This is a genomic window from Winogradskyella sp. ECml5-4, from assembly GCF_036903175.1.
Classification (GTDB): domain Bacteria; phylum Bacteroidota; class Bacteroidia; order Flavobacteriales; family Flavobacteriaceae; genus Winogradskyella; species Winogradskyella damuponensis.
On the sequence record NZ_JAYJLF010000005.1, the window covers coordinates 1 to 115,343 of the forward strand.

A 115,343-nucleotide genomic window follows, 5' to 3' on the forward strand; every position below is an offset into this window, starting at 1 on the left:
TATATAAAAAATTGCTGGTTTTGGGCTAAATCAAAGGTCGTTGCAAGTTTGCTACGTCTGAATTTCCTTCGGAAATTCCTCGCACGCAAACCCGCAACTTTCCATATACTAAACCGTTGTACACAATTTAATCGAAATATAAACTTAAAAACAAATTAAACGACATGAAGAAAATCTTATTATTAGTATTTGTAATTTCAAGCCTTACTTTCAACTCTTGTTCATCTGATGATAACAGTTCAAATGGCAGTGAATATCCAAAAACAGTGAATATTAAATTTGAAGTAATTGCATCAAGAAATTCTGAAGCAATAATTAATAGAACAATAAATAATGATACTCAAATTGATAATGCGGATAATTTACCATACACTTTTTCATATACTCAAACTGAAGTGAATAATGGAACTTATTTAAAAATGACTTATCTTGAAAATGGTAATTACACGGCTACAACTGGAGGAGGAACAAGTTGGACAGATTATACAGCCGAACTGAATATTTATGTTGACAATCTAATAGTTAAAACTCAAACTTTTAATATTACAGCAAGTGATTTCGGAGTAAAAGAAATCGACTACACATTTGAATAATAAAAACCGTGTACAACACCGTGTATAATAATCACAAAATGATCAAACAGTATTGAGAATCTTTTTAACTAAGAATCCTATACAAAACCTGAATTCATAGATTCCATATTAATTTAATCAATCCTATAAAAAAGGTAATGGATTTATTGAAATTTGGTTAATCAATCCTCATAATACTCTAAAATATTTTATTTAGCGTAAAACAAACGTTTGTTTTACGCTAAATAAAATAATAAAGAACTAAAATTGTTTTTATTCTTAAACAAATAGGGACTAAAACGTCGCCTCCACAATAATAATACAGCAGAGGTGTTATTTAGTAATAGCTATCTATTTCTTCAACCACACTAAAAAACATATTAAAAAAATTAAACCTTATGGCTTTATTTAGACTATTGAAAAGAAGCAACAGAGGTTCGTTCTAATAAACAATTTTAAACAGTAATACAATTTCCAATTGTTCTTCTAAAAAACAACATTAACAAAAGACCTAAAAAGGAATAAAAAAACTTAATATTCTAATTTTCTTACTGACTTTATCTACAATACACTATTTCAATTTTTTCAATATTATTTTTTATAATATAAAGTAAGGATATCATTTTTTTATATAACCTTTCCTAATCTGAAAGACCGTTTCTAAAAGAAAGTCTTCAGCATCTTCTTCGGTTATTAAAGGCAATTTATTTTTGTTTTTTATTGACGTTTTAGTTGCCACATTCTCTACAGAGTCATTCGGTTTTACTGAATTTAAATTTAGAACGTTCTTTATATCCGTTAAATCGTTTTCTATAAATTTTAGAACATTGACCTTTTGCTTTTCTAATGATTTATTTGGTAGTATTATATGTGATTTTAAATCTTCTACATGTTTTAAAAAAACTTGGGTCTGTGATTTAAATGATTTTTTGGTTTCTTCCCTTAAATCAGATATATCAATTTCTATATTATTTTCCATCCAATTCGATACATATAATACAAAATTGACATGTTCTAAATACTTCTCTAAAAAAAAATCAAACTTATGCTTTGGTAAGCGTTCACTTTGATCGATAAGCTTAAAGATGTTATCATTTAAAATCATCGCTTTACCCAATATCTGATAATGAGAGGGCTCATCATTTAATAATTCGCTATCAAACCCTTTGCTATCAATTAAAACAACTGTATTTAAGGCCTTGTTATGCTCTAAATCTGGCAACAATCGTGATGGTATATAAAACACAAAAGATTTATATAGATTCTTCCATAGCTCGGTAAATAATTTGTCCAGCTCCATAGCTCTATTTTATGTGTTCTGAATAATCTTCGGGTAACTCCGCGTCAATATCTCTAAGATATTTTTGAAGGGCTGACATCGATGAATGACCTGTGATTAACATAAGTTTACTTTTAGCTTCAAACGGTGAAGAACCTTTTACCAAAGCGCGGTACAGTTTTGTAATATAGGTATGTCTGAAACTATATAAACCATAATCTTTACCAAGTCCAAAAGGATCTTTAACCACTTTTTTAAAACGCTTAGAAAAGTAATCTCGTTTATTATCTACATCGGTTTCCCACTTGCCTCCTATCTGCTCTGGGGTAAATAAACATAACGACTTGTCCATTTTAGATAGATCAGGCAAATCATTAATTAGTAAATCTGGAATAATTTTTGTTTTTAAAGGACTGTTTTTAGCTTTAAACTTTATTAACTTATTTTTTAGGTCAATATCACCTACTTTTAATCGACAAACTTCGATAGGTCTCAAAAAATTATAAGAGATAAATTTAATGTACAACAGTAACAAGGCATCTTGTTTTTCAAGAAATGTATAGATTTCTTCTTGCTTTTCATTACTATACGTTTTATTTCGTTGTGGTATGCTTTTTAATACTGGAATCCGTTTCATGAAATTCGTAGCCACGATATCATTATCTTCCAAAACTTGTATTAAGCTACTTAAATCAACTCTAAAATTGTTGCGGTTTCGCGCACTTGTATTTACAAGTACATGGTTTAAAAACTGTGTAACAAGTTTTCTATCAACTTTATCTATCGTGCTTATTTCTGGATGCACATCTTCAACCCATTTTAAAAAATTCTTGATTCTATTCTCATAGGCTCGCTTAGTGGTTTTGCTTAATAACTTTTCTTTGAGCTTTAATCCAAAGTCAAAGGCTTCCTTTATAGACATAATAGGCACACTCGCTTCCTTTTCTTTAGTAGTATCAACTCCTGAATATTGTGATGCCTTAGATGGTTTAAAATCGCCTTTTCGTTTGGCTAACAAGGCTGTATTATCTTCAAAGGGATTAAATCCTTCTTTTAGTAGTTTGAGTAAGGTTCGTTTATATACCGTTAATACAAAAAGACGATCTTCTTTAGTGGTATATTTATTCGCTTTTCCATAAACATTTTGCATACGTTGCAATTTTCCTGTTTTAGGATTGCGATAAGAAAAATAGACATACCAGCGTTTGCTCAAATCACCTTTGCCTGTATAAATTTTTGGTATGGAAAATAAATTCTTCAATGGGAGATTGTGTTCTAAATCGTGTTCACTTTCGTGTTCAAATGTAAGAATTCTGTTCAAATTAGACATAAAAAAAACGGCTTAGCGTGAACTAAACCGTCTGTTTTAAGCAATTCTACTTAGTAGCGGGAACAGGACTCGAACCTGTGACCTTCGGGTTATGAGCCCGACGAGCTACCTACTGCTCTATCCCGCGATTTAATCTTAAAATGATTTTCTTAGCTTTTAACTTTCGGTTCATAATGCCGACTCAATCATTTTAGGAATGCAAAGATAATACTTTTTTTAAACTATGAAAGACTAAACAAAAAAAAACGCTCAAATTTATTTTGAGCGCTATTATTTTAATCCTGATAATGATTAATCATCATCGTTTTCTTCGTCATCTAAAGTCGCCAAGACTCCTTCATTTAAATTTGATTCGTCTAAATCAAAATCTACAATGTTTGGTAATTGCTCTTTTAAAACAGCATAATTACCTTCAAATTTATTGTTACTTAATAACAAAGTTTTCAAGCTTTTTAATTCTACTAATACGCCTGGCAGGTTTCCATAAAATCCATTATTTGATAGTACCAATTCTTCTAATTGGGTTAATTCACCTATTGACTTTGGAATTGTTCCTAATAGATTATTATCAAAAACACTTAATACTTTTAAAGATTTTAACTTAGATATGGTGCTAGGTAATCTACCCATAAGTAAATTACTACTTAAAATTAAGCTTTCTAATTTAGTTAGATTTCCTATAGATGACGGAATCTCTCCAAAAAAATCATTATTAAATAGTTCTAAAGATTTTAAATTAGTTAAAGCTCCTATATCTGAAGGTATAGCACCATTAAATTTATTTGAGAATAACTTTAACTCTTCTAAACTAATCATGTTTACTATAGTTACTGGTAATTCTCCTTCTAATTTATTGAATGATAAATTAAGAACTTTTAAATGTGTTAAGTTTGAAATTGACTCTGGAAGATTTCCTATTAAGTTATTAAAACTTAAGTTTATTCCAACAACATTATCTCCTTCTAAAGTAAGTCCGTACCATTTTGAAACTGGTTGTTTTAAATCCCATGAATGATTCCAAGAATCACCATTGGTTGCAGTATATAAATCTACCAATGCTGTTTTTTGATCCTGAGAAACATTGGCATACGAGAGTACTGATATTAAGCAGAATAATAGTGTTATTTTTAGTGTCTTCATGGTTAGTAGAGTTTTTTGTGGAGGGACACAATAACAGTACGAATATAGTAACTATGACTACAAACTGCAACTTTTTTCGATGAACTACATGCTCAAAATACATAAACTCCTAAAAACGTGCACTATAATTATTTTTACTGTTCTATATTTTCAGCTAAAAAACTTATAATATCCTGTCTTTCAACGACAACTGAAACTTGGATTGGATTACAACAAATTTCACAATCTTCAATATATTTTTGATGCTTTTGAGAGACATCGATTAGCATTGAAATTTGCTCCCAACAATAAGGACATTGAAAAAAATGTTCATGCATTGTATTTCAATTTAAAACTGAATATTCAATAATTCTCCACTAATTTGTAGCACCTCTAACTCAGATAATTTGGCAGCAAATTTTGCTTGATTTCGACTTAATTCGGCATTAAGTAAATTTACTTGTGCTTGTCTAAATTCAATAGAATTAACTTGTCCTATTTTGAATTTTTCTTGTGTACGATCAAAGTTATTTTGAGCCGTTACAATATTCTTTTCTTGAATATTATAAATTTTAAGCTTATTCTGGTAATTATCCCAAGCATTATTGAAGTCTCGTTCTATATTAAGTAAAATATTTTCTTTTTGAAGCTTTTGGGTTTCAAGATTTATCTTAGCGTTTTTTACACGTGTTATGGTTGCCCCTCCATCAAACAGATTCCAACTTAAATTTAAACCCGCAGACAAACCTGTGTTTGTAGAAACCGCTAAAAGTGCCACTGCATTATTATTATTTTTGTTCCAGCCATAAGTTCCCGACAACCCAACTGTTGGTAGATAAGCAGATTTACCAGAACTAATATCAAGTTGACTAATTAAAATATTTTTTTCTGTTTGAAGTAATGCTACATTTCGAGACTTTGCTTTTTCAAATAAACTATCTTTATGAAATTGAAGCGCAAACTCAACGTCTGTTTCAACATTAAAATCATTGGAATAAACATCTCCCAAAACTAATTTTAAATCACGCTTAGCAATTTTTAAATCTTGTTTGGTATTAATAATATTAATGCTATCTGTGTTAATATCCACCTCTGCATTTAACACCTCTAACTTGGTACTCTGACCGTATTCAAACTGATATTCTGCTCTTATTAATCTATCTTTAGTATTATTCAAAGTTTCTTCTAATGCATTTAGATTATCTGAAAGCTGAGCTACATTATAATACACTGAAAATAGCTGAAGTATAGTTGTTTCTATAGTCTCTCTAGCTTGTAGTTCTGACAATTGATATTGCTCTTTTAACCGTTTATAATTATAACGTCTGCCTAAACCATCAAAAAGGGTGTAATTCAAACTCAAACTGGCATTATAATTAGAACTTTCTGCACCATTTAAAACGGCATCTGGCCTACCGTCAGAAAATTCGGCTTCAGTATTGTCTAAATTATAGTTTGCACCTGTATTACCTGTAAGTGTAGGCAAAAAACCTGTATTAAGAATATTGGTATTATTCTCTGCAACTGCAACTGCATTTTTAGCAATTTTTACACCATAATTATTTTCTAAAGCTAAAGAAACGGCCTGCTCTTTAGTTAAAATTTCTTGTGCTTGCAAACCAATACAGTATGCAAAAAACAGAAATGCAAGTATATTTTTAATGTTCATTTGCTTCATTTTGTTCTTTAATAGCACGTTCTACTTCTTCTTTAGTCACCTTATTTCCTGTAGCTAACCATTTACCTCCTTGTTTAATACTATTGCTAAATGATAAAAATAATGGCAAAACCAATAAGGTTAAAACCGTTGCATACGCAATTCCGAAAGAAATAGAAATAGCCATAGGCTTTAAAAATTGTGCTTGTCTACTTTTCTCTAATAACAATGGTGCTAAACCAGCAATAGTTGTTAATGAAGTTAAGAAAATAGCTCTAAAACGCGACTTCCCTGCTTCAGACAATGCCAAATCAAAAGCCATACCTTCTCTAAGATTGCTATTGAATTTACCTATTAAAACTAGACCATCATTCACCATAATACCAATCAAGGCTATAATCCCTAAAAGGGATAAAATATTAACTTGAAAATCTAACAACCAATGCCCCCAAGCTACAGCTGTTAAACTAAACGGAATTAATAAAAGAAGTAAAAACGGTTGTGAGTAACTTCTAAATGTAAATGCAATCGTGATATAAATTAATATTAAAATAATAGGACCTGCTACACCTAAAGAACCAACTAATTTATCTTTTTCTCTATTCTGCCCTTCATAAGAAGCGTTTATAGTTGGATGCTTAGATTGTAACTGAGGTATAAACACAGTTTTAATATCATCCATGATATCTGTGGCACTTGTACTCGGATCTTTTAGATCTGCATACACTTGTATTTCTCGTTTACCTTCGAGGTGATTTATAGCAACATCGCCTCTAGCAATACTGTAACTTGCAATATCTTTTAATGTTACACGTTCGCCTGTTGGTGTTACAATACGCATAGCGTCTAAATCGTTAATAGAACTTCTATTTTCTCTATCGTAACGCACCCAAACTTTAATTTCATCTTGTCCTCGCTGAAAACGCTGTGCTTGCGCACCAAAAAATCCTGAACGTACCTGAGCCATTACGGTTCTTAAATCGAGTCCCAATAAATAGGCACTTTCTTTTAACTCTAATCGGATTTCCTTTATACCAGCAGGATCATTATCACCAATATCCTTAAGTAATGGATTGGATTCCAGATACTTTTTAAGCTCTAATTTGGACGCTTTTAATTCTTCAATATTATTACTTAATAAAGAAACTGACACAGGACTACCGCCAAAGTTTCCTCCTGAACCATAAATTAATCGTTCTGTACCTATTACAGGGCCAACTAATTCTTCTAATCTATTAGTAACTAAATCTGATTTTATTTCGTCTGGACGTTCTTCTCCTGGTAATAAATTAATTCTTAATCTCGCGCTAGAACTACTACTAATTTCTACTATCGTATTTTCAAATAATTGTTTACCAGTACCTTTAAGAAATTTCTCTGTCAGTTCTTCATTTACAATAAATGCTTTCTCTTCTATCATAGAAATAATAGAATCAGTAATTTTTACATTCGTTCCTGCAGGCATTACTAGTTCTATATTGGCAGCATCACTAGCGACTCTCGGAAACATCGTAACACCTATCACACCTCCACCAAGCGACCCAAGTGTTAATACTAGCAAAGCAACAAAAACGCCTAATGAGAATAATTTAAATCTTAACACACGATTTAAAATAGGTGTATACACGCTATCTCTTAAAAAAGACATTAGCCGATCTCCACCGTTATTAATAGCTCTCATAAATGAGAAAAACTGTTTTATTTTTGAAGGATTTTCATCAATCTTCTGAGCTCTTAACGCTTTAGAATGCGCTAAGTGAGCTGGTAAAATAATTAGCGCTTCTACTAAAGACACCACTAATGTTAAGATTACAATGACGGCAACTTCACTAAAAAACTCACCGATTCTACTATCTAAAAAGAAAAACAAAGAAAAGGCTAAAAGCGTCGTAATAATTGCAGATACCACAGGTGGAATAACTTCCATAGTACCATCGATAGCCGCTTGAATTGGACTTTTTCCTTTTTCGTAATGCTGATAGATGTTCTCAGCAATTACAATACCATCATCCACCAAAATACCGATAACGATAATCATCCCAAAAAGCGACAATACATTAATAGTAACGTCAAATTGAGCGGCAAATATAAACATCCCTAAAAATGAAATAGGCAGACCAAAAGCCACCCATAATGCCAAACGTGTATTTAGAAATATCGATAAAAACACTAAAACCAGAATCATACCAACAATAGCATTTTCCGCTAATAATTGGGTTCTTTGTTTTAAAGTCACAGATAAATCTCGAACCACATCTAACCTTATATTAGTATACTTTTGGTTATACTCTTCTATATAGGCATTTATTTTATCTGCTGATGTAATTAAATCTTCATTATTAGTACTTGTAATCGAAATGTTAACAGCCAACTCTTGATTAAAATAGGTCGCATTTGGTGTTTCAGAAAAACGATCTCTAATGACCGCAATGTCTTTTAAACGAATTACTTTTCCGTCCGAAGACGCTCTTACAATAATATTAGAGAGCTCGCTACCGTAATATTGTTTGTTATTCGCTCTGATTAAATACTCCTCTGCAACCGTTTTTACATTACCACCGGTAACTAAAATATTGGCATTAGTGACAGCTGCTGCCACCTCATTAAACGTAAGGTTATAGGCTAATAAATCGAGTTCATTAACGGCTATTTCAATTTCTTCCTCGGGAAATCCCGAGATTTCAATTTGAGAAATACCATCAATTGCTCGTAAATCTGTTTCTACTTGGCGTGCTAATTGTTTGAGTGTTACTAAAGGAATGTCTTTTCCGCTAATTGCAAAAGAAATCGTTTCTCGCACTGCTTCTTGCTTAGAAACTACTAACGGCTCCATACCCGTTGGAAACGATGGTACACGGTCTACTGCATTCTTCACTTCAAGAAGCATAAAGTCTAAACTCTCTCCTTTTTCAATTTCTACCGTAATACTTCCGCTATTTTCACGCGATGTTGACGTTACGCGATCAACCCCTTTAAGTCCTTTTAGGTTATCCTCAATTTGAAGTACAATGCCTTCTTCAATTTCTTGAGGCGAAGCACCAGGGTAAGCAATATTAATATTGATAATTTTAGACTCTGTAAGCGGAAAGAATGACGATTTTAAAGATAAAGCGCCAATAGTACCAAAGACAATAAATGCTATAATAAAAATATTTACTGCAACATGATACCTTATAAAATATTCAATTAATTTTCTCATTATTGAATAGAATCAGAAGTTACAGTATTGCCTTTTGCTGCTTTAACATGCATTCCGGCATAAGCACCAGGCACAGGTTTTCTTAAAATTATAGTCCCATTTGGCACATCCTTTAAAATAACTTTTGCATTAGAAAAGTGTACTGGTTTCACGGCTATTACATCAAGTAAACTATCGTTAACCACATATATTTCTTGACTATCTAATAATAGGTTTCTGTCAATTTCTATAGCATTCTCAACCTTTTCAGCATTCAAATTTGCTTCAAGATACATACCTTCTTTAAGGTCTGAATGTTTAACTTCGATATAAGCCGTTATAGTTTGTGTAGTTGCATCTATACTTCCATTAACTCTAGAAACTTTACCTTTATAAGTTTTACTATTATCTAAACTGGTAAGCGTAACGTCTTCACCTTCTTTTAAAACATCGGCAAAAGATTTACTAATAGCCACTTCCATTTCGTAAACTGAAGGGTTAATAAATTCTCCTAATTTCTGGCCATTTCGCACTAAAGTACCTTCAGTAACTAAGGCTTCGGTTAATATCCCTGAAAATGGTGCTGTAATTCTGTATTTTGTTAAACGCTGTTCTAGGTTTTTAACATTATAATACGCACTCACAATACCTCTACCTGTTATAAAGTAATTTTCTTTTTCGTTAGAGATTTCTGGAAGTTTTGGTGTTGTTTTATTTAAATCAAAGCTATTTAAGTACGTTTGCCATTTTTGAAATACATCAGAAAAATCTAAACGCAAATCTGGCATTATAGCGGCAATACTATTATATAAAGTACTTTTAGCAGATTGAACACTCGCGTAGTATTCTGAGGCATCCAAACGAATTAATGTTTCTCCCTTATTGAATTTCTGACCTGGTTTAAAAAGCTTTGAACCTGTTTTAAATAAACCTTGAACTTCAGAATACAACTCAACACGTTGCAAAGCAGTAAGATTTCCATTCGCTGTAATCACAATTGGTACTGTTGTGTTTTTAACAGTGTCTACAAGAACCGTTTTAACCACTTTAGGTATAACAGGTTTTGGTTTGTGTTTGTTATCTATAAGATAATTAGCATAAATAATTGCACCTATTATTAATGCAACTCCTAAAACGGATAAAATAATTTTTCTTAACATAAGCTCGTTGGTCGTCAATAATTTACAAAGCTAACTTTATAGCTAAGTGAAGCCGTTAAAAAAATCTTAATTATTAACTAGAAATCTCATCGAGCTCAAACTGAACCGCTTCCCAGTCGCTCATTAATTTCTCTAAAGCCTTTTTCTTTGCTTGATATTCATCAAAAAATTTAGGCTCTGAAGCTGTATTATCATAATCTGTTGCCAATTTTACATCATCAGCTTTAATATCTTTTTCTAGCTGATTGATTTTAGATTCAATATTGCTCAACCTATTATTTAACGATTTTAATTTTTTCTGATCTTCGTAACTTTTCTTATTGCTTTCCTTTGGTTTGTCTGCTACTACAGTTCTCTTTTCAGCTTCTCTTAAGTTTTCAAGATTACGTTGTTCTAAATAAAAATCAATATCGCCTAAATATTCTTTGATGTTTTGATCTTTAAATTCGTAAACCGTATCCGTCAAACCTTGAAGAAAATCTCTATCGTGGGAGACTAATATTAAGGTGCCTTCAAACTTTGTCAACGCTTCTTTTAATACGTTTTTAGATTTAATATCTAAGTGATTCGTAGGCTCATCCATAATAAGCACATTTAGTGGCTGCAATAATAGCTTAGCCAAAGCCAAACGATTTCGCTCTCCACCAGAAAGGACTCTTACATATTTTTCTGCTTCTTCTCCTCTAAACAAGAAAGACCCTAAAATATCTCTAACTTTACTTCTATTGGTTTCATTTGCCGCATCAATCATGGTGTCTAAAACCGTTTTATTTCCGTCTAAATACTCTGCTTGATTTTGTGCGAAATAACCAATTTGAACGTTATGTCCTAAAGTTAGTTTACCTTCGTGTTCAAGTTCTCCTACAATAATTTTTGCTAAAGTTGATTTCCCTTGTCCGTTTTGCCCAACAAATGCGGTTTTAATATCACGTGGTACCGCTAAATTTACATTATGCAATACTTGTAAATCGCCATAACGTTTAGACACATTTTCTAATTCTACAACCACTTTTCCTGGTGTAATAGAAACTGGAAAATTTAAAGACATTACACTATTATCATCTTCATCAACTTCAATACGATCAATCTTATCTAATTTTTTAATCAGCGATTGCGCCATTGTCGCTTTAGATGCTTTAGCTCTAAACTTTTCAATAAGCTTTTCGGTTTGTTCAATCTTCTTCTCTTGATTTTTTTGAGCTGCTAATTGCTGAACCTTCATTTCCTTACGCAAAGCTAAAAATTTGGTGTAAGGCTTATTGTAATCGTAGATTCTACCTAATGAAATTTCAATGGTACGATTGGTAACATTGTCTAAAAACATTTTATCGTGAGATACAATAACTACTGCTCCGCTATATCCTTTTAAAAAGTTCTCTAACCAAATGATAGACTCAATATCTAAGTGGTTAGTAGGCTCATCTAAAAGTAATAAGTCATTATTTTGAAGTAGAAGTTTTGCTAATTCAATTCGCATTCTCCAACCACCAGAGAATGTATCTGTTAGTTTATTAAAATCTTCACGTTTAAAACCTAATCCTTGAAGAATTTTCTCTGTTTCTCCTTGGTAATTGTAACCTCCTAAAATTTCGTATTGATGTTGAACATCATTCAAATCAACCATTAATTGATGATAGGATTCACTTTCGTAATCTGTGCGCTCAGCTAATTGCGTGTTAATTTCTTCAAGCTGCGCTTCACATTTTTTAATCTCTTTAAATGCTTGATAGGATTCTTCTAATACCGTTTTACCTAAATCGAAGTCAATATCTTGCTTTAAAAACCCGATTTTCATATCCTTATCTGCTGCAATTTGACCAGAATCAGCTTCTTGTTCTTTTGACAAAATTCGAAGCATAGTAGATTTACCTGCTCCATTTTTACCAATTAAACCAATACGATCTCCAAGACCGAGTTTAAATGTAATTTCTTCAAAAAGGTATTCTCCTTGAAATGATATAGAAAGATTATGGATATTTAGCATAAGTTTTTTGAATAATACAATTGCGATTTTGAGTTACAATTGTTACAATGCTTCAGTTATATTATTTTATCTTCGCATTGTCTTAGAAAACGCAAAAGTAAAGGTTTTAGTTATGATTAGAAAAGGAATGAAACTTTATAGTATTCTTTTTGGTGTATGTCCAAAATGTCACCAAGAATCCATGTATCAGAATAAAAACCCTTATGTGCTTTCGGAAGTTATAAAAATGCGAGAAACATGCTCGCATTGTAAGACTAAATATCAAATAGAGCCTTCTTTTTTCTATGGCTCAATGTATGTAAGCTATGCTGTTGGTATTGCTTTTGCCGTAGCAGCATTTATTATTAGTTATAATATATTAGGATTTTCTTTAACGATTGCTTTTATAGCTATTGTTGTTACACTAATTGCATTTATGCCTGTAATTATGCGTCTCTCTCGTAATATTTGGATTAATCTTTTTATGAGTTATGACAAAGAATTGGTAAAAAAATCGACTACAGAATTAAAACAACATTAATTACTCAAAACGCTTAATATTAATAGCGTCATCTAACTTTTCACCTTTTTCTATAAATCGAAATAGTTTACCTGCCACATAAGGCGCAATCATAACTCCTCTTGTTCCTAAGCCATTTAACACATAAATATTATTGTGTTTTGGATGTCTACCAACCAATGGACGTCTATCTTTTACAGTAGGTCTTACTCCTGCAATATGATTAACAACTTTAAAATCACATTTAATAAATGTCTTTAATTTTGAAGTTAATTCTTCTTTAGCTAAGGCTGTTGGTCTATTCGTTTTATCAAGATTATTATATGTAGAGCCTACGTTATACAAATCATTCCCTAAAGGAATAATAAATACTGAAGATTTAATGGCATAATCAATTTTTAAGTCGGGTGCTTTTATCACTAAGATTTCCCCTTTAGAACCTGTAAGCGGAATTGTACTGAAATACGGGTTTTGTTTTATACCAAAGCCTTCTGCAAATACAATTTGCTTTGCCTTTACATTTTCGTATACAATAGATTCATTATTAAATTGAATATTATCATAAATAAACGATTGTTCTTCTAGGCAATTAGTTTCTCTAAGAAGGTTTTTGTAACTCGTTATAAGCATTTCTGTATCTAAACGACCTGCATGTAAGACTTCACCAAAGCCATAAGGAGCATCAATTTCAGAATTATTATTTTTAATAAGTTGAAGCGAAAGGTAAGGTTCTAAAGAAGGCTTGTCTGATGCCGTAAACCATTTATTCTGCTCTTCAATAGAAGTAAATCGTCTTAATATTCGAAGTTTATAATCTACTTTTATATTCAGCTCATTTTCAATTTTAGCATATAAAGGCAATGCTAATGCGAGCTGTTCTTTAGCCATCCAAACTTCAGAGAATCGTTTCAAGATAACCGGGTTATATAATCCTGCCGCTACTATAGATGATTGCTGAGAATCATCGTCAAAAACAATAAACGTTTTATTATTGGCTCTTAATTCTTCACAAAAAGAGATGCTTGCCAATCCACATCCTACAATGATATAATCTACGTCTTTCATTACAGCAAAAGTAAATAAATATAGACTCTAAAAGACTTAGGAAGACAGATAAAATATTGATTGCAAAAAAAAACGCTCACTTAAAAAGTGAGCGTTTATATTATTTTATGTTAAGTTAACTAGTAACTCCACATATCTTGTTCAAAGTTTCTAATCTTATCTTTGATACGTTCTGATTCTAAAAGCTGCATTAATGCATTTTCTGCAACGTAATCTTTTACTTCTCTATCACCATAAACATTTTCTTCTTTATAAATAACTGAACTAAAACGTCTGCTATTTAATATATGATCAAATGAAAGTGGTACAGCACTATTCTTATTATTGAAAGCCTTAGCTTCATGAAGAATATCTCTTAATTCAGGATAAAAGATCCAAAATAAACCAATTGGTTCTTTATTAGCTTCGTCATCAGAATCAATAAAGTTAACATCTGGTGCTGCAGGTGCAATACCTAAGATACGGTACTTTAATTCACCTTGACGCTTATCAAAGTACCAAAGTCCTTTAACGAGATAAGAATTAATATCTGCAGGTCCTATTTCACGACGAATAACATACTCTTCAGGTACAAGAGAGGTATCAGAAACACCTTCTTGATTCATCCATTCAATTCCTTCATCTTGAATTTCTTCCTTTTTTAATGAAGGGGCTAAATCTTCCATAGTACGTTCTTCAGTAAAATATGAATCTGCATATACTTTTGGTATAGTACCATTATTGATGTTTTCCATTAACACCATATATAATGATTTTCTATCGTCTCCTAAATTGCTTTCAGTAGGAAAGTATAAAGGGAAATTAGCACGTTCATCTAAAACTATCTTTTCCCAAGTCATTTTAGAAAATAAGATATCTCTATCACCAACATATCCATACTCTAAAGGCTTGTCGTTATCTAGAAGTAACTGCGCTTCAGTTTTCATACCAACTTCTTCTGGTATTTTTGCATTTAGGATATTAGCTTGAGCAAACATACTGTTTGCGGCTAAAACACCTAATCCTATACATAAAAAGCTTTTTAAATTCATCTTATCTTTTATTATAATTTGGGATTTTCTTATCAAATGATAACGTTAATTATCACAATTAACTATTGATTAGTTTGTTACTTCAACCGCTACAGGAGAAACACCTTTTAAGTTATAACTAGAATTACCTGTAATCTTAGCTTTAATCTCAAAAATAGTTATTACATCACCTTTACGAGCTCTACCAATAGCTGATTTTGCTTGACTATTCATTTTAGTACCAGCAACCAATACTGTAGGTTGTCCAGGAACTTTTATTTTGAACGATGTTACACTAATTGGTAAATCGAATACGAAATCATCCAATTTAGCACCAACTGTTCCAATTTCTATGTTACGTTTAGGTAATTTTGCAATACCATCTTTACCAGAAATTGTACCTGTAGGTTTAGGAATATCTTTAATTCTAAACGTTTTTTGATCAGTTGCTGAAGAACCGTCATCTAAAGTAGCAGACACATTAATTGTAACTTCTCTACCTGTACCAGGATTCATAACATATTTACCACTACCAACCGGCTTAAGTCCTGCTCCTGTAGCTCTTACTTTATTATCTGGTACACCTGCAAAAGATATTGTCATTGGGTTAGCAACACCACGATAAACAACGTTCATCTTATCTGCAGAAATAGTTGCAGAATTTGGTCTTGGTACAACCACATAGTTACCAATAATAGGAATATCTAAAGGCTGACCATCTTCTAAGAATGTAAATTTACCTTCAATACTGTGCTCACCTACATTACCTACGTTAAAGTCTAATTTAGCTGCTCCTGTAGAATCTATAGCATTAGTTAAATCAATTTCTTGACCTTGAACATTTAATTTCGTTGGTGTTACATTAGCATATTTACCTAATACAACTCTACCTTGAAATTTCTCTCCTGCAAAAAATGCAGATTTATCAGCTAATACGATTGCTTGATAATTCTTTAATGAAGTTGCTTTACTAACTAAGTTACCAAGGAAACCATTATAGATATCAGTTTCTGAAGCTTTCACATCATTTTGCATTGCTGTTAGCTTAGTATATGATGCAATTGCAGGGAACCCTTGGAAATGGTAATCTAACCATTTTTTTTCAGCACCTTCATTATCAACAATAGGATCTAATGAAAAACGCTTTTCAAAACTTTCAATTACAGGTGCCCATTTACCTTCCTTAGGTAAAACAGCTTTAATATCATTTTTATACTTTTCTATTCTAGCAACGATTTCATCACCTCTTTTAGTATATCTATCTCCTGTAAACCAAAGTTCATTTAGCTTATCACCTTTATCCATTTCTTCATAAGGTAATTCACCATTTTCTTCTCTTTCGTATCCTCCGTTCTTTACAATATCTTTCTCTTTGACATCGCCTAGCCAATTGTAAAAATCATCAGAAATAATACTAATTTGTTTTGCCATTTGATTAGCTGCACCAAATTGCTCTGGTTTTTCTTCAGCCTGTGTATTCAACTGACTTAGAATACCTTCGTTTGAAGTTGCTGCTAATTCATTAGCGCTATCAAATTTTGTGTTCATTAAACCAAATGCAGATAATACTTCTTTTGACATGGTCATTGCGATCATTGCAATGAATACCAAATACATTAGGTTAATCATTTTTTGCCTTGCGGACTGTTTTCCTCCTGCCATTTCTAATTAGTTTTTAATTGTTTATTAATTAAATCGATTATAAAACCAATTAGTTTTTATTCATTGCAGATAACATACCACCATATACACCATTTAATGATGAAAGATTAGATGCTAAAGATTGCATTTGTTCTTTTAATTTAGTTGCATTTTCTACAGCTTCTTCGTTAATCGCTGCTTGACGATTTGCGCTTTCCACTTGTAATTTATATAGGCTGTTTAAAGATTCCATCTGAGCTGCTGCTAAAGACATTTCTTCACTATATTTCTTTTGAGCCGCCATTGAGTCTACTGTAGGAGAAATTCCTTTTGCAGCACCTTCAAAGTTTTTAATGCTATCACCTAAGCTTGCCATAAGCGCACCATCAATTTTAGCTTCTTTTAATAAATTATCTAATTTCTTAGATAATAAACCATCTGCATCTTTAGGCTCTTCTAATTTTTTCTTTTTTCCACCTAACGACTGTCCGCCGGCTAATTCTGGATATACAAGAGACCAATCTAAGTCATCTCCTTGTTTCTCAAATGCTGATATCGTAAATACAACTGCTTCAACAATCATACCTATAGTAAGGATAAGGGATCCGTAAGGCCAGTGTTGAATTTTGAATAATGCTCCAATAATTACAATTGCCGCTCCTAGTCCATAGACCATATTCATTGTTGATAATTTCTTTTTTGCCATGATTTTAATTTTTTGTTTTCAAATGAGCTAGGTTAATTAATGCTCATTTTGGATTAATATTTAGTTTAAGTTAAGTTTAATTTTTAGTTTGTAGCTGCGTTTTTAGTTACTTCAGTTCCCATATAATCTTGAACTGTTCTAAATCCGATATAGCTTCTTGCAGAATCTGCATATTCATAATCTCTTGAACTTACTTGCAAGAAATAGGCAACATCTTTCCAAGACCCTCCTCTTACTACTTTACGAGCATTATTAGGATCGTTTACATTAGGATTAATTGTTGACGAATATTCATACGATGCAGGATCATAAGAACCGTTTACCCATTCTGATACGTTACCTGCCATATTATATAAGTTGAAATCATTAGGATCGTAAGCATCAGCTTCTACAGTATACAATGCTTGGTCTGCTGCGTAATCTCCACGTAACGGTTTGAAGTTAGCCATGAAACAACCTCTATCGTTTTTAGTATAAGGTCCACCCCAAGGATAAGTTGCTCCTTGTAAACCTCCACGTGCTGCATATTCCCATTCTGCTTCAGATGGTAATCTGTATTTATTTACAGCATGCTTTCCTCTTTTCTTTCTATCTGCATTGTGATATAAAGTTCTCCATTGACAGAAAGCCTGTGCTTGTTTCCAAGACACACCTACAACAGGATATGCTCCATAAGCATCATGCCAGAAATAATCATTATGCATTGGTTCGTTATAAGAATAAGCGAAATCTCTAATCCAAGCTGTTGTATCTGGATAAATTTCAACTTCTTGCTGAACTATAACTTCAGAACGTTTTAATCCTCTATTCTTAGCTGCTTTAGCTATTTCCATATAGGTATACTGAAATTTAAATTGCTTTACATCCCAAGTACGTTGACCATTATATGATTCTTCTAATGGTAAATACATACCATCCATTACTTCGGCATACAATTCATCTGGATAATCATCAGTATCAAAATACAATTCTACATCGCGATTAATTTTTCTTTGCTCGTTTCCATAGGTATTAACCATATAGCTTTCATAAGCATTCAGGTTATTTGGATCTGAATCGATATAAGCAAACTCTCCAATATCTCCATTCCCTGGTGTTTTTCCTTCTAAGTCAGCCATTTCAGCTAATTTTAATCTTAGTGTAGAATCTCTTACCCACTCTACAAATTGACGATACTCGCTATTTGTAATTTCAGTCTCGTCCATATAGAACGCTCGAACAGTTGCTGTTTTAGTTGGAGCATCTTGTACGCCAGCTAAATCATCATCTGACTTACCCATAATAAAAGCTCCGCCAGGTACTAACGTCATCCCATAGGGCTTTTCTGGATGCCATTTCTTACCCTTAACACCTACCAATTGTCCTCGATCTCCGGAATTACAACTGGCGACCATAACTAGTACTGCTGTTAGTAAAATAAACTTCTTAATATTCATAGTAACTCTAGGTTAAATTAGTCCTTATTATTTTTGAGGTCGTAAACATATTTATATATTTCCGAATAAACAACTTTTTTTTTGTTTTTTTTGCATTTCACCCTTAAAATAAGCATTTCGTCGATTAAAAAAATGTTAAAATTCGATTAAGTGTTCGCTTTAGAAGCTATTCTTCCTATAAGCTTTATACCAACGCTCAGGTATTTCACCTTGAGTTGCGTGCACATAATCGGAATGCATGCATGGTAATAACGTATGCTTTTTTAATTTATTATTAACATTTGGTAAAAAAGGTATTTCAATCCACCAACGTCCTGTTTTTAAGCTTTTATAAAAAATCAGTTCGTCATCCTCTACCAACACATTATACTTTTGGTAATGATTTTCGTTATTAAACTGATCATCTTTAACTCGGCAATTAACTCCTTCAATAAAATACCATATCATTTGAGCGACGAGCATTGATGTTGCACTATCATTCTTAGACCCATTGTATTCATAAATACCAAAGGACGACACTTTATTACTTATGCCTGCATATCTACTTATAGCACAAATCTCTTTTCCTGAAAATCCATTAGGAGAATATTTTTGATTATCGCTAACCTCAGCAGCTCTAATCGACTTTAAATCGACAGATACGATATGTGCATCTCGCATTAAAGGTTCAACTTTATTTATATCTCCAGAAATTTCACCTAAACGGTAGGCCTCAAAGTATAACTTTTCTATGAGATCTATTTCTTCTTGGGAGTTAAAATATGTTTGATACCCTATTGTTGAATAATTAAACAGGTTATAGGGCTCTTCTACAATGACTTTCCCCACATAACTATTATTCTTAATCGGAAGGTTAGCATCGCCTAAATCGAAATTCGTATCCACACTTACAATATTTACCATTGGCAACAGTGAATCGTAAGCACGATAATTAGCGTAAGTTAAATCTTGACTTCCTCCTAACACAATAGGAATCACTCCCTTCTCTACTAAAACAGATATTGCTGTTCGAATAGCAAAATACGTATCTTCAACTGTCTCACCTGGCTCTATATCTCCTAAATCAGCTAGTGTTGTATGCCAATTACCAGGAAATAAAGAGTAGAGCGTTTTACGGATAGAATCAAAATTTACATGAGTTCCCATGTAATTAACGTCATTTCTATTCTCCTGAACGCCAATGATTGCCATTTGAACGTTTTCTAAATCTGGTATTCCGTTTTGACGAGAATGTACTTTAATTTTTTTCCCTAGCGCTTGTTGCGCTGCTAGTTCATTATGAGCTAAAACCGCATCTGATACAGGCGTGAGGAAATTAAAATTCATATTCAATTATTTCTTTTTAGTTGTAGCTTTCTTTTTTGTTGCTGTTTTCTTAGTTGCAGTTTTCTTAGTGGCTTTCTTTTTTGTCGCCTTCTTTTTAGGTGCGTTTTTTTCGAGAATTTCTTGTGCTTTCTCTAAAGTCATTTTACTCACATCAACCGTTTTGGCTAACTCAACTTTTTGTTTGCCTTTTATAATGTTGTGTCTTCCCCATCTTGCCTTCTCTACTCTTACACCAGCATCTTCCCAATTATGGATAACCTTATCGATTTCTTTCTGAATTTTTTCTTCAATCAAAGTAACGATATCTTCTTCAGATAAATTATCCCAATCGTATTTTTTATTTACATTAATAAACATGTTGTTCCATTTGATAAATGGTCCAAAACGCCCTTTACCTTTGGTAACTTCCATATCTTTATACATATATATGGGAGCATCTGCTAATTCTTTCTCCTTTATATATATTAGTGCTTCATCCATCTCTACACTTAAAGGATCAACTCCTTTAGGCAATGAGACAAACTTTTTACCAAATCTTACATAAGGTCCAAAACGTCCATTATTAACTTCGACCTCTTCGTCTTTATAGTGACCTAAAGCTTTTGGAAGTTTAAATAAATCCATAGCCTCTTCATAGGTAATAGAATTAAGCTGTTGGTCTGGAGATAAGCTTGCAAACTTAGGCTTATCTTCATCGTCCATGGTACCAACTTGCACCATTGGTCCAAACTTACCTAAACGCACGCTAACTTGACGACCAGTCTTTGGATCTGTACCCAAAATACGTTCTCCTGATTCACGTTCTGCATTTTCTTGTACATCTTCAACTTGAGGATGAAAGCCTTTATAAAAATCTTTCATCATCTCTCTCCAATCTTCCTTGCCCTCTGCAATATCGTCAAAACGATCTTCTACTTTAGCCGTAAAATTATAATCTAAAATGCTTTCAAAATGTTTTACTAAAAATTCGGTTACAATCATACCAATATCTGTTGGCACTAATTTTCCTTTATTGGAACCTGTTTTTTCAGAAAGCGTGTTGGCCTTTATATTTTGATTTTCAAAAACCAATTGCTTATAAGCTCTTTCATCTCCTTCGTGCGTTCCCTTCTCTACATAATTTCTATTTTGAATGGTAGAAATGGTTGGCGCATAAGTTGATGGACGCCCAATACCTAATTCCTCTAATTGCTTCACTAAAGAAGCTTCTGTAAATCTTGAAGGTGGTCTTGTAAAACGCTCCGTTGCAGTGATATATTTATTCTGAAGTGCTTCACCAACTTTTAAATCTGGTAAAATACCTTCTTGCTCTGTATCTTCATCATCTGTACCTTCTAAATATACTTTGAGAAAGCCTTCAAAAGTTATGATTTCACCATTTGCTGTGAATTGTTCGTCTATCTTATTTTTTGAATTAATTTGAATTTTAAGATTCGTACGCTCTAGCCTTGCATCACTCATTTGCGAAGCAATAGCACGTTTCCATATTAAATCATATAATCTTGCTTGGTCGCGCTCTGCATTAACAGTATGGTTTGAAAAATCGGTAGGTCTAATCGCTTCGTGAGCCTCTTGAGCGCCTTTAGATTTTCCTTTATAATTTTTTGGATTACTAAATTCTGAACCATAGGCCGAGATAATTTCGTTCTCTGCTCCTTTTTTTGCTTCATCAGATAAATTAACACTATCTGTTCTCATATAAGTTATAAAACCTGCTTCATACAAACGCTGAGCGTTAGTCATGGTTCTACTTACAGAAAATCCCAATTTACGTGAGGCTTCTTGCTGAAGTGTTGATGTTGTGAATGGTGCTGCTGGAGATTTCTTTGCTGGTTTCTTTTGTAAATCTGAAATCTGATAAGTCGCGCCTAAATTATTATTAAGGAAATCTAACGCTTCTTTTTCAGAATCGAAATTCTTAGGCAATTTGGCTTTAAAAGAATTTCCGTCTTCGTTTGTGAATTCTGCATCTACTCTATACGAAGCTTTAGGTTCAAAAGCTTGCACATCGCGTTCGCGTTCTACAATTAAGCGTACTGAAACCGATTGTACTCTACCTGCAGACAGGCCGCCTTTTACTTTTCTCCATAATACAGGAGATAATTCATAACCTACAATACGATCTAAAACACGTCTTGCTTGTTGCGCATCCACTAAGTTATAATCAATACTCCTTGGATTTTCAATGGCTTTGTTAATTGCACTTTTTGTAATCTCGTGAAAAACGATACGTTTCGTTTTATCTTTATCTAATTTTAATGTTTCAGCTAAATGCCACGCAATTGCTTCCCCTTCTCGATCCTCATCACTTGCTAGCCAAACAACATCTGCTTTCTTTGCTAATTCTTTTAATTTCTTAACAACATCTTTTTTATCTTTAGAAACCTGATACTTAGGCATAAAATCTCCCTCTACATCTACCCCTAACTCCTTAGATGGCAAATCTGCAATGTGCCCAAAACTGGACTCTACTTTATAATCTTTTCCTAAAAATTTCTCTATGGTTTTAGCCTTAGCTGGTGACTCAACAATAACTAGATTCTTCGACATTCTTAATTTTTTGCGTTTACAAATGTATATGAAAATTAAGATACAATCCTAATTTGGTCGTAAATACGATGCATTTTATCGTGATTTATTTATTATTAAGTACAGAAAAAGCCTTACAAATTGTAAGGCTTCTAGTGTTTATAAATATTTATAAGTCTTAATTAATATGAATATAAAATTGATTCTTCTAACCCTTCAATATTTAGTAATACTTCATTTACCCCTTCAATTCTAAGCGCTGTTAAATCAAAATTTTCTTCTTTATTGAAGACGGCTAAACAATCTTCATTATTATGAAGTGTTAATTTTAAATAGCGTTGATTAGGAAACGACTCTGCCACATTTCCCGAATCTATTAAAGACATAAGCCAAGTGCTAGCATCACAACCACTACCTGAAACAATAAGAGCCAAGCAGTCTTCATTAATAATAGCACTATCTATTGCATGTGACTCTGCAGCTTGGTACGCAACAGCATCTATTACAACTTCTAAACCACAAGGCACAACCACATTATCATCTTCATTGCATTGCATATTCATTATTAACAAACAAAACAACGACAGCATTAAAATTTTCCTGAATTTCATAAGATTGATTTCTTTGTAGATGCAAAACATCTTCAAAGGTTGCGTTAAAATGTAGATAATTGCTCAATTCGTCTCATTTGATTGCTTTCATCATCAAAACCAATAACGTCTTTATATATTAAATAGACAGGCAAATGACTAAACGATTTAGTGACATACACTCCAAATCCACACATTAGAAAACCAACGATCCATGCCAAAACTCCTGTCATAAAAATAAGACCAAATGAAATCAACCACTTTTTATTACCAAGTTCAAAAGACAATGTAATAATTTCTGAAACAGACAATTCTGGGTTAAAAGCATATACAACCACACTAAAAGACAAAGGAATAATAACATATATTAAAGGAAGGACACATAACATAGTCGCCAAAATAGCAATACCTGAAAATGAGGCACCTAATTTAATTGTTTTACTTAAGTAAGGTTTTTTGAAAAAATAAAAATAATCTTCTTTACCTATTTGTTCTAAATCCTTCAGTTTGCAAATTCTATAAAAAGCAGCTTTAAGACCAAACGCTATAGAACTCATTGCTACAATTAAAAAAATATAAACTACAATAAATACAAGTCCAAAAACAACACCCATACTTGTCGAATCATGAGTATCATAACCATTCTCAAATGTAAGCGCATTCATAAAACCAAAAAATAACAAAGGGATATAAACAACCATTATTACAGGTATAGCCAAAACTAAATTTAGTAATAATGCAACCAATCCTTGCACCCAAACCTTTTTAAACAATTCTATAGATTGATTAAAAATAACACCAAAATCTAATGCTTTTGCGTTTACTATTCGGTTTTTAATATCTGTGGTGTTCATTTTTTAAGGCAGTCTGAGTTAGTTTTTCAAACTAAAGCTATTTTTAGGAGATATTCAACTATTATCTTAACAAACCTTTTAAACACAGACACAATACTATGGCTTAAAATAAATCTTAACTAAATTATAACTGCCACTTTGTCACAATCTATAAAATAATATTATCTTTGCATCCTTATTGAGATTAGATAGAAATAGAATTTAGCTTTCCGCTTTCGAGTTTTGAGGAAAATAAATATGGAAAAAATTATAGACGAAAATAAACAAGGCGAGGCCTTAATCTTGGATAAAAAAGACGGTAACCAACGCAAACTATTTATAGAGAGTTATGGTTGTGCCATGAATTTTAGTGATAGCGAAATTGTAGCGTCTATTCTTTCTGAACAGGGTTTTAACACGACACAAACTCTTGAAGAAGCAGATCTTGTTTTGGTAAACACCTGTTCTATTAGAGATAAAGCCGAACAAACCGTTAGAAAACGGTTACAACAATACAATGCTATAAAACGACTAAACCCAAAAATGAAAGTTGGAGTGTTAGGCTGTATGGCAGAACGTTTAAAAACCAAATTTTTAGACGAAGAAAAAATTGTAGATTTAGTTGTAGGTCCTGATGCTTATAAAGACTTACCAAACCTTCTTGCCGAAGTTGATGAAGGTAGAGACGCCATTAATGTTATCCTTTCTAAAGAGGAAACATATGGCGACATTTCTCCTGTACGATTAAATAGCAACGGAGTAACAGCTTTTGTCTCTATTACTCGTGGTTGTGATAACATGTGTACGTTTTGTGTTGTTCCCTTTACTCGAGGAAGAGAGCGCAGTAGAGATCCACAAAGTATTATTGAAGAAGTTAACGACCTATGGTCTAAAGGCTTTAAGGAGATAACACTGTTAGGACAAAACGTTGACAGTTATTTATGGTATGGAGGCGGTTTGAAGAAAGATTTTGAAAAAGCCTCTGAGTTTCAAAAAGCAACAGCCGTAAATTTTGCCAAGCTATTAGAGCTATGTGCTAAAGCACAGCCTAAAATGCGTATTCGTTTTTCAACATCCAATCCTCAGGATTTCACATTAGATGTTATAGAAACAATGGCCAAATACGATAATATCTGTAAACACATTCATTTACCTGTACAAAGTGGAAGTAATCGTATTTTAAAAGAAATGAACCGTTTACATACGCGTGAAGAATATTTTGAACTTATTGATAATATTAAACGTATAATTCCTGAATGTTCAATAAGCGTTGATTTAATTGCTGGTTTCCCTACAGAAACTGAAGAAGACCATCAAGACACCTTATCACTAATGGAATATGTAAAATACAACTTCGGTTATATGTTTACTTATTCTGAACGGCCAGGAACTTTAGCTGGACGCAAAATGGAAGATGATGTTCCTGAGGCAACAAAAAAACGTCGTTTAAGTGAAATTATAGCTTTAGAACGTAAGTACAGTGAAATTAACACACGAAATCACCTTAATAAAACAGTTGAAGTTTTAATAGAAAAAGCATCTAAAAAATCGGATTCTCAATGGTCTGGAAGAACTTCTGACAACACCGTAGCTGTTTTTCCAAAAGAACATTACAAAGTAGGAGATTTAGTAAATGTATTAATTACAGATTGCACAAGCGCAACTCTAATAGGTAAAGCTATTGGATATTCTAAAAATAATTAATTATGAAATACACTCTTTACATCATCCTATTTGCCTCTATGTTTTCTTGTAGTTCTGATGACAGCCAAGAAACAGAACTATCTAACACACTAATTATTAAACACATTATTGATGTTAGAGAAAATAATGAGCGTAATTTTTATTTCGATTTAAACGGAAGATTAGTTTCCATTACAGATACCAATGCCCTTCCTGAGTATAATTATATTCTATCTGAATTTGAATATTCAAACGATAATAAACTTAACAGTTCTTACCACACTTATGGTACTGAAGAGGCGTTTATAAATCTCACTTACACTGATGAAAGTATTTCTAATTATCATTATATAACATTCGGTTATAGTACGGATTCTAACGTTGTAATTAACAATAACATCCTCAACTACAATGACCAAATGGATTCAGATATAGAAGAAGATGATTTAAATATTCAATGGACATTTAGTTCAGATCAATTAAAGTATGTAACGCAAAAAAAAATTATCTTAATAAATAATGCGAACTCTGTTTGGAATTTAACGGATTATACATATGATAGTAATTTTAATATTATTGAAAGTCATACCTCAATAAATTATGGTACTGAAGCTGATTACAGCAACACCTATACGTATGACGATAAAAAAAATCCGATAGCAGAATCTATGGACGGCTACAATTTAGCACTCTATTTTATGGATGATCATAACACCGTAGACATGTCACCAAACAATGTGTTAAGTAAAACCGATAATCAAGGAAATACATTAACCTATAATTATGTTTACAACGATGATGATTACCCTATGTCTGTAACCATAACAAATGTAGCAACAGGTGAAGTAATAAATACGCTAACTTATACGTATTACTAACAGCAAAAGTATAACTGAAGAATGGTGAAAATTATGCTATTCGTAGTTGATTCAAAAAAAAAAAAAAAATTATTAAGTCCAACTAGGTTCTCATCGCTATGAGAATTAAAAAAAAATTAAAACATCAATGAAAAAACTAATCTTATTATTACTCACCCTTACTGTAATTACAGCTTGTGACGTTGAACCTTTAGATCCTGCATACACTCAAGGCAGCGGCAGCAACGGAGGTGGTGGAAACAATGGTAGTGAAAGCGGAGACTTAACGCTATCATTATATGAGTTAGACACTGAACTTAGCTTTGACTTTTTTGGTACTCCCGTTCAAACCAACACTAAATCAGACTTTAGTATTAGCAACAACAAAATTGCTTCAGCTATTAATCAGGTATCTTTAAGCGGAAGTCCATTTGTAACCGAAAATCAACAAATTACCCGTAATGGTTCTGGACAAATTATTAGTGATATCTCTGTAAACTCTGCAGGTGTAACTACAAATGAGTATATAATTACCTATACGAATGGAGTTGTATCTAATATTACTTATGACTATTACGAAGATGATTTTGACGATTACAATTATAATTTCACCTACGATGGTAACACCATCACAAGAACTAAAGTAGGCTCTACAATTTCTACAGTATTCACAGTAGATAGTTCAGACCGTGTAATTAAAAAAGAATCGTTTGATGGTGATGTGTCTATTCAAACCGAAACAATATCTTACAATACAGCTGGTAATATTACAAGCAGTACAACGACAGGAGAAACACAAAGCAATACAACATATCAGTTTGACAATAATATAAATCCTCTAAAAGTGGTTTATGAAGATAACTACCTTCTATCATTTTTACGCGATGAGTATTCTGATGAAATTGGTCCACAAATAGCTCAATTTCTTTCTACCAACAACTGGAATGCAGCAACTTTTAATGGAGAGAGCGCCACTTTTAATTTAGAATATAATAGCGCAGGTAGAATTACAAAACGTGATATGGATTTTAATTCTAGCCCAGAATTATCAGCAACCATCAACGAAAGATTTACTTACGTAAATTAACCTTATAAATAATTAAAAAAGAGAATCTCAACATTGTGATCATTTAATATGGAATCTATTCAAGCCATAAAACAACGTTTCGGCATTATAGGAAACGACCCTAAACTCAATCGTTCTATCGAAAAAGCAATACAAGTTGCTCCTACTGATATTTCGGTATTAGTCACAGGAGAAAGTGGTGTTGGAAAAGAAAGTATTCCCAAAATTATTCATCAATTATCACACAGAAAACACGGCAAATACATTGCCGTAAACTGTGGAGCAATACCAGAAGGCACTATTGACAGTGAACTGTTTGGGCACGAAAAAGGTGCTTTTACAGGAGCAACAGCAACACGTTCTGGATATTTTGAAGTTGCAGATGGAGGTACTATTTTTTTAGATGAAGTTGGAGAGTTACCACTAACAACTCAGGTACGTTTACTACGTGTTTTAGAAAATGGAGAGTTTATAAAAGTAGGGTCTAGTAAGGTTCAAAAAACAGATGTAAGAATTGTAGCTGCGACAAACGTTAACATGTTTGAAGCCATTAAAAAAGAAAAATTCAGAGAAGATTTATATTACCGATTAAGTACTATTGAAATCAATTTACCTCCACTTAGAGAGCGTAAAGAAGATATTCATCTGTTATTTAGAAAGTTTGCTAGTGACTTTGCTCTAAAATATAAAATGCCAACGGTAAAGCTAACAGACGACGCCGTTAACTTACTCACTAAATACCGCTGGAATGGTAACATTCGTCAATTACGAAATGTTGCAGAACAAGTGTCTGTTTTAGAACAGCACAGAACTATAAATGGTGTCACGATTCAGAATTATTTACCCGATACAGGCAGTAATTTACCAGCTGTAGTAAACAGTTCTAAATCTGAAAGTGATTTTAGTAGTGAAAGAGAGATTTTATATAAAGTCTTATTTGACATGAAGGGAGATCTAAACGATCTTAAAAAACTCACCATGGAACTCATGAAAAAAGGAAGTGTATCTGAGGTTCAAAAAGACAACGAACATCTAATTCAAAAAATTTACGGAGACGATAAAGACGAAGCATTTGATGCTGCTGTTGAAGATTTGGAAGTTTTATCTATACCACAGCGCACAGAAACGGACGAATCTATAGTTTCAGATGTAGAAGACAAATATCATTTTGCAGAAGAAATAGAAGAAGAGGAAACTTTATCTTTACATGACAAAGAATTAGAATTAATTAAGAAATCTTTAGAACGTCACAGTGGTAAACGTAAATTAGCTGCTGCTGAATTAGGCATCAGTGAGCGTACGTTATATAGAAAAATTAAGCAATTTGATCTTTAAGATAAGTTTGTAAAACATTCATAACTAAACTTGCGTTATTAGAGAACTAGTTGTGATAAATGTGCCATCAAACCAATAAAAATAATTTAGACATAAGTATAATGAAGGCTATATTTACGCTTTTATAACTATGAATAACCAAATATTTATTAATTGAAAATTTTAAAATACATTTTTATATTAACGATTTGTCTTACAACTTTTGGATGTAAAGTCAACTATTCATTTACTGGTATTACAGAAACACCTGAAACATTTCAGGTAAATTTCTTTCAAAATAATGCCGATTTAGTAGAACCAGGTTTAGATCAATTATTTAAAAACACGCTCGAAGACCTCATCGTTAACCAAACAAGTGCCAATTTAGTAACTACAGGAGGCGAAGTTATTTATGAAGGGGAAATTACAGAATACCGTATTTCGCCTATGACAGCAACTGCAGAAAATACAGCTGCGCAAAACAGATTAACGATAAGTGTAAATGTGCGTTACATCAACACAAAGAATGAAGAAAAGGATTTTGAAAAACGCTTTTCTTTCTTTTATGATTACCCAGCCAACGATCAACTTACAGGAAGCATAAAAGATACAGCACACGAAGAGATTTTAGAACGTCTCACACAAGATATTCTTAACGCTTCATTAGCAGATTGGTAAAACATGCAGCTTCAAGAACTCACATATTTATTACAACATCCAGAAGCCATAACAGCATCTCAAACCGAAGTATTAGCTTCTGCCATTAAGCAATATCCTTATTTTCAGCCCTTAAAAGCACTTTATCTTAAAGGTTTAAAACAGAAGGAAAGCTACAAATACAATAATGCGTTAAAAGTTACGGCCGCACACACTACAGATCGTAGTGTATTATTTGACTATATTACTTCTGAGGTTTTTAATCAGAATGAAATATCTGAACATATTAAACAAAATATAGAGCATCTAAAATCTATAGAAGTTAATGAAATAGATGACATCTCTGTTAACAAAAGTGTAACTATAGACGACGCTTTAAAAGAGCACATTAAAGCAACTGAAGGAGTTTTAGATCCAGGTTTATTCGAGGTAAAACCTATGCCCGAACCTAAAACAGAACCGCAATCTTTAAAATTAGAAGACTCTATTATCTCGGTAGATGTAAAAAACATTACAGCCGAAGAGCAACTTAATATTGGTAAACCTTTAGATTTTGATAAATCTGAAAACCATTCATTTACAGAATGGTTAAAAATCACAAGTTTCAAACCAATTGTACGAGATGAAACTGAAACAAAAATTGAAACTAAAACAGAATCTAAAAAGGACGATTTAGAGCAAGAACCAGCTACACCATTGCAAGACAAACTTGCTATTATAGATAAATTTATTAGTGAAAACCCAAAGATTAAACCTGTTTCTAGCAATGCCCCAAAACCAAAGCTAGTCAACAATGACAATCCTATTTCAGACAGTTTAATGACTGAAACTTTGGCACGAATTTATTTAGAACAAAAAAACTACGATAAAGCAATTCAATCTTACAAGATTTTAAGTTTGAAATATCCAGAAAAAAGTAGTTTCTTTGCACACCAAATAAAATTGGTAAAAGAATTAAAAGATAATAATACAATATAAAATGAGTGCATTTACAATATTTTTAATACTAATAGTAATCGTTGCGTTTCTACTTGTCGTAGTCATTATGGTACAAAACCCTAAAGGAGGTGGATTATCATCATCTTTTGGTGGTGGTGGCACACAGCAAATGGGAGGAGTTCAAAAAACTGGTGATTTTTTAGATAAGAGTACTTGGTTTTTAGCAACAGCATTAATTGTTTTAATCTTAGCATCTAATCTTACAATTGGTTCTGGCGGAAGTACAGAATCTAAAGCTTTAGATACTAATGAATCAACAGAAATGCCAATTTCAACACCAGCTCCAACTAACAATTCAGCTACAACAAACGATTCAATAGGAGGTTAACTAAACTCTCATTATAAAATAACACTAAGCCAGCTCATTCAGCTGGCTTTTTTTATATCTGAAACTTTGTCAGACTTTCTGTCTTGGCATAATTTTCGAACTACGCTAAAGCGTAATTTATTAATTAAACAACTAAAAAATATACAACAAAATGAGTTTAAACATTAAACCTTTAGCAGACCGTGTTCTAATTGAACCTAAGGAAGCTGAAACTAAAACAGCTTCAGGAATTATTATTCCAGATAACGCAAAAGAAAAACCACAAAAAGGAACAGTTGTAGCCGTTGGAAATGGAAAAAAAGACGAACCACTAACAGTTAAGGTTGGTGATACTGTACTTTATGGAAAATACGGTGGAACTGAACTTAAACTAGAAGGTAAAGATTACTTAATGATGCGTGAAAGCGACATCTTAGCAATAATCTAAAAAGTATTTGGCTTTTGGCGTATTTAGCCTTTAGCGTATTAACAAATAAAACAGTTGTAAATTAACAATTTAGCTGGTAGCCAACAACTAACAGTTAAAAGCAAAAACAAAAAAAAATGGCAAAACATATTAAATTTGATATTGAAGCACGCGACGGATTAAAACGCGGTGTAGATGCTCTAGCAAATGCAGTTAAAGTAACATTAGGACCAAAAGGCCGTAATGTCATTATTGGAAAATCATTTGGTGCACCACAAGTAACTAAAGATGGTGTTTCTGTAGCAAAAGAGATTGAGCTTGAAGATGAGCTTGAAAACATGGGAGCTCAAATGGTAAAAGAAGTAGCTTCTAAAACTAACGATTTAGCTGGTGATGGAACAACTACGGCAACTGTATTGGCTCAAGCTATCGTAAAAGAAGGGCTTAAAAACGTTGCCGCAGGTGCAAATCCAATGGATTTAAAACGAGGTATAGACAAAGCTGTTGAAGCACTCGTTAAAGATTTAGATAAGCAATCTAAAAAAGTAGGTAGCGATTCTGACAAGATTAAGCAAGTCGCTGCAATTTCTGCTAACAACGATGATACTATTGGTGATTTAATCGCTAAAGCTTTCGGAAAAGTTGGTAAAGAAGGTGTTATTACTGTTGAAGAAGCCAAAGGAATGGAAACTTACGTTGACGTTGTTGAAGGTATGCAGTTTGACAGAGGTTATTTATCACCTTACTTCGTTACAGATGCTGATAAAATGATTGCCGATTTAGAAAATCCATACATTTTATTATTTGATAAGAAAATTTCTAACTTACAAGAAATTCTTCCAATATTAGAACCCGTTGCACAATCTGGTCGTCCATTATTAATCATCGCAGAAGATGTTGAAGGACAAGCATTAGCAACTTTAGTTGTAAACAAACTACGTGGTGGATTGAAGATTGCTGCTGTAAAAGCACCTGGTTTTGGAGACAGACGTAAAGCCATGTTAGAAGACATCGCAATCTTAACAGGTGGTGTTGTTATTTCTGAAGAAAGAGGTTTCTCTTTAGAGAATGCAGATCTTTCTATGCTTGGTACTGCTGAAACAGTAACGATTGATAAAGACAACACAACAATTGTTAATGGTGAAGGTAAAGCGGCTGATATTAAAGCACGTGTCAACCAAATAAAAGCTCAAATAGAAACAACAACGTCTGATTACGATAAAGAAAAACTTCAAGAACGTTTAGCTAAGTTAGCTGGTGGTGTTGCTGTACTTTATGTTGGTGCTGCTTCTGAAGTAGAAATGAAAGAAAAGAAAGACCGCGTTGATGATGCTTTACACGCAACAAGAGCTGCTGTTGAAGAAGGTATCGTTGCTGGTGGTGGAGTTGCTTTAGTAAGAGCTAAGAAAACTTTAGAGAAAATCACAACAGATAACCTAGACGAAACAACAGGTGTACAAATCGTAAATAAAGCTATTGAAGCACCTTTACGTACTATTGTAGAAAATGCAGGTGGCGAAGGTTCTGTTGTTATCAATAAAGTATTAGAAGGTAAGAAGGATTTTGGTTACGATGCTAAAACTGAAACTTACGTAGACATGCTTAAAGCTGGTATCATCGATCCTAAGAAAGTTACACGTATCGCTTTAGAAAATGCAGCTTCTGTAGCTGGTATGATCTTAACTACTGAGTGTGCTTTAGTAGACATTAAAGAAGACGCACCTGCTATGCCACCAATGGGTGGAGGCGGAATGCCAGGAATGATGTAATAAAAAACATCGATACCTAATGTATAAAACTGTTAGTGAACAAAGTTAAACTACAGTTATAAATTTAAAAGCCTTTGATTTATATCAAAGGCTTTTATTTTGGAATAAATTCATTAGATTTAAAAATCTAATCCATCAAACCAATGGCAAAATCAACTTGGAAGTACACTTTAAGAGAAATTATTATTGTTATTATAGGAATCTCTATTGCTTTTAGCATGAATAAATGTGCTGAAAACGTAAAAGATAATAAACTTAAAACGCAGTACCTTACCAATCTTAAAAGTGATGTTGAAGCAGATAAAATTCAACTTCAAAAAAATATTGAAGCCATTGATAAAAAATTAATGACTTGCTCTAAAATTATTCCTGTTTTAAATTCTGAAAAAGATCAAGACATGCAATTAATGTATAATATTTTTGACATTGTAAAATATGAGAATTTCAGTCCAAAAAGTATTACTTATAAAACCTTAATCAATTCAGGAGATTTAAAATTAATTGAAAATTTTAAGCTAAAAACAACAATTCAACAGCACTACTCCAACTACGATGAAATGGCAGATGTTTATGTAAGACACACAAGCTTAATAAAGGATTATTTAGGCAACTATTTGGTTAACTATTCAGATTATGATCTTATACCACAAGGGAAAGGTCCATTTTTAGATGAAATTAAACTAAAAAATATTGTAAGAGCGTTATTAACCACTTTTAACGATAAGAAAGCAGCCACAAAACTTGGAATTGAAAGTTGTGATATTCTTATTGCAGAAATTGAAGCCAACCTAAACTAAAGAAACAAACACATACTACGAGGTCTTTAAGCTCTTGATACTCTCACAAAACCATCAAAATTACTCGTCTATTTCTGTAATACTAAAATCGGCAAATAACACCTCTTCATCTCTAAGATCCTGCGCATTTAATAAACTCCTGTAGATGCCCCATTTTGGTCGTACAAAAGTTGCTCCAGCTCTCCAATTTATAATTGAAAAATTTGAATAGGTAAACAAAGTTGTATTATCACTCACTTTTTTTATTTCAATTTCATAGGTTCCTGATGTGCCATATTTTATGATTTCGGTAACCTCTAACCAAGTATCTACAAAAGGAGCTAAATCTGTTTCTGTAAGGGTATTTTGGTCATCTGTTTCGGCATAGCGCAATTCTAATTTATCCGGATTCCCTTTTCGCGCTGTTAAAGTATACATTGGCATGCTAGCCAAAGATCCTCCTACAGATTTTAGCTGGTGTAAATGCGTAAAATTTGGAGACGTTTGGAATCCTGATTTTAATTTGAATTTCCATTTGTAAACAACTTTTTCGTTGTCTACTCCTAATAAATTATCTGGAGATTGGTCATACGTTTTTATCTCATTTCGTTGTCTGTCAAAATTGATACAACGGTCGTTGTCTGGAGAAGCATGTATATAAAACCGAAAAACATTTGTGTTTAACTCACTATCAAAAAGCTCATCAATATGGTCTCCAAATTCTGGATGATTACAATCTGGCACTTCTATTGGATTATAACCAGGGGCTAATATTGAAGTAATTAAATCGTAGGTATTTCCGGGTCCGTCAGCTTTTAGTTCTACTCCTTGCGGACTTGGGTTTTCAACATTCTTTATCAGTTGAATTGTTACTAAATTATTATTTGGATTTAAGTCGTTATAAGTATTTTGAAATCCTATTTTAAAATCTATTGTTGCAATTACCTGAGTTGTATCTGCATTAAAAATTTGTTGTTTTTCAGTTTCACTCTCAAGCGCATTTCCGTAATTATAATATAATGCATTGTCTAGTTTTTGCATCAAATCATCATTGTCTGCCCAAGCAATTAAACTTTCAGATGATGTTATAGAAATATCTGTTAATATTGGCTCTGTAGTTTCATCATTTTTATTACAACTATTTAAAGCGAATAATAAAACAACTATTAAGATTGGAAAGACACATTTTTTCATATTTAAAAGACTAAAAATACTGGTATTTTCTTACTGCTTATTTTAAAACCCAATCCCAACTTACTGATATTAAATTTGTTTTAAAACGAATACTAGATCTTAACGAAGTTCGCTTAAAACTTTTAAAGCGTCAAATTAATATTAAACTATAATTAAGTTCTGTATCACAAAACCATAAAAAAAGCCTGAATATAAATTCAGGCTAAAACATATTATGTCTTTTTTTATTCTGGAAACCAAATTAATTGTTCTTCTCCTCTTCCTTTGGTTCATGATCTTTTCTAACCTCTTCATCTCTATATTTACAACATGGATGTATCGAGTTATATTCTTCTTCAGTAGCTTTAATTTCTTTAGTATCATGACCTACTGAAGCAACCTTTTTAGAAATCGTTTTTAAATCTGTTTTGCGCTCATCAAAAATCAGTTTTAACTCATGTGTATCTACACTCCAAACGGCAGATTTCACACCTTTGGTTCTAATTGCTGCTTTTTCTATGCGTTCTTTGCACATACCACAAACACCATCAACTTCAATGCTTGCTTTTTTGTTTTTGTCTTGTGCAAAAGCTATGGTTGTTACTAATAATGTAAACATTAAAATTACTTTTTTCATCTTGATTTGTTTTTAGTTATTCCTGCAAAAAGCAGAAACTTATTTGTTTTAATTTAATTTCTATTTATGGATTCTTGCTTTTACAAGAACTAATTATTTAATACGAAATCGCAATCCGGCGTAATACATGCTGCCGTAAATTGGGCCATATACAAAATTACTATCAAAATTTGATCCAAACGGATTATCGGCACTAACTACGGGATTATCTTGACGTACATTAGTCACGTTTTCTCCACCTAAATATACTTCAAATTTTGGAGAAAACACTTTTGTAACTTGCAGATTTAAAGTTCCAACTGTTGGTGTTTCATCTGCTAACTGAAACTGTAATGCACTTAAATCCGTACTCGGAAAACGCTGACCGCTTAACCAATTGTATGTCGCATCAAATTTCCATTGTCCATTATTCTTTATTTCTGTTTCATATGATGCATTAGCAAACAAACGGTGTTTTGGCACTAATGGCTTTTCTAATTTACCAGAGATATAATCTGTTTGTATATCATAATACTTATAAGCCATTCTAACATCAAAATGTTCAAAAGCATTATAATTAAATTCAAATTGAAAACTATTTGCATAGCTATCTCCTTCTAAATTATAAAAATTGACTTCATAAGGATTCTCCCAATCTACAACGACTTGATTTTGAAAATCGGTTCTATAAAAATCGAAAGTCACATCGGCTTTTCTATCAAATAAGTTGAAGCCTTGCAAATAGCTAATACCATAATTCCAAGCAATTTCTGGATCTAATCCGTAAATTTTCCCTTCTGAATTTAAAATATTAATCTGTCTTGAACTTGAAAATATATTTTGGTTTTCTGCAAAAATATTAGCACTTCGTTTTCCTCTTCCTATAGATGCACGCAATGCTGATTTCTCCCAAGGTGTATATCGCACATGTAAACGCGGTGTCACAAAAAAACCAAGTCTATTATGTTGGTCTACACGCATTCCTGCTGTTAATGATAATTTATCTAAGTTATCAAAAGCATATTCAAAAAAACCACCCACAGAATTCTCTGTTCGTTTATAGGTTGTATTATTTAGAAGCGCGTTATTATGATTGTTTACAAGCTCATTATAATGATCGTAAGTAAAACTTACTCCTGTTTTAATTTTGTGTCTGGAGTCTGAAATAATAGAATTATAAACCAAGTTAGAATAAAAACTATTATGTTTAATATCATACTGGTTTAACCCAAAATAGGAATCTTGTTGATGGTGACTAAATGCTGTTTGAAATCCGAGACTTTGATACGGAATTTCTGGGTTTACATAGCCTAATTTTGTAGTAATCTCAAAGCGTTCAGTATCAATCTCACTTCCCCAATAATTAGTTGTACCCTTATCACGTTGCGGGTCAAAGTCTACTTGCCCTGCTTGCTTTTCGTCATTAAGATATCTCAGATTAATAAAGCTAACCACGCCTTTTTCTGGATTGGTGTATTGCCAACGGTTCATAACGTTAATCTGATTGTACATTGGCATATCTAAAAAGCCATCGTCATTAACATCATGCTTTTCCTGATGTGTATTTCCATGCACATACAAACCTGTACTCCACTTATCTGAAACTTTAGTATTTATATGCGTATTTAGTTCTAAACGCTCACTTGAAGCTCCATAAAGGTTTACAAATAATTTATCATCAGTTGTAGGTTTTACCATTTCGGCATTAATTTGACCAGCAATACTTTCAAACCCATTAACCACACTACCTGTACCTTTAGTTATCTGAATACTTTCTACCCAAGTACCTGGAATAAAACTTAAACCATAAGCTTGAGATGCGCCTCTTATAGCAGGAATATTTTCTGTTGCAATTAAAATATAAGGTGAGTTTAAACCCAACATTTTAATTTGTTTTGAACCTGAAATAGCATCGGCAAAATTCACATCTATTGAGGGATTGGTTTCAAAGCTTTCTGCTAAGTTACAACAGGCTGCTTTTAACAATTCTTCACTTGTAACTGTAAAGGTATTTGCTGCTTGTAAATAGGATTTTCGAGTGGCTTGTTTACGAGATGAAATTTCTACAGCATCTAACTCGTCACTCGTTTGAAGTATATGTCTTATATACTTATTTTTACTTATGGTTATAGTGTCAGATTTAAAGCCAACATAACTAACAACCAATTTATTATAAGAGAATTTATAAGGTAACGTGAACGTACCATCTTCATTTGTAATTGCTCCAACTGATGAGCTTAACCAATACACATTGGCGCCTGGTAATGGCATTTCTTTTCCGCTGCTTGTTTCTAAAACAACTCCTTTTAATTGCTCTTGCGCAGAAAGCATAAGCGACAAGAACATAAATTTTATAAATAAATATTTTTTCATTTGTTTGAATTTCGGGTATAACAATAGCACACAATTATGTGCTTCCTTTTTAACGAAGGGCTATAACGGAATCAAATGAGGTAAACTTCATCTAAGAGATGAATGTCTTTAACTAATGTTGGCGGTAAGTAATTACTATGAGGAATGACCAAGTTGGGCAAACCTTCGAAAAGATTGATGTAAGAATAGCTGTAAGCAAATAATACTTGCTGTTTAATTACATCAAAATCTTCAAATGAATTGAACGTTAAATCAGAAAGGCCTTCAATGACGTCAATTTCATTTTTACAACAGCTTTTTTTAACCATATCTGTTGCTTCCATTTTAGAAATGTCCATTCCACATTTTTCACTTTCAGAAAAAATGGCAACGTCGACTAAAACATCTCCACAAAAGTGTTTATCAATAGTTAATGATAATGTAGAAAACAAAACCAATACTGATAACGCTATAGAAAAGGCTTTATGTGTATATGAAAATTTCACAATGCAAAGCTACAAAATTATTGAATTGATAAAGTAGAATTATAAAACTATTAACGATTTAGCTTATAGTAATAAAAGGCTGGAAAAAGTAAAATTAAAATTATTGGCTGTATTAAAAACCTCCTAATATTAAAAAAGAGATAATAATCTTCTTGTTTAGGATTTACTACAAAATACAAAAACGGAATAAGCAATAATACATAAGCTACAAAATAGATTAACGCAGAAAACTTAATAATACTCCTGTCTTTGAATATAAGATATAAAATCCCTAAAGAAATAAGTGTATTTAACACAAACCGAAACGTTGTATTTAAAACCAATTTTGCAATTTCTCGTCTTGGACTATCTATATACAAATAGTCATTTTTAAAAAAGGTTAAATAGGGGTCGTAAAATAGTACGTTTTCATAAGCCCTTATTAAGACTAACAACATTAGTAGTAATCCAATTAAAAAATAAGTGACAATTTTATGCATTGGTCTTTATATTTTTAGAAAATCGGTTTACCCAAACCATCCAAAGCAAAAAAACGGTGCCGTAAATTAACATAGGAAAAATAACAGTGTGTAAAATTTCTCTTCGCCAAGGATAATGATAAAGGCCTATTGAAAGGATTACAATTCTAATTAAATTAAAAGCATAAATAATAATACTTCCTGCAAAGCAATAAATAAGTGTGGTTTTAAATTTACTTGCAAAAGCTACTATAAAAGACAAAAACAAAATGATAATACTAACAGCATTGCAACCTTCTATGACACGCGCTACATATGTTCCGTTAATGATGATTTTTACTGACGACTCATTGGGGTGAGGCATAATATTAGACTCATAACCTAAGCCATTTAACAGCGCATTTGTTTGCTCAGCTACCAAATGAGTTAAATAATCTGGGTAAAACTTTGAACCATCAGATACATTTAAATATAAATTATAGCCAACAGTCAAAACTCCATAAACAGCTAAAAACGTGATTATAAAGCGTATAACAAGTTTATATTTCACTAAAAGTGTCCTCAAATGTTAAGTATATTAGTTTGATGTTAAATTTATGAAAACAGTAATTCAAAATAGCGCATTTTAAATACTTTTGGCAAAAGTTTTTCACAGCTATGAATTTACAAGACTTAAAACCTAAAATAAAATCAATTGTTACACAAGACGATTGCACTATTGACCAACGTTTACTTAAAATTTGCGAAACTCTTGAAGCAAATATAAGTTATTATAACTGGGTTGGTTTCTACTTTAAAAATGGAGATAAAGACGAATTAAAACTAGGACCATACGTTGGTGCACCAACAGACCATACCATTATTCCATTTGGTAAAGGTATTTGCGGACAAGTTGCTATTAGCAATCAGAATTTTGTGGTACCAGATGTAACAGCTCAAGATAATTACATTGCCTGTAGCATAACCGTTAAGGCTGAGATAGTTATTCCTATTTTTATAAATGGAGAAAATATTGGACAAATAGATATTGACTCTAATACTCCAGACCCTTTTACAGAAGCCGATGAACGGTTTTTAGAATTTGTTTGTAAAGAGGTGGCTTCTTTATTAAAATAAAAACTAAATTCTACATTCCTGTACGTATAGCTTCCACTGGATCTAACCTTGATGCTGTTAGTGCAGGAACCACTCCTGAAATTAAACCAATTATTGAAGATATAAAAAATCCAAGAGCCATATTTTGAGGAGAAAGTACAAATTCAAAATCTTCAGCGTAATAACTTCCAATTAGAGTTCCTATCCATACTAAAAAAAGACCTACTAACCCACCTACTACAGCCAAAATCACAGCTTCAAATAAAAACTGAAACAATATAAATTTGTTCTTAGCTCCTAACGATTTCTGTATTCCAATAAGATTAGTACGTTCTTTAACACTCACAAACATAATATTTGCAATACCAAAACCGCCAACTAAAAGCGAAAACCCACTAATTACCCAACCTATTAAATTTAAACTGCCTATAATAGTATCAATAACATCTTGCAGTCCAGAAATAACACTAATAAAAAAGGTATCTATTTCATCTGGCTTTAAACCTCTTTTATTTCGCATCAACTGAACAACTTCTGCTTTTAAACCTTCGATATCTGCATCTTTTTTAGGCTTAATTACAACAATATACTTCATAAACGGATTATTATCTCCGTATCGATTTCTCACATAATTCGTTGGAAGAAATATTGAAACATCATTACTGTCGCCAAACAGACCTGAGCCTTCTTTTTTAACGACTCCAATAACCGTAAATTTCTGACCATAAAGGCGTACTTTTTTACCAATTGGTTCGAGTTCACCAAAAAGTGATTTTGCAATTTCAGATCCGATAACCACAACTGGTCGTCCAGAATTAGATTCAGACTCACTAAAAAAACGTCCTTTTTCAAATTCCATAACCTGAATATCAATAAACTCATGAGATACAACAACAGTATTCACACTACTTACCAATTCCGATTCGTATCTAATATTTTCGCGTTTTACAAAGAGTTGCAAAGCCACATGTTCTGCATCAGCTACAGAAGATTTTATGCTTTTGTATTCATTATAAGATACCTCATCAAAAGTTTCTCTTTGCCAACGTGGTACATCAGTTGGACCAAAAGGCATATTAGCCAAATACATGGTATTACTATCTAAAGAACTTAATTGACCTTGAATAGTTTTATCTAAAGAATCAACCGCTGCCAAAACAGCGATGATAGAAAAAATACCAACCGTAACACCTAAAAGTGACAAAAATGTTCTGAGTTTATTTGTGCGAAGCGCATTTAGCGCAAATGAAAAACTCTCTTTTAGTAAACGTAAATAGACCAGCATGCAAGGGTTGTTTTATAAAAAATTTAAGTGATTTTTAGCATTTTAACCAAAGCTAAAAAAGGACAATAAATTCAATATTTTAAAGATAGGACGTTTTCAACAATTTATTGTTACAAAAAACTTAAAGAAACTACATTTTGCATCAAGCTTTTATTTGTGAATATACGTATTTTTGCCGCATCTAAAACACAACACAACATTATGAACAACAAAACCATTTCATCGGCACTAATTTCTGTATTTAGTAAAGATGGATTAGAACCAATCGTTAAAAAACTAAACGACTTAAACGTAACCATTTACTCTACAGGAGGCACAGAAAAATTCATTAAAGATTTAGGAATTGACGTTGTACCAGTAGAAGATGTAACATCTTACCCTTCAATTCTTGGCGGACGTGTAAAAACTTTACACCCTAAAGTTTTTGGAGGTATTTTAAATCGCCAAAACCACGACGGAGATGTTGCCGAATTAAAAGAATTTGATATTCCACAAATCGACGTTGTCATCGTAGATTTATATCCTTTTGAAAAAACAGTTGCTTCTGGAGCAAGCAATCAAGATATTATTGAAAAAATTGATATTGGAGGTATTTCTTTAATTAGAGCTGCTGCTAAAAATTACGCTGATGTTACTTGCGTGTCTTCAGTAGACGATTATGCAGAATTTTTAGACTTATTAGAAACTAAAAATGGAGAAACATCTGAGGAAGACAGAAAACAATTTGCTGCAAAAGCATTTAATGTGTCTTCTCATTACGATTCAGCTATTTTTAATTACTTCAACCAAAATCATAAAATTCCATCTTTAAAAATTTCAGAAAATAAAGGAAAAGTTTTACGATATGGAGAGAATCCACACCAAAAAGGGTTCTTCTTTGGCGATTTTGATGAAATTTTCACAAAACTACATGGTAAAGAATTAAGCTATAACAATCTTTTAGATGTTGATGCAGCTGTAAATTTAATGTTAGAATTTAAAAACGATGCACCAACCTTTGCCGTTTTAAAACACAATAATGCTTGCGGTTTAGCACAACGCGACACCTTACACCAAGCTTATTTAGATGCCTTAGCTGGTGATCCTGTTTCTGCTTTTGGCGGTGTATTAATTAGTAATACTGAAATTGATGTTGCTACTGCTGAAGAAATTCACAAATTATTTTGCGAAGTTGTCATTGCACCATCGTTTTCTGATGAGGCTTTAGAAATTCTAAAAGGTAAGAAAAATAGAATCCTTTTAATCTTGAAAGATATAGAGATGCCACAAACCAATGTAAGAAGTTGTTTAAATGGTATCTTAGTTCAAGATAGAAATAATATAACAGATACACTTGAAGGTTTAAAACCTGTTACAAAAACAACAGCAACTTCAAATGAATTAGACGATTTAATATTTGCTTCAAAAATTTGTAAGCACACTAAATCGAACACAATTGTTTTGGCCAAAAACAAACAACTATGCGCTAGTGGCACCGGACAAACAAGTCGTGTTGACGCCTTAAACCAAGCCATTCACAAAGCACAATCTTTTAATTTTGATTTAAAAGGAGCCGTAATGGCAAGTGATGCCTTTTTCCCATTCCCAGATTGCGTAGAAATTGCAAACAATGCTGGCATTACCGCTGTAATTCAACCAGGTGGCTCTATAAAAGACCAATTAAGTATTGACTATTGTAATGAAAACAATGTTGCTATGGTAATGACAGGTACACGTCATTTTAAACATTAAAAAACGTCATTTAAAGAACCCAAAATAAAGATACAAACCATCTTAATTTTGGGTTCTTTTTTTTTATCAAAGCCCTCTTCTAATTTGTTTTATTGGTAAAGTAAAAGAAAAAATAAAAAAAGTTTAGCAATAAACATCTTTAAACATATAAATAACGTATATTTTACTACTTTTACAGATAGTCTTAAGAATAAGATACAAATAACCCAAATAATTAAGAATAGCACATGGGATTTTTTGATTTCCTAACGGAAGAAATAGCCATAGATTTAGGAACCGCAAATACATTGATAATCCACAATGACAAAGTTGTTGTTGACAATCCATCTATAGTAGCAAGAGACCGCATAAGCGGAAAAATAATAGCAGTTGGTAAGGAAGCCAACATGATGCAAGGAAAAACGCATGAAAATATCAAAACAATTCGTCCGTTGAAAGATGGTGTAATTGCCGATTTTGACGCTTCAGAACAAATGATAAGTTTGTTTATTAAAAATATTCCTGCATTAAAGAAAAAGTTTTTTAACCCAGCATTACGTATGGTAGTTTGTATTCCTTCTGGTATTACCGAAGTAGAAATGCGAGCTGTAAAAGAGTCATGTGAGCGTGTTAATGGAAAAGAAGTTTATTTAATACATGAACCAATGGCAGCTGCCATTGGTATTGGTGTAGATATTATGCAACCTAAAGGAAATATGATTGTTGATATAGGTGGAGGTACCACTGAAATCGCAGTTATTGCTCTTGGCGGTATTGTTTGTGATAAATCTGTAAAAGTTGCAGGTGATGTATTTACAAACGACATTATTTATTACATGAGAACGCAACATAACTTATATGTTGGAGATAGAACGGCCGAAAAAATTAAAATTCAAATTGGTGCAGCTACTGAAGATTTAGAGTTGCCGCCAGAAGATATGAGTGTACAAGGTCGTGATTTGTTAACAGGGAAACCGAAACAAGTTCAGATTTCATTTCGTGAAATTGCAAAAGCTTTAGATAAATCTATTTTACGTATTGAAGACTCTGTCATGGAAACCTTATCTCAAACACCTCCAGAATTAGCTGCAGATATTTACAATACTGGAATTTATTTAGCAGGTGGAGGATCTATGTTAAGAGGTCTCGATAAACGTTTGTCGCAAAAAACAGATTTACCCGTTTATATTGCAGAAGACCCTTTAAGAGCTGTAGTAAGAGGTACAGGTATTGTGCTTAAAAACTTACCTAAATACAAAAGCGTATTGATTAAATAAAAAGTAAATAATGCAGCAAATTTTAAATTTTGTTATAAGAAACAAAACCTTTCTGTTGTTTTTATTACTTTTTAGTATTGCCTTAGCTTTAACCATTCAATCGCATTCTTATCATAGGAGTAAATTCATAAACTCAGCCAATGGATTAACAGGAGGAGTTTATAGCACCATCAATTCTGTTGACAAATATTTCAACTTAAAAACTGAAAATGATATTCTTTCGGAAGAAAACAAACGCTTAAGAGAACAACTATTTAATAGAAATACAACAACCGACTCTTCATTTATTGACACAACATATTCTAAATCAATATACAGAGTCACTATTGCAGATGTGTATAAAAACAGTTATTCCTCTACCAATAATTACCTCACATTAAACAAAGGAAGAAATGATAGTATTAAAGAAGATTTTGGCGTAATTACCTCTAAAGGAATCATTGGTATTATTGATAATACATCAAATAATTACTCAAGAGCTTTATCTATTCTAAATACAAGAAGTAGAATTAATGCGAAGTTAAAATCTACAAACCATATTGGTTCTTTAACATGGAATGGAGAATCTCCTATCTATGCTCAACTAGAAGACGTTTCTCAATTTGCACCTGTAAAAATTGGAGATACAATTCAAACAGGTGGACAATCTTCAATCTTCCCAAAAGGTATTGGTATTGGTACCATTTCTAGTTTTGAAAGTGATATTAGTGGTGACACCTACACAATACAAGTAAAATTGTTTAACGACATGACCAATATTGGCACCGTTTATATTTTAGAAAACTTAGACCGTAACGAAATCTTAAATTTAGAAAATAGTAGTGATGAATAATGTTACAGGCATAAATATCGCTAGGTTTATTTTACTATTATTAGCTCAGGTTGTGATATGTAATCAAATTAACTTTTTGGGGTATATTAACCCATATATCTATATTATTTTCATCTTCCTATTTCCAATAAGGGAAGAACGTCTTGTTCTTTTACTAGTGAGTTTTTTACTAGGTATGTTTGTAGACATGTTTTCAGATTCTGGTGGAGTACACGCAGCTGCTGCTGTAAGTTTAGCCTATGTAAGACCTATACTTTTAAAAAGTGCGTTTGGTATGTTATACGAACACCAAAGTATAAAGTTTAGCAACACAGACATGGGCAGCTTAATATCCTATATTTCATTAGGTACTCTAATTCATCATTTAATATTGTTCTCATTAGAAATTTTTAACATTTCCAACATACTTTTAATCTTACAAAAAACGTTATTTTCTAGTATTTTCACTATAATACTAAGCGTATTGATTATAATTTTATTTAGCCGAAACAAAAAATGAGAAAATTATTATTACTAACCACTGTAATTCTTGTTGGTCTTGTTTTTATTGCGCGCTTGTTTTACCTTCAAGTTTACAATAGTTCTGCTTACAATATTTTTGAAGACACTGCCATTAGAAAAGAATACAATTACCCTAAACGTGGTTATGTCTATGACAGAAACGGAAAACTTTTAGTTGCCAATCAACCTTCTTACGATGTAATGGTGATTCCTAGAGAAGTTAAGCCTTTAGACTCATTAGAACTAAATGAATTCTGCGAATTATTAAAAATAACACGAGAAGAATACGATAAAAAGCTAAAAAGGGCCACTAATTACTCGCCAAGATTATCTTCACCTTTTGTACAACAACTATCAAAGAAAGATTACGCTGTACTTCAAGAAAAAATGCGAAAATTTGAAGGCTTTTATATTCAAAAACGATCACTCCGTTCATATCAAACCAATATTGGTGCTAATGTATTAGGCGATCTAGGTGAAGTAAATCGTCAAACCATAAAAAATCAACCTTATTACGTATTGGGTGACCTTATTGGTAAGCAAGGTGTTGAAAAAACGTACGAAGAAGTACTACGAGGAGTAAAAGGTATAAAGTTTATTCAAAAAGATCGTTTTAATAAAAATATTGGTCCTTTTAAAGAAGGAGCATTAGACACTTTACCTCAACCCGGAAAGGATATTACAATAACCATAGACTCAGAACTACAAGCTTATGGCGAGTTATTAATGAAAAACAAACGTGGTGGTATAGTTGCTATAGATCCTCAAAGCGGTGAAATATTAGCTATGGTTACAGGTCCAAGTTACAATCCTAATTTGCTTGTAGGAAGAGAACGTAATAAAAATTTTAGTCGATTATTTAGAGATACGATTAACATGCCCACTTTTGATAGGGGTTTACAGGCTCAATATGCTCCCGGTTCGCCGTTTAAAGTAATCAACGCTCTTATAGGGCTACAAGAAGGTGTGGTTTCCGTTAATGAAACATTTCCTTGTCGAATGGGTTACTATTATGGCAATCGACGTTTAACAGGTTGCCACCATCACAAAAGTCCAGTTTCTATGAACTCTGGTATTGCACAATCTTGTAATGCTTATTTTGTGAATGTGTATCGTCGTATCGTAGATAAATATGATGACGCTGGAGATGGGATGAATATTTGGGCAAAACACGCAAAGAGTTTTGGGCTAGGTAACTTTTTAAATAACGATTTATCCGTAGGCCAACCTGGTAGAATTCCTGATGGAGATTATTATGACAAGGCTTATGGTGATAATCGTTGGGGTTCAACCTATATCGTTTCTAACGCCATTGGTCAGGGAGAAGTTGAAGCCACTCCAATTCAGTTGGCTAATATGGCTGCAGCTATTGGTAATCGTGGATATTACTACACTCCACATATTATAAAAGACATTGAAGGCGACACCATAGATATTAAATATAGAACTCCAAAATACACCACTATTGATAAAGAACATTTTGAACCTATAGTTCAAGGGATGTTTGATGTTTATAACGAGGGTACAGCAAAACACATAAGAGTTCCTGGTATTGATATTTGTGGAAAAACAGGTACTGCTGAAAATTTCATAAGAATAGATGGAGTCAAAACACAACTTACCGACCACTCTATTTTTGTCGCGTTTGCACCTAAAGACAATCCAAAGATTGCGATTGCTGTTTTTGTTGAAAACGGATATTGGGGAGGTCGTTTTGCCGGACGAATGGCAAGTTTAATGATAGAAAAATATATTAAAGGTCATATTACACGAACCGACTTGGAAAAATGGATTTTAACCCATAGTTTAGAAAATGAATATAAAAAACCATATTCTGGAGAACCATTTAAAATAAATGGAGAGACCACCCTCCAAGTCATTGACAACTATGCTATTGAAAATCCAAATCAAAGCAACGTAAAATTATAATAACGCATGCTGAGAGAAAACCAAAGACGTTTTAAATTTGATTGGATTACGATTATCCTATTTTTATTATTACTAGGTTTTGGGTATCTTAATATTTTATCTGCATCTCATGAAGGAGAAATTACAAGTTATTTTGACACGAGTCAACTTTACGGTAAACACCTCGTTTTTATTGGTTTAACATTCCTTCTTATTGTATTAATTCTTTCATTTGAAGCCAAATTCTATGAACAGTTTGCCAGTCTCATATATCTGGTCGCCATATTAGCTCTAATAGGTTTGTTTATTTTTGGTAAAGACGTTAATGGTGCACGTTCTTGGTATGGTATTGGTAGTATGACCATACAACCTAGTGAATTTGCTAAATTCGCCACTGCGCTCGCTGTTGCTAAGTATATTAGTGACCTGCAAACAAACATGCAGACCCTAAAAGATCAATTAAGGGTTACGGCCATTATTTTTATTCCAGCATTACTAATTTTACTTCAAAATGATGCTGGTAGTACTATCGTTTATTTAGCTTTTTTCTTTGTTTTTTATCGTGAAGGCCTACAACAAGTCTATTTAATTATCGCTTTATCTCTAATACTACTTGCTGTTTTATCGCTAAAGTTTGGCATTTTAATAACTGCAATTATAACCACATTGGTTATTGCTAGCATTTACTTTTTTAGCAAGAAAAAACGCGGTTCTATATTGCAATATATTGTTGCACTTCTGGTCTGTATTAGTTTTTCTTATGGAGTAAAACTGTTCTATCAGCATGGATTAAAAGTTCACCAACAAAATAGAATTAGTCTTTGGTTACGATTAGAAAAAGATCCAGCGAAATTAGAACGCATGAAAAAAGCCGAAGCCTATAATCTTATTCAATCTGAACAAGCGATAAGTTCAGGTGGCATTTCAGGTAAAGGCTTCTTACAAGGCACCAGAACTACAGGTAAATTTGTACCAGAACAACATACCGATTATATTTTTAGTACTGTAGGTGAAGAATGGGGCTTTTTAGGAACAAGTTTTGTTGTCCTCATATTTGTACTCCTTATTATTAGAATTTTGTATTTAGCTGAAGGCCAAAAATCACAATTCAGCCGCGTGTATGGCTATGGTGTTGCTTCTATTCTATTTGTACATTTCACCATTAATATAGGTATGGTAATGGGCTTAATACCAACCGTTGGTATTCCCCTACCCTTTTTTAGTTATGGAGGTTCAGGACTTTGGGGCTTTACTATTTTACTGTTTATTTTTATAAAGTTAGATAGTAATAAAATTAATGAGTGGTAAATAAAAAAAGACCGCTTTATCAGCAGTCTTTTTTTTTACAATATCTTAATGTGATAAGCTCTATTTTAAACTCGCTAAACTCGCTTTTATCGTTTCTATCTTAGCTAAAGCATCAGCTTCTTTCTTTTTCTCAGAAGCTACCACCTGTTCTGGCGCTCCAGCAACAAATCGCTCATTAGATAATTTCTTTTGAACAGATTTAAGGAAGCCTTCTGTATAGTTTAATTCTTCGGTTAACTTTTTAATTTCAGCTTCAACATCTATACTTCCTTCCATAGGAATAAAGTACTCATTAGATTTTACTCTGTATGTTAATGCTCCTTCAACAGCTTCTGTTACATATTCAAAGCTTTCAAGGTTTCCTAATTTTGAGATTACTTCATCAAACGTAGGTTTTACATTTTCATTATTAACGACAGAAAAACCAATGGCATCTTTAAACGCAATATTCTTTTGTTTTCTGATGTTTCTTAATCCAGAAATCACTTCAGATGCAAATTCAAATTCAGAAATCAAAGCTTCATTAATTGGCTTTGCTTCTGGCCACTTTGAAATGATTAAAGCTTCTTCTGGTGAACGTTCTTTAATATAATGCCAGATATCCTCAGTTAAAAACGGCATAAATGGATGAACTATTTTTAAGTTATCTTCAAAAATAGACATCACTTTTTCATAGGTCGTTCTATCTATTGGCTGCTGATATGCTGGTTTTACCATCTCTAACATCCATCCACAAAAATCATCATAAATCAATTTATAAATAGACATTAAAGCATCACTTAATCTGTATTTACTAAAGTGATCTTCTATCTCTACTAATACCGATTGAAATTTAGCTTCATACCATTCTAAAGCTATTTTACTAGAGTTAGGTTGTGCTATATCTGCAACCTCCCATAGATTGGTTAATTGAAATGCATTCCATATTTTATTTCCAAAACCTTTTCCTTGCTGGCATAAGGCTTCATCAAACATTAAATCGTTTCCTGCTGCAGAACTTAACAGTAATCCTACTCTAACTCCATCGGCAGTGTATTCTTCAATAAGTTTTAAAGCATCTGGAGAATTCCCAAGCGACTTCGACATTTTACGTCTTTGCTTATCTCTTACTAATCCTGTTAGATAAACATTCTCAAAAGGTTTTTCATCTTTATATTCATAACCAGCAATAATCATACGGGCTACCCAGAAAAATAGAATATCTGGCCCAGTTACCAAATCGTTTGTTGGGTAATAATATTTTATTTCTTCGTTTTCAGGATTTCTAATCCCATCAAACACACTCATTGGCCAAAGCCAAGAACTAAACCAAGTATCTAAAGCATCTGTATCTTGTGTTAAATCTGAAGCTTGAAGCGCAGCGTTTGAAGTTTTTACTCTCGCTAGCTCTACAGCTTCTTCTATAGATTCTGCAACCACAAAATCCTCTTTTCCATCTCCGTAGAAATAGGCAGGAATTTGTTGTCCCCAAAGTAATTGACGCGAAATGTTCCAATCGCGAATATTCTCCATCCAATGGCGATACGTGTTTTCAAATTTCTTTGGAAACAATTTCACTTCTCCTGTTTTTAAAACGGCATCAATAGCAGGTTGTGCTAAATCTTCCATCTTTAAAAACCATTGATCACTCAACCTTGGCTCTATAACTGCTTTTGTACGTTCTGATGTTCCTACTTTATTTATATGATTTTCAGTTTTCACTAAAACACCAGCCTCTTCCAATTCTTTTGTAATGGCTTTTCTTACAACAAAACGATCTTGACCTTCGTAATGCATCCCAAAGCTATTTAAACTAGCGTCTGCATTAAAAATATCGATAACTTCTAATTGATGCTTATCACCTAATACTTTATCATTTTCATCATGAGCAGGAGTTACTTTTAAACATCCTGTACCAAATTCAACATCCACATACTCATCTTCTATAATAGGAATAACACGTCCACAAATAGGAACAATCGCTTTCTTACCTTTTAAATGTGTAAAACGCTCATCATTTGGGTTAATACAAATAGCCGTATCACCAAAAATCGTTTCTGGTCGTGTGGTTGCTATGGTTAATTTTTCATCACTACCTTCAACTTTATATTCTAAGTAATAAAGTAAACCTTGTTTTTCAACATGAATAACTTCTTCATCAGACAAGGTTGTTTTTGCTTCCGGATCCCAATTCACCATACGGTATCCTCTATAAATTAGCCCCTTGTTGTATAAGTCAACAAACACCTTAATTACAGCTTCCGACATATCGTCATCCATAGTAAATTTTGTACGATCCCAATCACAAGAACATCCCAGTTTCTTCAGTTGGTCTAAAATAACACCTCCATACTCTTCGGTCCATTCCCAAGCATGTACTAAAAATTCTTCTCTAGTTAAATCATTTTTATCTATACCTTGCTCTTTAAGTTTAGCTACAACTTTAGCTTCAGTGGCTATTGAGGCATGATCTGTACCAGGTACCCAACAGGCATTTTTACCCAATAAACGTGCACGACGAATTAAGACATCTTGAATGGTATTATTCAACATATGTCCCATGTGTAACACTCCTGTGACATTAGGCGGAGGAATAACTATGGTATAAGGTTCTCTTTCGTCTGGTTTAGAATGAAAGTAATTGTGTTGCATCCAGTAATCGTACCATTTATTTTCTACTGACGACGCATTATATTTAGAAGGAATTTCCATGTTTGGTATTGTTTTTGTAATATAACAGACAAAAGTACTTATAATTCCTTTTTCGAAAAATTATTAGTGTAATAATATGGCATTAGAAACCATAATTTCTGTTAAATGAAATGTATTACGTCTAATAAATTTTGCTAGGAATTAAAAAGTAACTAGCTTTGACTAATCAATTTTAAAATTAAAATGATGAAAAATTTAATAGCAATTTTATTTGTAGGACTAATGAGCTTTGGTTCTTTCGCTCAAGAAAAGGTAGCAAAAATCGAATTTAAATCGACTGTAATCGATTATGGTACCATTGAAAAAGGAGCTGATGGAGTAAGAGTTTTTGAATTTACAAATACAGGTAACGCACCTTTGGTAATTTCTAATGTGAAATCTACTTGCGGTTGTACAGTGCCTAAAAAACCTAAAGGACCTATTATGCCAGGTGAAACGGGCGAAATAGAAGTAAAATACGATACTAAAAGAGTTAATCCAATTAGAAAAACTATAACTGTTTTTTCTAATGCTGAAACTCCAACAGTAGCCTTAAAAATTAAAGGTCTAGTTGTTGATTCTAACAAAACTAGCGTATTAGAAAAGAAAAGCAAGAGTATGATTGAGCAATAAGCTCCAATCATAATAAAATTTACAATGAGTTCTCAAATTGAGAGCTCATTTTTTTTATGTTTTTTTTACATATTAACACTAATATTTTTCAGAACTTAGCAATTTAAAACCAATATCAAAATGCCAACAATTTCGAATAAAGGCATCAACATGCCAGAATCGCCAATTAGAAAATTGGTACCGTATGCAGAAGCTGCTCATAAACAAGGAAAAACTGTCTATTATCTTAACATAGGTCAGCCAGATATAAAAACGCCTACAATAGCATTAGATGCTGTAAAAACGCATTCATTAGATATTTTAGCTTATTCGCGTTCTGAAGGTTCTGAAAACTATAGAATGAAAATTGCTGAATACTACAAAAGAAATGATATACATGTTAGTCATAACGACATTATCGTTACCACAGGAGGAAGTGAAGCACTTTTATTTGCTTTTGGTAGTATTATGGACGTTGATGATGAGATTATAATCCCTGAACCTTTTTATGCTAATTACAATGGTTTCTCTACAGCTTCAGGTGTTAATGTTGTCCCTGTAATTTCTAAAATTGAAAACAATTTTGCCTTACCTTCTATAGAAGAATTTGAGAAGTTAATTACACCTAAAACTAAAGCCATTTTAATTTGTAACCCAGGAAATCCAACCGGTTACTTATATTCTAAAGAAGAAATAAAACAACTTGCAACTATTGTAAAGAAGCACGATTTATTTTTAATTGCCGATGAAGTTTATAGAGAATTTGTTTACGATGGCATTGAACATTATTCTATTTTACAAGAACCTGGTTTAGAAGAGCATGCTATTATTATTGATTCTGTTTCTAAACGTTATAGTATGTGTGGTGCACGTATTGGCTACTTAGTTTCTAAAAACAAAGAATTTATAAGAACTGCTTTAAAATTTGCTCAAGCAAGGTTAAGTCCACCAACTTTAGCACAAATAGCTAGTGAAGCGGCATTAGATACACCACAAAGTTATTTTGATGATGTAAAAGAAGAATACGTAAAACGTAGAGATATACTAATTGGTGAATTAGAAAAAATAGAAGGTGTTAAAGTTGCTAAACCAAACGGCGCATTTTACTGCATTGCTGAGTTGCCTGTAAAAAACTCAGATGATTTTGCTAAATGGTTATTAGAATCTTTTGATTACAATAACAATACAGTTATGGTTGCTCCTGCTGCAGGCTTTTACTCTACACCTGGCGTTGGATTAAACCAAATTCGTATTGCTTATGTTTTAAATGAAGATAGTTTAAGAATCTCTGTAAAAATTTTAGAAGAAGCCTTAAAAGTATATAAAGACTAATGACTATCATTAACAATACTTCATTAAAACCGTTTAACACTTTTGGCATTGAAGCTAAAGCACAATCTTTTTGCAATATAAATTCTATTAAAGACCTTAGTATTGTTTTAAAAGAACACCACTCTAACCCCTTATTTATTTTAGGTGGAGGCAGTAATATGTTGCTAACAAAAGACATTGAAGCCTTGGTGCTTCACATTAATTTAAAAGGTATTGAAGTTGTAAGTGAAACAGAAAACACCGTTATTGTTAAAGCAATGGCTGGCGAAAATTGGCATAATTTTGTACTCTGGTGCTTACAACACAATTACGGAGGAATTGAAAATTTGTCATTAATTCCTGGAAATATTGGCACTGCTCCAATTCAGAATATTGGTGCCTACGGAGTTGAATTAAAAGATGTTTTTTTGAGTTGTGAAGCTATGAATATAAAGGATCAGTCATTAAAAACATTCAACAAATCCGATTGTAATTTTGGATATAGAGAGTCTATATTTAAGCAAGACTTAAAAGGGCAATATATTATTACCAGCGTTAATTTAGAGCTTACTAAAACAAATCATCAATTACACACAGATTATGGCGTCATTAGAAACGAATTAGAAGCTAACGGTATTAAAGCCCCAACAATTCAGGACATTTCAAATGCCGTAATAGCCATTAGGCAAAGCAAATTGCCGGATCCAAAAGAAATTGGTAATAGTGGTAGTTTCTTTAAAAACCCAATAATCTCAACAGAAGATTTTATTAAATTAGAACAGAATTTCCCAGACATACCATCATACAAAATATCAGATACAGCTGTAAAAGTACCCGCTGGATGGCTTATTGAAAAAGCAGGCTTTAAAGGCAAACGTTTTAAAGATTATGGTGTACACAATAAACAAGCTTTGGTATTAGTTAATTATGGCAACGCCGCAGGGAAAGATATATTAGAGTTAGCTCAATTAATACAGAGTACAATACAACGATTATTTAATATTAGTATAGAAACAGAAGTCAATATCATATAAGACAAAAGCCCCAATTAAGAATTAAGACTTTTGAATTTAGAATAATTTAAAAAAATGCTATTAATCAACCCTTTAAGGAGGTAAAATTATTCTAATACTATATTGTGAGCACCTCTATAAGGTGTATTTAATTATATTTACGTTTATAATTTAAATTTAGATCTTTTAAAATTCAGAAAATCAATATTTTAACATTTTGAGCATAACACCTACAGAGCAAAAAATAATAGATTATCTTCAAAAAGGGGATAAACGCGCTTTAAACTTACTTTACGAAAACTATTCGAACAGCCTGTATGGTGTGATTTTAAAAATTACAATTAACGAAGAGGTAGCACAAGATGCCTTACAAGAAACCTTCGTAAAGGTTTGGAAAAACGCTTCAAAATATGATGCATCTAAAGCAAAACTCTTTACTTGGTTATTCCGAATTGCAAGAAATACAGCCATAGATAAACTAAGAAGTTTTAATAATCGTTTTCATAAAGAAGTCCAAATTGAAACTTCAAACGTATATATTCTACCAACAACAAATTTTAATCAAGATGTCATGGACATTAAAGAACATGTTGGTAGACTAGAAGAAAAATATCAAATTGTGTTAGATGCTTTGTTTTTTCAAGGAATGACACAACAAGAAGCTAGTGACGAATTAGATATTCCACTTGGCACTATTAAATCTAGATTAAAAATAGGATTGCGTGAACTGAAGAAAGTTTATAATCCATAAATTATTTGATCATGGAAACAAAATTACATAACTTTTTAAATTCTAACCTGCTTAATAAGTATTTGGTTGGAGACACGTCTATAGAAGAATCTAAAGACGTTGAACACTTTATTTCAAATTATCCTGAAGCAGCCCAAGCTTACGAAGAACTTCAAGATAATTTAGAGATTGTAGCAAAAGCTGGCGCTATAGAAGCACCTAATCACATACTATCAAACCTATTAGATACTATAGAAGACACTAATGATACTAAAGTGATTCACTTGGCACAAAATAGAAGAACACCTTGGTACAGTATTGCTGCTAGTGCCGCCGCCATTTTATTCGCTGTAACATCATTTATACTGTATCAAAAAAACATACAATTAAATCAGGAAAACAATATTGTAGTTGAAGAAATTTTTGATTTACGAAGTGATATAGAAAGTAACAATTCTAAATTAGACCAATTATCTAGAGAGTTACTAAAACTAAACAATCCTGACGCTAGGAAGTATGTTATTAATGGTAACGAACGTGCTAAAAACTTAAAAACTGTAGCCTATATTAATCCGGTTGAAAAAACCTCTATGATTGATGTGATTACTCTTCCTCAATTACCAGAAGAACAACAATATCAAATTTGGGCGGAATTACAAGACCGAATGGTTAACCTAGGTATTTTAGATGAATCTGATCGCAGATTAAAACAGATTCCATATATGGAAGATGCCTTAGCACTTAGTATTAAAATTGGTACTAAAGGCAATAATGCCAACGAAAACGACACTGAAGTTGCTGAGATTTCTTTAAAAGATAAATAAGCAGAACAACTTTATATAAATTAAAAGAGGCGCAATAAAAATTGCGCCTCTTTTTGTTTTATTAAAAATAACCTACTCCTTTTCGAAAACTGTTTTGTGAATAACCCCACCAATAATAGCGCCTACTATTGGAGCTACCCAAAACAACCAAACTTGAGATAAATAAGCCCCGTCGGCAAATATAGCTTGACTTAAAGACCTTGCTGGGTTTACCGATGTATTTGTAATAGGAATACTAATTAAGTGAATTAAAGTTAAAGCTAAACCAATAGCAATAGGAGCAAACCCTTTTGGTGCTCTAAAATTTGTACTCCCTAAAATGACAATTAAGAAAAAAGCCGTTAGCACAACTTCTGCAATTAAAGCAGACATCATACTATAGCCATCAGGTGATAACGCATCATATCCATTAGCAGCAAAACCTCCTACTCCATCAAAACCTGCTTTGCCAGAAACAATAAGATACAATACACTGGCTGCTACTACAGCACCAACTACTTGAGCAACAATATAACCTAATAAATCTTTAGCTTCAAATTTTCCACCAGCCCAAAGTCCAATAGAAACAGCAGGATTAAAATGACCTCCCGAAATGTGTCCAACAGCGTAAGCCATAGTTAATACAGTAAGACCAAATGCTAAGGCAACACCTACAAATCCAATTCCTAATTCAGGAAATCCAGCAGCAAAAATTGCACTACCACAACCACCAAATACAAGCCAAAATGTTCCGAAGAACTCTGCGAATAATTTTTTCATAATTCTTAAATTAATTTAGTTAGTAATAATTGTTTTATTAGTAATAAGACACAGCATCAATAAGTTAAGTCACAAAAGAATTGAGTAAAAAATAAATGTAAAAGCATTATCTTTGCATTAAATTTAAGCAATTAGGTGCAGCATCCGTAGTTAAAAACTCCATTATTCACTGAAATTAAATTATGGATTGATAATCTGACCATCTAAATACAATAAAAGACAAATGAAACTATTACTAATTACATTAGGATTATTAGCTTTAGCAGTAGCAGGAATCGCTATAAAAATATGGGCAAAAAAAGACGGTAAATTTGCAGGTACTTGCGCTAGCCAAAACCCCATGCTTAACAAAAACGGGGAAGCTTGTGGTTTTTGTGGGAAAACAGCAGACGAATACAAAGACTGTAACGAACCTCAACATTCTTAAGCCTTAATGACACTTCCCTCAATACTATTTTATGCATTTATTGCAGTTGTTAGTATTCAAATTATATATTATCTTAGTTTTCTTTTCACTTTTGGTGTTAAGCATGCTGAAACACGACTAAAAAAGCACATTCCAATATCTGTAATAATATGTGCTAAAAACGAAGCCGAAAATTTAAAGAAAAATATTCCCTTAATATTAAACCAAGCCTATTCAGATTTCGAAATTGTCTTAGTTAACGATAGTTCGTTTGACAATTCATTAGAAATTATGAAAGATTTTGAAGCCAAAAACAACAATATTAAACTTGTTGATGTAAAAATAAATGAAGCATTCTGGGGAAATAAAAAATACGCACTCACCTTAGGTATAAAAGCCTCTAAACATGATTTTTTAGTTTTTACTGATGCGGATTGCATACCAAATTCTAAACATTGGCTAGCACATATGAGCAGTGGTTTTTCTAACCAAAAATCTATTGTATTAGGTTATGGTGCTTATGCTAAAAAGAAATTTTCTTTTTTAAATAAACTTATCCGTTTTGAAACCGTAATGACTGCTTTACAATACTTTTCTTATGCCGAAATGGGCTTACCTTATATGGGAGTGGGCCGCAACATGGCGTATAGAAAAGATTTATTCTTTAACAATTGTGGGTTTAACAGTCACATGTCTATTAAATCTGGTGATGACGATTTATTTATAAACGAAGTCGCAAACACCACGAATACAGCCATCTGTTTCAGTAAAGAAAGTTTTACAATTTCTGAACCTAAGACAACATTAAAGGCGTGGATTCTTCAAAAAAGAAGACATATTAGCACCGCAAATTTTTACAAATTGAAGCATCAATTATTATTAGGTGTATTTTATATTACTCAATTATTATTCTGGACTCTAGGAATTTCACTTATAATTTTAGGCTTTTCTTGGCAATGGATTATTGCTTTAATTAGCTTACGACTTGTAGTACAGTGGTTAAGTTTTGGATTTACAGCTAAAAAATTTGAAGAAACAGACCTTATTATCCTTGCTCCTTTTTTAGAATTATTTCTTATTACTACACAATTAAGTATCTTTATAACTAATCTGATATCTAAGCCTAAACATTGGAAGTAAAAGAAGCTATAAACAAAGCAAAAAATAATAATCAAATTGCATTTAATTTTCTCCTAGACTCGTATTGGAATGATGTCTATGCTTTTCAACTTAAACGCACCATGAACGAAAATGATGCAGAAGACATAACCATACAGACATTCTCTAAGGCTTTTGACAAGATTAGCACCTATAATGAGGACTATAAATTTAAGACTTGGCTTCTCACTATCTCGAAAAATATTCATATCGATTTAATTAGAAAACAAAAGCAATCAATTAGAAATACATCTAAAGATGACGATAACCAATATTTTGATATTGTTGATGATTCACCAACACCTGAAGATAAAATTATTACAGAACAGAATCTTGCAAACCTTCTAAAGGACATTAAGAAACTAAAACCACATTACCAAGAAGTCATTAACTTAAGGTACTTTCAGGAACTGAGTTACAAAGAAATTTCTGAAGAACTAAATGATCCTATAAATAATGTAAAAGTTAAACTGCTGCGTGCAAAAAAACTATTGGCTGCAATTATTACAAAATCTTAATATTGCCTTCCTTTAAAAGATTGAATGCCTTCAGGGTTTAAACAACAAATAATTTTTACACCGTATTAAGTCCGCTTCATTACTCTAAACTTTTTTATTATTTACTTCGTATCTTTGCGTCTTGAAATTGAGAATTGCATGGAAACCAAAATTGCTTCAAACATTTTACCTGAACGTAAACCAAAATGGCTTAGAGTTAAATTACCAACTGGCAAAAAATACACAGAATTAAGAACCTTAGTAGATAAGTACAAATTAAATACCATTTGTACGTCTGGAAGTTGCCCAAACATGGGCGAATGTTGGGGAGAGGGTACAGCTACATTTATGATTTTAGGAAATGTATGTACACGTTCTTGTGGTTTTTGTGGTGTAAAAACAGGCCGACCAGAAACGGTTGATTGGGACGAACCAGAAAAAGTAGCACGTTCTATAAAGTTAATGCAAATTAAACATGCCGTTTTAACAAGTGTAGACAGGGATGACCTTAAAGATATGGGAAGTATTATGTGGGCAGAAACTGTAAAAGCAGTTAGACGCATGAATCCTGAAACAACATTAGAAACATTAATTCCAGATTTTCAAGGTATTGAAAAACATATCGATCGCATCATAGATGTAGCACCAGAAGTTGTGTCTCATAATATTGAAACTGTAAGACGCCTAACTCGTGATGTAAGAATACAAGCGCAATACGACAGAAGTTTAGGAGTTTTAAAATATTTAAAAGCCCAAGGGCAACGTAGAACCAAATCTGGAATTATGTTAGGCCTAGGTGAAGAACGTGAAGAAGTGATACAAACCCTTCACGATTTAAGAGCTAACGATGTAGATGTTGTTACTATTGGTCAATACCTCCAACCAAGTAAAAAACATTTGCCTGTAAAGCAGTTTATCAATCCAGATCAGTTTGATGAATATAAAGCTATTGGGTTAGATTTAGGCTTTAGACATGTAGAAAGTAGTGCTTTAGTAAGATCTTCATACAAAGCTCAAAAACATATTAATTAATGATTACGATAGCCATTAACGGCTTTGGTAGAATTGGCCGTCGCGTATTTAGATTAGCCTTAGAGCATCCTGAAATACAAATTGTTGCTATTAATGATTTAGCCGATTCTAAAACCTTAAGTCACTTATTAAAGTACGATAGTATTCATGGCGTATTAAAAGACACGATTTCTTTTGATGAACACCATATTATTGTAAATAATATTTCAATCCCTTTATATAGAGAATCGCATCCTAAAACATTAGATTGGTCTAAAGTTCAACCAGATTTTGTTATTGAATCTACAGGGAAATTCAAAACAAAAACAGAACTAGAGCACCATTTACAAAATGGCGCAAAAAGAGTTATTCTATCAGTTCCGGCATTAGAAGATGATATTAAAACAATTGTTTTAGGTGTTAATGATAACACATTAACAGGCTCTGAAACAATTATATCAAACGCATCCTGTACTACAAATAATGCCGCTCCAATGATTGCTCTAATAAAAGAGCATCTTGGTATAAAGCAAGCTTATATTACTACAATTCACTCATATACTACAGACCAAAGTTTACACGATCAACCGCACAAAGATCTAAGACGAGCTAGAGCAGCAGGACAATCTATAGTACCAACCACAACTGGAGCTGCTAAAGCACTAACAAAAATTTTCCCAGACTTGTCTGATGTCATTGGTGGATGTGGTATTAGAGTACCAGTTGCAAATGGCTCGTTAACAGATATTACTATAAATGTTGAAAAACCAACATCTATCTCAAAAGTTAACGAAATATTTAAAAATGCAGCTGATTATCAGCTAAAAGGCATCCTTGAATATACTGAAGACCCAATTGTATCTATTGATATTGTTGGAAATCCACACTCTTGCATCTTCGATTCGCAAATGACTTCAGTAATCGGTAACATGGTAAAAATAGTAGGCTGGTACGATAATGAAACAGGATATAGTTCAAGAATTTTAGATTTAATTTGCAATTTAACCGAGAAATAGCCACTTTTATCGAATAAATAATTATATTTGCTTGAATTAAAGTGAGCTGAATGTCCCAAATCAAATATTACATATTTGTATTTCTAGCATGTTTTTGTAGTCTTATTTTCGCGCAACAAGATAGCGATGAAGATAAAGACATGCTAGCATTAAAGCTTCAGAACCACTTAGAGCAAGCTAAACTTGAGAGTAATCGTGGCGACTATTACAATGCTAAAGATAATCTAAACAAGGCACTTGTAATTGCAGAAAAAATTGACGATAAGTCTAACCAAGGTACAATTCATACCAAAATTGCAAAAGTTCAATTTTTAGTTAATGAGGAATCACAAGCTAAAATTTCACTTAACAAAGCCATTCAAATTCAACGTGAAAATAATGATTATGGCAACCTTGCTGTTACTTATAATATAAAAGGTGTAATTCACAGCACACAAGAAGAATACAAAAAAGCTTTAGAATATTACAATTCTGCAAAAAACCTATTTGAACAAGAAGGCTTAGAAGCTTATATTTCAGAGGTCACACTCAATGAAGCAAAAATCTATATTGCTCAAAAACGGTACGAAGAAGCAAAATCAGAATTAGAAAAAACCATACTTATAGCCAAGAAACACGATCAAAAACGTCGCCTTAGCAGTGCTTTAATTCAGAGTGGAAAAATTTATAGTGAGCTAAATAATCTCAAGATGGCATTATCTCAAACCGAAGAAGGTTTAGCCATTGCCCAATCACAAAAAATCATAGAAAATGTAAATGAGGCTTTCCTTACTCTGAGTGCTATTCATGAAAAAAATGGAGATTATAAAAATTCGCATAGTTATATCAAAAAACATATTCAACTATCCGATTCTATATTAAATGTAAAACGAGCAAACTTAGCACCAGGGATATCTAGCCAATATATTAATAATTATAAAGATGCTGAAAACGCACAATTAAAAGCACAAATAGACGAAGTTAGTGCCGAAACTGCCTTTTCTAAAATCACAACAATTTTAAGTATTGCCTTAATAACCATTTTGTCGCTATTAACGTTATCTCTGTATAAAAACAACAATATAAGACTCAATACCAACACTATGCTTCATAAAAAGAATGATGAGCTTATTGTTGCCAAAGAGAAAGCAGAATTAGCTTCTAAAACAAAAGCTAACTTCTTATCTACTGTAACTCATGAGTTACGTACTCCGTTATATGCCGTTACAGGACTTACGAATATGCTATTGGACGAAGACCCTAAAGAGCACCAAATACCACATTTAAAATCTTTAAAATTCTCTGGAGATTACCTACTAACCTTTATCAACGATATTCTTCAAATTAATAAAATTGAAGCCAATAAAGTAGAGTTAGATCCTGAAAATTTTAATCTTAAAAATAAATTAGAAAACGTTATATCTGCTCTTAGCAATTCGGCTAACGATCAAGATACAACAATACATTTTGACTATGAAGAAGGGCTACCAGAATCATTTATTGGTGACCAACTAAAGATTTCCCAAATCTTAATTAACCTACTTGGTAATGCTATTAAATTCACAAAAGATGGAGACATCTGGGTGAGAACGTACAAAACTGATGTCAAAGACAACGTGTACAATCTTCGCTTTGAAATTGAAGATAATGGTATTGGTATTACAAAAGAAAAACAAGACCAAATGTTTGACAGCTTCTCTCAAGGCTCTGTACAAATTAACAGAAAGTACGGAGGTACTGGTTTAGGTTTATCTATTGTAAAAGGACTAATTCAAATTCTAAAAGGAAAAATTTACTTAAAGAGTGAACTTGGTAAAGGTTCTACATTCGTCTTTGAGATTCCTTTAGAGTATGATAAAAACGCCGAAAAACCTCAAGTAGAAGAAGTTAAAAAAGTTAATAAGATGGAAAGTTTGGATTTAAGTAACGTTAAAATTCTAATTGTAGAAGACAACAAGATTAATCAAATGATTACTAAAAAGATTCTCAACAAGATGAATCTGTACTGTGATGTGGTTGATAATGGTGAAGCTGCAGTAGAGCAAGTAAAAGAAGTAGCATACGATGTTGTTTTAATGGACATTCATATGCCTGGAATTAGTGGATTAGAAGCCACAAAAATCATTAGAACTTTTGATAAAGAACTCACCATTTTTGCCCTAACAGCAGTAACGTTAGAAGACAAAATGCACGAATTTGGCGAAGCTGGTTTTGATGATATTATTTCTAAACCTTTTAAACAAGAGGATTTTGAAGACAAATTACATGCTGCTCTTTCCGGTGAAAAAATTATATCTAGTTTTTTTAACTAACAAACGCACTAACCGCAGCATCAAACTGTTCTGAATTATCTATTTTTATTTGAATAGGCAAATAATACAATTTACTTTTTAACTCTTCATAACCGGACAAACGCACATAGTCCTTTTCCGTTGTAATAATTAACGATTTTGAAGCTAAGGTTTCAATATCTGAAACTTTAAAACTATAGTGATCGCTAAATTCCATGTGATCAAACTCTAACCCTTTTTCAACTAAGAAATCTACCAATGGTTTTGCATTAGCAATACCTGTAACTAAGGTAAATTTTGGAAGCTTTACTAACTCTAACACTTCATATTCTGAAATCACATCGGTCGCATAATCCACATAACTGAAAAATAGTTTTTGATGTTTTTTTAATTTCAACTTAGAAGTAATCTTCTGTTTTTCAGCTTCAGAAAGATCCTTCTTACATTTTGTAACAACAATTAAATCGGCCCTTTTTGCTCCAGATCTTGGCTCACGCAAGTTTCCTGTAGGCAAAACAATATCTTTATAATAAAGATTATGATAAGCCGTTAGTAGAATATTACATCCCGCTTTTACTTTTCTATGCTGAAAAGCATCATCTAACAAAATAACTTCTGGTAACGAATTTAAAGTTCTAAGTTCTGCAATTCCATTTTGTCGGTCAGCGTCAACAGCAACGGTTACATTACTAAACTTTCTATAAAACTGAAAAGGCTCATCACCAATAGTATCTGCACTCGCATATTTATCTGCTAAAACAAAACCGTCTGTTTTACGTTTATAACCTCTACTTAATGTAGCAAGCTCTTTATTGTCCTTTAGAAGTCTAATTAAATATTCTATCATTGGTGTTTTCCCTGTTCCACCTGTACTAAGATTACCAACACAAATCACAGGGAAATCATACGATTTAGAGGTTTTAAATCCAGAATCGTACAGCCAATTACGCAACCAAGTAATGACATAATAAATGGGTACAATAGGAAATAATATGATGCGGATAAACTTCATGTGTTTTTATTTATAGCATATTTTTGTCACATGGAACATCACAATAACCATAGTGTTTTAAAGGCAAAATAGAGAATTGATGTTTCACGACGACTAAATTATATTATTTTTGAAACAAATATACACTTATGATTATACAAGACGTAATTAATCACTTGCACGATTTAGCACCTTTAGCTTATGCTGAAGATTTTGATAATGTTGGACTTTTAGTAGGTGATAAAAATGAAACTGTTTCTGGCATCTTAGTCACACTAGACACACTAGAAACTGTTGTAGATGAAGCTATTGAAAACAATTGCAATCTTATTGTAAGCTTCCATCCTATCATATTTTCAGGTTTAAAAAAATTAACAGGCAAAACATATGTAGAGCGTGTTGTTATTAAAGCCATTCAGCATAAAATTGCAATTTTTTCAATTCATACAGCTTTAGATAATGCAATTGAAGGTGTTAATTCTATTATTTGTGATCAATTAGGTTTAAAAAACAAAAAAATATTAATTCCACAATCTGGTACAATAAAAAAACTACAAACTTATGTTCCAAAGGCAAATGCAGAATCTCTAAGAACTGCGTTATTTAAAGCTGGTGCCGGAAACATTGGTAATTATGAATCTTGTAGTTTTAATATGGAAGGTGAAGGAACTTATTTAGGAAATGAAGATTCTAATCCGGTAATTGGTGAAAAAGGAAAATTACATACCGAAAAAGAAACTGCAATTTCCGTGACGTTCAAAAAGCATTTAGAATCTAAAATTTTAAAGACTTTATTTGAAACGCATCCATATGAAGAAGTGGCTTACGAGATTTCAACCTTAGAAAACAACAATCAGCATATTGGAATAGGCATGATTGGCGAGCTCGAAAACGCCATGAAAACCGAAGAATGCCTCAATTTTATTAAAACTAGAATGCAAACAGAGTGTATTAGACATTCAAAATCGCTAAATAAACCTATTAAACGAATCGCCGTTTTAGGAGGTTCCGGGAGTTTTGCCATAAGCGCTGCAAAAGCTGCAAACGCTGACCTTTTGATTACAGCAGACCTAAAATACCACGACTTTTTTAGTGCAGAAAACGCTATAGTTTTAGCAGATATTGGACATTATGAAAGCGAACAGTTCACAAAATCGTTTTTAGTAGACTATCTCTCGAAAAAAATCACTAATTTTGCAATCATTTTATCAAAGAAAAATACAAATCCGATAAAGTATTTATAATTATGGCAAAAAAAGCTGAAGTTTCTGTTGAAGAGCGATTAAGAGCACTATATGATTTACAATTAATTGACTCTAGAGTAGACGAAATAAGAAATGTCAGAGGTGAGCTTCCTTTAGAAGTTAGAGATTTAGAAGACGAAGTTGAAGGGCTTAACTTAAGATTGGAAAAGTTAAATGATAGTCTTGCTATTATTGACGATGAGATTAAAGGAAAGAAAAACTTAATTGAAGAAGCAAAATCTTTAATCACAAAATACAGTGAGCAACAAAAAAATGTTAGAAATAACAGAGAATACAACTCATTGACAAAAGAGGTTGAATTTCAAGAATTAGAAATTCAATTAGCTGAAAAGCACATCAAAGAATTTAAAGCTCAGATAGAGCAGAAAAAAGTAGTCATTTCTGAAACTAAAGACCGTTTAAAAGATCGTAATGCTCACCTTAAACACAAAAAAGGTGAACTAAACGAAATTTTAAAAGAAACAGAAAAAGAAGAAGAAGCACTTATCAACAAATCATTAGATTTTCAAAAGAAAATTGATGAGCGTCTTGTTAAAGCATACCTTAGAATTAGAAACAACGTTAAAAATGGTTTAGCTGTTGTTGCTATTGAGCGTGGAGCATCTGGAGGTTCTTTCTTTACTATTCCACCACAAGTGCAAGTAGAAATTGCTTCTCGTAAGAAAGTAATTACTGACGAGCATAGTGGACGTATCTTAGTTGATGCTGCACTAGCTGAAGAAGAAAAAGTAAAAATGAATAAATTATTTGCTAAACTTAGTAAATAAACATTCAACACATCATATATCTAAGCCTTTGCCAACGCAAAGGCTTTTTTTATTTAATATAATTTTATAATAATTTAAAATAAGGATTTACAATTTTCTACGACTACTTAATTAAAGAAAATTAAAGCATGAAAAAATTACTAAGTATTTTAACTATAACCTTAGTGTTCAGTTGTCACAACCAAGCACAAACAAACCCAAAGCAACAAGCTGTAATCGACGCAGAACCCGTAGTGGTGCCGTTAAAAGACGGTAAAGCAAAAGCTTATTTTGCAAGTGGTTGCTTTTGGTGTGTAGAAGCAATTTTTGAGAGTGTAAAAGGCGTTGAAGAATCTATTTCAGGATATGCTGGTGGATATACTGAAAACCCAACTTATGAAGCAAGCAATACGGGTAAAACCGGCCACGCAGAAGCTGTAGAAATTATTTATGATCCTGAAGTCGTAAGTTTTGCAACTTTGGTAGATGTGTATTTTGGTTCTCAGAATCCTACTCAAGTTAATGGCCAAGGACCAGATCATGGCTCGCAATACCGCTCTATTATCTTTTATCAAAACGATGAACAAAAGCAAATCATAGAAGATAAAAAAGCAGCATTAGCCAAAGAATTAGATACCACTATAGCCGCTGAAGTTTATCCTTTCCAAAAATTTTGGATTGCCGAAGATTACCACCAAAACTATGAACGCTTACATCCTAATCAAGGCTATATAAGAAATGTTTCTATTCCGAGATTAAATAAATTCAAAGCTAAATTCCCTGAGTTATTGAAGGAGAATAAAAACCATTAAATAATAAGACCACAGGTCTTAAACAATTATAAAAAAACTTATTCTAAAAGATACTCCACTTCAACCCCTATCATAGGATTTAAAAATCCCACTTTAGTGCGTTTCGGATTTTTATAATCAATAGCGCCTCGCCTCCAGCCTGAGTTATGGTAATTAGACCAAGTCTGCAACGTCTTATCCTCTGTAAATGTATACCTATACATGGGACCAAAATAAGCGTACTTTTTTACTTTACCATGTGCATTAACCATTTCTACACCTACACACATTCCATTTTCAGGAAAGGGAATGCCTAAATCTTCAACATTAACCCATAATTTATATTTTTTATTTTTAGGATGAACGTATATATTTTCATTATACAATAATTCTCCTGGTGCATTTGCAATAGAATCAAACTGATAAAATTTCACATTAAAAGTGGCTATATATTCAGCATCTTTTCGATTTTTTAGGTTGATGTAAACCCTTTTTACTTTTCCTGTTTTATTTTTAAGATTCTCAATTAAAACCGCGGTTTCATATCCAATTAAAGACGTTACACTCTGATTGCCGTCACGCTGTTCACCTAAAATTTCCTTTTTGCCATATTTTAGCTTTTTACTAGAAATAAGAACCTCATCTAAACCTTCAGTTTTAGGTGCTAGTAGAACTTCATACGTCAAGTTATTCTTAAATACATTAACTGCTATCAATTTCGATTGATAGCCTATTGTTGAAACCTTTAAAGTATCTGTATGAACATTTTTTACCTTCAGCTTAAAGCTTCCTAATTCATCTGAGTAGGTTCCTTTCCCGTTCTTTAAAAGAATATTTGCATACGCTATAGCTTCACCTGTTAAAGAATCTTTTACAACTCCATTAATGCTTTGAGCTGCACAAAAATTGATACTAAGTAGAAAGATTAGACGTTTTATTGTATTCAAATTAAAATTTATTAATCGGTAAGTGAGTGTTTACATTTAGCTTAAAAACGAGTTAACACTCAATTTCTGCGGCGTTGCGTCATAAAAAAACGACTAGATTTTTGTGGCCTTCAACTCAAAAATCATAGGGAACAATTGATGCTTCATCTTATACATTCCGGATTCCGTTTTTATTAAATCTGGAAATACATCATAAGGACTTTCGTCATATTCATTAAGATAGTCAATTTGCAAACCGGCTTCAATAAGCGAGTTAACAACTTCGCTTAAGCCATGATTCCAACCATACTCTTTACTTACCATTTTTGAATCCTGATTAGCATAAGTCCCTTCATATTCGTCATAAATCACTTCATCTTGACTGTAATGATATATCATTTTTGGTTGCCCATCCACATAATCAAACATCCATGCAATAGGATGAAATTCTACAATGTAAAATATTCCTCCAACGTTTAAGCGTTCTGCAATCATTTTAGCCCAAGGCTTTAAATCTGGCAACCAACCAATAGTTCCGTAACTGGTAAATACAATATCAAAAGTTTCAGAAATATGTTTAGAAGTCTCTAAAACATTGCAGCATACAAATTCTGCATCGAGTTGTAATTCGGTATTTAATTCCTTCGCTAATTTCACACCTTCATTACTCAAATCTACACCAGTACACTTTGCTCCCATCCGACTCCAACTCAATGTATCTTGACCAAAATGACACTGCAAATGCAATAACGACTTCCCGTTTACATCACCCAACGCCTTTAACTCATAAGGCATTAATGATGTTTTTCCCGCTTTAAAAGCGTCCATATTATACATTTCACTTTGAGCATGTATGGCTACTTTTTTATTCCAAGTAGCCTTATTTACTTCAAAATAATTAGTGTCGTCTTTCATGGTTGATTAATTTAGCGTGTAATTTACTATATCTTTTTTAATATGAAGTCATTAAATCTAGGTCTCATCTGTTTACTACTTGTTTTGAACTGTAAATCTGATCCACAACAAACAAGCTTAAAAACCGACACTCAAGAATTATCCATAGCTAAAAAAATTGCAAACGCCCATGGTTTTGAACATTGGAAGAATGTCTCTGAAATAAAATTCACCTTTCAAGTAGATACCGATACTAGAAATGGAAAAGGACGGTCTTGGTCTTGGTATCCTAAAAGCGATGAAGTACTTTTTGAATCTTTACATGGAGAACAACGATATTCCAGAAAGCATATGGACAGTACACTAATAGCCAATGATAGAGGCTTTATTAATGATAAATTCTGGCTTTTGGTTCCTTTTCAATTGGTATGGGACACTTCTGCTACAATTTCTGAACCCACAAAAGCACAAGCTCCAATTAGCAAAACCGAATTAAATAGGATAACCCTTACCTATTCTAACGAAGGCGGTTACACACCAGGCGATGCTTATGATATTTTTTATGATGAACAATTTATAATAAGAGAATGGATTTACAGAAAAGGTAATTCAGCAGAACCTTCACTAACTACAACTTTTGAAAATTACAAAGATTACAATGGCATTAAAATAGCGACAGATCACAAGCAAGAAGGTGGCAACTGGAATTTGTATTTTACAGATGTCAGTATCACTTTGGATGATCAGAAATAAGGCTGTATTTTTGCAATCTATAATGTAAGATTCGTGTTCTAAGTTTTAACTTAAAATACATAGCTTACATTTTCCGCCTTAGGGCGTCTATATATATATTAAAAGCACTTCAATTTTTTATATTGAAGTGCTTTTTTCTTGAGACATATAAGAAGAAACAGACTTAAACGCTTTGCAAATCAATAGCGACATTAAATCTAAAAGAGGTTCCTACTCCTGTTTCACTTTCTAAAATTAAGTTTCCTCCTAACATTTCTATATAGGCTTTAGATATAGATAAGCCAATACCAGAGCCATGAAGAGCATTTTTATTACCGACATCAACCTGATAAAAAGGATTAAAAATAGTCTCTTTTTTATCTTCAGGAATACCAACACCTGTATCTTTTATAAAAAATTCTAATTGAGACGCAGAACTATCCAAACTACAACTAACATAAATTCTATCGCCTTTAGAAGTGTACTTTATAGCATTCTCTATTAAATGCTTTAATACTGCTGTAAGCTTATCATTATCTGAATTTATTAGACTCTCACTTTCTGGAATAAAATTATTTAATGTAAACGCAACATTTTTCATTTCTGCTTCTGGCAAGAACAACTCATAAATTGACCGAATACTCTCGTTCACACTAAACAACGATTTTCTAACAGTCATTAGACCTGTTTCAATCTTAGATATATTCAAAATATCTGTAATTACATCTAATAACTCATTACCACTCCCTTCTATCACCTTAACATATTCTTGGTATTCTTCATCTTGCTTGTGATAAGCTTTTAAAAGTTCAGCACTACCCAAAATACCATACATTGGTGTTCTAATTTCGTGACTCATATTGGTCAAAAATGCTGATTTTAACTGATCGGACTCTTCTGCACGCTCTTTTGCAATAATTACATTTTTATGCTTTTCAAGAAGTTCTTCTTGTAATTGATTTTCTTTTAATAATGCATTGTGCAAACGATCTACTAAAAACGAAACTGAAAGAACTGTAAGCAGTCCAAAAAGTACATTATTAATAAAGACAACAAATAATATTTCTATTGGTGACTCTGAAAAAAACCGAATATCTACCCACTTAACATAATCAACAATCAATACAATAGCATAAAACACTGCAGATACTACAACAGAATTAACACCTGCTTTTTTTCCACTATAAAGTGTTATTAAAATGCTAAGCATAAAAAGCAAAATAGTTCCATTACCATTAAGCCCTAGATCTATAATTAAAGCAAAAGACAACAAAAACAAATTGATGGAAAAAAGAGTTTTCTTTGTTGTTAGATGCATTCGTTTATTAAAAAGCAAAAACAGCATAACTAAAACAGCTACAGTATCTATTACAAAAACAAAGTCTTTATCTAATGCAATAGCCATTCCTGCACTAGGAATATAAGATATTAAACTTAAGGCAAGGGTTAATATTAAAATAGAGACAAACAGTTTGTCTCTAAAATAGGTTAAGTCTTCTTTTTCTTTTTGATTAGAAAAACCACTATACTCAATATACCATTGGCGATAGGACAACCAAAGTTTTTTTAGCATATACAAAATTATTATTCGCTATTTATTTAGCCGAAAAAATGTGCGTAAAACTATTTAATTCTTTTTAATTCTTATGACACTTTCTGAATTAATCGATTAACGGAAATTTAATATAATTATGCTATTTTTGTTACAAACCGAAAAACCTTTCAAATTGTCCAACTACAACCCCAGTCTTGATTATGCTAAGGCGCAAGACAAATTAGACGAATTATCTCATTATAGAACTCAATTTCATATTCCAAAAGACAAACACGGAAATGAACTTATTTACCTTTGTGGCAACTCTTTGGGACTTCAACCCAAATCTACAAAGTCTTATATCAATCAAGAACTAGAAGATTGGGCAAATCTAGGTGTAGAAGGTCATACAGATGCCAAAAACCCTTGGTTACCATATCATGAATTCCTAACAGAAGCCACAGCAAAATTAGTTGGCGCAAAACCTATTGAAGTGGTCACTATGAACTCTTTAACGGCAAATTTGCATTTTATGATGGCGTCTTTTTACAAACCAACTAAAGAACGTTATAAAATTCTAATCGAAAGTGATGCCTTTCCTTCAGATAAATATGCCGTAGAATCGCAATTAAGACATCATGGCTATGATGATAAAGAAGGTTTAATTCTCTGGCAACCAAGAGAGGGTGAAGAATTACTAAATTATGACGACTTAGAAGCTATTTTAAAAACACACGGTAACGAGATTGCATTAATAATGATTGGAGGTGTCAATTATTACACAGGGCAGTTTTTCGACTTTAAGCGTATTACAGACTTAGGACACAGTTATGGTTGTAAAGTCGGATTTGATTGTGCACATGGTGCAGGAAACGTTAATTTAGACTTACATAATTCTGGTGCCGATTTCGCCGTATGGTGTACTTATAAATACATGAATTCTGGACCTGGAAGTTTGTCGGGTTGTTTTGTCCATGAGCGACACGCTTACGACAAAGACCTCAACCGATTTACAGGTTGGTGGAGCCACAACAAAGACACACGTTTTAATATGCGCCATGAGTTTGACGTATTACCTGGAGCCGAAGGCTGGCAATTAAGTAATCCACCTATTTTATCAATGGCCGCCATTAAAGCGTCTTTAGATATGTTTAACGAAGTTGGTATTGAAAAACTGATTGAAAAATCGAAAAAACTAACGGGTTATTTCGAGTATTTACTGAAAGACTTAGGAGAAGATACTATAAGAATTATCACACCAGAAAATCCTGATGAACGTGGTTGTCAGTTATCTATTCAAGTTTTAAACGCTGATAAATCATTACACGATAAATTAACCGAAGCCGGAGTCATTAGCGATTGGAGAGAACCAGATGTTATAAGATGTGCACCTGTACCGTTATATAATTCATTTGAAGATGTTTATTTGATGGTTGAAAAAATGAAAGTTATTTTGAATAAAAACTAAATGTCACCTCGAACGCAGTCGAGAGGTCTAATTAGGTCTCGACTGCGCTCGACCAGACAGAACACTATGAAGAAACAACAAAACATATTAATCATAGGCGCAGGACTTTGCGGAAGCCTATTAGCATTAAGACTAGGGCAAAGAGGCTACAACGTCACTGTTTACGAAATGCGTCCAGACCTAAGAACCACAGATATTTCTGCAGGTCGTTCTATAAATTTAGCATTTTCGGACCGTGGAAACAAAGCCATGAAACTCGTTGGTATTGAAGATAAAGTGAAAGCATTGTGCATTCCTATGAACGGCAGAATGATTCACGACAAAGAAGGCAACACGTTTTTATCTAATTACAGTGGAAGAGATTATGAATATATCAATTCCATTTCTAGAGGTGAACTCAACGGTTTACTTTTAACTGAAGCCGAAAAGCATGATAATGTCACCATTCATTTCAACAAGAAATGTAACTCTGTAGATTTCGAAAAAACCACAGCCTTATTTCAAGATTACAATTCTAAAGAAGAGTTTATTGAAGATGCAGATTGTATTATCGCCACAGATGGAGCTGGATCCGCATTACGAAAAAGCTATTATTTAAGTCATAAATTCCTATTCAGTTTTTCACAAGAGTATTTAAGTCACGGTTATAAGGAATTAACCTTTTTACCAAAAGAAGATGGTGGTTACAAAACCTATAAAAATGCGTTACACATTTGGCCAAGAAGTAGTTTTATGCTTATCGCTTTACCAAATTTAGACGGTAGTTTTACAGTCACTTTATTTTTAAGTTACAACGAGGGAGAATACAATTTTAATAATTTAACGACACCAGAAATCGTCACAGAATTCTTCCAAAAAGAATTCCCAGATGCTTTAGAAATCATGCCGAATTTGGTAGAGGACTTTTTCGAAAACCCAACAGCAGCTTTAGGAACCGTAAAATGTTCCCCTTGGCATTATAAAGGCAACACCTTATTAATGGGAGATTCTGCACATGCCATTGTGCCTTTTTATGGTCAAGGTATGAATGCCTCATTTGAAGATGTGGTTGAATTTGATAAAGTACTAGATCAAAATCTAGATAATTGGGAAGCTACGTTTGAAGCTTACGAGAAAAACAGAAAGAAAGACACGGATGCCATTGCCGATTTAGCCATTGACAATTTCCATGAAATGAAAGGTCATGTTGCAAATCCAATATTTCAAGAAAAACGAAAAATTGAAATGGCTTTAGAAAAAGAATTTCCTAGTGCCTATTCATCAAAATATAGTTTGGTTACCTTTAACGAAGACATTGGTTATAGAGAAGCCATGTTAAAAGGACGAGCACAAGACAAGGCTATTTTGAATATGTTAACTGATAAAATTATATCAACTGAAGATGATTTAAAAGACATTTTAGATAAAGTAAAAGCAGAAACTGAAGCGATTTTAGAAGACGATCGGATTGCGGAATTGCATTAGCAGTTAGCAGTTAGCAGTTAGCAGTTAGCAGTTAGCAGTTAGCAGTTAGCAGTTAGCAGTTAGCAGTTAGCAAAGATTAAAATATAACTCGGGAAGAAAACAAAAATCAACAAAAGTTAATGTCCCATATTCCGATATTATCGGAAGCAACGATTTTCAGAAATAAAGAGCGAAGAAGCGAAACTGCGAAGCGAAGCTTCAAGCATGTAGCTTCGAAAGCGAGTGGTGCTTTAGCAATTTCATAATAAATCGTTTTGAATTTTTGGTTCGTTTATTCGCAGATGCTTATTTTATGGAGCTCATGATGTGCTTCGCAGTTGTATCAAGACAAAATGAACAAGTAAAAAAGAAAACATGAGTAAAACAAATGATAAGAGCCCTGCTTCTGCAGGGACAGGAGTAACACCAAGAGGAGCCTATCCACACGTAAAACAAGTTGGCGATTTTATTTTCGTTTCAGGCACAAGTTCTCGTCGACCAGACAACAGCATCGCAGGCGTAGATATCATTGACGAGATGGGAACAAAACGCTTAAATGCCTACACGCAAACCCAAGAAGTCTTAAAAAACATAAACAAGAACTTAGCTAAAGTTGGAGCAAGCTTAAAAGATGTGGTGGATGTCACCTCGTTTTTAGTCAATATGAATGACTTTGCAGATTACAACAAAGCTTACGCAGAATTCTTTGAAAAAGAAACAGGACCAACGAGAACAACCGTTGCTGTGCATCAGTTACCACATCCTGATTTGGTGGTTGAAATTAAGGTTATGGCTTATAAACCTCAATAAATGATTAAATTCTTCAGACATATTAGACAGTCATTACTTTCTGAAAACAAATTTAAGAAGTACTTAATCTATGCCGTTGGAGAAATTATTTTAGTATTTATTGGTATTGCTATGGCATTACAATTTAACAATTGGAATGAGGCTAAAAAAACAAGAGAAAAAGAACAACAAGTCTTAACAGAAATTATATCAGATTTAGAATTTACACTTCAAGATTTAGATAGAGTTATCAATACAAGAACCAATAATTTAAAAAGAACTATTAATTCAATTCATACAGTAATTGATATCCTAGAAACTAATAAACCCTATCACGATTCATTAGCTTATACTTTTAGATCTATAAACGCTTACGATGATATTCATTTTAAAACTAGTGGTTATCAATCTTTAGTATCCATAGGAACAGACCTTGTTGAAGATCCTAAATTACGATCTTCAATAGGAGAATTTCACACCTCGTCAATTAAAGAAACCAAAGGTCGTTTTAAAGAAGTACATTTAGATTTTTATAGTTACATGATAGATAATTACAGAAAAAAATATACATCTGTTTTTGATGAAAATTCTCTCGAGAAATTAATCCCTAATGATTTTGAAACGCTAAAAAAAGACAAAGAATATATACAATCATTAAAAGTTTTTTTAGGTGTAAATATTTCTTATTTGGAAATCTTAACTGAAGTCAACCTTGAAGCAGAAAAACTAAAAGAAGACATAGAAAACTATTTAGAGTGAACATTCAAAACTACATAAACGGCAATTTCCAAAATCCAGTTCAAGACAATTGGATAGACAACTACAATCCATCTAATGGGGAAGTTTACGGCCAAATACCTAACTCATCAAAAGAAGATGTTGAAAATGCCTATATCTCAGCAAAATCTGCTTTTCCAACTTGGAGTAAAACGACGCTAGAAGAACGAAGCAGAATCTTAATTAAAATTTCAGAATTACTAGAAGCTAACTTACAGCGTTTTGCAGAAGCAGAAAGTAAAGACAACGGAAAACCTGTCAGTTTAGCAAAAGCGGTTGATATTCCAAGAGCTGCAAGTAACTTTAGATTCTTTGGAAATGCGATTACACAATTTGCAAGTGAAAGTCATGAATCCGTAGGACAACAAGCCATAAATTACACCTTACGCCAACCCATTGGTGTTGTAGGCTGTATTTCACCTTGGAACCTTCCACTCTACTTGTTTACTTGGAAAATTGCACCAGCGCTTGCCGCAGGAAATTGTGTGGTTGCCAAACCAAGTGAAGTCACACCAATGACCGCTTATTTATTAGGCGAAATTTGTAATGAAGCTGGCTTGCCAAAAGGCGTGTTAAATATTGTTCACGGACTAGGAACCTCAACAGGACAAGCCATAATTGAACATCAAGATATTAAAGCCATTTCATTTACAGGAGGCACAGCAACTGGAGCGCACATTGCCAAAATAGCTGCACCAATGTTCAAAAAATTATCTTTAGAATTAGGAGGAAAAAATCCAAATATCATTTTTGCAGATTGTGATTATGAAGACATGCTGAATACAACGGTTCGCTCATCATTTGCTAATCAAGGGCAAATTTGTTTATGTGGCAGTCGCATTTTTGTAGAAGCTTCTATTTATGAAAAATTTAAAACTGATTTTGTAGCTAAAGTAAAAGCATTAAAAGTTGGACATCCTTCGAATGAAGACACCAATATTGGAGCATTAGTATCTAAACCTCATTTAGAGAAAGTAAAAGACTATATTGAAATCGCTAAAGAAGAAAATGGAAAATTGTTATGTGGTGGTAATGAAGTTACTGTTAAAGGTTATGAAAACGGTTATTATTTAGAACCAACAGTTATTGAAGTTCCTAATGACGACTGCAGAGTGAACCAAGAAGAAATTTTTGGACCTGTCGTCACCATTATGCCATTCAATACTGAAGACGAGGTTTTAGAAATGGCCAACAAAGTTAAATACGGACTTTCAGCGACATTATGGACCAATGATTTAAAACGCACCATGAAATTAAGTCACCAACTGCAAGCAGGAATTGTTTGGGTAAACACTTGGATGATGCGCGATTTAAGAACACCCTTTGGAGGAGTAAAAGCTTCTGGAGTTGGACGCGAAGGTGGATTTGAAGCCTTACGATTTTTTACGGAAGCTAAGAATGTTTGTATAAAATACTAGTTCCCACGAAAGTGGGAATCTCATAAATTGAAACGAAATTATTAATTATAGATAGTACTGATCATATTTTAGTATTACAATAAAAAGATTCCTGCCTTTGCAGGAAATATTATGGATTTACAATTAAACAACAAATACGCATTAGTTTGCGGAAGCACAGCAGGAATAGGAAAAGCAACAGCACTAGCTTTAGCGGCAGAAGGTGTTCAAGTAACCCTAATTGCTAGAAACGAAGACAAGTTAAAAGCTACACTAGCCGAGTTACCGCAACAAAGACCACACGATTATATAGTAGCTGATTTTTCAAACCCTACGGAATTGAAAGCCAAAGTATCAGACTATGTTTCTAAACATCATGGGTTTCATGTTTTAGTTAATAATACAGGAGGTCCAAAAGGAGGTCCTGTTTTTTCAGCAGAGGTAGACGAATTTGAATCTGCTTTTACACAACATTTAAAATGTAATCATGTCTTAGTTCAAACAGTCGTTCCGTTTATGAAAAGTGAAGGTTATGGTCGTATCATAAACGTAATTTCAACCTCTGTAAAACAACCTTTAGATGGTTTAGGTGTTAGCAACACCATTCGTGGTGCAGTGGCTAACTGGAGTAAAACCTTAGCCAACGAATTAGGGCAATTTGGGATTACAGTGAATAACGTTTTACCTGGAGCTACAGGAACAGAACGTTTAGCTGAAATCATAAAAAACAAATCAGCAAAAACGGGAAATACAGAAGAAGAAGCGGCCAATGCTATGAAAAGTGCTGTACCAGCCAAACGTTTCGCAAAACCCGAAGAATTGGCTGATGCTATTACCTTTTTAGCAAGTGAACGCGCTGCTTATATTAACGGAATTAATCTTCCAGTTGATGGCGGAAGAACAAAATCTTTGTAACTTTATAGAGAATAAAAAAAACAAAAATCATGAGTAAAATATATCCTCCCATTAATTTCAAAGCATGGATAGATGAAAATCGTCATTTACTAAAACCACCTGTTGGTAACAAAGTGGTATGGAAAGATGGTGATTTTATTGTGATGGTTGTTGGTGGACCTAACAGCAGAAAGGACTACCATTATAATGAAACACCAGAGTTTTTCCATCAAATTGAAGGAGACATGGTGCTTAAAATCATTGAAAATGGTGAACCAAAAGATATTCATATTAGAGAAGGTGAAATATTTCTTTTACCACCAAAAGTTCCTCATTCTCCGCAACGTGGAGCTAATACGGTTGGTTTGGTTATTGAATATCCAAGAGACAAAGGTGTTCAAGATGCATTACTTTGGTTCTGTGAAAATTGTACCACAAAACTATATGAAGAAGATTTTACGGTAGAAAATATTGAGACAGATATGCCTAAAATTTTTGATAACTATTATAGTGACAAAGACAAACGCTGTTGTCCAAACTGCGGTGAGATTATGGAACCACCAGAAAAGGTGAAGATCGATAATTAAAGTTCGGTTGATTTTCCGAAAAGAAAAAACTCTAAATTCATAAAATATAACTAACTAAAGGGTTCAATAATAAGTTGAATTCCAATTAATAAGATTCCTGCTTTCGCAGGAATGACAAAACGAGTTGCTTCGACTGCGCTCAGCATGACAACTAAATATGACTAAACGAAAACTTAGAATAAACGGCCACTCACATTTACTTCCTTACCCAGAGGAAATACCTCAATTTATGCAAGACAAAGGTATTTTTTGGGTAGATAAAGACCGAAAATTCATGCTTCAAAAAGATTGGAACCGTCCAATTACAGATTCTAGTTTTTTCTTAAATGAAAAATTAGCATGGATGGAACGTTTTAATATTGACCATGCTGTTGTATTAAACCTATCGCAACTTTATGGAAATGGGCTTCGTGTTGAGGAGATGAAACAAGCCTTACGTTTTCAGAATGATTTTAATGCTAAAATCCAACATAATCATCCAAGTAAGTTCACCTGTGGATTTGTTGTTCATCCTGGGTTTGTACGTGGTGCCTGTTGGGAAATTGAACGTTGTGTTGAAGTTTTAGGCCTTCAGCTTTTATGTTTACCAACCCATTATATGGATACGATTGGAACCTGGCGTTGTATTTTTGATGAGGAGAACGAGCCTATTTTTGAGTTAGCAAATAAATACAATCTTGCCGTAGAAATTCATCCTTACGATGGGGAAAAATTTATTAAACTAGAAAATACCTCTTGGAGATTTCACTTAATTTGGATGTTAGCACAATGTGCTGATGCGTATCATTTCTTAACTTTAAATGGGTACCAAGACAAATATCCTAATATGCGAACTTGCTTTGCACATGGAGGACAATTGGCACAAATTAACTTAGGAAGACGAATTCAAGGTTTTGATGGTCGTCCAGATTTATTTGAAGGTAAAAGCCACCCTAGAAAAGCCGTTGGGCATAAAAACATATTCTTTGATACATTGGTACACGATACTGGTGGCCTAGAACTATTAATTAGAAATCAAGGCTCTAAACAAGTCTTAATGGGATTAGATGATCCTTATCCACTTGGAGAAATGGAAAGTGAAAAGCAGTCTTCTTACCCTGGAAAAATCATAGATTTAGCTATAGAGCGCGAGATAATTACAGAGACCGAAGGTGATGCCATTTGGGAAGACAATGTGATTCAGTGGTTATGTGGAGATGACGAAGCCGCAAAACAGAAATTAGTTAATAGAATTTTATCCTAGCAGTTTCCTAGACCTTATTCCTATAATTAAAATTATCATGTATGCATTTCTTGCCTGAAAACTTAGACAAATATGTAGTTGATCATTCTGAACAAGAACCTAAACTACTACAACAACTGACTAGAGAAACGTATCAAAAAGTATTACAACCCATTATGCTTAGCGGACCTTACCAAGGCAGAGTACTAAGTATGATCTCTAAGCTCATTGGGCCTAAATCTATTTTAGAATTAGGTACGTTTACAGGGTATTCTACATTGTGCTTAGCTGAAGGTTTGGATAAAAATGGGGAGCTTCACACTATAGATGTTAACGAAGAATTAGTTGATTTTCAGCGAAAATATTTTGACCAATCTGATTTTGGAAAACAAATTATTCAACACACTGGAAATGCTTTGGACATTATTCCAAGTTTAGATCAAACGTTTGACCTTATTTTTATTGATGCTGATAAGCCAAACTATTCAAATTATTTCCATTTAATTATAGACAAATTGAATCCAGGAGGTATTATTCTCTCAGACAATGTCTTATGGCATGGAAAAGTTGTAGAACCGTTAAATGAAAAGGATAAATCCACTAAAGCTGTTTTAGATTATAATACCCTTCTTAAAAATGATAATCGCATAGAAACAGTTTTACTTCCCATTAGAGATGGTTTAACTATTAGTAGAAGAAAAAAATTGTAACTATTTGATTTTGTGTTAAAATATACATATGTTTAACACAAATTTAACTCGTAAAACAAGTAAGTACAATTTATAATAATTGCGACTTCTATTAAAATTAAAATCTATGTCAGTTACAAAAAACCACAAATTAATCTTAATCACATTATTCTTACTTTTTACTTTCATAACTGAAGCACAAACATCTTATGACAAAGGTTATTTTATAGATAATAACCAAACAAAAACAGAGTGTTTAATTAAAAATGTAGATTGGAAAAACAATCCTACACAATTCACCTATAAAACCTCAAACGATAGTGACCCCATAACAGTAACAATTGATAATGTAAGTAAATTTGAAATCTACGATCACCTAACCTATATTAGGGCCAAGGTAGCAGTAGATGTCAATACTAGTAGAATAAATAAATTAGATGACACTAAAGAACTTAGTCTTACAACTAGTACTCTTTTTTTAAAGTTATTAGTTGAAGGTAAATCTAACCTTTATGCATACAAAGATGGAAACTTAAAGCGTTATTATTACTCTAATGAGAATGGGGATATTAATATTCTAGAATACAAAGAATATATAAACAAAGAGGGTAAAGTTGATAAAAATCAGAATTATAAAAGTCAATTATGGAGTAACCTAAAGTGCGACTCTATTGAATTGAATAGTTTTAAAAACATCGATTATGAAGAATCTGATTTAATAAAATTCTTCACAACTTATAACACTTGTGTAAATGATCTCTCATACACTTTTAAGAAGCCAAAAAGAACCAAGGTTTTCCACATGAGCTTACGTCCAGGTTTAGATTTTGCCACTGCAAAAATAGATCATAGTGACACGAGTATAAATAATAATCTTAACGTTGAGTTTGACAGAAAACTAGAATTTAGATTTGGTATCGCCTTTGAATATGTTTTACCTTTTAATAACGACAAATGGTCTTTGATTGTAGAACCTTCGTACAGAAGTTTTAGCAGCTCAAAAACTATTCAATTAAATACGACATCTTCAATATTACGAGAAGATAAAGTAAGTATAGATTACTCTTCTTTAGAAATTCCTTTTGGAATAAGGCACTATAGCTTTATTAACGATAACTCGGCTTTATTTTTTAACCTATCTGCATTAGTTGACATCCCATTTTCAGGCACTATTACCTATGAGGATCACCCTAATTTTGATATAAATTCAGGGGCTTCTTTAGCTCTAGGTATAGGTTTTATCTCTAATGATAAATATAGTATTGAAGGACGATTTGCTTTTCCTAGAGAAATTATTTCTAAAAAATTACACACAACTGCAGATCATAGTGCCTTAAGTGTTATTTTAGGTTATAAACTTTTTTAATGGTATTTAAATAATTACAAAGTAAACGATGGTCTCTAAAATTAACGATCGCGTTTTAATGATCCAGTGAAGTCTTTCAGATCATCTTTTACTTTGTTTATTTCTTCTTGAATCTCTTTTGTAGTATCAGAATCAATAATATTATTCTCTTTAGCACTTTTAGCTACCTCTTGCTTAATATCATTAGTAGCATCTTTAAGTTGGCGCATACCTTTACCTAGGCCTCTAGCAATTTCTGGTAATTTATCTGCACCAAATACTAATACCACAATAAATAGTACAAAGACTATTTCGGTACCTCCTATGAATAATAATGTTAATTGTTGTATCACACTGCAAATATAAACTGAGTTTATCAAATATTATACTTCAAATTGAAAATAAAAAAGCCGACTTAATAAAAAGTCGGCTTTTCGTTTTTAAAATATTGGATTTAATCCTTTGATTTATTCTTAAATTTATCAAAATCACTTGCCTTAACTTCTTTTGGCCAAGAATTATTAGAGGTATCTACATCTGCTGTTTCTAAGTCGGGATCTACAACTATAGAAACTATTTCCTTTTCACTAGCAATGGCTTTACTCACTTCTTTATCATTGAGTCTCCATACTTGTGCAGGATAGGTTATTCTTTCTTTAGTACCATCACCATATGTGTACTCTACAATAAGTGGCATTACCAATCCGCCTGGCTTATCAAAAGTAACTTGGTAGAAATATTTAGGTGCCTTTTTTAATGCCTTTTGCTCTTCAGGTGTAAAATTATCCATGATATACTCTTTTACCGTAGGTAAATCTTCGATAGATGTTTTAGCTTTCATTGCATCATCATAACCTTCAGCACCTTCTTCTATAAAATATACTAAACTGTTTGGATTCATATTATAACGTTCTGCTAGCTTTTTACCATTCTCATTTGGATTATTAGTAACGGCGAACTTCTTAACCTCTTTAATTCCAATGTCTGTGTAATCTGTTGTATAAAACCAACCTCTCCAAAACCAATCTAAATCTACTGCCGAAGCATCTTCCATGGTACGGAAAAAATCTTCTGGAGTTGGGTGCTTAAATTTCCAACGGTTTGCATATTCTTTAAAAGAATAATCAAATAATTCACGTCCCATAACAGTTTCACGTAATATATTTAATGCTGTTGCTGGTTTTCCATAAGCGTTATTTCCAAATTGATAGGTATTTAAACCTTTAGTCATAATTGGTGCAATATAATCTTGATTACCTCCCATATATCTTACGATATTTTTAGCAGGTCCACGTCTAGAAGGGTAGGTTTTATCGTTTGGAGATAATGCATCAGGATACCATTCTGCAAAATCTTGTTCTGCTACATACTGACTAAATGTATTTAAACCTTCATCCATCCATGTCCATTGACGCTCATCACTGTTTACAATCATTGGAAAAAAGTTATGTCCTACTTCATGTATAATAACGCTAATCATTCCGTATTTGGTTCTATCAGAATAATTACCATCTTTATCTGGACGACCAAAGTTGTAACATATCATTGGATATTCCATTCCCATTGGTGCATGTACAGAAATAGCTTTATGATATGGATAATCAAAAGTCATACGAGAATATGTTTTTAATGTACTTGCTACAGATTTTGTAGACCACTGTTCCCACAAAGGATTACCTTCTTTAGAATATAGAGATACAGCCATAACATCTTTAGTATCTAATTTAACAGCCATCATATCCCATAAAAATTTTCTTGATGTTGCAAAACCAAAATCACGAACCATCTGAGCAGATAATTTCCAAGTCTTTTTATCTTTACTTTTAGATTTTTCTGTTACTTCCGCTTCAGCTTGTGTTACAATCATTACAGGTTTATCATAAGATTTTTTTGCTTTTTTATAACGCTTCATCATAGCTTTAGTAAATACCTCTTCTCTATTTACTAAATACCCTGTACCATCTAAAATATGATCTGCTGGCACTGTAATATTTACATCAAAATTTCCAAATGGTAATGCAAACTCATCACGTCCCCAAAATTGTGAATTTTGCCATCCTTCTACATCATTATAAACAGCCATACGTGGATAAAACTGAGCCATAACATAAATACGGTTGTCGTTTTCTTCGAAATACTCGTAACCAGAACGTCCGCCATCTTTAACATGATCGTTAATATTGTACCACCATTTTATATTAAATGAAAATTGCTCTCCCGTTTTCATTGCTTTTGGAAGTTCTACACGCATCATTGTACGATTAATCATGTATGGTAAATCTTTTCCTTTAGTATCTTTTACATGTTCAATATTGAAACCTCCATCAAAACTATCTTTTAAGTACGATTTAACAGCTCTAGACGATGTGGTTGCTGGGCCAATTCCAGAACTATTAATTAGTGGAGTTTTAGAATCTTTTGCTCGCATATTTTGGTCCAATTGCACCCAAAGGTATGATAACTCATCTGGCGAATTATTAGTGTATGTAATAATCTCGTCACCATACAATTTAGCATTTACATCATCTATTTCAATGTCCATTTTATAATCTGCTTGTTGCTGGTAATATGCTGGACCTGGAGCACCAGAACCTGTCCTAAACATATTGGGCGTAGCAAATTCATCATACAATTGTTTGAATTTATTTTGATTGGTGTGACCTTGTTGACGCTCTGATTTAATTTCATCTTGAGCATAGATACTAAAAGATGTAAAAAGCATTGCGCATAAGAAATACTTGAAAATTTTCATATGTTTTTTTTGTTGTTGTTTTTATGTCACATGCCGTTCGCTTATAATCATTCTAATAAATGACAAAACTTACTAGCATGCTCGTTTCATATTAAATTGTTAATGTTGTTAATTAGTAATGCCCAAAATACCTATTTTAAGATGATTTTAACAGATTTTTAATTAAAGTTTAACACGCATTTATCATTATCTGGAAGCAAGAGAAAGCTTTTATTTTCATTAAAAAGTTTAAGCCTAACAATATTTTGTTGATCTGGTAATACATCAAACAAAAGAGAATTAGTAACTTCTATTGATTTTATATCTGAAATATTTTCTATTTCGAGATAACAATACGTAATATCTTCTTTATATTCTTTTCCAATAAAATTGAAATTTACAGCATTACCATTAATCTTAATTTTTAATTTATCCTCAATATACCGTTGCATGTATTTTTCGATATTTTTAATATCGTTATCTGGTGCTAAGACAATGTTTTCATCGTATCGTTTTCGTAGCAATGTTTCAAAATCATCAATAAAAATCTGACTTATAATTTGAAGCGATTTTTGCTCTTTAACATATTTAATTTCTGTAACGCTAACGTAATAGTCGTGATTTTTACTACTAGAAATAAATAATGAGAATAGTACTAAAGCGCGTATAAAAGGGATTAATTTCATGTTTATATGGATGCTGTTTTTTTTTGATGAACCCAAAACGTATTCCAAAGTTAATCTTTAGTAACGGATTCTCTATTTTTCTTGTAAGCTTTTAGTTTTTCTTGTAAAAAATCAAGCAGTTTTAAATCATCGTTTTTATTGCATAATAATAAAAACTCATCGTCTTCTTGACAAAACTGAAAATACTCTACTCTTAAATTTTTGGCTAAACTATCGTTTTTAAAAAGAAAAGATTCATAACTACTTTTTAAACGCTGTAAACAAGCATCTCTAGTATCTAATTCTACAATAGCTTTTAGTTTTTTAGTTCTGCCACTAATGGTGTTTAATAATTTATTGAGATTTACACTTGGACCTCCTCCATAAATACCACCTACTAATCCTACCATATCACCTCCATCTGCATCAAACAATTTTCGTTCATTTTGTGTGAGTGGCTTACCTACAAACCCTGGAATACCCAAATCGTAAAAATTAATATCAGGTTCTGCATCTGAGTTTTCTATATCAGATTCTAAGCTACCTGTTAAAATCTTACCTACAACAACTTCATTTAGTTCGTTTATTTTTTCAATAAGTCTTACATTTAACTGCCCTAATTCCATAATCGAAGTGCTAATAACAACCTCTTGATTTTGATACTTTACTCCTGAAACTATTAATGTATCTAAAACTTTTGCTGGTATTAGAAAGCTTCCATCGTCATTAGATATGGTATATTTTGCTGCTGTTTTATTGAGTATATGAAGACCTTCAACTTCATCTGCTGCTATGAGTTGTCCTTTTATATCTTTTCGCTGAGCATTTACAACGCTTAGGATAAAAAATACAGCAATAAAAAAAAATGTTTTACTCCTTTTCACTGATATCTTTTAGGAACGACTTACTCAGTTGAGAAATACGCTCTAACAATTGTAACTCCTTATCTTTTTCAAATAAATTTTCGTCAACACCTTCTTTTTCTACATAATCTGTAAATGCTTCAATTTGATCTAATGGGATATTAAAATTGGTATGTATATAATTAATACTATATGTATCTAATGCTTGTTTAAAAGGCGTTTTTTTAACTAATTGCTTTTCTTTTTCTGATTTAAATTTAACGGTATCAAAATTAACCACTTGTTTAATTAAAAACCCTGCGACATTAACTAAATTCACCATATTCACCATTTGCGGATTGTACTCGTTAAAGGCTAGGTTATCAGCTTTAGTTTTATAATCGGCTGAAAATTCAAAATCTTCAATATTATCTAAACCAAAATACACATCGTCTAAGCTTACATTATATGTTCTTACATTTTCTAAATCGGCATTTAAATTTCCAGTAAGATCAAAAGGTAGAATTACCACTTCATCTAATTTATTAACCTCTTCTACAAGGATAACTGTTAAACGTTTAGAGCTAATAACTTTATCTGTAATTGAAACCGTAAAATCCTTAAACTGCAATGCCCCAAATTGAATAACGTCATTTAAAGCTACATTAATTTGAAAATAACCGTCTTTATCTGTAATAGTACCTTTATTAGAGGAGGAATTAAAAACTGTTACTCCTTCCTTATCTTCAGAAGCGACAATGATCTTACCATTTATAGGTATTCTTTTTACATCTTGACTAAATACCGTTATAGTAAAGAAGCTAAATATTATAAGTACAATTTTTTTCATATCCTTTAATTTAAGATTAATAAAGTTCGCTTTAATAATTGTAATAGCATAAAAAAAGAGGTCAAACTTTTGTTAAATGATTTTATACCTATTAATTTAATATTATAATTTTTCATTCACGTAAAGAATCCATATTTTAACACAAAAAGAATTAAATTTTGAAATCAATTATAATTGCTAGCACATCTACCATTCATGGTAGTGGTTATTTAGAATATTTATTAGACGAACTAAAAATTCATTTCAAATCTGCAAATGAAATCCTATTCATTCCTTATGCACGACCAGGAGGTATTTCTCATGATGACTATACCGAAATAGCTTCTAAAGCTTTTAAAACGATAGGTAAAACCATAAAAGGATTGCATGAATTTGAAAACACACAAGAAGCCATACAAAATGCTCAAGGTATTTTTGTTGGAGGTGGTAATACCTTTGTTTTGGTATCGCAACTTTATAAAAACAACATTTTATTAGCGATACAGAATGCCATTAATAAAGGCACCCCTTATTTGGGCACCAGTGCCGGAAGTAATATTTGTGGTTTAACAATGCATACCACTAATGATATGCCTATTATGTATCCACCAAGTTTTAAAACTCTAGGCTTAGTTCCTTTTAATATTAATCCGCATTATTTAGACCCTATTGAAGGTAGTACTCATATGGGAGAAACTAGGGAAACTCGAATTAAAGAATTTCACGCTTTTAACACACAACCTGTTATTGGCTTACGAGAAGGCAGTTGGATTTCTGTAGAAGCAAACAAACTCACTTTAAAAGGCCCCTTAAATGCCAGAATTTTTGAATATGGAAAAGCTCCGTATGAAATAGAAACAAATTCAAACTTAGATTTTTTAAAATAAGTTTAGATTTTTTTCAAAAAATGATAACCTAAAATTTCATAGCCTTCGTTGTAATAAAACTTATGCGATGCATAATTTTGAACATAAGTGTTTAACTCCATAGAATTACACCCTTGTTCTCTAACATAGTTATTAATCCACCCCATAAATTGTTTCCCTAAACCATTATTTCTGTACTCCGGTTTTATATAAACATGATCTAACTCTACAGATTTTCCAATATAATGACGCGTACTAAACCACAAACCTGTGATAGCAATTAATTCGTTTTCAACAAATACGCCTGCACATTGGTAATTTTGTTGTTTTATTTCATTAAATCGAGATTTAAGCACATCCATACTTATTTTAGCATTGTTAAGCTCATAAACTAAAGGAATTATTTGGTCTATCTTTTTATTTGAAATTATTTTAAACTCATATTTCATACCTTCTTATTGTATACCTAAAAGCATATCTTTTTTAAACGGTTATTAATCCTTAATCTGACACTCAAAATTATATCTATTTAAATAAAACCTATGATTTTTAAATAATTTTTGCATCAAACTTTGGTCGCGCTAACAACTTTGGCTGACTTTTAGAAATACTTAATTATAAAACCAGCAGCTATTGTTATAAATACAAAATAGCGTCTTAAAGACGCTATTTTCAACTAACTAACTCAAATAATTGTCTACTCCTAGACATTTTTGTTTTTAAAACGCTTTAAAAATAGTTCTGCATCAACGGCCTTTGTTTTTTGTGCATGTCTTAAGGCAGTATAACCTTTATCGCACGGTTTGTGAATTTCAGAACCTGCAGTAATTAAAGTCTTTATAATTTCTACTCGATTGTATTTTGCCGCATAATGAATTGGCATCATCCCATTAGATTTGGCATTAACATCAACTCCATTATTTAATAATCGTTTTACTTCTTCGATATTGCCTGTGACAACAGCCTTACATAACGGACTAACTTCAACGGGTTTTACAATAACTTCATTTGTGTCTGAAGCTAAAACATTGTTTGTTGCATTTAAATTACTAACTGAAAAGCCTAATGCTAAGGCCAAAACTACTACTGATTTTTTCATGATGAAAGATTTTAAATTTAATTGATTTGTTTTTGATTATACTAAAGAGACGACAGATTACCCAAACTGTTACACTAAAAAACATTTTATAACGTTTTTTTAACGCTTTGGAAATAAATATGTTAACATCATCACAAAACACAAACACTCCCTTACCTACTCATTATAAAAACTTAAAATAAGGTTAACATCTTAATTTTTTTTAAACTACGGATATGTTGTAGTGCTGTATGTATTATCTTTGATACTCAAAACAGTTACACATGAACAAAAAAGTTATTTTAATGATTTTAGATGGTTGGGGAAAATCACCCGATCCTAAAGTTTCAGCTATAGACAATGCACAAACACCATTTATAGATTCTCTTTATACCAAGTATCCTAGTGCAAGTTTAAGAACAGATGGACTTCATGTTGGTTTACCTGAAGGGCAAATGGGAAATAGTGAAGTTGGGCACATGAATTTAGGTGCAGGACGAATTGTATATCAGGACTTAGTAAAAATTAATTTAGCGGTTAAAAATAAAACACTTCGTGAAGAACCTGTTTTAAAATCGGCTTTCGAATATGCGAAAACTAATAATAAAAATGTTCATTTATTAGGTTTAGTAAGTGACGGAGGAGTGCATTCTCATATCAATCACCTATTTGGACTACTTGATGCCACTAACGATTATGGCCTAGAAAATGTCTTTGTTCATGCTTTTACTGATGGTAGAGATGTGGACCCAAAATCGGGTTATGGCTTTATTACAGAATTAGAAGAGCACCTCCATAAAACCTCAGGAAAATTAGCAACCGTTACAGGCCGCTATTACGCCATGGATAGAGACAAACGATGGGAACGTGTAAAACTGGCTTATGATGGCTTAGTTAATGGGGAAGGCACAAAAACTCAAAATGTTTTAAAATCTATTCAAAGTAATTATGAAAACGATATTACAGACGAATTTATAAAACCTTTAATTGTAACAGATAAAAACAACCAACCTGTAACAACTATTAAAGACGATGATGTCGTTATCTTTTTTAATTTTAGAACAGATCGTGGACGTCAATTAACAGAAGCCTTATCTCAAAAGGATTTTCATGAGTATAACATGCACAAATTGAATCTATATTATGTTACCATGACAAACTACGACGATAGTTTTGAAGGCATAAAAGTAGTTTTTAATAAAGATAACCTCTCTGAAACATTAGGTGAAGTATTAGAAAAGCACAATAAAAAACAAATTAGAATTGCTGAAACTGAAAAATACCCTCATGTTACATTTTTCTTTTCAGGAGGACAAGAACAACCATTTGAAGGAGAAACTAGAATTTTAAGAAACTCACCTAAAGTAGCTACTTACGATTTAAAACCAGAAATGAGTGCTTATGAACTAACCGATGCGTTAATTCCTGAACTCAAAAAAGGAGATGTTGACTTTGTGTGTTTAAACTTTGCCAATGGAGATATGGTTGGTCATACAGGAGTTATGGAAGCAGCCATAAAAGCATGTGAAGCGGTTGACGAATGCGTTAAAAATGTGGTAAACACAGCGTTAGAAAACGATTATACCACTATATTAATTGCAGATCATGGCAATTGCGAGACAATGATAAATCCTGACGGCACACCAAATACAGCTCACACCACAAACCCTGTCCCTATTATTTTAATAGACAAAGATTTAAAAACCATAAAAGACGGTATTTTAGGAGACGTGGCACCCACTATTTTAAAGCTTATAGGCTTACCTCAACCCACAGCGATGACACAAGAAAGTCTTGTTTAAAACGCTTATTATTGTAACTTTGCCTTTCATTTGATTAAGTAGCATGAATTTTCAAAATAGATTAATTATAGCCGTTGATTTTGATGGTACCATAGTGGAAGATGCTTATCCTAAAATAGGAAAAACGCGCATTTTTGCTTTTGAAACCTTAAAACGACTCCAAGAAGATGGGCATCGATTAATTCTTTGGACTTACAGATGTGGTGCTAAACTTGATGAAGCTGTTGAGTTCTGCAAAGAAAATGGCATTGAGTTCTATGCTGTAAACGCTAGCTTTCCTGAAGAAAAATACGATTACAGCAGAAGCCGTAAAATTCACGCAGACCTATTTATTGACGATAGAAACATTGGTGGTATTCTTGGTTGGGGAGAAGTGTATCAACTTATTACCAACGAAGAACCAAAAATTCCTGCACCCTCAAAAAAATGGTGGAAATTTTAAAGCTTACTTCCTATTTTATCATCTCAAAATAAGCTCTATCTATTGCTTCTCTATGATCAGGGTGAGCAATATCTACTAAAGCTTTTACTCTATTTTTAATCGTTTTACCAAATAAATTGGCAATACCATATTCTGTTACTACATAATGTACATGTGCTCTTGTTGTTACCACTCCTGCTCCTGGTTTTAATACTGGTACAATTCTGCTTATTCCGTTTTTAGTCACTGATGGCAGCGCAATAATAGCCTTACCTCCTTGACTTAACGAAGCACCTCGTATAAAATCCATTTGTCCTCCAACACCAGAATACATACTCGCGCCTATAGAATCTGCACAAACTTGACCTGTAACATCTACTTCTATCGCAGAATTTATAGCAACCATTTTTGGATTTTGTTTAATATATGCTGCATTGTTAGTATAATTTGATGCACGCATTTCTACAAACGGATTATCATCTACATAATCATATAAGCGTTTAGAGCCTATTAAAAACGTTGCTAATGAACGTCCACGATTAATCTTTTTATAATTCCCGTTTATAACATCATTTAAGATTAAATCAATGACTCCATCTGAAAACATTTCGGTATGTAAGCCTAAATCTTTATGATTTGTTAAACGTGTTAATACGGCGTTTGGAATAGAACCAATACCCATTTGTAATGTACTTCTATCTTCAACTAAGCCAGCCACATAATCTCCAATCTTACTTTCAATAGCGTTAGGTTCTGCCATATGATGCACAGGAAGTGCTTCATCTGACTCAACAAAATAATCAATTTCAGTCATATGAATAATTCCTGCTCCATGTGTTCTAGGCATTTGTGGATTTACTTGTGCAATAACACATTTTGCATTATCTATTGCTGCTAAAGAGGCTTCAACAGAAACACCCAATGAGCAATATCCATGACGATCTGGAACAGAAACTTGAATTAAAACGACATCTAAATCTAAAATGTGTTGTTGAAAAAGTCTTGGCAGTTCACTTAAAAAAACAGGAGTGTAAGAACCATTACCAGCTTTTAAAGTATGTCTTACATTTTTTCCAATAAAAAAAGAGTTAACGTGAAAGCTGTCTTTTAACTTAGGATCTGCATAAGGTGCCTCTCCTTCGGTATGCAAATGACATACTTCTACATTTCGTAACTCTTCATGCCTTGCAGACAATGCTTTCACAAGTGCCTGAGGAGCTGCTGCAGCTGCCTGAATATATACACGATCATTAGATTTTACAACTTTTAAAGCTTCTTCTGCGGTAACGGTTTTATACATGGCTGTTCAATTTTATATTGCAAACATATAATAGAAAGTTTATTTAGAAACTGTCATTTATCATGTTTTAAAAATATTTTAAAATTGTTATAATTACCTATCTTTGCCGCTCAATATTTTGAATCATGATTATAGTAAAAACGGCAGAAGAAATTGAATTAATGCGTCAAAGTGCGCTCATCGTATCTAAAACTTTAGGTATGTTGGCTAAAGAAGTTAAAGAAGGGGTTACCACCAACCACTTAGATGCAATTGCAGAAGAGTTTATTAGAGACCATGGTGCTTTGCCTGGCTTTAAAGGCCTTTACGACTGCCCTTCTACATTATTATGTAGTGTTAACGAAGCTGTAGTTCATGGTTTACCAACAGATATACCACTAAAAGATGGAGATATTGTATCTATAGATTGTGGCTCTTTTATGAATGGTTTTTATGGAGACCATGCTTATACTTTTGAAGTTGGCGATGTTGCTGAAGAGACTAAAAAACTCATTCAAATTACCAAAGAATCACTTTATAAAGGTATCGAACAATTAAAAATTGGCAATCGCGTTGGTGATGTAGGTTTTGCAATTCAACAATTTACGGAAGCAGAAGGTTATGGTGTGGTTAGAGAATTAGTTGGACATGGTTTAGGCAGAAAAATGCATGAAGATCCTGAAATGCCAAACTACGGAAAACGTGGTCGTGGTAAAAAGTTTATTGAAGGTATGGTTGTTGCCATTGAACCAATGATAAATTTAGGTACGCATAAAGTCAAACAATTGAGTGATGGTTGGACGATTGTGACTCAAGATGGAAAACCAAGTGTGCATTTTGAACACGATGTTGCTATTGTAGATGGGAAACCAGAAATACTTTCAACTTTTGGATATGTCCATGAAGCTTTAGGAATTACTTCTGATGAAGAAGATGCTTTTAGACAGAAGGCTTTAGAGCTTTAAATAATAATTATTATGAGTATTGAACACATAGAAAAAGAATTAATCGGTTTAAGAGCAGAACTCAATAATCATAAACTATATAGTGCTTTAACTTCTATCGAAGATGTAAAAATTTTTATGGGGCAACACGTGTTTGCCGTTTGGGATTTTATGTCTTTACTAAAAGCGCTTCAAAATCATCTAACAAACACATCAGTTCCTTGGAGTCCTATTCAAAATCCATCGACAGCGCGTTTTATAAATGAAATAGTACTTGGAGAAGAAAGTGATATCAACGAATTAGGTGAACCTAAAAGTCATTATGAAATGTATTTGGATGCGATGCACCAAATTAATGCAAGCACCACACAAATCGAGAATTTTGTATGTCATATTCAAAATGGTTTTTCTATAAAAAACACCGTTAATAAAGTTGAATTAAATACAGAAACTTTAAATTTCATTGACTATACGTTCCAAGTGATTGCAACAGACGAACCTCATAAAATAGCTTCGGCATTTACTTTTGGGCGTGAAGATGTTATTCCTGATATGTTTTTTCAAATTATAAATCAGTCTAAAACCAGTGACAATACCTATAGTAAATTAACTTACTATTTAAAACGTCATATTGAATTAGATGGTGATGAGCATGGTCCTTTGTCATTAAAAATGATTGAAGAGTTATGTGGTAATGATCAACAAAAATGGAATGATGTTTTAGAAGTTGCAAAAGAAGCTTTACAACATAGAATTGCACTTTGGGATGGTATTTATAATTTAATTTCTAGTCAGATAGAAGCGTAAATATTATTTTTATTTTCTGAATTAAGTAACGGTATTGTTTCTTATTATCACCAAATAGTTATTTCTCAGAGATACTTAGAGTTTTCACAGAGATTCACGGAGCGTTTTGAGTATAATTTTGATATTATGGTATACGATAAAATTACGGAAAATATTATTGGAGCAGCTATTGAGGTGCACAAAACACTTGGTCCTGGATTACTAGAATCCGCGTATCAAGAATGCTTATTTTATGAATTAAAAGCCTTAGGATATTCTGTTCAAAAAGAAGTTTCAAGACCTATCATTTATAAAGATATCATTTTAGACCACGGTTATAGAATTGATATATTATTAGAAAACAAAATAGTTATTGAGCTCAAAACAGTTGAAAAATTCACAGATGTTCATACAGCTCAAATACTGACTTACATGAAATTAGGAGATTATCCTATTGGACTATTATTCAATTTCAATACTAAACTTTTAAAAAACGGTATAAAACGATTCATAAACACATCTGAGTAAGCACTCCGTGAACCTCTGTGTCTCTCCGTGAATCTCTGCGTAACAATGAAAAAACTCTTCAAAATAATATTAAACACCATCCCAAGACCTTTACTCATAAGGTTAAGCTATGTAGCACGGCCTATTTTAGCTTTCTTTTTAAAAGGCAACACCTATACAGATCCTATTGATGGTAAAAGTTTCAAAACCTTTTTACCTTATGGCTACGGAAACCAACGCAACAATGTACTTTCGCCTTCAACTTTAAGCTTAGAACGTCACCGCTTATTATGGTTGTATCTTAATAATGAAACGGATTTCTTTTCACGAGATACTGAATCAAGTTCAGCATTAAGCGTTCTCCACTTTGCACCAGAACAATGTTTTTTAAAACGTTTTAGAAGTCTTAAAAACTTAAAATATACCACAACAGATTTACTATCACCTATCGCAGATGTCAAAGCCGATATTTGCGACCTTCCTTTTGAAGATAACAGTTATGATGTGATTTTATGTAATCATGTATTAGAACATATTCCTGACGACACAAAGGCGATGCAAGAATTATATAGAGTGATGAAACCTGGTGGTTATGGTATTTTTCAAATTCCTCAAGATTTAAATCGGGCTAAAACTTTTGAAGATGATACGATAACAGATAAGGCTGAACGCGCTAAAATATTTGGACAATACGATCATGTACGTGTTTATGGTCGTGATTATTTTGATAAGCTACGTTCTATAGGTTTTAAAGTTGAAGAAGTCGATTATACAGCTTCACTTTCTGATGAGGATATTGAAAAATACTGTTTAGCTAAAGGCGAAATTATTCCTGTAGTTTACAAATAAAACCATTACTAAAATGACGCAACACATTATAATCGCTACAGGTGCACTTTTCGGAATGTTAGCTGTAATTTTTGGTGCTTTTGGAGCTCATGCCTTAAAGAAAATTTTAACTACAGAGCAATTGCATAGTTTTGAAGTTGGTGTAAGATATCAAATGTACCACGCCATTGTTTTATTAGCTTTAGGACTTAGCGCCACCAACGTCACTACAGCAACGTACTGGTGTTTTACAATCGGTATTATACTCTTCTCTTTTAGTATTTACGGTTTGGTTTTATCGGACGCTAAAGGCAAAAAACTTCGGTTTTTAGGACCAATTACACCCATAGGTGGTTTACTTTTAGTTGCGGGCTGGTTGTTGGTATTGGTAAATACCTTATAACTACAGAACAATTGTATTAAAATAATTTCTGCTATATACTATACTTCTATCTGTTAACAGCCCAATACATCATTTATAATCTTCAGTACTATTATAGCATTCTTTTTCTTTGAGATTTTCAGAACAGAATGTTGAACTTAAGCATAATTGTTATACGTAAAATCAAGCTTCTATTGTGGAAAGTCATTTAACGATAAAGTCTCAAACTCTTTAGCTTCATTCTCAAAAATAATAAACACTTTTAATTCCGGGTGTCGCTCTGTAAATGCCTTTACTTTATCAATTCCCATGGCCTGAAATGCGGTAGCATAAGCATCGGCGGTCATACAATCTTCGGCTAATACAGAGACGCTTAAAATATTAGTTTTAGAAGGATATCCTGTTTTTGTATCTATGATATGTGCATAGCGATTACCGTTTTCATCTATTTTAAACTTACGATACGTTCCCGAAGTTGCCATGGCTTCTTCTTCTAAAGCAATGATTTTTGAATAGGTTTGTTCTTCATTAAAATTAGGATCATCAACACCTACTCTCCAAGGTGATTTTTTATCAAGGTTAAGACCTCTTACGCGTATTTCTCCTCCAATTTCAACCAGATAGTCGGTAACATTCTTACTTTCTAAAAATTCTCCAATAACATCGACTCCATACCCTTTTGCAATAGCATTAAAATCTATAAATGAATTAGAGTTTTTTATTAGTTTATTGTTTTTTAATCCCACTCTATTATAACCAACAGACTTCATTAAACTATCTATAGTCGTGCTATCTATATTAATTATTTTACCTTCTGGTCCAAAATCCCAAGCATTAACCACAGCTCCAATTGTAGGATCAAAAGCACCTTCGGTTGCTCTGTAAATTTTCTTTGCATTGTTAAAAACACGCGTAAAATGTTCATCTACTTCAATGATTTCTCCGTTATTAATTCGAGATATTTTTGAATCTGGAATATAGGTAGACATCGACTCATTAATTACAGCAAAAAGGCTATCAAACTGCGTTTTATAATTTGAATTATCTGTTGTATAATATTGAATATTATAGGCTGTACCAAATACAGGTCCGCTAATTTTAGTGCTTTTAGGCTCTTGATTACAAGAAGAAAGAATGACAATTAGAAATAGGTAAACTATTTTTTTCATAAACATGTAAATTGACTTAGACAGCAATGCCTGATAAAATTGAGACTGTATTAATTCAAATTCATTTCAATAACTTGAATCCCATTATACTCAATAAGGTATTCTTGATTTAAATAAATAGGCAAATCTTCTCCATCAGGATTCCCCAAACCAACTCCTGCATACAAGACTTTAGCATCTTTCTCGTAGGCATGCTTTTTAAAAGTCTCCATCCAAACGACATCATAATTGTTGGGGTTTTCTGGTAAAATCACAGCACGTACAACCACAAAATAATATTGTTTGTTTTTATCCATACAAACAAATTGCGGATGGCGTTTTAACTTGCTATTAATCGCAATAAATTCAAAACCACGCGCTTCTAAATCTTTGCCTACATGATTCATGGCAAGATTATGAACTTCTTGAGGTGTTAAAGGTTTACTCATAACAACAAAGATACAAAGTTGCTTATAAAACCATAATATCTTTCACTAAAGAAAAAATTCATGATGACATTTTTCAATAATATCGATATAGAAGTATACCACAAAAAACTAATCTATTTAAACACACATATTATGAAAGCGTCATACCTTTTTTACATCTTAGTAACTGCTGTACTTTTCTTCTCTTGTGATGGAAAACAAACAAATGAAAATGCAGAATTTAATTTTAAATCTGAAAATTATTCTGAGAACAACAATCAACAACAAAAATCTATTAGCAACAGACTAAAACCTCATAAAATTATGAGTCCGCAATTTGGAATGCCATTTGGTATTATACCTATTCCTCAGTCTTGGAATAAAAAAGATCAAAACCCAGAAAACATACTTTTTGAAAGTGCCAATGGTGTAAAAGTATATAATGAACAATATATATCATTTAGATATTATAATGATCCACAGAAAAATCAATTCGCTCAGCAAAATGGATCTAAGGTTCAGCCTTTAAAACCTTTAGAGCGTCTTATAAACGAAGACTTTATACCAAATTTAAAAAAGAAAGGCATCACTTTGGTTAAACAATATCCTTTACCACAATTAGCACAATCTGATAAGCGTATTGATAGCTATATGTTTAAAGCAACACCCGAGAACAAACAATACCAATGTATGGTCACAGAATGGAAAGATGATAAAGGGAATTTATCTATTGGTATTATACGTTATTTTGTAACACAGTATACAAGTATTGGAGGTATAGATTGGGGTTATACAATTAATACAATGGAAGCACCTCAAAACGTTTATCATAAAGCAAAGCAAGATATTATATATGCTCTGGTTAACTTACAAATTAATCCGCAGTGGGTAAAAACAAACAATGAATACTATTCTAAAATGTCAGAACGAAGTAATGCTGGACACCGAGCAAGGATGGCTGCTATTGAAGCTACTGGTAGAGCAATTAGACAAAATGCAAAAGCATATAGCGATATGGCAGACAGTAGTCATGAAAGCTGGAAAAGAAGAAGTGCAATGTCCGATCGAGGACACGCAGCTACTATAGATGGCATTTGGGAACGTAGAAATATGACTGATGAGTCAGGAAACATTTATAAAATTGATGGTTACGACAACAATGTTTGGATAAATGGCAACAACGAATATATTGGAGATGACAATCCTAATCACAATCCAAACATTAATACCGATACCAATAGCCAAAACTGGGAACGATTACAAAACTTAAACAAAAGCGACGACTAACCACTATAAATGAGAACTTTAACCAAAATGGTTGTAATCATCACATCTTTCATATATATTTATATTGTATATGCAAAAAGTCGATTTAACAACCAACCAAAAATCACTCAAACTGCCACTTGTTGAAGCTTTAAAAGCGAACGACCAATTGGCTTTAAAATCCTTGTACACCTTAAATTACCCAAAAATTGAGGCTTATATTTTAAAAAATAGTGGGACCAAAGATCAGGCTAAAGATATTTTTCAAGATGCTTTTATAACTGTTTGGAAGAATTTAAAGGATGATAAATTTAAAGCGCAAAACGACAGCTCCATACATGGCTATTTGTATACTATTTCTAAAAACAAATGGTTAGACTATTTACGTTCTAAACATCATAAGAAAACCATAGTCGCTTCAAAAATGAATCATTTTGAAGCTGCAGATACAAATTGTTCTAAAAATGATGATGACATTTTAAAAGAGAAACGATTAGAAGATGTAATGCTAGCATTTAAGAATTTAGGTGAAGCATGCAAAAGCTTACTTCGTAAGTTTTATTTCGAAAAAAAATCAATGAAATTAATCGCTGAAGAGTTAGCATTAGACTCAGCTTCAACTCGAAATAAAAAATATAGATGCATGCAAAAACTAAAAGAAATAGCCCTAAAAAACAATAATTAATAGCAATGGACCTAAGTCATATAACACAAGAAGAATTTGAAAAGATTGAAGCCTATCTTAACAATCAACTCTCGAGTGCCGAATTGGTTGCATTTGAAAAATCTTTAAAAACAGATACCGATTTTAAAACTAAAGTAAACGATATAAAAACCGTTTTACTAGGTATTGAAACACAAGCTTTAAAAGAACAATTAAATGTTTTTCATGATGAGATTGCAAAAACTCCAAGCAATACTCAAGCCAAAAACACCAAAGTACATACTATAAATTGGAAACGCCTTTTAGTGGCAGCTGCTCTTATTATTGCTGCTGGTAGCATTTGGATTTTAAAAGACAATTCTAATGAGCATTTGTATGCCAAGTATTTTTCACCAGACCCAGGATTACCAACAATGATGAGTAGCACTGATAACTACGCATTTTATGATGCTATGGTAAATTACAAACAAGGTGATTATAAAACTGCCATTACTAAATGGGAAACATTGCAAAAAACAAAGCCAAACAATGATACTCTAAGTTACTTTATTGGAGTGGCATATTTGGCAAATAAGAATGAGAAAATTGCAATTCCTTTGTTAGAAAAGGTTTCAAAAAACCCTGAATTTGCACTAGTAAATGATGCTTATTATTATTTGGGATTGGCTTATTTAAAAGCCGAAAACATAAAAAAAGCAAAAGCTAGTTTACAAAACTCAACTATTGATAATAGTAAAGCCCTTTTATCTGAGCTAAACGATTAACCTATTTTTTTATTAACTTATTGATTATGAAACGATTTTACAATTGTGCTAGACAAGTTATGCTCTTTAGTTCCCTATTAGGTGTAATGCAAATTGGTTTTGCGCAAAAAAACACTTCAATAAATACAAAACTAATTGATTCGCTACTATCAATAAAAGACTATAAAAAGGCCCATGTTACTTTAAATGCTCAAATAAACTATTTAAAAAACACAAAACAATACGATTCACTTTACCACTACCCTCTTTACATAGGACAGTTAGCTTTTGCAAAACAAGACGCTATAGAAGCAGCAAAAAAAGCTCAAAAATTTGTTGATCATTTAGCGACACTAACCTCAAATAAAAGAACATTATTCAAAGCTTACTTAAGCATGGATCAACTTTACCTGCATTTAGCTAATGATGCTAAATGTTTAGAAGCGTCTAAAAAAGCTTTGGAATACGCAAAATCCGTTACAGACATCAAACAAAAAGAATTAGGTGAAATAAACTATATCATTGGTAGTAATTATTATGCTTTATACGATTTGAGTAATGCTTCAGTGTATTTTAAAGAATCGGCTTTGGCTTACGAAAAATCTAAAGACGTTAAAAAATATAAACTATCAGATTCTTATAATGGCATTGCAGTTTCCATGTGGACCTTGAATAAATTAGATAGTGCCGAAATATATTTTAATAAAGCTATAAAAACAGCCGAAGAAAGCGACCTTAAAGACTATGATAAATTGTATTACGTAAGTGCTTTTAAATTTAACCTTGCACTAGTACAAGATGATTCAGGAAATGTTAGTGATGCTATTAAAACAAAAAAAGAGATTATTAAAGACTTTCAAATGATCATTACTAATTCTAAGGATGAAGAATTAGTTACAAAAGCAGAACAACTACTGGCCTCTGCCTTTTCAAATTTGGCCGCTTTTTATAATGATATAGGTTTTATTACTAAAGCTTACGACATGCTTAAATATGCTTATGAAAAAAAGCAATTGGTATATGAACCTACTAATCCTAGATTGGTTACCAATATAAGTCAAATAGCTACTGCCGAAATTGAACTCAGAGATTTAGACAAAGGCATAGAAACCGTTAACAAAGGATTAAAAAAACTCAAAAGCTTTTCTAGCGACTATCATGCTGTAGAAGCAGAACTCTTACAATTAAAAGCGAGAGCTTATGCCGAAAAAGGAGATGCTATAACCGCAACTAAAATATACGAAGAAAGTGAAGCGCTTTACAATAAAGCTTATCCTACTGAATACAGTAGAGCATACCTTATACTATTACGAGATTATGCCTTATTTCTAGCGGCAAATAATCAAAAAGAAAAAGCTATTGCAATGGCGCTTAAATCATACAATTATACTTTTAAAAATGGTGGCGATAACAACTTTCCATTACTAAAGGAAATTGTTACACTATCAAACGTATATTTTGATGTCGGCGATTATAAAATGGCATACGAATGGGCAGAAAAAGGAAACACTTATCTTAAAAATAAAATCAAAACAGCATCATCTGCTATGGATTCGCTTCAAATCGAATTCAAAAAACCTTCAATATTACTACTAGAAGCCAAATCTATTTATCATTTATCAGAAGAAAAGAATGAAAAATTCCTTCTTCAATTAACCAATACGCTTAACCAAGCTATTACTATTTTAGAAAAACGAAAAGCTACTATTTTTAATTCCGAAGATATTTACGCATTACTATCTGAAAGTAAAATCATTTCAAATTTCTCCAAAAAACTTTATTTAGAGCTTTACGAATTAACCAAAAAACCTAAATACCTCAACAATATTATAGAATTACATGAAGCTAATATTTATAACAATATTAGAACACGTTTAAATTTAAAACACGACGTTAATTTTGCCAATATCCCTCAATCTATTTTTAAACGTGAGAAGAAATTAAAAACATCATTATCTGAAAGTCTATCAGAAAACAATGCAAAAATTGATTCCTTTTTTAAAGCTGAAAAATCTTGGGAAATATTTTTGGACAAACTCAAAACAACCTATCCAGAATATTATCAAATGCGTTATGCTAAAATTGAAGCAGATCTTGATAATCTACAATCTAAAATACCAAAGCAAACTACAGTCGTCCGCTATTTAAAGATTAATAATATGCTACATGCATTTGTTGCCTCTGAAACGGAAATCCACTTAACAAAATTAGAGAGTAAAAATATATCAACACAGATTACGTCTTTAAATAGCAAAACAACGCAACAACTCTCAGAAATAGACACTACCCTTTACCAATTATACAATGCACTATGGAAGCCTTTAGAAGATCTCATAAAAAGTAAAAATGTGATTATCATTCCCGATGGAGAACTTTTCAACCTTAGCTTTGAAATGCTAACTCCAAACAAGATTAATTCTTTTAAAGACTTAGCTACAAATTGCTTACTAGCAAAACACAGCATATCGTACAATTATAGCCTCTTACTATTAGACAAACAGAGAAACACAATAGATTACACTAATGATTTCATAGCCTTTGCTCCAGAGTTTAATGATGAAATGAAAGAAGCCTATAAAATTAAAATAACAGATTCAATAGCTTTTGACAAGACTTATCTAACACTTTTATCACAACCTTTTACTGCTGAAATAGCAAAAAAACATTCAAAATTATTTAATGGCACTTCTTTTTTAAATGAAAATGCCTCAAAGCAAATATTCACTAAACAGGCAAAAGAGCATAAAATAATTCATATTGGAACTCATGCCGAGTCTAATAATGTATCACCAGAACTATCGCGACTTATCTTTGCTAAAAACGTTACAGATGAAGATAATTCGCTATATAGTTATGAAATTTACAATCAAAATCTAGCTTCTAATTTAGCGATACTAACAGCTTGCGAAACAGGAAAACCAACCTATCAAGCAGGAGAAGGTATGATTTCTCTAGCACATGCCTTTAATTATGCTGGTAGCGAAAGCATTTTAACCAGCCTTTGGAAAATTGACGAACAATCTAGTGCTATAATTATTGAAAATTTTTACGGCTATCTAAAAAAAGGCTTACCAAAAGATGAAGCTTTACAAAAAGCGAAATTAGATTATATAGGAATGGCAAAAGGCAGAACAATTTCTCCACAATATTGGGCAGGCCTAGTGCTTATTGGTGATACAAGTCCTATTGACTTAAAATCTAGTTCTAATTTAATATTTTGGTTACTAATTACCCTAACATTAGCCATTCTAATAGCTGTAATTTTAAAAAAAAAGAAGACTTAAATAAATAGAAAAAAACAAGAAAAGGGCATATCACTTTAGCTCATATTTTCAAATATTTTACAACTGATTAAATTGAATCAACCTTAAATAGTGATAGGAACACAAATTTTGTTTTTAGTGTTTTTTTATGATGACATTTTGTGTAATAAACGATGTACAAGTAAATAATCAATAAAAATAAAGTATATGAAAAATTATGTCTATTTATTTGTACTTGCCTTTCTTTTAATCAGCTGATCCTCTGAAGAAGACAGTAATACCCCAAATAACATTGAGCCAGGACCTTTCTCAGTTACAATATAACTGAGTCTAAAAATTAAGTTTTCCTATATTGTGTTAGTCTTCAAATAAAGGAAAACTTAATTCTATTTAAATCGTACAAATTTAGAATTCCCAAATGTATAATTTGAAACCGAAATCACAGTATCATCTTCTAATTGATACCATGGAGATAGCGTTGAATCTTCCAAATTTTTAACCAAATGTACACTTTGCGCTGGTGTATTACCTTGAAACAATAAGAATAACTTTTCACCACTTTCATTTATAACCTCATCTGCAATCATAACAATATGACCAGGTGAACCTCCTTTAATAAGCATATCACCAATTTTTAAATCTTTGGCTGCAACAGCTTCCAACTCATTATAAAGTGATAAGGTTCCTGAATACATATAAATTAAATTCAAGTATTTATAGAAGTTGTCTTTTGATGTATTAACCCTTGCCGTTTTATGAAATGAGACTTTATTACCATTAATTTTAGGCCTATACCCTTCTGCATATTTGGTCCAAGAACAATAATGGCCTGAGGTAAAATTAAAACCTATTTCATCTTTTCTGTTGTTATCCCAAAGGTATTCGCTTCTAATTCTAATTAAAGCATCGGCACATTGTTGCAATCCGTTTTTAGGCACAGGAACTTCTAAAATTCCGATATGACCTCCTTGCCAAAAATAATGGGTATCATCGTAGTTGATAATTTTACTTCCAAACGGTTTTAGTTTGTAGTTTCTAAGATAGTCTTGAAAACTTCCTTTTTTATAAGTTACACGTTTATAGCCTTCAGGTAAATTTACTCGCGAAGCAATGGTTAAACTATCTCTATTAACAAGGCTTGGAGTTTCGATACTAGATGTAACTATAGTAACCGCTTTTTTTACAGGTTGAAACTGAAAGGCTAAAACAGCAAGCGATGCCAATACAAAAAGGATGAGTATAACTTTCTTCATACCTAACCTAACGCAAAAGTTATGACTTTTGGTGTGTTGAACTTTGCATTACAACTCAACAATTGGAAAGAAGCCAATGCAGAACTTTAGAAGAAGAAGAAGAAGAAGAACAACAACAACAAAAATCGCAAGACCTCATAAACGTATTACAAACTGATTATGACATTAAAAAATAACAAAAATTTCAGATGACTTGAAATCACATTAAAAAGAATATATTATAACAAATATGCTATCTCATAAGCTGAAAACAGCAATAGCTAATCCTAATGAAATTCCTATCTTGCTTGCAAATCAACTAAATGAAAAACAAAAATGTTTTTAAACTCGCTTTCCTTATTGCAATCGGTCTTTCGAGCTGTAAAAACAAAAATCCATTACCAGACCCTTTAGAAGCGGGTTGGAAAGGCAATGCTGTCTGCGAGGTGTTAGAAGATAATAAAGAACTTAGAGTCCTTAAATGCACGTTTGAACCCGGTGTAGGACATGAAAAACACTATCACAATCCACATGTTGGTTATACCTTAATAGGAGGTAAATTTAGAATTACAGATCATACAGGGACTCGAGAAGTAAATGTTCCAACGGGTTATACATTCAGTAAAGATTCTATAACCTCACATGAGGTTTTAAACATTGGAGAAACAACCTCTGTTTATTTGATAATGGAATATAAATAAAAGCTTCTAACGAATAGAAATCATTACGTTTTCAAAGTCATTTCATTTTTTTGTATCTTTTTATTTTAAAACAAAAAATCATTGCGCTATGAAAACCTCAGTTCGTTTTGACAATGCAATTAATAAATTATATCTAGCATTTCATAATAAGACTTTAAATCCTGACGATTTTAAGCAATGTGCAGTTGGTAATATTCTAGATAACAAAGATAGCTGGAAACATTTAACAGACATCCATGGTTCAACCAAATTGAATTACGTAGGCTTAGTGCATCAAAATTTAGGTCGACGATTTAATGGCTATTTAGCTATTGAATTATTACAAATTGAAAATGCTTTCCTTATGGGATGTGGATATAATTTATCTGAGCAAAAGCGTTTATACAGACCTCGTTACATCAACGAAACTATTTTATTTAATGGTTTATGCAATGTTGTTACCGAACTATGTAGATTAGATAAGATAAATGATGTTATGGATTGTTCAGTGTTATTTAATTATAACAGTGATAAGCTCAATACGGAATTGGTATAAACATAACATTATAAAAATAAAGAAAGCCAACTCAAAATGAGTTGGCTTTTTTTATATGATAATAACTTTAGATTAACCTCCAAAGTCATCAAATCTAATATGCTCATCAGGGATTCCAAAATCCTCTCCCATTTTCTGAACCGCTTGGTTCATTAATGGTGGTCCACAGAAATATAATTCAATATCTTCTGGTGCTTCATGATGATTTAAGTAGTTTTCTATTACACAATTATGAATGAAACCTACAAATCCGTCACCTTCTTCGTCATTAATATCTTTTTTAACTTTCCAATTATCACTTTCTAATGGCTCTGATAATGCTAAATAGAACTTAAAGTTTGGAAAATCTTTTTCTAATGCTCTAAAATAATGGATATAGAATAGTTCTGCTTTAGAACGTCCTCCGTACCAATATGTTACTTTACGACCTGTTTTTAATGTTCTAAATAATTGGTATAAGTGTGATCGCATTGGTGCCATACCTGCACCACCACCAACGTATAACATTTCTGAATCTGACTCGTTGATAAAGAACTCACCATAAGGTCCAGAGATTGTTACTTTATCACCAACTTTTTGATTAAAGATATAAGATGAAGCAACACCAGGATTTACATCCATCCAGCCGCCTTTTGCACGATCGAAAGGAGGAGTTGCAACACGAACGTTAAGCATAATTCTTCTTCCTTCTGCAGGGTAAGAAGCCATAGAATAAGCACGTTCAACTAGCTCTTCGTTTTTCATTACTAAAGGCCATAAACCAAACTTTTCCCAATCTGCTTTAAACTTATCTGGTTCACCTGGATGATCTTCTGGGTGTGCAGTAATATCCATATCTGCATACTTAACTTCACATTCAGGGATTTCAATTTGAATATATCCACCAGCTTTGTAATTCATATCCTCAGGAATCTCAACTACAAACTCCTTAATGAATGTTGCAACATTATAGTTTGAAACTACTGTTGCTTCCCATTTCTTGATACCAAATACTTCTTCAGGAATCGTAATTTCCATATCCTGCTTTACTTTTACTTGGCAAGATAAACGCGCTCCATGAGCTAATTCTTTTCTAGAAAAGTGAGGAGTTTCTGTTGGTAATGCTTCACCACCACCAGATAAAACATGACACTCACACTGAATACAAGTTCCACCTCCACCACAAGCAGATGGTAAAAATATTTTTTCAGCACCTAAAGTACTTAACAAAGTACCTCCCGAACTCACTTCTATTTCACGTTCACCATTAATCAAAATCTTTACAGGTCCTGAAGGTGATAACTTTTGTTTTACAAATAATAATAGTGCTACTAACAATAGAGTTACCAATAAAAAGGCAGCTACTGTTGCGACTATAGTTCCGATTGTACTTGCGGCTAATATCATCATACTAATCAATTACTCGTTTGTATTTTCAGCTACATTTAAGTCAGACTTAAGTTGAGCTTCTTTATTAATATCTTCTTTTATTACTTCAATTGCAGCAGACTTATCTTCTGCAGGTGCTTCTTCATCGCCTCCTGTTAACATACCACCAAAACTCATAAATCCAATGGCCATTAAACCTGTTATAATAAATGTAATACCTAAACCTCTTAAAGCTGGTGGTACATTACTATATCTAATTTTTTCTCTAATAGCTGCTATTGCTAAAATTGCTAAGAACCATCCAATACCAGAACCAATACCATAATTTAAGGCTAAGCCTAAGGTTGCTATTTCTCTAGATTGCATAAATAATGAACCACCTAAAATGGCACAGTTTACAGCAATTAAAGGTAAAAATATACCTAACGAGTTATATAATGATGGCGAAAATTTTTCTACTATGATTTCAACTAATTGTACCATAGTAGCAATTGTTGCAATAAACATAATAAAAGATAAGAAGCTTAAATCGTAGCTCGCATATTCTTCACCTAACCAAGATAATGCACCAGGTTGTAATAAATACTGATCTAACAACCAGTTTAATGGTACTGTAATAGCTAATACAAATATTACAGCAGCACCAAGACCAACAGCTGTTGACACCTTTTTAGATACAGCTAAGTAAGAACACATTCCTAAGAATGTTGCAAATACCATGTTATCTATAAATATCGATTTGAAAAATAATTCTATATGTTCCATATTTTTAAGTCTTCAGTTTGCAGTTTTAAATCCTTAGTCTAGACATTTACTGCAGACTATTTTTAGTCTTCTATTAATGCTTTGTTTCTACTACGTTGTATCCAAATAATAATTCCTACAACTATTAATGCCATTGGAGATAATAACATAAAACCGTTATTTTCATAACCAATTGCATACAATCCTGTTTTTTCGATTGGATCACCTAAAACTTTAAATCCTAATAAGGTTCCAGACCCTAAAAGTTCTCTAAAGAATCCTACGATTATAAGTATTAAACCATAACCTGCAGCATTACCTATACCGTCTAAAAATGACCTCCATGGACCATTTCCTAAAGCAAACGCTTCAAAACGTCCCATGATAATACAGTTTGTAATAATTAATCCAACAAAAACTGAAAGTGTTTTACTTAGTTCATAAGCATAAGCCTTTAAAACTTGATCCACTATAATTACTAAAGCTGCAACAACAACAAGTTGTACAATAATTCTAATTTTTGAAGGAATAATATTTCTCATTAAAGAAATGACTACGTTTCCTATTCCTAAAACAAATAATACAGAAACGGCCATTACAATAGAAGCTTTAAGCTCGGCTGTAATTGCTAAAGCAGAACAGATACCAAGTACTTGGATTGTAATTGGGTTATTATCTGCTAATGGATCTAATATTAAATTGGCGTCTTTTTTTGATAAAAGTCCCATAAATTATTTTTTTAAAGTTTTAAAATAAGGCCAGTAAAGCTTCAAATCTTTTTTGATCATTGCTGTAACACCATCACCAGTAATTGTAGCACCTGCAATAGCATCAACCTCGTTATCTGTTTTATCTAAATTTTTAGGATCGGCATTACCTTTCGCGACTGTAATTCCTTTAAAATTACCTGAAGCATCTAATAAATGTTCTCCAATAAAGTCATCCATAAAGAAACGTTGCTTAATATTTGCTCCTAAACCAGGTGTTTCACCTTTATGATCAAAATAAGCTCCTTGAACAACCATGTTTTCATCCATTGCGACATAAGCCCAAATAGCATCCCAAAGTCCTTTACCTCTTATTGGTGCGATATAAAATGTTTTACCATCTTTTTCGCCTATGAATAAAGGTAATCTTCTTGCCTCACCAGATTTTGCTTTGGTTTGTTCCTTTTTTACATCAATTAAATACGCTTGGTCATTTTCTGATGCAATTCCATTTTCAATTACTAATTGTTTTTTAATGTATTTTGAAAACTCACCAGCAACTTTATCTGTTGAAATAAAATTAGCACTACCTTCATCATTATCATTAACTCCCATAGCATACAGAATATTCTGCTGCTTTTCCATACGTTCATTTTCTGCGATTGTAGGTTTTAAAGAAGCTGCTGTAAATGCTAATAAAGAACCTACCACTAATACCATTGCTATGGCAAAAATTATAGTATATGAATTTTTATCTGTTCTATTTTCCATCGTTATGCAACTTTAGCTTTTAAACGTTTCATTCTTTTCTTTACATTTCCTTGAACCACATAATGGTCAATTGTTGGTGCAAACACATTCATTAATAGAATTGCTAACATAACACCTTCTGGATATGCTGGGTTGAATACACGTATCATAATAGAAATAAATCCTACTAAGAAACCATATATCCATTTTCCTTTTGTTGTTTGTGATGCCGTAACAGGATCGGTTGCCATAAATACAGTACCAAAAGCAAAACCACCAATAAGTAAGTGATGCCAAAATTCTGTACTCATTAAGCCGTAGAATTTACTAGACTCTGTAATCCAACCTGAGCTTACAACTCCGTTGAAGATTAAACCCATTACTAATGCACCTATTACAGATGATAACATAATTCTCCAACTTCCAATTTTAGTAAAGATTAAGAATAATGCACCTAATAATATTAATAGTGTCGATGTTTCACCTACTGAACCAGGTATTAATCCGTAAAACATGTCCATGACATCATAAGCGACAGATTTTCCTTGTGCTAAACTACCTAAGATTGTTTCACCAGAAATAGCATCTACGTTTTGTCCAGCTGCAATTAATTGATCTTGTTCTACAGCTCCGTGTACCCATACTTTATCTCCTGACATCCATGTTGGATATGCGAAGAATAAGAATGCACGAATGGTTAATGCAGGATTCAGAATATTCATTCCTGTTCCACCAAAAACTTCTTTACCTATAACAACACCAAAGGCAACTGCTACAGCTAACATCCAAAGAGGAGTATCAATTGGTACAATTAATGGGACTAACATACCCGTAACCAAATACCCTTCTTCAACTTCGTGATTATTTTTAATAGCGAATAAAATCTCTATTGCTAAACCTACTACGTAAGAAACAATTACTAATGGAATTACTTTCCAAAAACCAACTAAGAAGTTATCTAAAGTCCAAAACTCTGAACTTAAAAAACCACCTGTTGCTTGTTGAATTTCTCCAAAAGCTAAGTAATGCTGGTATCCAGCATTAAACATACCAAATATTAAACAAGGAACCATTGCCATAATAACAGTGTTCATTGTTCTTTTTAAATCATCGGCTGCTTTAATATGAGTTCCGTTATGAGTGGTCTCATTAGGCAAGAATAAGAATGTATGTATTGCCGAAAATGCTGGCAACCATTTTTTATCTTTATTCTTCTCTCTAAAATTATGTAAATTTTGTTTTAAACCCATTATCCTATCTCTTTTAGCATTAAGTCTAATCCTTCTCTTATAATTTTTTGGTGTGGTTGTTTTGACACACACACAAATTCTGTTAAGGCAAAATCTTCAGGGGCAACTTCGTACATTCCTAAAGCTTCCATTTCATCTAAATCTTGATACATACAAGCCTTTAAAATCTGCATTGGGTAAATGTCTAAAGGAAATACTTCTTCGTATGATCCTGTTACAACAAATGCTCTATGCTCACCGTTTGTATTGGTATTTAAATCGTATTTTTTCTTAGGGTTTAACCACGAAAAAGTTAACGCTCTTGATGTAGAAATTTTATTAAAAACGGGCTTATTCCATCCAAATAACTCGTAATCATTCCCTTCTGGTATCACAGTAATTACATTACTATAATAATCTAAATTACCATCTGGCATTACTTGTTTACCAGTTAATACATTTCCAGAAATTATACGGTCGTTACTATCTCTTTCAACACCATTATCATAAACCATAGTCGCAATTTCAGAACCTATTTTAGTTCTAAAATATCTTGGTTTTTTAACTGAAGAACCTGCTAAAGCAACAATACGCTCTGCATTAAACTTACCTGTTAATAATAGTTCTCCTATTATTACTAAGTCTTGCGCATTAACTGTCCAAACCGTTTCTCCTTTATTAATAGGATCTACCTTATTAATTAAAGTACCTACATTACCTGATGGATGCGGCCCAGAAACTTTATGAACTACAACGTTTTGTAAATTTGCTAAAGGTGAATTTGAATTTTTACCTACTGAAATATGAACACTCCCCTCTGTTAGCTTAGATAATGCAGTAACAGCAGCTTGTAATTCAGCCTCTTTCCCTGTTAAAGTATAATCTAAATCTGCTGCCAAAGGTGCACTTGCATAGCCAGAAATAAAAATAGCTTTTGGTGTGCTATCTGCTTTTGCAACAACATCATAAGGACGTTGTTTTATAAAAGCCCAGCAACCTGAAGCTAACAAATGAGCTTTAGTTTTTTCAGCATCAGAAGCTAGATCAAATTTACCATGATCAACATAAGTTTGCTCTTTGTCTGCTGTAATTTTAATAGCGTCTATACGACGTCTTGGTCCACGTTGCACCTCTGTAATCTCACCAGACACAGGTGAAACGAATTTCATAGCTTCTTCATCCTTATTATAAAACAAAGTCTCACCAGCTTTTACACGTGTGCCTTCTTTTGCTATTAATTTTGGAATAATACTATGGAAGTCTTCAGGTCTAATGGAGTAGAAATTACTAATAATAGCATTTTCTGTTGCTTTCTCGGCTTCACCGATAAGCTTTATGTCCAAGCCTTTTTTTATTTTGATGTCTTTTGACATATCTCTTAAAGATTAGTTATCTAAAAATCCGTGCAAATTTACGAATTAATGCTTAATTATGGAGCAATTTGAAGCAACTTTTTTATTTGTAATCATTATAAATAACATATACGATTTAAGGTATAGATTTTGATTATCTTTATACGCTCAGATTTCAAATAAAATGAAAAAACACATTCTTAACCTTTTTGTACTTATACTATTTCCTACAATCCTACTCTCTCAAGTAGCTAAAGAACTCAATCCACCTGATTTTATAAAGACCATTACTTTTAAAAGTAACACCACACAAGGCCAATTGCCCGTTTTAAAACTCGGTGAATCTCTATTACTAGAATTTGATGCTTTAACCGGAGACGAAGAAGACTTTTACTACGTTATAGAGCATTTTAATTTTGACTGGACTCCTTCTGGATTAGTAAAGTCAGAATATCTAAGAGGATTAGACAACCAAAGGATTTTAAGTTACGAAAACTCATTTAACACCTATCAGATATACTCTCATTACAACTTAGCAATACCAAACTCACAGACACGTGCGTTATTAAAAAGTGGTAATTATATGATTTCAATCTATGATGATTACGATGAATTAATGTTCAGCAGAAAATTTATGGTTTATGAAAGTATAGCCAATGTTGGCGTAAAAGTCAAACGTTCTAGAGACGTAAAAGTTATTGCCGAAAAACAATCTGTAGACATGGTTATCACCACTAATGGTCTAAATTTAAATAACCCTTTAGAAACCGTTAAAACATTAGTCATTCAGAATAACAACCTTAATACAGCCATTTCAGATTTAAAGCCACAATACACACTAGGTAACGAACTTATTTATCGCTACGACACCGAATCTGCATTCTTTGGTGGAAATGAATATTTATTTTTTGAAAATAAAGATGTTAGAGCTGCAAACGTTGGCATTCAATATATAGACTTAGAAGATATTTATCACAACTATTTATATACTAATATCTCTAGAAAAAACAGACCATACACCTACAATCCTGATATTAATGGAAACTTTCAAGTCACAGTTATAGATAGAGATAACCCTGATGTTGAAGCAGATTATGTTATGATTCATTTTTCATTATTACACGAAGAATTAAAAGATAAAAACATACATATTTATGGGAATTTCAATTATTTCACCATAGAACCATTAACTCAAATGCTATACAATTCTGAAAGCAAACGCTACGAAGCTACATTATTGCTAAAACAAGGTTTTTATAATTACAAATATGTAGCTGTAGATAAAGAAACTGGCGAATTAGACGAAGGTGCTATTAGTGGAAATTTTTGGGAAACCGAAAACAATTATAAAGTCCTTGTTTACTATAAAGATCTTGGAGCCCGTTACGATAGACTAATAGGCTTTGGCGAAGCTAGCTCAGTAGATATTACAAATTAAAAATAGCATAAAACAAAAAATACTAAGTCATATTTGATGTTTCCTAATTTGAATCAAGTTAATATTATAGAACTGTTAAAAATTACAACCACTCAACCGAATTATAATGCTTCATTCAAAAATTATGTTATTTTAGCATAGAATAATTATTAAATACACATGGTACAACAAGTTACAAGCGGGATTAAAATTTCTGTAGAAACCAATTTTGAAGGCACTTTTTATAAAAACTATAAAGTGCACTTTGCATTTGGCTATAAAGTAACTATTGAAAATCAAAGCAAAGATTCTGTTCAATTAAACTCTAGACATTGGTCAATCTTAGATGCTTTAAATAATGAAGAGATTATAGAAGGAGAAGGAGTCATTGGAAAAAAACCCGTTCTAAAACCAGGTGAATCCCACACATATAACTCTGGATGCCTTTTAACCTCACCCTTTGGTGCCATGCAAGGTCATTATAATATGGTCAATTTTACAAAAGCAAATAAGTTTAAAGTTTATATTCCTTCTTTTAAATTAAGTGCTCCATTTGCCCTTAACTAGACTCCTCTCTTAAAACAAAAGCACTACTAAACATTTATAGTGCCTTAATTTAGCTTCAGATTAAAGCTTATTAACTATAGCTATCTAAGACTCAGCACGTCTTACATTGCGCAATACAATTTGCGCTACGTTTTTACACAAGACAATATTGATGTTTTTTTAAGCTAACCCTTTGAAAGTATAATTCTAAGCTTCACACAACTATAACGTTTCAACGAAATAATTTCTTATAAAAATTGTACCTTTGCACTTTCAAAATTCAAACTAAAAAACAAAATATATTATGGGAAAAGGATTCTTTAATGTACCTGTAGCAGTTAACGAACCTGTTATGGCTTACGCACCTGGTTCAGCAGAACGCAAAGCTGTTGCTGAAGCTTACAAATCTATGTATAACTCAAAGGTTGAAGTTCCTATGTACATAAATGGAAAAGACGTTAAAACTGGGAATACCAGAACAATGTCTCCTCCACACGATCATCAACATATCGTAGGCGAATATCATTTAGCAGAAAAACAACATGTTGAAGAAGCTATTTCAACAGCCTTAGAAGCACGTAAATCATGGTCTCAATTACCATGGGAACAACGTGCTGGTATTTTCTTAAAAGCGGCAGAATTAATCGCTGGTCCTTATAGAGCTAAAATTAATGCTGCAACTATGATTGCACAATCTAAAACCATTCATCAAGCAGAAATTGATGCTGCATGTGAGCTGATTGACTTCTTACGTTTTAATGTTCAGTTTATGACTGACATTTATATGGAACAACCAGAAAGCACAAGCGATGCTTGGAACAGAGTAGAATACAGACCTCTTGAAGGTTTCACCTATGCTGTAACTCCATTTAACTTTACAGCTATTGCAGGTAATTTACCAGCATGTATGGCTTTAATGGGCAATGTTGTCGTTTGGAAACCAAGTAACAACCAAATATATTCTGCAAAAGTAATTATGGACGTCTTTAAGGAAGCTGGTGTTCCTGCTGGTGTTATCAATGTCGTTTTTGGTAATCCAGGAATGATTACAGATACCGTTATGGCTAGTCCAGATTTCTCTGGTTTACATTACACAGGCTCTACTCCAGTATTTCAAAACCTTTGGAAACAAATCGGTAACAATATTGCAAACTATAAAACGTACCCAAGAATTGTTGGAGAAACTGGTGGTAAAGATTTTATTGTAGCTCACAAAACTGCTGTTGCAAAGCAAGTAGCTACTGCAATTTCTCGTGGTGCTTTTGAATTTCAAGGTCAAAAATGTAGTGCAGCATCTAGAGCATACATTCCTAATAATTTATGGGACGATGTTAAGAAGTTTGTAATAGAAGACGTTAAATCTTTTAAACAAGGTTCTCCTGAAGACATGAGTAATTTTGTAACTGCTGTAATTAACGAAGGTTCTTTTGATAAATTAGCAAGATACATTGACGAAGCAAAATCTGCTAGTGATGCAGAAATAATAGTAGGTGGAGGATATGACAAATCTAAAGGTTATTTTATAGAACCTACGGTTATTGTTACCACTAACCCAAAATACGACACGATGTGTACTGAGTTATTTGGCCCAATAATAACCATTTACGTATATGAAGAAGATCAATTTACTGAAACCTTAAAATTAGTTGATGAAACTAGCGAATACGCCTTAACTGGGGCTATTTTAGCAACCTGTCGTTATGCTATAGAAGAAGCTACAAAAGCCTTACAAA

Annotated in this window: 108 protein-coding genes and 1 tRNA gene (1 of these 109 running past the window's edge); 61 read left to right on the top strand and 48 right to left on the bottom strand. The window is 32.5% G+C overall.

The genetic code is table 11. The annotated features are described in order from the left end of the window. The first annotated feature begins 164 nt into the window (after positions 1–164). The gene (locus VDP25_RS04830) at positions 165–593 is read left to right on the top strand and encodes a hypothetical protein (protein ID WP_334467420.1); all 429 of its coding nucleotides are present in this window, start codon (positions 165–167) and stop codon (positions 591–593) included. Between the two features lie 598 nt (positions 594–1,191). Here the strand turns inward: VDP25_RS04830 and VDP25_RS04835 are convergent. The 9 genes from VDP25_RS04835 to VDP25_RS04875 form a co-directional block, all read right to left on the bottom strand. After that, the gene (locus VDP25_RS04835) at positions 1,192–1,872 is read right to left on the bottom strand and encodes a hypothetical protein (RefSeq protein ID WP_334467421.1); all 681 of its coding nucleotides are present in this window, start codon (positions 1,870–1,872) and stop codon (positions 1,192–1,194) included. Between the two features lie 4 nt (positions 1,873–1,876). Then, the gene (locus VDP25_RS04840; protein WP_215928820.1) at positions 1,877–3,181 is read right to left on the bottom strand and encodes a tyrosine-type recombinase/integrase; all 1,305 of its coding nucleotides are present in this window, start codon (positions 3,179–3,181) and stop codon (positions 1,877–1,879) included. A gap of 54 nt (positions 3,182–3,235) precedes the next feature. Beyond that, positions 3,236–3,308: transfer RNA gene (locus VDP25_RS04845), tRNA-Met, on the bottom strand. Positions 3,309–3,472: 164 nt separating this feature from the next. Further along, positions 3,473–4,321: a leucine-rich repeat domain-containing protein gene (locus tag VDP25_RS04850; protein WP_334467425.1), complete on the bottom strand. Its 849-nt coding sequence runs from the start codon at positions 4,319–4,321 to the stop codon at positions 3,473–3,475. A gap of 134 nt (positions 4,322–4,455) precedes the next feature. Further along, on the bottom strand, positions 4,456–4,638 hold the full coding sequence (locus tag VDP25_RS04855; protein WP_215928816.1) for a CPXCG motif-containing cysteine-rich protein: 183 nt from the start codon (positions 4,636–4,638) through the stop codon (positions 4,456–4,458). 11 nt (positions 4,639–4,649) lie between these two features. Further along, entirely contained in the window at positions 4,650–5,969 is a 1,320-nt protein-coding gene (locus VDP25_RS04860; protein WP_334467429.1) for a TolC family protein, read from the bottom strand. Beyond that, entirely contained in the window at positions 5,959–9,156 is a 3,198-nt protein-coding gene (locus VDP25_RS04865; protein ID WP_334467430.1) for an efflux RND transporter permease subunit, read from the bottom strand. Before VDP25_RS04865 ends, VDP25_RS04860 begins: the two co-directional genes overlap by 11 nt. Next, a complete protein-coding gene (locus VDP25_RS04870; protein ID WP_334467432.1) occupies positions 9,156–10,295 on the bottom strand; it encodes an efflux RND transporter periplasmic adaptor subunit in 1,140 nt (379 codons plus the stop codon). The genes VDP25_RS04865 and VDP25_RS04870 overlap by 1 nt, the downstream gene beginning before the upstream one ends. Positions 10,296–10,368: 73 nt before the next feature. Continuing rightward, the gene (locus VDP25_RS04875; RefSeq protein WP_334467434.1) at positions 10,369–12,279 is read right to left on the bottom strand and encodes an ABC-F family ATP-binding cassette domain-containing protein; all 1,911 of its coding nucleotides are present in this window, start codon (positions 12,277–12,279) and stop codon (positions 10,369–10,371) included. Between the two features lie 112 nt (positions 12,280–12,391). Here VDP25_RS04875 and VDP25_RS04880 point away from each other — a divergent pair, with 112 nt between their 5' ends. After that, complete coding sequence (locus tag VDP25_RS04880; protein WP_334467436.1) at positions 12,392–12,799, top strand: DUF983 domain-containing protein; 408 nt, start codon at positions 12,392–12,394, stop codon at positions 12,797–12,799. On the opposite strand, the gene VDP25_RS04885 is transcribed toward VDP25_RS04880, so the two are convergent. From VDP25_RS04885 to VDP25_RS04925, 9 genes are all read right to left on the bottom strand, one after another. Then, positions 12,800–13,843, bottom strand: coding sequence for an NAD(P)/FAD-dependent oxidoreductase (locus VDP25_RS04885; protein ID WP_334467438.1), 1,044 nt, complete (start codon positions 13,841–13,843; stop codon positions 12,800–12,802). Between the two features lie 119 nt (positions 13,844–13,962). Beyond that, a complete protein-coding gene (porN, locus tag VDP25_RS04890) occupies positions 13,963–14,874 on the bottom strand; it encodes a type IX secretion system ring protein PorN/GldN (protein WP_215928802.1) in 912 nt (303 codons plus the stop codon). Between the two features lie 69 nt (positions 14,875–14,943). Then, positions 14,944–16,515 (bottom strand): type IX secretion system motor protein PorM/GldM, encoded by a 1,572-nt coding sequence (porM, locus tag VDP25_RS04895; protein WP_334467441.1) that lies wholly within the window; start codon positions 16,513–16,515, stop codon positions 14,944–14,946. Positions 16,516–16,564: 49 nt separating this feature from the next. Next, positions 16,565–17,200 (bottom strand): type IX secretion system motor protein PorL/GldL, encoded by a 636-nt coding sequence (porL, locus tag VDP25_RS04900; protein WP_334467443.1) that lies wholly within the window; start codon positions 17,198–17,200, stop codon positions 16,565–16,567. 83 nt (positions 17,201–17,283) lie between these two features. After that, positions 17,284–18,630, bottom strand: coding sequence for a type IX secretion system lipoprotein PorK/GldK (porK, locus tag VDP25_RS04905; protein ID WP_443089851.1), 1,347 nt, complete (start codon positions 18,628–18,630; stop codon positions 17,284–17,286). A 165-nt stretch (positions 18,631–18,795) separates the two neighbouring features. Beyond that, complete coding sequence (locus tag VDP25_RS04910; protein ID WP_334467447.1) at positions 18,796–19,962, bottom strand: formimidoylglutamase; 1,167 nt, start codon at positions 19,960–19,962, stop codon at positions 18,796–18,798. 6 nt (positions 19,963–19,968) lie between these two features. Beyond that, positions 19,969–22,512 (bottom strand): type I DNA topoisomerase, encoded by a 2,544-nt coding sequence (gene topA, locus VDP25_RS04915; protein ID WP_334467449.1) that lies wholly within the window; start codon positions 22,510–22,512, stop codon positions 19,969–19,971. A gap of 161 nt (positions 22,513–22,673) precedes the next feature. Next, entirely contained in the window at positions 22,674–23,102 is a 429-nt protein-coding gene (locus VDP25_RS04920; RefSeq protein ID WP_334467451.1) for a hypothetical protein, read from the bottom strand. A 44-nt stretch (positions 23,103–23,146) separates the two neighbouring features. Beyond that, entirely contained in the window at positions 23,147–23,935 is a 789-nt protein-coding gene (locus VDP25_RS04925) for a hypothetical protein (RefSeq protein ID WP_334467453.1), read from the bottom strand. Positions 23,936–24,172: 237 nt separating this feature from the next. Here VDP25_RS04925 and miaB point away from each other — a divergent pair, with 237 nt between their 5' ends. The 10 genes from miaB (at position 24,173) to VDP25_RS04975 (ending at position 33,790) form a co-directional block, all read left to right on the top strand. Beyond that, entirely contained in the window at positions 24,173–25,618 is a 1,446-nt protein-coding gene (gene miaB / locus VDP25_RS04930; RefSeq protein WP_215928786.1) for a tRNA (N6-isopentenyl adenosine(37)-C2)-methylthiotransferase MiaB, read from the top strand. Positions 25,619–25,620: 2 nt separating this feature from the next. Then, on the top strand, positions 25,621–26,475 hold the full coding sequence (locus tag VDP25_RS04935; RefSeq protein WP_334467454.1) for a hypothetical protein: 855 nt from the start codon (positions 25,621–25,623) through the stop codon (positions 26,473–26,475). A 127-nt stretch (positions 26,476–26,602) separates the two neighbouring features. Next, on the top strand, positions 26,603–27,541 hold the full coding sequence (locus VDP25_RS04940; protein ID WP_334467456.1) for a hypothetical protein: 939 nt from the start codon (positions 26,603–26,605) through the stop codon (positions 27,539–27,541). Between the two features lie 48 nt (positions 27,542–27,589). Then, a complete protein-coding gene (locus VDP25_RS04945) occupies positions 27,590–28,855 on the top strand; it encodes a sigma-54 interaction domain-containing protein (RefSeq protein ID WP_334467458.1) in 1,266 nt (421 codons plus the stop codon). A 153-nt stretch (positions 28,856–29,008) separates the two neighbouring features. Further along, complete coding sequence (locus VDP25_RS04950; RefSeq protein WP_334467460.1) at positions 29,009–29,512, top strand: LptE family protein; 504 nt, start codon at positions 29,009–29,011, stop codon at positions 29,510–29,512. Positions 29,513–29,515: 3 nt separating this feature from the next. Next, complete coding sequence (locus VDP25_RS04955; protein WP_334467462.1) at positions 29,516–30,469, top strand: hypothetical protein; 954 nt, start codon at positions 29,516–29,518, stop codon at positions 30,467–30,469. A 1-nt stretch (position 30,470) separates the two neighbouring features. Beyond that, on the top strand, positions 30,471–30,818 hold the full coding sequence (gene secG, locus VDP25_RS04960; RefSeq protein WP_215928774.1) for a preprotein translocase subunit SecG: 348 nt from the start codon (positions 30,471–30,473) through the stop codon (positions 30,816–30,818). Positions 30,819–30,969: 151 nt separating this feature from the next. Continuing rightward, entirely contained in the window at positions 30,970–31,245 is a 276-nt protein-coding gene (locus VDP25_RS04965) for a co-chaperone GroES (protein ID WP_215928773.1), read from the top strand. A gap of 116 nt (positions 31,246–31,361) precedes the next feature. Then, on the top strand, positions 31,362–32,993 hold the full coding sequence (groL, locus tag VDP25_RS04970) for a chaperonin GroEL (protein ID WP_334467465.1): 1,632 nt from the start codon (positions 31,362–31,364) through the stop codon (positions 32,991–32,993). Between the two features lie 143 nt (positions 32,994–33,136). Beyond that, positions 33,137–33,790 carry a DUF6090 family protein gene (locus VDP25_RS04975; protein ID WP_334467467.1) on the top strand — a complete coding sequence of 218 codons (654 nt, stop codon included), beginning with the start codon at positions 33,137–33,139 and terminating at the stop codon, positions 33,788–33,790. A 60-nt stretch (positions 33,791–33,850) separates the two neighbouring features. On the opposite strand, the gene VDP25_RS04980 is transcribed toward VDP25_RS04975, so the two are convergent. The 6 genes from VDP25_RS04980 to xrtF all read right to left on the bottom strand — a co-directional run bounded on the left by VDP25_RS04980 (position 33,851) and on the right by xrtF (position 39,439). Continuing rightward, positions 33,851–34,963, bottom strand: a complete 1,113-nt coding sequence (locus VDP25_RS04980; RefSeq protein WP_334467469.1) for a hypothetical protein — start codon at positions 34,961–34,963, stop codon at positions 33,851–33,853. Between the two features lie 241 nt (positions 34,964–35,204). Further along, positions 35,205–35,579: a heavy-metal-associated domain-containing protein gene (locus VDP25_RS04985; RefSeq protein WP_215928771.1), complete on the bottom strand. Its 375-nt coding sequence runs from the start codon at positions 35,577–35,579 to the stop codon at positions 35,205–35,207. Positions 35,580–35,672: 93 nt separating this feature from the next. Next, complete coding sequence (locus VDP25_RS04990; protein WP_334467471.1) at positions 35,673–37,931, bottom strand: TonB-dependent receptor; 2,259 nt, start codon at positions 37,929–37,931, stop codon at positions 35,673–35,675. Positions 37,932–38,002: 71 nt separating this feature from the next. Next, a complete protein-coding gene (locus VDP25_RS04995) occupies positions 38,003–38,416 on the bottom strand; it encodes an HYC_CC_PP family protein (protein ID WP_215928769.1) in 414 nt (137 codons plus the stop codon). 50 nt (positions 38,417–38,466) lie between these two features. Beyond that, complete coding sequence (locus VDP25_RS05000) at positions 38,467–38,895, bottom strand: exosortase F system-associated membrane protein (protein WP_334467473.1); 429 nt, start codon at positions 38,893–38,895, stop codon at positions 38,467–38,469. Further along, the gene (gene xrtF / locus VDP25_RS05005) at positions 38,888–39,439 is read right to left on the bottom strand and encodes an exosortase family protein XrtF (RefSeq protein WP_425583496.1); all 552 of its coding nucleotides are present in this window, start codon (positions 39,437–39,439) and stop codon (positions 38,888–38,890) included. The genes VDP25_RS05000 and xrtF overlap by 8 nt, the downstream gene beginning before the upstream one ends. A 92-nt stretch (positions 39,440–39,531) precedes the next feature. On the opposite strand from xrtF, the gene VDP25_RS05010 reads away from it, so the two are divergent. After that, positions 39,532–39,990, top strand: a complete 459-nt coding sequence (locus VDP25_RS05010; RefSeq protein WP_215928764.1) for a GAF domain-containing protein — start codon at positions 39,532–39,534, stop codon at positions 39,988–39,990. Between the two features lie 10 nt (positions 39,991–40,000). Here VDP25_RS05010 and VDP25_RS05015 read toward each other — a convergent pair whose 3' ends face one another. After that, positions 40,001–41,254: an ABC transporter permease gene (locus VDP25_RS05015; protein ID WP_215928762.1), complete on the bottom strand. Its 1,254-nt coding sequence runs from the start codon at positions 41,252–41,254 to the stop codon at positions 40,001–40,003. Positions 41,255–41,455: 201 nt separating this feature from the next. On the opposite strand from VDP25_RS05015, the gene purH reads away from it, so the two are divergent. From purH to rodA, 6 genes are all read left to right on the top strand, one after another. Then, positions 41,456–42,985: a bifunctional phosphoribosylaminoimidazolecarboxamide formyltransferase/IMP cyclohydrolase gene (gene purH / locus VDP25_RS05020; protein WP_334467479.1), complete on the top strand. Its 1,530-nt coding sequence runs from the start codon at positions 41,456–41,458 to the stop codon at positions 42,983–42,985. A 227-nt stretch (positions 42,986–43,212) separates the two neighbouring features. Further along, entirely contained in the window at positions 43,213–44,241 is a 1,029-nt protein-coding gene (locus VDP25_RS05025) for a rod shape-determining protein (RefSeq protein ID WP_215928758.1), read from the top strand. A gap of 10 nt (positions 44,242–44,251) precedes the next feature. After that, positions 44,252–45,073 (top strand): rod shape-determining protein MreC, encoded by an 822-nt coding sequence (gene mreC / locus VDP25_RS05030; protein ID WP_215928756.1) that lies wholly within the window; start codon positions 44,252–44,254, stop codon positions 45,071–45,073. Continuing rightward, positions 45,066–45,572, top strand: coding sequence for a rod shape-determining protein MreD (locus VDP25_RS05035; protein WP_215928754.1), 507 nt, complete (start codon positions 45,066–45,068; stop codon positions 45,570–45,572). Before mreC ends, VDP25_RS05035 begins: the two co-directional genes overlap by 8 nt. Then, complete coding sequence (gene mrdA, locus VDP25_RS05040) at positions 45,569–47,503, top strand: penicillin-binding protein 2 (protein ID WP_334467484.1); 1,935 nt, start codon at positions 45,569–45,571, stop codon at positions 47,501–47,503. The genes VDP25_RS05035 and mrdA overlap by 4 nt, the downstream gene beginning before the upstream one ends. A 6-nt stretch (positions 47,504–47,509) precedes the next feature. Then, positions 47,510–48,790, top strand: a complete 1,281-nt coding sequence (gene rodA / locus VDP25_RS05045; protein WP_334467486.1) for a rod shape-determining protein RodA — start codon at positions 47,510–47,512, stop codon at positions 48,788–48,790. A 60-nt stretch (positions 48,791–48,850) separates the two neighbouring features. Here the strand turns inward: rodA and VDP25_RS05050 are convergent, their stop codons facing one another. Then, the gene (locus VDP25_RS05050; protein ID WP_334467487.1) at positions 48,851–51,481 is read right to left on the bottom strand and encodes a valine--tRNA ligase; all 2,631 of its coding nucleotides are present in this window, start codon (positions 51,479–51,481) and stop codon (positions 48,851–48,853) included. A 186-nt stretch (positions 51,482–51,667) separates the two neighbouring features. Here VDP25_RS05050 and VDP25_RS05055 point away from each other — a divergent pair, with 186 nt between their 5' ends. From VDP25_RS05055 to VDP25_RS05075, 5 genes are all read left to right on the top strand, one after another. Continuing rightward, positions 51,668–52,093, top strand: a complete 426-nt coding sequence (locus VDP25_RS05055; protein ID WP_215928978.1) for a DUF1573 domain-containing protein — start codon at positions 51,668–51,670, stop codon at positions 52,091–52,093. Positions 52,094–52,213: 120 nt separating this feature from the next. Continuing rightward, a complete protein-coding gene (locus tag VDP25_RS05060; RefSeq protein WP_334467488.1) occupies positions 52,214–53,404 on the top strand; it encodes a pyridoxal phosphate-dependent aminotransferase in 1,191 nt (396 codons plus the stop codon). Next, positions 53,404–54,417: a UDP-N-acetylmuramate dehydrogenase gene (gene murB / locus VDP25_RS05065; RefSeq protein ID WP_334467490.1), complete on the top strand. Its 1,014-nt coding sequence runs from the start codon at positions 53,404–53,406 to the stop codon at positions 54,415–54,417. Before VDP25_RS05060 ends, murB begins: the two co-directional genes overlap by 1 nt. 196 nt (positions 54,418–54,613) lie before the next feature. Continuing rightward, a complete protein-coding gene (locus tag VDP25_RS05070) occupies positions 54,614–55,147 on the top strand; it encodes an RNA polymerase sigma factor (RefSeq protein ID WP_215928743.1) in 534 nt (177 codons plus the stop codon). Between the two features lie 11 nt (positions 55,148–55,158). Further along, positions 55,159–55,950, top strand: coding sequence for an anti-sigma factor (locus VDP25_RS05075; protein WP_334467493.1), 792 nt, complete (start codon positions 55,159–55,161; stop codon positions 55,948–55,950). A 72-nt stretch (positions 55,951–56,022) separates the two neighbouring features. Here the strand turns inward: VDP25_RS05075 and aqpZ are convergent, their stop codons facing one another. Beyond that, a complete protein-coding gene (gene aqpZ / locus VDP25_RS05080; RefSeq protein WP_334467495.1) occupies positions 56,023–56,709 on the bottom strand; it encodes an aquaporin Z in 687 nt (228 codons plus the stop codon). 223 nt (positions 56,710–56,932) lie between these two features. Here aqpZ and VDP25_RS05085 point away from each other — a divergent pair, with 223 nt between their 5' ends. The 6 genes from VDP25_RS05085 to VDP25_RS05110 all read left to right on the top strand — a co-directional run bounded on the left by VDP25_RS05085 (position 56,933) and on the right by VDP25_RS05110 (position 63,088). Further along, positions 56,933–57,136, top strand: a complete 204-nt coding sequence (locus VDP25_RS05085; protein ID WP_334467496.1) for a membrane or secreted protein — start codon at positions 56,933–56,935, stop codon at positions 57,134–57,136. 6 nt (positions 57,137–57,142) lie between these two features. After that, a complete protein-coding gene (locus tag VDP25_RS05090; protein WP_334467498.1) occupies positions 57,143–58,255 on the top strand; it encodes a glycosyltransferase in 1,113 nt (370 codons plus the stop codon). Continuing rightward, the gene (locus VDP25_RS05095; protein ID WP_334467500.1) at positions 58,246–58,791 is read left to right on the top strand and encodes an RNA polymerase sigma factor; all 546 of its coding nucleotides are present in this window, start codon (positions 58,246–58,248) and stop codon (positions 58,789–58,791) included. Before VDP25_RS05090 ends, VDP25_RS05095 begins: the two co-directional genes overlap by 10 nt. A gap of 138 nt (positions 58,792–58,929) precedes the next feature. Then, complete coding sequence (lipA, locus tag VDP25_RS05100; protein ID WP_215928723.1) at positions 58,930–59,802, top strand: lipoyl synthase; 873 nt, start codon at positions 58,930–58,932, stop codon at positions 59,800–59,802. Further along, on the top strand, positions 59,802–60,797 hold the full coding sequence (gene gap / locus VDP25_RS05105; RefSeq protein WP_334467503.1) for a type I glyceraldehyde-3-phosphate dehydrogenase: 996 nt from the start codon (positions 59,802–59,804) through the stop codon (positions 60,795–60,797). Before lipA ends, gap begins: the two co-directional genes overlap by 1 nt. A 50-nt stretch (positions 60,798–60,847) precedes the next feature. After that, on the top strand, positions 60,848–63,088 hold the full coding sequence (locus VDP25_RS05110) for a tetratricopeptide repeat-containing hybrid sensor histidine kinase/response regulator (protein WP_334467505.1): 2,241 nt from the start codon (positions 60,848–60,850) through the stop codon (positions 63,086–63,088). Here the strand turns inward: VDP25_RS05110 and lpxK are convergent. Next, positions 63,081–64,079 carry a tetraacyldisaccharide 4'-kinase gene (lpxK, locus tag VDP25_RS05115; protein ID WP_334467507.1) on the bottom strand — a complete coding sequence of 333 codons (999 nt, stop codon included), beginning with the start codon at positions 64,077–64,079 and terminating at the stop codon, positions 63,081–63,083. The genes VDP25_RS05110 and lpxK overlap by 8 nt on opposite strands. Before the next feature lie 128 nt (positions 64,080–64,207). Between lpxK and VDP25_RS05120 the strand changes: the two genes are divergently transcribed. The 3 genes from VDP25_RS05120 to msrA all read left to right on the top strand — a co-directional run bounded on the left by VDP25_RS05120 (position 64,208) and on the right by msrA (position 66,881). Next, the gene (locus tag VDP25_RS05120; protein ID WP_334467508.1) at positions 64,208–65,302 is read left to right on the top strand and encodes a Nif3-like dinuclear metal center hexameric protein; all 1,095 of its coding nucleotides are present in this window, start codon (positions 64,208–64,210) and stop codon (positions 65,300–65,302) included. 2 nt (positions 65,303–65,304) lie between these two features. After that, positions 65,305–66,090, top strand: a complete 786-nt coding sequence (locus VDP25_RS05125; protein WP_215928714.1) for a zinc ribbon domain-containing protein — start codon at positions 65,305–65,307, stop codon at positions 66,088–66,090. 128 nt (positions 66,091–66,218) lie between these two features. After that, a complete protein-coding gene (gene msrA / locus VDP25_RS05130) occupies positions 66,219–66,881 on the top strand; it encodes a peptide-methionine (S)-S-oxide reductase MsrA (RefSeq protein WP_334467511.1) in 663 nt (220 codons plus the stop codon). 38 nt (positions 66,882–66,919) lie between these two features. On the opposite strand, the gene VDP25_RS05135 is transcribed toward msrA, so the two are convergent. Next, complete coding sequence (locus VDP25_RS05135; protein WP_334467513.1) at positions 66,920–67,807, bottom strand: carboxypeptidase-like regulatory domain-containing protein; 888 nt, start codon at positions 67,805–67,807, stop codon at positions 66,920–66,922. A 93-nt stretch (positions 67,808–67,900) separates the two neighbouring features. Continuing rightward, positions 67,901–68,701, bottom strand: a complete 801-nt coding sequence (locus tag VDP25_RS05140; RefSeq protein ID WP_334467514.1) for a class I SAM-dependent methyltransferase — start codon at positions 68,699–68,701, stop codon at positions 67,901–67,903. Positions 68,702–68,743: 42 nt separating this feature from the next. Here VDP25_RS05140 and VDP25_RS05145 point away from each other — a divergent pair, with 42 nt between their 5' ends. After that, positions 68,744–69,433 (top strand): hypothetical protein, encoded by a 690-nt coding sequence (locus VDP25_RS05145; protein ID WP_334467516.1) that lies wholly within the window; start codon positions 68,744–68,746, stop codon positions 69,431–69,433. A 163-nt stretch (positions 69,434–69,596) separates the two neighbouring features. Here the strand turns inward: VDP25_RS05145 and VDP25_RS05150 are convergent, their stop codons facing one another. Beyond that, positions 69,597–70,985, bottom strand: coding sequence for a sensor histidine kinase (locus VDP25_RS05150; protein WP_334467518.1), 1,389 nt, complete (start codon positions 70,983–70,985; stop codon positions 69,597–69,599). Between the two features lie 154 nt (positions 70,986–71,139). Between VDP25_RS05150 and kynU the strand changes: the two genes are divergently transcribed. The 10 genes from kynU to VDP25_RS05200 all read left to right on the top strand — a co-directional run bounded on the left by kynU (position 71,140) and on the right by VDP25_RS05200 (position 81,578). Continuing rightward, positions 71,140–72,414: a kynureninase gene (gene kynU, locus VDP25_RS05155; protein ID WP_334467519.1), complete on the top strand. Its 1,275-nt coding sequence runs from the start codon at positions 71,140–71,142 to the stop codon at positions 72,412–72,414. A 66-nt stretch (positions 72,415–72,480) separates the two neighbouring features. Further along, positions 72,481–73,878, top strand: coding sequence for an FAD-dependent oxidoreductase (locus VDP25_RS05160; RefSeq protein ID WP_334467520.1), 1,398 nt, complete (start codon positions 72,481–72,483; stop codon positions 73,876–73,878). A gap of 354 nt (positions 73,879–74,232) precedes the next feature. Continuing rightward, positions 74,233–74,667 (top strand): RidA family protein, encoded by a 435-nt coding sequence (locus tag VDP25_RS05165; protein ID WP_334467522.1) that lies wholly within the window; start codon positions 74,233–74,235, stop codon positions 74,665–74,667. Then, complete coding sequence (locus tag VDP25_RS05170; protein WP_334467523.1) at positions 74,668–75,405, top strand: DUF6090 family protein; 738 nt, start codon at positions 74,668–74,670, stop codon at positions 75,403–75,405. It abuts the gene before it with no gap. After that, on the top strand, positions 75,402–76,841 hold the full coding sequence (locus tag VDP25_RS05175) for an aldehyde dehydrogenase (RefSeq protein WP_334467525.1): 1,440 nt from the start codon (positions 75,402–75,404) through the stop codon (positions 76,839–76,841). Before VDP25_RS05170 ends, VDP25_RS05175 begins: the two co-directional genes overlap by 4 nt. A gap of 111 nt (positions 76,842–76,952) precedes the next feature. Next, positions 76,953–77,735, top strand: coding sequence for an SDR family oxidoreductase (locus VDP25_RS05180; RefSeq protein ID WP_334467526.1), 783 nt, complete (start codon positions 76,953–76,955; stop codon positions 77,733–77,735). A gap of 29 nt (positions 77,736–77,764) precedes the next feature. Further along, positions 77,765–78,301, top strand: a complete 537-nt coding sequence (locus VDP25_RS05185; protein WP_334467527.1) for a 3-hydroxyanthranilate 3,4-dioxygenase — start codon at positions 77,765–77,767, stop codon at positions 78,299–78,301. A 157-nt stretch (positions 78,302–78,458) separates the two neighbouring features. Further along, a complete protein-coding gene (locus VDP25_RS05190) occupies positions 78,459–79,544 on the top strand; it encodes an amidohydrolase family protein (RefSeq protein ID WP_334467529.1) in 1,086 nt (361 codons plus the stop codon). 41 nt (positions 79,545–79,585) lie between these two features. Continuing rightward, complete coding sequence (locus VDP25_RS05195; RefSeq protein ID WP_334467530.1) at positions 79,586–80,233, top strand: O-methyltransferase; 648 nt, start codon at positions 79,586–79,588, stop codon at positions 80,231–80,233. 106 nt (positions 80,234–80,339) lie between these two features. Further along, on the top strand, positions 80,340–81,578 hold the full coding sequence (locus VDP25_RS05200) for a hypothetical protein (RefSeq protein ID WP_334467532.1): 1,239 nt from the start codon (positions 80,340–80,342) through the stop codon (positions 81,576–81,578). Between the two features lie 41 nt (positions 81,579–81,619). On the opposite strand, the gene VDP25_RS05205 is transcribed toward VDP25_RS05200, so the two are convergent. The 5 genes from VDP25_RS05205 to VDP25_RS05225 form a co-directional block, all read right to left on the bottom strand. Beyond that, entirely contained in the window at positions 81,620–81,910 is a 291-nt protein-coding gene (locus VDP25_RS05205; protein WP_215928688.1) for a Sec-independent protein translocase subunit TatA/TatB, read from the bottom strand. Positions 81,911–82,011: 101 nt separating this feature from the next. Then, complete coding sequence (locus tag VDP25_RS05210; protein WP_334467535.1) at positions 82,012–84,309, bottom strand: M1 family metallopeptidase; 2,298 nt, start codon at positions 84,307–84,309, stop codon at positions 82,012–82,014. A 158-nt stretch (positions 84,310–84,467) separates the two neighbouring features. Further along, entirely contained in the window at positions 84,468–84,974 is a 507-nt protein-coding gene (locus tag VDP25_RS05215) for a DUF6702 family protein (protein WP_334467537.1), read from the bottom strand. A 50-nt stretch (positions 84,975–85,024) separates the two neighbouring features. Then, positions 85,025–85,837: a hypothetical protein gene (locus tag VDP25_RS05220; RefSeq protein WP_334467538.1), complete on the bottom strand. Its 813-nt coding sequence runs from the start codon at positions 85,835–85,837 to the stop codon at positions 85,025–85,027. Further along, positions 85,824–86,645 carry a carboxypeptidase-like regulatory domain-containing protein gene (locus VDP25_RS05225; RefSeq protein WP_334467540.1) on the bottom strand — a complete coding sequence of 274 codons (822 nt, stop codon included), beginning with the start codon at positions 86,643–86,645 and terminating at the stop codon, positions 85,824–85,826. The genes VDP25_RS05220 and VDP25_RS05225 overlap by 14 nt, the downstream gene beginning before the upstream one ends. A 158-nt stretch (positions 86,646–86,803) precedes the next feature. Here VDP25_RS05225 and pepE point away from each other — a divergent pair, with 158 nt between their 5' ends. After that, entirely contained in the window at positions 86,804–87,511 is a 708-nt protein-coding gene (gene pepE, locus VDP25_RS05230) for a dipeptidase PepE (RefSeq protein WP_334467542.1), read from the top strand. A gap of 2 nt (positions 87,512–87,513) precedes the next feature. On the opposite strand, the gene VDP25_RS05235 is transcribed toward pepE, so the two are convergent. Both VDP25_RS05235 and VDP25_RS05240 read right to left on the bottom strand, forming a co-directional pair. Further along, positions 87,514–87,939: a GNAT family N-acetyltransferase gene (locus VDP25_RS05235; RefSeq protein ID WP_334467544.1), complete on the bottom strand. Its 426-nt coding sequence runs from the start codon at positions 87,937–87,939 to the stop codon at positions 87,514–87,516. Positions 87,940–88,193: 254 nt separating this feature from the next. Beyond that, complete coding sequence (locus VDP25_RS05240; protein WP_334467546.1) at positions 88,194–88,589, bottom strand: ankyrin repeat domain-containing protein; 396 nt, start codon at positions 88,587–88,589, stop codon at positions 88,194–88,196. A gap of 263 nt (positions 88,590–88,852) precedes the next feature. Between VDP25_RS05240 and gpmI the strand changes: the two genes are divergently transcribed. Further along, on the top strand, positions 88,853–90,370 hold the full coding sequence (gpmI, locus tag VDP25_RS05245) for a 2,3-bisphosphoglycerate-independent phosphoglycerate mutase (protein WP_334467548.1): 1,518 nt from the start codon (positions 88,853–88,855) through the stop codon (positions 90,368–90,370). A 43-nt stretch (positions 90,371–90,413) separates the two neighbouring features. Then, positions 90,414–90,812: a BT0820 family HAD-type phosphatase gene (locus tag VDP25_RS05250; protein ID WP_334467550.1), complete on the top strand. Its 399-nt coding sequence runs from the start codon at positions 90,414–90,416 to the stop codon at positions 90,810–90,812. Between the two features lie 10 nt (positions 90,813–90,822). Here the strand turns inward: VDP25_RS05250 and VDP25_RS05255 are convergent, their stop codons facing one another. Beyond that, positions 90,823–92,091 carry an acetyl-CoA hydrolase/transferase family protein gene (locus VDP25_RS05255; protein WP_334467551.1) on the bottom strand — a complete coding sequence of 423 codons (1,269 nt, stop codon included), beginning with the start codon at positions 92,089–92,091 and terminating at the stop codon, positions 90,823–90,825. A gap of 125 nt (positions 92,092–92,216) precedes the next feature. On the opposite strand from VDP25_RS05255, the gene map reads away from it, so the two are divergent. The 5 genes from map to VDP25_RS05280 all read left to right on the top strand — a co-directional run bounded on the left by map (position 92,217) and on the right by VDP25_RS05280 (position 95,538). Next, positions 92,217–93,035, top strand: a complete 819-nt coding sequence (map, locus tag VDP25_RS05260) for a type I methionyl aminopeptidase (RefSeq protein WP_334467552.1) — start codon at positions 92,217–92,219, stop codon at positions 93,033–93,035. A 12-nt stretch (positions 93,036–93,047) separates the two neighbouring features. After that, positions 93,048–93,821: a DUF3050 domain-containing protein gene (locus VDP25_RS05265; protein ID WP_334467553.1), complete on the top strand. Its 774-nt coding sequence runs from the start codon at positions 93,048–93,050 to the stop codon at positions 93,819–93,821. A gap of 126 nt (positions 93,822–93,947) precedes the next feature. Then, positions 93,948–94,328 (top strand): GxxExxY protein, encoded by a 381-nt coding sequence (locus tag VDP25_RS05270; RefSeq protein ID WP_334467555.1) that lies wholly within the window; start codon positions 93,948–93,950, stop codon positions 94,326–94,328. Positions 94,329–94,373: 45 nt separating this feature from the next. Next, positions 94,374–95,156 carry a class I SAM-dependent methyltransferase gene (locus tag VDP25_RS05275; RefSeq protein WP_334467556.1) on the top strand — a complete coding sequence of 261 codons (783 nt, stop codon included), beginning with the start codon at positions 94,374–94,376 and terminating at the stop codon, positions 95,154–95,156. A 13-nt stretch (positions 95,157–95,169) separates the two neighbouring features. Beyond that, complete coding sequence (locus tag VDP25_RS05280) at positions 95,170–95,538, top strand: DUF423 domain-containing protein (protein WP_334467557.1); 369 nt, start codon at positions 95,170–95,172, stop codon at positions 95,536–95,538. A gap of 170 nt (positions 95,539–95,708) precedes the next feature. Here the strand turns inward: VDP25_RS05280 and VDP25_RS05285 are convergent, their stop codons facing one another. Both VDP25_RS05285 and VDP25_RS05290 read right to left on the bottom strand, forming a co-directional pair. Beyond that, positions 95,709–96,686 (bottom strand): FAD:protein FMN transferase, encoded by a 978-nt coding sequence (locus tag VDP25_RS05285; RefSeq protein ID WP_334467558.1) that lies wholly within the window; start codon positions 96,684–96,686, stop codon positions 95,709–95,711. Between the two features lie 50 nt (positions 96,687–96,736). Continuing rightward, positions 96,737–97,114, bottom strand: a complete 378-nt coding sequence (locus VDP25_RS05290; RefSeq protein ID WP_334467560.1) for a Na(+)-translocating NADH-quinone reductase subunit F — start codon at positions 97,112–97,114, stop codon at positions 96,737–96,739. A gap of 132 nt (positions 97,115–97,246) precedes the next feature. Here VDP25_RS05290 and VDP25_RS05295 point away from each other — a divergent pair, with 132 nt between their 5' ends. From VDP25_RS05295 to VDP25_RS05310, 4 genes are all read left to right on the top strand, one after another. Then, a complete protein-coding gene (locus VDP25_RS05295) occupies positions 97,247–98,380 on the top strand; it encodes a hypothetical protein (RefSeq protein ID WP_334467561.1) in 1,134 nt (377 codons plus the stop codon). A gap of 70 nt (positions 98,381–98,450) precedes the next feature. After that, the gene (locus VDP25_RS05300; RefSeq protein ID WP_334467563.1) at positions 98,451–99,044 is read left to right on the top strand and encodes an RNA polymerase sigma factor; all 594 of its coding nucleotides are present in this window, start codon (positions 98,451–98,453) and stop codon (positions 99,042–99,044) included. 5 nt (positions 99,045–99,049) lie between these two features. Beyond that, the gene (locus VDP25_RS05305; protein ID WP_334467565.1) at positions 99,050–99,787 is read left to right on the top strand and encodes a tetratricopeptide repeat protein; all 738 of its coding nucleotides are present in this window, start codon (positions 99,050–99,052) and stop codon (positions 99,785–99,787) included. A gap of 26 nt (positions 99,788–99,813) precedes the next feature. Continuing rightward, on the top strand, positions 99,814–103,050 hold the full coding sequence (locus VDP25_RS05310) for a CHAT domain-containing protein (protein WP_334467567.1): 3,237 nt from the start codon (positions 99,814–99,816) through the stop codon (positions 103,048–103,050). Positions 103,051–103,415: 365 nt separating this feature from the next. On the opposite strand, the gene VDP25_RS05315 is transcribed toward VDP25_RS05310, so the two are convergent. Continuing rightward, a complete protein-coding gene (locus VDP25_RS05315) occupies positions 103,416–104,282 on the bottom strand; it encodes a DUF4846 domain-containing protein (protein WP_334467569.1) in 867 nt (288 codons plus the stop codon). Positions 104,283–104,584: 302 nt separating this feature from the next. Between VDP25_RS05315 and VDP25_RS05320 the strand changes: the two genes are divergently transcribed. Both VDP25_RS05320 and VDP25_RS05325 read left to right on the top strand, forming a co-directional pair. After that, positions 104,585–104,962 (top strand): cupin domain-containing protein, encoded by a 378-nt coding sequence (locus VDP25_RS05320; RefSeq protein ID WP_334467571.1) that lies wholly within the window; start codon positions 104,585–104,587, stop codon positions 104,960–104,962. 88 nt (positions 104,963–105,050) lie between these two features. Continuing rightward, the gene (locus VDP25_RS05325; RefSeq protein WP_334467573.1) at positions 105,051–105,497 is read left to right on the top strand and encodes a Na(+)-translocating NADH-quinone reductase subunit F; all 447 of its coding nucleotides are present in this window, start codon (positions 105,051–105,053) and stop codon (positions 105,495–105,497) included. Positions 105,498–105,569: 72 nt separating this feature from the next. Here VDP25_RS05325 and nqrF read toward each other — a convergent pair whose 3' ends face one another. The 6 genes from nqrF to VDP25_RS05355 form a co-directional block, all read right to left on the bottom strand. Then, positions 105,570–106,883, bottom strand: a complete 1,314-nt coding sequence (gene nqrF / locus VDP25_RS05330; protein WP_334467916.1) for an NADH:ubiquinone reductase (Na(+)-transporting) subunit F — start codon at positions 106,881–106,883, stop codon at positions 105,570–105,572. A 12-nt stretch (positions 106,884–106,895) separates the two neighbouring features. Beyond that, positions 106,896–107,630 carry an NADH:ubiquinone reductase (Na(+)-transporting) subunit E gene (gene nqrE, locus VDP25_RS05335; protein ID WP_215928625.1) on the bottom strand — a complete coding sequence of 245 codons (735 nt, stop codon included), beginning with the start codon at positions 107,628–107,630 and terminating at the stop codon, positions 106,896–106,898. A gap of 62 nt (positions 107,631–107,692) precedes the next feature. Next, on the bottom strand, positions 107,693–108,337 hold the full coding sequence (locus tag VDP25_RS05340; RefSeq protein WP_157362827.1) for an NADH:ubiquinone reductase (Na(+)-transporting) subunit D: 645 nt from the start codon (positions 108,335–108,337) through the stop codon (positions 107,693–107,695). A gap of 3 nt (positions 108,338–108,340) precedes the next feature. After that, positions 108,341–109,087 carry a Na(+)-translocating NADH-quinone reductase subunit C gene (locus VDP25_RS05345; RefSeq protein ID WP_334467576.1) on the bottom strand — a complete coding sequence of 249 codons (747 nt, stop codon included), beginning with the start codon at positions 109,085–109,087 and terminating at the stop codon, positions 108,341–108,343. A 2-nt stretch (positions 109,088–109,089) separates the two neighbouring features. After that, positions 109,090–110,316, bottom strand: coding sequence for an NADH:ubiquinone reductase (Na(+)-transporting) subunit B (locus VDP25_RS05350; RefSeq protein ID WP_215928621.1), 1,227 nt, complete (start codon positions 110,314–110,316; stop codon positions 109,090–109,092). Then, entirely contained in the window at positions 110,316–111,668 is a 1,353-nt protein-coding gene (locus VDP25_RS05355) for a Na(+)-translocating NADH-quinone reductase subunit A (protein WP_334467578.1), read from the bottom strand. Before VDP25_RS05355 ends, VDP25_RS05350 begins: the two co-directional genes overlap by 1 nt. Positions 111,669–111,831: 163 nt before the next feature. On the opposite strand from VDP25_RS05355, the gene VDP25_RS05360 reads away from it, so the two are divergent. From VDP25_RS05360 to pruA, 3 genes are all read left to right on the top strand, one after another. Beyond that, positions 111,832–113,085 (top strand): type IX secretion system plug protein, encoded by a 1,254-nt coding sequence (locus tag VDP25_RS05360; protein ID WP_334467580.1) that lies wholly within the window; start codon positions 111,832–111,834, stop codon positions 113,083–113,085. A 159-nt stretch (positions 113,086–113,244) separates the two neighbouring features. Beyond that, on the top strand, positions 113,245–113,631 hold the full coding sequence (gene apaG, locus VDP25_RS05365) for a Co2+/Mg2+ efflux protein ApaG (RefSeq protein ID WP_215928609.1): 387 nt from the start codon (positions 113,245–113,247) through the stop codon (positions 113,629–113,631). 283 nt (positions 113,632–113,914) lie between these two features. Next, on the top strand, positions 113,915–115,343 hold the 5' portion of the coding sequence (gene pruA / locus VDP25_RS05370) for an L-glutamate gamma-semialdehyde dehydrogenase (protein WP_334467583.1). The gene runs 197 nt beyond the window's last position; the window shows 1,429 of its 1,626 coding nt (coding positions 1–1,429); it begins with the start codon at positions 113,915–113,917; its stop codon lies beyond the right edge, outside the window.

Excerpts from the sequence above, each read along its gene's own strand:
- VDP25_RS04830 (WP_334467420.1), top strand. The coding sequence starts at position 165 with ATGAAGAAAATCTTATTATTAGTATTTGTAATTTCAAGCCTTACTTTC.
- VDP25_RS04835 (WP_334467421.1), bottom strand. The coding sequence starts at position 1,872 with ATGGAGCTGGACAAATTATTTACCGAGCTATGGAAGAATCTATATAAA.
- VDP25_RS04840 (WP_215928820.1), bottom strand. The coding sequence starts at position 3,181 with ATGTCTAATTTGAACAGAATTCTTACATTTGAACACGAAAGTGAACAC.
- VDP25_RS04850 (WP_334467425.1), bottom strand. The coding sequence starts at position 4,321 with ATGAAGACACTAAAAATAACACTATTATTCTGCTTAATATCAGTACTC.
- VDP25_RS04855 (WP_215928816.1), bottom strand. The coding sequence starts at position 4,638 with ATGCATGAACATTTTTTTCAATGTCCTTATTGTTGGGAGCAAATTTCA.
- VDP25_RS04860 (WP_334467429.1), bottom strand. The coding sequence starts at position 5,969 with ATGAACATTAAAAATATACTTGCATTTCTGTTTTTTGCATACTGTATT.
- VDP25_RS04865 (WP_334467430.1), bottom strand. The coding sequence starts at position 9,156 with ATGAGAAAATTAATTGAATATTTTATAAGGTATCATGTTGCAGTAAAT.
- VDP25_RS04870 (WP_334467432.1), bottom strand. The coding sequence starts at position 10,295 with ATGTTAAGAAAAATTATTTTATCCGTTTTAGGAGTTGCATTAATAATA.
- VDP25_RS04875 (WP_334467434.1), bottom strand. The coding sequence starts at position 12,279 with ATGCTAAATATCCATAATCTTTCTATATCATTTCAAGGAGAATACCTT.
- VDP25_RS04880 (WP_334467436.1), top strand. The coding sequence starts at position 12,392 with ATGATTAGAAAAGGAATGAAACTTTATAGTATTCTTTTTGGTGTATGT.
- VDP25_RS04885 (WP_334467438.1), bottom strand. The coding sequence starts at position 13,843 with ATGAAAGACGTAGATTATATCATTGTAGGATGTGGATTGGCAAGCATC.
- porN (WP_215928802.1), bottom strand. The coding sequence starts at position 14,874 with ATGAATTTAAAAAGCTTTTTATGTATAGGATTAGGTGTTTTAGCCGCA.
- porM (WP_334467441.1), bottom strand. The coding sequence starts at position 16,515 with ATGGCAGGAGGAAAACAGTCCGCAAGGCAAAAAATGATTAACCTAATG.
- porL (WP_334467443.1), bottom strand. The coding sequence starts at position 17,200 with ATGGCAAAAAAGAAATTATCAACAATGAATATGGTCTATGGACTAGGA.
- VDP25_RS04910 (WP_334467447.1), bottom strand. The coding sequence starts at position 19,962 with ATGAATTTTAATTTCCTCACGCCTGTATCAGATGCGGTTTTAGCTCAT.
- topA (WP_334467449.1), bottom strand. The coding sequence starts at position 22,512 with ATGTCGAAGAATCTAGTTATTGTTGAGTCACCAGCTAAGGCTAAAACC.
- VDP25_RS04920 (WP_334467451.1), bottom strand. The coding sequence starts at position 23,102 with ATGAAATTCAGGAAAATTTTAATGCTGTCGTTGTTTTGTTTGTTAATA.
- VDP25_RS04925 (WP_334467453.1), bottom strand. The coding sequence starts at position 23,935 with ATGAACACCACAGATATTAAAAACCGAATAGTAAACGCAAAAGCATTA.
- miaB (WP_215928786.1), top strand. The coding sequence starts at position 24,173 with ATGGAAAAAATTATAGACGAAAATAAACAAGGCGAGGCCTTAATCTTG.
- VDP25_RS04935 (WP_334467454.1), top strand. The coding sequence starts at position 25,621 with ATGAAATACACTCTTTACATCATCCTATTTGCCTCTATGTTTTCTTGT.
- VDP25_RS04940 (WP_334467456.1), top strand. The coding sequence starts at position 26,603 with ATGAAAAAACTAATCTTATTATTACTCACCCTTACTGTAATTACAGCT.
- VDP25_RS04945 (WP_334467458.1), top strand. The coding sequence starts at position 27,590 with ATGGAATCTATTCAAGCCATAAAACAACGTTTCGGCATTATAGGAAAC.
- VDP25_RS04955 (WP_334467462.1), top strand. The coding sequence starts at position 29,516 with ATGCAGCTTCAAGAACTCACATATTTATTACAACATCCAGAAGCCATA.
- secG (WP_215928774.1), top strand. The coding sequence starts at position 30,471 with ATGAGTGCATTTACAATATTTTTAATACTAATAGTAATCGTTGCGTTT.
- VDP25_RS04965 (WP_215928773.1), top strand. The coding sequence starts at position 30,970 with ATGAGTTTAAACATTAAACCTTTAGCAGACCGTGTTCTAATTGAACCT.
- groL (WP_334467465.1), top strand. The coding sequence starts at position 31,362 with ATGGCAAAACATATTAAATTTGATATTGAAGCACGCGACGGATTAAAA.
- VDP25_RS04975 (WP_334467467.1), top strand. The coding sequence starts at position 33,137 with ATGGCAAAATCAACTTGGAAGTACACTTTAAGAGAAATTATTATTGTT.
- VDP25_RS04980 (WP_334467469.1), bottom strand. The coding sequence starts at position 34,963 with ATGAAAAAATGTGTCTTTCCAATCTTAATAGTTGTTTTATTATTCGCT.
- VDP25_RS04985 (WP_215928771.1), bottom strand. The coding sequence starts at position 35,579 with ATGAAAAAAGTAATTTTAATGTTTACATTATTAGTAACAACCATAGCT.
- VDP25_RS04990 (WP_334467471.1), bottom strand. The coding sequence starts at position 37,931 with ATGAAAAAATATTTATTTATAAAATTTATGTTCTTGTCGCTTATGCTT.
- VDP25_RS05000 (WP_334467473.1), bottom strand. The coding sequence starts at position 38,895 with ATGCATAAAATTGTCACTTATTTTTTAATTGGATTACTACTAATGTTG.
- VDP25_RS05010 (WP_215928764.1), top strand. The coding sequence starts at position 39,532 with ATGAATTTACAAGACTTAAAACCTAAAATAAAATCAATTGTTACACAA.
- VDP25_RS05015 (WP_215928762.1), bottom strand. The coding sequence starts at position 41,254 with ATGCTGGTCTATTTACGTTTACTAAAAGAGAGTTTTTCATTTGCGCTA.
- purH (WP_334467479.1), top strand. The coding sequence starts at position 41,456 with ATGAACAACAAAACCATTTCATCGGCACTAATTTCTGTATTTAGTAAA.
- VDP25_RS05025 (WP_215928758.1), top strand. The coding sequence starts at position 43,213 with ATGGGATTTTTTGATTTCCTAACGGAAGAAATAGCCATAGATTTAGGA.
- mreC (WP_215928756.1), top strand. The coding sequence starts at position 44,252 with ATGCAGCAAATTTTAAATTTTGTTATAAGAAACAAAACCTTTCTGTTG.
- VDP25_RS05035 (WP_215928754.1), top strand. The coding sequence starts at position 45,066 with ATGAATAATGTTACAGGCATAAATATCGCTAGGTTTATTTTACTATTA.
- mrdA (WP_334467484.1), top strand. The coding sequence starts at position 45,569 with ATGAGAAAATTATTATTACTAACCACTGTAATTCTTGTTGGTCTTGTT.
- rodA (WP_334467486.1), top strand. The coding sequence starts at position 47,510 with ATGCTGAGAGAAAACCAAAGACGTTTTAAATTTGATTGGATTACGATT.
- VDP25_RS05050 (WP_334467487.1), bottom strand. The coding sequence starts at position 51,481 with ATGGAAATTCCTTCTAAATATAATGCGTCGTCAGTAGAAAATAAATGG.
- VDP25_RS05055 (WP_215928978.1), top strand. The coding sequence starts at position 51,668 with ATGAAAAATTTAATAGCAATTTTATTTGTAGGACTAATGAGCTTTGGT.
- VDP25_RS05060 (WP_334467488.1), top strand. The coding sequence starts at position 52,214 with ATGCCAACAATTTCGAATAAAGGCATCAACATGCCAGAATCGCCAATT.
- murB (WP_334467490.1), top strand. The coding sequence starts at position 53,404 with ATGACTATCATTAACAATACTTCATTAAAACCGTTTAACACTTTTGGC.
- VDP25_RS05075 (WP_334467493.1), top strand. The coding sequence starts at position 55,159 with ATGGAAACAAAATTACATAACTTTTTAAATTCTAACCTGCTTAATAAG.
- aqpZ (WP_334467495.1), bottom strand. The coding sequence starts at position 56,709 with ATGAAAAAATTATTCGCAGAGTTCTTCGGAACATTTTGGCTTGTATTT.
- VDP25_RS05085 (WP_334467496.1), top strand. The coding sequence starts at position 56,933 with ATGAAACTATTACTAATTACATTAGGATTATTAGCTTTAGCAGTAGCA.
- VDP25_RS05090 (WP_334467498.1), top strand. The coding sequence starts at position 57,143 with ATGACACTTCCCTCAATACTATTTTATGCATTTATTGCAGTTGTTAGT.
- lipA (WP_215928723.1), top strand. The coding sequence starts at position 58,930 with ATGGAAACCAAAATTGCTTCAAACATTTTACCTGAACGTAAACCAAAA.
- gap (WP_334467503.1), top strand. The coding sequence starts at position 59,802 with ATGATTACGATAGCCATTAACGGCTTTGGTAGAATTGGCCGTCGCGTA.
- VDP25_RS05110 (WP_334467505.1), top strand. The coding sequence starts at position 60,848 with ATGTCCCAAATCAAATATTACATATTTGTATTTCTAGCATGTTTTTGT.
- lpxK (WP_334467507.1), bottom strand. The coding sequence starts at position 64,079 with ATGAAGTTTATCCGCATCATATTATTTCCTATTGTACCCATTTATTAT.
- VDP25_RS05120 (WP_334467508.1), top strand. The coding sequence starts at position 64,208 with ATGATTATACAAGACGTAATTAATCACTTGCACGATTTAGCACCTTTA.
- VDP25_RS05125 (WP_215928714.1), top strand. The coding sequence starts at position 65,305 with ATGGCAAAAAAAGCTGAAGTTTCTGTTGAAGAGCGATTAAGAGCACTA.
- msrA (WP_334467511.1), top strand. The coding sequence starts at position 66,219 with ATGAAAAAATTACTAAGTATTTTAACTATAACCTTAGTGTTCAGTTGT.
- VDP25_RS05140 (WP_334467514.1), bottom strand. The coding sequence starts at position 68,701 with ATGAAAGACGACACTAATTATTTTGAAGTAAATAAGGCTACTTGGAAT.
- VDP25_RS05145 (WP_334467516.1), top strand. The coding sequence starts at position 68,744 with ATGAAGTCATTAAATCTAGGTCTCATCTGTTTACTACTTGTTTTGAAC.
- VDP25_RS05150 (WP_334467518.1), bottom strand. The coding sequence starts at position 70,985 with ATGCTAAAAAAACTTTGGTTGTCCTATCGCCAATGGTATATTGAGTAT.
- VDP25_RS05160 (WP_334467520.1), top strand. The coding sequence starts at position 72,481 with ATGAAGAAACAACAAAACATATTAATCATAGGCGCAGGACTTTGCGGA.
- VDP25_RS05165 (WP_334467522.1), top strand. The coding sequence starts at position 74,233 with ATGAGTAAAACAAATGATAAGAGCCCTGCTTCTGCAGGGACAGGAGTA.
- VDP25_RS05170 (WP_334467523.1), top strand. The coding sequence starts at position 74,668 with ATGATTAAATTCTTCAGACATATTAGACAGTCATTACTTTCTGAAAAC.
- VDP25_RS05180 (WP_334467526.1), top strand. The coding sequence starts at position 76,953 with ATGGATTTACAATTAAACAACAAATACGCATTAGTTTGCGGAAGCACA.
- VDP25_RS05185 (WP_334467527.1), top strand. The coding sequence starts at position 77,765 with ATGAGTAAAATATATCCTCCCATTAATTTCAAAGCATGGATAGATGAA.
- VDP25_RS05190 (WP_334467529.1), top strand. The coding sequence starts at position 78,459 with ATGACTAAACGAAAACTTAGAATAAACGGCCACTCACATTTACTTCCT.
- VDP25_RS05195 (WP_334467530.1), top strand. The coding sequence starts at position 79,586 with ATGCATTTCTTGCCTGAAAACTTAGACAAATATGTAGTTGATCATTCT.
- VDP25_RS05200 (WP_334467532.1), top strand. The coding sequence starts at position 80,340 with ATGTCAGTTACAAAAAACCACAAATTAATCTTAATCACATTATTCTTA.
- VDP25_RS05210 (WP_334467535.1), bottom strand. The coding sequence starts at position 84,309 with ATGAAAATTTTCAAGTATTTCTTATGCGCAATGCTTTTTACATCTTTT.
- VDP25_RS05215 (WP_334467537.1), bottom strand. The coding sequence starts at position 84,974 with ATGAAATTAATCCCTTTTATACGCGCTTTAGTACTATTCTCATTATTT.
- VDP25_RS05225 (WP_334467540.1), bottom strand. The coding sequence starts at position 86,645 with ATGAAAAAAATTGTACTTATAATATTTAGCTTCTTTACTATAACGGTA.
- VDP25_RS05235 (WP_334467544.1), bottom strand. The coding sequence starts at position 87,939 with ATGAAATATGAGTTTAAAATAATTTCAAATAAAAAGATAGACCAAATA.
- VDP25_RS05240 (WP_334467546.1), bottom strand. The coding sequence starts at position 88,589 with ATGAAAAAATCAGTAGTAGTTTTGGCCTTAGCATTAGGCTTTTCAGTT.
- gpmI (WP_334467548.1), top strand. The coding sequence starts at position 88,853 with ATGAACAAAAAAGTTATTTTAATGATTTTAGATGGTTGGGGAAAATCA.
- VDP25_RS05250 (WP_334467550.1), top strand. The coding sequence starts at position 90,414 with ATGAATTTTCAAAATAGATTAATTATAGCCGTTGATTTTGATGGTACC.
- VDP25_RS05255 (WP_334467551.1), bottom strand. The coding sequence starts at position 92,091 with ATGTATAAAACCGTTACCGCAGAAGAAGCTTTAAAAGTTGTAAAATCT.
- map (WP_334467552.1), top strand. The coding sequence starts at position 92,217 with ATGATTATAGTAAAAACGGCAGAAGAAATTGAATTAATGCGTCAAAGT.
- VDP25_RS05265 (WP_334467553.1), top strand. The coding sequence starts at position 93,048 with ATGAGTATTGAACACATAGAAAAAGAATTAATCGGTTTAAGAGCAGAA.
- VDP25_RS05270 (WP_334467555.1), top strand. The coding sequence starts at position 93,948 with ATGGTATACGATAAAATTACGGAAAATATTATTGGAGCAGCTATTGAG.
- VDP25_RS05275 (WP_334467556.1), top strand. The coding sequence starts at position 94,374 with ATGAAAAAACTCTTCAAAATAATATTAAACACCATCCCAAGACCTTTA.
- VDP25_RS05280 (WP_334467557.1), top strand. The coding sequence starts at position 95,170 with ATGACGCAACACATTATAATCGCTACAGGTGCACTTTTCGGAATGTTA.
- VDP25_RS05285 (WP_334467558.1), bottom strand. The coding sequence starts at position 96,686 with ATGAAAAAAATAGTTTACCTATTTCTAATTGTCATTCTTTCTTCTTGT.
- VDP25_RS05290 (WP_334467560.1), bottom strand. The coding sequence starts at position 97,114 with ATGAGTAAACCTTTAACACCTCAAGAAGTTCATAATCTTGCCATGAAT.
- VDP25_RS05295 (WP_334467561.1), top strand. The coding sequence starts at position 97,247 with ATGAAAGCGTCATACCTTTTTTACATCTTAGTAACTGCTGTACTTTTC.
- VDP25_RS05300 (WP_334467563.1), top strand. The coding sequence starts at position 98,451 with ATGCAAAAAGTCGATTTAACAACCAACCAAAAATCACTCAAACTGCCA.
- VDP25_RS05305 (WP_334467565.1), top strand. The coding sequence starts at position 99,050 with ATGGACCTAAGTCATATAACACAAGAAGAATTTGAAAAGATTGAAGCC.
- VDP25_RS05310 (WP_334467567.1), top strand. The coding sequence starts at position 99,814 with ATGAAACGATTTTACAATTGTGCTAGACAAGTTATGCTCTTTAGTTCC.
- VDP25_RS05315 (WP_334467569.1), bottom strand. The coding sequence starts at position 104,282 with ATGAAGAAAGTTATACTCATCCTTTTTGTATTGGCATCGCTTGCTGTT.
- VDP25_RS05320 (WP_334467571.1), top strand. The coding sequence starts at position 104,585 with ATGAAAAACAAAAATGTTTTTAAACTCGCTTTCCTTATTGCAATCGGT.
- VDP25_RS05325 (WP_334467573.1), top strand. The coding sequence starts at position 105,051 with ATGAAAACCTCAGTTCGTTTTGACAATGCAATTAATAAATTATATCTA.
- nqrF (WP_334467916.1), bottom strand. The coding sequence starts at position 106,883 with ATGATATTAGCCGCAAGTACAATCGGAACTATAGTCGCAACAGTAGCT.
- nqrE (WP_215928625.1), bottom strand. The coding sequence starts at position 107,630 with ATGGAACATATAGAATTATTTTTCAAATCGATATTTATAGATAACATG.
- VDP25_RS05340 (WP_157362827.1), bottom strand. The coding sequence starts at position 108,337 with ATGGGACTTTTATCAAAAAAAGACGCCAATTTAATATTAGATCCATTA.
- VDP25_RS05345 (WP_334467576.1), bottom strand. The coding sequence starts at position 109,087 with ATGGAAAATAGAACAGATAAAAATTCATATACTATAATTTTTGCCATA.
- VDP25_RS05350 (WP_215928621.1), bottom strand. The coding sequence starts at position 110,316 with ATGGGTTTAAAACAAAATTTACATAATTTTAGAGAGAAGAATAAAGAT.
- VDP25_RS05355 (WP_334467578.1), bottom strand. The coding sequence starts at position 111,668 with ATGTCAAAAGACATCAAAATAAAAAAAGGCTTGGACATAAAGCTTATC.
- VDP25_RS05360 (WP_334467580.1), top strand. The coding sequence starts at position 111,832 with ATGAAAAAACACATTCTTAACCTTTTTGTACTTATACTATTTCCTACA.
- apaG (WP_215928609.1), top strand. The coding sequence starts at position 113,245 with ATGGTACAACAAGTTACAAGCGGGATTAAAATTTCTGTAGAAACCAAT.